Genomic DNA, 115,343 nt, shown 5'->3' on the forward strand with positions numbered 1-115,343 from the left:
GGACGGCTCGCGTGTCCTCACCCTCGTCAAGCAGCCCCGCTGGACCGGCGACGACCGCTCCTGGACGGTGGTCCACACGGCGCCCGACGGGCGGCAGGTCCGGGTGGACGAGACCACCCCGGCCCGGGCCCTTCGGGAGCAGCCTGCACTGACCGAGGCCCAGCTCCTCGACGTGGTGTCCTCGGACGCCTGGCGGCCGGCCTTCGTCGGGATGCCCGCGGTGTCCGCGCAGCCGGCGGCGGCGCCCCCGGCCGCGGTGCTGGCGACGCTCCGCGGCGCGCTGCCCGCCGGAGCCTCCTTCGACGCCGGGACGGGCGTCCAGGACACGCCGGGCCGCGTGCACGGCGCGGTGACCGCGGCCGGGCGCACCAGCCAGCTGGTGGTGTCGGTCGAGCACGGTTGGCACCGCGGCTTCCCCGACGACCCGCGCACCGCCTTCGAGCAGCTGGGCTACGGCTCGACCCTGGCGGTCACCGGGGACGGCACCAGGACGGCGGTCGGCGAGCGGACGGTCCTGGGCCCCGACGGCGCCACCGGCAGGAGCTGGCACGCGGCGGCCCTGCTCCCCGACGGCACCCTGGTCTCCGCCCAGCTGTGGACCTACGGCCCCGGCTTCACGTACTCGGCCGAGCCCGGCGCCCTCACCTCCGCCCAGCTGCTCGCCGTGGTCACCGCCCCGGCCTGGTCGCACGCCTGACCGGCCGCGGCGGGGCGATGATGGCCCGATGGACTGCCTGTTCTGCCGGGTCGCCGCGGGCGAGGTCGCCGTCGACACCGTCTTCGCCGACGACCTCGTCCTCGCCTTCCTCGACCACCGCCCGCTCTTCCCCGGCCACGTGCTGGTGATCCCGCGCCGGCACGTGCCCACCCTCACCGACCTCACCGAGGAGGAGACCGGCCCCTACTACTCGCGCGTCCGCCTGCTGACCGCCGCCGTCGAGCGCGGCATGTCCGCCGCGGGCAGCTTCGTCGCCGCCAACAACCGCATCAGCCAGTCCGTCCCCCACCTCCACACCCACGTCGTCCCCCGCAACCCCAAGGACGGCCTGCGCGGCTTCTTCTGGCCCCGCACCCGCTACCGCGACGCCGCCCACGCGGCGCAGACGGCGGAGCTGATCCGCGCGGCGCTCTGACGGCGCACCTCGGGTCTCCTGACGATCCGTCAGTTGTCCTCCGCGCCGCGGACGGTGGTGCGGAACGCGATGGGGGTGGTGCCGGTGCGCTGGTGGAAGAACTTGGCGAAGTTGGCGGCGTCGGCGAAGCCGAGGTGGTCGGCGATGCGGGCGGCGGAGCGGTCGCTGTGGGCGAGCAGGCGCTTGGCCTCGAGGACGACGCGGCGGTCGACGAACTCCTTGGCGCCGACACCGGTCGCGGCGAGGGTGGCGCGGGAGAGCGTGCGCGGGGAGTAGCCGAGCGCCCGCGCGTAGTCCTCGACCCGGCGGGTGCGGGTGAAGTCGCGTTCGACGGCCTGCCGGAACCGGCAGTAGGTCTCGCCGGCCTCGGCGCCCGCGCCGCCGTGCGGGCCGCTCTGGTGGGCGAGGCGCAGCAGCAGCGCGGCCAGCAGGTGGCGGACCAGTGCGAGGTGCACGTCGGCGGGGAGCCGGCCCGCGTCGGCGTACTCGCGGTGCAGGTGCCGCACCGCGTGGTCGAGGGCCTCCCGGTCGGGGCCGGCGGGCTGCCGGACGGCGGGGGCGAAGGGGTCGTCGAGCCGGGCGGAGGCCACCGTCGCCGGGTCGGGGAAGCCGGGCTCGAACAGCACCAGCGTCCCGTCGGCGTCCCCGAGCGGGCCCCACTGCTGGACCTGCCCGGGCCTGACCCACAGCCAACTCCCGGGCCGCAGCGCGTACTCGGTGAAGTCGACGGTGTGCCGGAGGTCGCCGCGCTCCAGCGTGAGCAGGTGGTGGAAGGCGGGTCGCTGCGGGCGGTGGAAGTCGCCGGCGGTCCGGGCGCTCGCGCGGCGGGCGCGCAGTTCGGCGAGCGACATCACCTCCACGCCGGCGGGGCCGCCGGGCGGCGCGGCGAACGGGACCTCGGGGATCGCCGTCCCGGACGCCTTGGGTTCGGTTCCTCGCATCGTCACCACATCCGCAGTCAGGCTACCTCCGGTGGATCTTCCGCCGGGAGTGCGGGCGGTACGGCCCTCCCTTGACCACTCGTCGCCGACCGGTGGAATGTGGGCATCCCCCACCCCCCGAGGAGCGCGCATGGCCCCGCAGTTCGGCGACTACCAGAACGAGATCTACTTCGAGGGCCTGTTCGGCGTGCTGCCGACGTACCCGATGGCGTATCCGGAGTTGGCGGGCCGGGCGGAGCAGGCGATGGCACCGGGCCTGTGGTCGTACGTGGCGGGCGGGGCGGGGGACGAGCACACCCAGCGGGCCAACGCGGCGGCGTTCTCGCGGTGGGGCCTGGTGCCGCGGATGCTGGTGGGCGCCAAGGAGCGGGACCTGACGGTGGAGCTGTTCGGGCTGACGCTGCCCTCGCCGCTGTTCCTGGCGCCGGTCGGGGTGGTCGGCCTGTGCGCGCCGGACGGGCACGGCGACCTGGCGACGGCCCGGGCGGCGGCCCGCACGGGGGTGCCGATGGTGGCGTCGACGCTGTCGGTGGACCCGCTGGAGCGGGTGGCGGCCGAGCTGGGCGACACCCCGGGCTTCTTCCAGCTGTACACGCCGACCGACCGGACGCTGGCGGAGAGCCTTGTGCACCGGGCCGAGCAGGCCGGGTTCAAGGGCATCGTGGTCACCCTGGACACCTGGGTGACCGGCTGGCGCCCGCGCGACCTGGGCAGCGGCAACTTTCCGCAGCTGCGCGGCCACTGCCTGGCGAACTACACCTCCGACCCGGTGTTCCGGGCCCGGCTGAAGGACCCGGACGGGGACCCGCGCGGTGCGGTGATGGACTGGGTGCAGATCTTCGGCAACCCGCTGACCTGGGACGACCTGCCCTGGCTGCGGTCGCTGACCGACCTGCCGCTGATCCTCAAGGGCCTGTGCCACCCGGAGGACGTCCGCCGCGCCAAGGACGCCGGGATCGACGGCGTGTACTGCTCCAACCACGGCGGCCGGCAGGCGAACGGCGGGCTGCCCGCGCTGGACTCGCTGGCCGAGGTGGTGGCGGCGGCCGACGGCCTGCCGGTGCTCTTCGACTCGGGCGTGCGCTCGGGCGCGGACGCGGTGAAGGCCCTGGCCCTCGGCGCGACTGCGGTCGGCGTGGGCCGGCCGTACGTCTACGGGCTGGCGCTGGGCGGCGAGGACGGCGCGGTGCACGTGCTGCGCTCGCTGCTGGCCGAGGCGGACCTGCTGATGGCGGTGGACGGCTACCCGTCGATCGCCGCGCTGCGCGCGCCGGGGGCGCTGCGCCGCTGCTGAGCGGGTCGCCGGGCTTATTGCGAGTTACTTGCAATAACGGAGTGCATGCAGCAGAGTGGTGCCGCGGGGTCGTCCGACGATCGTCTTCCCAACCGGTGTCCGCCGGGACGCGGCGCCGGCCCCGCCCCTCATCGACCGCGCGCTCAGCCGAGCGGCAGCCGGACCACCATGGTCTTCCCGCCGCCGTCGTCGTCCGCGAGGGTGTCGGTCCCGCCACCGGCCAGTGCGGCCAGCTCGTGCACCAGGCCGAGTCCCCAGCCGCCGCTGCCGTCCTGGTGCGGGACCTCGGGGCGGCGCGGGCAGTGCGGATGCCTGTCGTGCACGCTGACGGTCAACTCGTCGACGCTGAAGACGAGTTCGACGGTCGTCCGGGGCGAGCGGGGGGCCGCGTGGCGCACCGCGTTGGTCACCAGCTCGCTGACCACCAGCAGCACCGTGTCGGTCAGCGGATGCTCCGCGTCGAAGCCCTGCGCGGCGAGTTCGGTACGTACCCGGCGACGCGCCTCGGGTACGGATGCGGGCACGGTCGCCAGGCTCAGGCCGTACCGCACGGTCTGGGGTGGGTCCGCGACAGCCATGGTCGGTCCCTTCACAACGGGGGCGGCCATGGGCCGGCGGTGGGGCGCCGTCGTGCAGCCGCATAGGGGCTCGGGCCTGCCCCGTCCGGGGACCGGACAGATTACCGATGACAAGTACCGTAAGGCCGAATGGCCGGATCTGCGGCGGCGAATGGTGGACAATGGCCATAAGTCGCCATCCCGCGCCTATCCTGGGCGGCATGTCGGACGACCTGCTGGAGCCCGTCGGGCTCGGCGCCCTGGAGAGCGCACTCTACCTCCGGGTCCTGGCCGCGCCCCGGTCGACCGCCGCCCAGCTCGCCGACGCGGTGGACGCCCTCCCCTCCGCGCTGCGCGCCGCCCTGCACCGCCTGGTCGCCTCCGGCCTGGTGACCCGGCTGGCCGGCAGCCCGACCAGGTACACCGCCGCCCCGCCGGAGGTCGCGGTCGACGCGCTGGCCGCCCAGCGGCAGCAGGAGCTCGACCGACTGCGCACCCGGGTCAGGGAGTTGGCGCGGCAGTACGAGGCGCTCGGCCCGTCGAAGTCCGCCGAGCTGGTGGAGCTGGTGGAGGGCCAGGACGCCATGCGGCACCGCGCCGAACAGCTCCAACTCGGCGCCCAGGAGGAGGTGTTGATCATCGACTGTCCGCCGTACTTCGACGACCCGGTGGCCAACCCGGTCGAACTCCAGCTGCTGTCCCGCGGCGTCGCCTACCGGGCGCTGTACGACGCGCCCGGGCTGGAGAGCGCCGCCCGGATGGATTTCCTGCTGCACTGCATCCAGGCCGGCGAGCAGGCCCGCAGCCTGCCCTCGGTGCGGATGAAGATGCTGGTCGCCGACCGCCGTTGCGCGATGATCCCGCTGAGCTTCGAGTCCACCGAGTCCACCGCCGCGCTGTGGGTGCGCCACTCGCCGCTGCTCACCGCCCTGGTGACCTGCTTCGACCTGCTCTGGGAGCGCGCCACGCCGCTGGCCGCCGACCGGCCGGGCGGCGGGCTCGACGACCGCGACCGGGAGTTGCTGACCATGATGGCCGCCGGGATGAAGGACGCCGCGATCGTCCGCAGCCTCGGCATCACCCAGCGCACCATGACCCGCCGGATCTCCCACCTGCTCGACGAGCTGAACGCCCAGACCCGCTTCCAGGCCGGGCTGCAGGCCGCCAGGCGTGGCTGGCTGTAGTCCGGCCGGCGCCCCGCCAGCAGCTGCCCGGCGCCCCGTCAGAGCATCGGCGACGTCCCCGCGATCCGTTCGAAGACCAGGTTGGTGCGGGTCTGCGCCACCGCCGGGTGGGTGGTCAGGTGCTCCACCACGAAGCAGCGCAGCGCCTCCGGGTCGGCCACCGCCACGTGCAGCAGGTAGTCCTCGCTGCCCGCCATGTGGAAGACCGCCAGCACCCCGGGCAGCTGCGGCGCGGCGGCGCGGAAGCTGCCGTTCTGCTCCCTGGTGTGCGACCGCAGCCGCACCGAGATCATCGCCTGCAGCGGCAGTCCGGCCGCGGCCAGGTCCACCTCCGCGTGGTAGCCGTTGATCACCCCGCGCTCGCGCAGCGCCCGGACCCGGGCCAGGCAGGTCGACGGGGCGATGCCGAGCTGCTCGGCCAGCGCGCTGTTGGGCATCCGGGCGTTCGCCACCAGCGCCCGGACGATCGCCCGGTCGGTCTCGTCCAGCGCCGTGCGGGCCCGTGGAATGTTCGGCACGCCGACCAGCGTGGCGGCCCGTGCCGAACATCCGCAAGACCGTACCCCGGCCGCACCGAATCTTCGACCGCCCCACTGGCCTTTCGCCGCGTCGAACTTCACGATCACCGCCATGAACGCACCTTCGCTCACCCTCGGCGAAACCCTCCCCGCCCCCGCCGCCACCCGCAGACCCGACGCCGCACCCGGCATCGGCACCCGGGCCGTGCACGCCGGCCGCGAGGACCTCGCCGCCCTCGGCACGCACGTCCCGCCGCTGGACCTGTCGACCACCTACCCCGTCCCCGCGCTCGCCGCCGGCGGCGACGCCTACCAGGCGCTGGCCGAGGGCGGTCGGCCGCCCGGCGAGGGCGGACTGGTCTACCAGCGGCTGTGGAACCCCACCGTCGCCCGCTTCGAGCAGGCGCTCGCCGAACTCGAGGGCTGCGCCGAGGCGGTGGCCTTCTCCTCCGGGATGGCGGCGCTCTCCGCCTGCCTGCTGGCCTCCGCCGCGGAGGGCAAGCGGCACGTGGTCGCGGTGCGCCCGCTGTACGGCGGCTCCGACCACCTGCTGGACTCCGGCCTGCTCGGCACCGAGGTCAGCTGGGCCACCGCCGACACCGTCGCCGCGGCCCTCCGCCCGGACACCGGCCTGGTGCTGGTGGAGACCCCCGGCAACCCCACCCTGGACCTGGTCGACCTGGCCGCCGTCGCCGCGCAGTGCGGCCCGGCCGCGCTGGTCGTCGACAACACCTTCGCCACCCCGGTCCTGCAGCGCCCCGCCGACTTCGGCGCCGCGCTGGTCCTGCACAGCGCCACCAAGGCGATCGGCGGGCACGGCGACGTGCTGGCCGGCGCGGTCGCCTGCAGCGCCGAGTGGGCGGCCCGGCTGCGCCGGATCCGCGCCGTCACCGGCGCGATCCTGCACCCGCTGGCCGGCTACCTGCTCCACCGCGGCCTGCAGACCCTCCCGCTGCGGGTCCGCGCCGCCTCCGCGACCGCCGCCCGGCTCGCCGACTGGCTGGCCGAGCGACCCGAGGTCGCCGCCGTGCACTACCCCGGCCGCCGCCCCTCCCCACTGCTGGGCCGTCAACTCCTGGGCGGCGGAACGGTCCTGGCCTTCGAGGCGGCCGGCGGCTTCGAGCACGCCGCGCGGATCGCCGAACGCTGCCGGCTGATCACCCACGCCGTCTCCCTCGGCGGCGTCGACACCCTGATCCAGCACCCCGCCTCGCTCACCCACCGTCCGGTCGCCGCCGCCCACAAGCCGCACCCGGCGGTGCTGCGCCTGTCGGTCGGTCTGGAGGACGCGGCGGACCTGGAGGCCGACCTCGCGCAGGCGCTGGGCTGGAGCTGACGGTCCGTCAAGGTGGCTACGGGGCGCAGGTCGCGGTGGCCTTGAGGTCGGCGGGCACCACGACGGCGTGCACCGACCCGTCCGCCAGCGCGATGACCTGCATGCCGTCGTCGCCCAGCGGGTAGGTCACCCGGACCCTGCCGTCGACCAGCGACTCGGGCGCGGGCGGCAGGTCCGGGAAGATCAGGCCGTACCGGTAGGTCAGCGACGTCCCGTCGGGCCGCACCTGCTGGGTGGACTGCGGCCTGATCTGCCAGCCCTGGCCGCCGGCCAGGGTGATGACGAAGTCGGCCTCGTAGGTGTGGTCGTTCAGCCGGCAGGGGCCCTCGGCCCGGATGGCGGAGACGTGCGGCTCCGCGAAGGACGGCGGGCTGCTCGGCGTCGGCGCGGGCTTCCTAGCCGACGCCGGGGCGGACTGCGGCGGGGCGGACTGCGGCGCTACGCCGACGGCGGAGCCCAACGGCGCGGCCGGCGGCAACGAGGACTCGGCCGACGGCACCGGTACGGAGCCCGACGCCGCCGGTACGTCCGACGAGGGGCTCGCCGCCGCCGTGGTCTCCCCCGGTGACGCGCAGCCGCTCACCAGCGCTGCCAGCAGGAACCCCGCTCCGACCACCAGCACCCTGCTCCGCACCCTCGCCGCCCCCGGTCCGCTCGCTCGGCCCGGCACGCGCCGGGACCGGGTCACGGTAGATCCCGGAGGAGAGCGGCGGGCCAACGGCAGGGCAACGACGGACTAAGCGGCCATCGCCCGCAGGTGGGTGAGCACCAGCGGGTCGATCTTGCCGGTCACCAGGCGGCCTTCGAGGTTCTCCACGCCGGCCCAGCGGTCGAGCGAGTCGTAGCCCAGGGCCGCGAGCAACTCGCCGACCTCGGTGGCGAGTTCGCCGTGGAGCGGGAGCAGGTCGGCCGGGTCGGGGGTGCCGTGCAGGACTTCGTGGACGGCCAGCAGGCGGCGCAGCTCGGCCACCGGGTCCGGGTGGTCGTCGACCCGCAGGTCGTAGGCGGTGTCGCCCCAGCCTCCGACGCCGCGGCCGGGTTCGATGACGTACAGCGCGGCGCTCTGCCGACCGCGGGCGTCGCCGCCGGCCGAGTCGCCGGCCCCGAGGGCGGCCACCAGCCGGTCGGCGAAGGGGAGTTCGGCGGAGGCCAGCCAGACGGCCTCCATGTCGCGGACCACCTCGGGCCCGGTCAGGATGTTGCCCTGGATCGCGTAGCCGTCGCCCGCCACGCCGCCCGCCCAGGGCAGGCACTCCTCGCCGGTGTGCGTGGCGGCGACGCCGCCGGGGCCGACCACGCCGAGCTGGCGGTGCCGCCGGCCGTCGTCCGCGGCGAGCAGCGCCGCGACGGTCGCGGCCGGGCCGACACCGGAGCGCAGCATCGCGATGCCCTGGGGGCGGTAGGCGACATTGGCCCACGCCTGGCTGGCGAGCGCGCCGACGCCCGCCTCGGCGGCGGGCACCAGGGCCCCGACGGCGAGGAACTTGCTCGCCACGGCCACGCCGAAGGCGTTGCCGGAACGGGCCACGATGGAGAACGTCACGCCGGCCGACGATAGTCCGGCCGGCGCGGTCCGTCCATGTCAGCGGCCGGAGATGTCCGACTCCTGCCGATCTGACACACCGTCACTTCTTATTTCACAGTCCGAACTTGGCGCGCTCGTCCGCCGGCACCAGGTCGGTGTACTCCGGGTGCTTCCCGATCCAACCGCGGATGAAGGGGCAGTACGGCAGCACGCTCCCGCCGCGCTCACGGACGGTGTCCAGCGCCGCGCGGGCCAGCTTGCCGCCGAGGCCCTGGCCCTCGAAGGCCGGGTCGATCACCGTGTGGACGAACTTCACCCGGCCGCCGTCGCGCTGGTACTCGGCGAACCCGGCCGGGCCCGCGTCGGTGTGGATCTCGAACCGGGACTGCTCGGGGTTGTCGCGGACCTCGGGTTCCATCGGGGTGCCTCTCCTCTGTCATGCGGACGGATCAGCGCTGAGGTGCCGTCAGCTCCGGCGCAGCGCCGCCAGCTGCTGCTCGAACGGGACGACCTGCTCGACCACCTTGGCGGCGGCCGGGCGTCCGGCCAGCAGTTCGGCCAACTCCCCGGCGGCGCGGGCGATCCGGCCGGCCAGCGAGCCGTCGGCGCCGGTCGCGCCCCAGTCCTCGGAGGCGGCGAAGACGGCGGTGGGGGCCACGACGGCGCGCAGGTAGGCGAAGAGCGGGCGCATCGCGTGCTCCAGGGCGAGGCTGTGCCGGGCGGTGCCGCCGGTGGCGGCGATCAACACCGGCTTGCCGGTCAGGGCGTCCCGGTCGAGCACGTCGACGAAGGACTTGAACAGGCCGCTGTAGGAGGCGGAGAAGATCGGCGTGACGGCGATCAGGGCGTCCGCCTCCTCGACCGCCCGGACGGCCTCGCGCAGCGCGGGCGGCGGGAAGCCGGTGACCAGGTTGTCGGCGATCTCCCGGGCCAGCTCGCGCAGTTCGACCACGGTGACCTCCACCTGCCGCCCGGCGTCCCGCAGGTCGCGGGCGGTCGCCTCGGCGAGCCGGTCGGCCAGCAGCCGGGTGGAGGACGGCACGCTCAGGCCCGCCGCCACCACCGCCAGCTTCAGGGTGCTCACTTGGCGACCTCCTCGGTCTTCTCGGCCTGCTGCGCGGCGACCCGGGCGGCGTGGGTGGGCCCGTCCGGGACCTCGGCCGGGCGGCCCTTGGCGAACTCCTTGCGGAGCACCGGGACGACCTCCTCGCCGAGCAGGTCGAGCTGCTCCAGCACGGTCTTCAGCGGCAGTCCGGCGTGGTCCATCAGGAACAGTTGGCGCTGGTAGTCGCCGAAGGTCTCGCGGAAGGCCAGGGTCTTCTCGATGACCTCCTGCGGGCTGCCGACGGTCAGCGGGGTCTGCTCGGTGAACTCCTCCAGCGAGGGGCCGTGGCCGTACACCGGGGCGTTGTCGAAGTACGGGCGGAACTCGCGGACCGCGTCCTGCGAGTTCTTCCGCATGAAGACCTGCCCGCCGAGGCCTACGACCGCCTGCTCGGGGGTGCCGTGCCCGTAGTGGGCGAAGCGCTCGCGGTAGAGGTCGATCAGCTTCTGGAAGTGCTCCTTGGGCCAGAAGATGTTGTTCGCGAAGAAGCCGTCGCCGTAGTACGCGGCCTGCTCGGCGATCTCCGGGCTGCGGATCGAGCCGTGCCAGACGAACGGCGGGGTGTCGTCGAGCGGGCGCGGGGTCGAGGTGAAGGACTGCAGCGGGGTGCGGAAGCGGCCCTGCCAGTCGACGTTCTCCTCGCGCCACAGCTGGTGCAGCAGCGCGTAGTTCTCGATCGCCAGCGGGATGCCCTGGCGGATGTCCTGGCCGAACCACGGGTAGACCGGCCCGGTGTTGCCGCGGCCCATCATGACGTCCACCCGGCCCTCGGCCAGGTGCTGGAGCATCGCGAAGTCCTCGGCGATCTTCACCGGGTCGTTGGTGGTGATCAGCGTGGTGGACGTGGAGAGGATCAGACGCTCGGTGCGGGCCGCGATGTAGCCGAGCATGGTGGTCGGCGAGGACGGCACGAACGGCGGGTTGTGGTGCTCGCCGGTGGCGAAGACGTCGAGTCCGACCTCCTCCGCCTTGAGCGCGATCGCCACCATGGCCTGGATCCGCTCGTGCTCGGTGGGCGTGCGCCCCGTGGTCGGGTCGGTGGTCACGTCGCCGACGCTGAAGATGCCGAACTGCACCGCTCTCAACTCCTTCGGTTATTCAACATTCAACCACTTGCCCGAACGGCACGGCAACCGGGGGTATTCCCCGAGGTCGCAGCGGTCAGCTGCGGGCCTGTTCGAGCGCCTCGTCCAGCCAGGCCAGCCAGAACGACTCCAGCTGGATGCCCGCCTGCAGGACCAGGTGCTGCAGCCGGTTCTCCTCCGCCGCCCGCTCGGGCGGGAAGTCCCGGCGCTCGATCTCCAGGTACTGCGCCAGCTGCTCCCGGTGCAGCTCCCGGTGCCGGGCCAGCTCCTCCCCCAACCCGTCCAGGCCCAGCACCGCCGCCGCGCGCAGCCGCAGCAGCAGCGGGTCGCGGATCGGCTTCGGGTCCTGCTCCTCCCGCGCCCACTCGACCAGCTCGGTCCGGCCGGCGGGCAGCACCTCGTACTCCTTGCGCTGCCCCCGCCCCGCGCCCGGCGCGGAGGAGCGCACCAGCCCGTCACGCTCCAGCCGCCCCAGCTCCCGGTAGATCTGCTGGTGGGTCGCCTGCCAGAAGAACCCGATCGACCGGTCGAAGCGCCGCGTCAGCTCCAGCCCCGACGACGGCTTCTCCAGCAGGGCGGTCAGGATGGCGTGCGGCAGCGACATGCGGTGATCGTACGGGCCCGGGCCGCTCGGGCCGCAGCCGCCCGGAAGTGCGACGCGGAGGCTTGTGCCGGTCCGTCAGCTGACGGACACTCACAGACAGCGCTTGTCAGGATCAGATCAGGAGCCGGGCCGGGGGGCGGCCCCGGTCGCCTCCTGCCCGCGCCTCACGGCCCATCACCCCATGGGTTCCCCACTCCGAGGAGGAGAACTGTGAGGACCACGCGTACCACCCCCACCGTCGGACGTCGCGGCCGTACCCGGCTGCTCGCCGTCGCCGCCGTCCTCGCGGCCGCCACCGCCGCCGCCGTACCGACCGCCTCCGCCGCCCCGACGCCCGACGCCGCCGCGCTGGCCCGGGCCGGCGACGCCGTGGACCGCGCCGGCGTGGGCGGCATCGCCTGGCACACCGACCGGAGCACCGGACGCGTCGTCGTGCTCGCCGACAGCACCGTCACCCCCACCGCCATCGCGAGGATCGCCAAGGAGGCCGGCCAGGACGCCGCCTCGCTGAAGATCGAGCGCACCCCCGGCGTCCTCAAGCCGCTGGTCTCGGCCGGCGCCGCCATCTACGGCGGCCAGTACCGCTGCTCGCTCGGCTTCAACGTGGTCAAGGGCGGCGTCTACTACTTCCTCACCGCCGGCCACTGCGGCAAGGTGGCCAACACCTGGTACACCAACTCCGGCCACACCACCCTGATCGGCGCCACGGTCGGCGCGACCTTCCCCGGCTCCGACTACGCGCTGGTCCGCTACGACAACACCTCGCTCAGCCACCCGGGCGGCTACACCGCGGCCAACGCGTACGTCGGCGAGTCGGTCAAGCGCACCGGCTCCACCTCCGGCACCCACGGCGGAACGGTCACCGCGCTGAACGCCACGGTCCACTACTCCGACGGCAGCACCGTCCGCGGGCTGATCCAGACCAACGTCTGCGCGGAGTCCGGCGACTCCGGCGGCCCGATGTACGACGGCAGCAAGGCGCTGGGCCTCACCTCCGGCGGCAGCGGCGACTGCACGAGCGGCGGCACCACCTTCTTCCAGCCCGTCCCGGCCGCGGCCGCGGCGTACGGGGTGTCGCTCTACTAGCGGTCGGCACTGCGGACCACCTCGGCCGGCCAGGCTCCCCCGGGCGCCTGGCCGGCCGTCCGACCGCACTCCGCGCGAACTACACGTGCCAGGGGTCGCCGTCGCGCAGGCAGCCGAAGGCCAGGATCCGCGAGTCGACGTCCTTCAGCCCGGCGACGCCCGTGGCGTACTCCTCCCACCCCTGGGCCTCCTTCTCCTTGGCCAGCTCCGGAGCGATGGACGGGTGGGGCTTGAGGTCGGAGACGCTCAGGACGCTGTCCAGGCCGTTGGCGAGGTGCTGCAAGGCGGTCGTCCAGGCGGCCTGGGTCTCCGGGTCGGGTAGGGGCCTGTACTGCCGGGCCGCGTAGATGTCCTTGGACACCTGGCTCAGGTCGATCACCCCGCTGCCTCCGGCATGCTGCGCCTCGACCCGCGCGGCGGAATTGATCACGGCTCCGAGCTTGGCGATCCCTCCGGTTCCGCACCAGAGGACGACCTGGGTGTCGATCGGTGTGGGCTGGGCGGACGACGGCGCGGTGACGGGTGACGCGGCGGCGCTCGACGCGGCATCAGTCGGCCGGGGACTCCCGCTCGCGGTGGCGCCACCGGTCGACGGGGTGCCGGTGCTGGAACAGGCGGCGAGCAGCAGAGCGGTGACGACGGTCGCCACCGGCGTCAGAACACGGACACGAGTACGAGCACGCATGGGACCCCCCTGACCGGCAGCCACACGGTGCTGCCACTGACGGGTGATCAGACTATCCATCCCCTCCGACACCCGGGCGCGCCCACGATCCACGGCATCGCGAGGCCCGCCCGCCGGGGCCAGGGGGTTCCCTGACTCCGGCGGGTGCGGGTGTGACGGTGGGTCAGAGGGCGGCCGCGAGGCGGGTGCCCTGGTCGATGGCCCGCTTGGCGTCGAGCTCGGCGGCCACGTCGGCGCCGCCGATCAGGTGGGGTTCGATGCCGAGGGCACGGAGGGCGTCGACCAGGTCGCGGCGGGGCTCCTGGCCGGCGCACAGCACCACGGTGTCGACCGGGAGGACCTGCTGCTCGCCGCCGACGGTCAGGTGCAGGCCGTCGTCGTCGATCCGGTGGTACTCGACGCCGGGGACCATCACCACGCCGCGGTGGCGCAGTTCGGTGCGGTGGATCCAGCCGGTGGTCTTGCCGAGGCCGGCGCCGACCTTGCCGGTCTTGCGCTGCAGCAGGTGGACGCTGCGGGTGGCGGCGGGGCGGGCCGGGTCGGCGAGGCCGCCGGGGGTGGAGTGGGTGGCGTCGACGCCCCACTGGGCGAGGAACGCGGCGCGGTCGCCGTCGGTGCCGGGGTCGGTGAGGTACTCGGCGACGTCGAAGCCGATGCCGCCGGCGCCGATCACCGCGACCCGCTCGCCGACCGGGGCGGCGTCGCGCAGCACGTCGAGGTAGCCGAGCACCTTCGGGTGGTCGATGCCGGGCAGCTCGGGGACGCGCGGGGTGACGCCGGTGGCGAGCACCACCTCGTCGTAGCCGGTGAGCCGGTCGGCCTCGGCGAGGGTGTTCAGCCGCACCTCGACGCCGTGCCGCTCCAGCTGGTGACGGTAGTAGCGCAGGGTCTCGTCGAACTCCTGCTTGCCGGGGACCTTGCGGGCCACGTTCAGCTGCCCGCCGATCTCGCTGCCGGCGTCGAACAGGGTGACCTGGTGGCCGCGCTCGGCCGCCGAGACGGAGAACGCCAGGCCGGCCGGGCCGGCGCCGACCACGGCGATCCGCTTGCGCAGCCGGGTGGGGGTGAGGACCAGGTCGGTCTCGTGGCAGGCCCGCGGGTTGACCAGGCAGGAGGTGATCTTGGCGCTGAAGGTGTGGTCCAGGCAGGCCTGGTTGCAGCCGATGCAGGTGTTGATCGCCTCGGGGGTGCCGGCGGCGGCCTTGGCGACGAACGCCGGGTCGGCGAGCATCGGGCGGGCCAGCGAGACCAGGTCGGCGTGGCCGGAGGCGAGCAGCTCCTCGGCGAGCTCGGGGGTGTTGATCCGGTTGGAGGTGACCAGCGGGACGGAGACCTGGCCCATCAGCTTCTTGGTGACCCAGGTGAAGGCGCCGCGCGGCACGGAGGTGGCGATGGTCGGGATGCGCGCCTCGTGCCAGCCGATGCCGGTGTTGATGATGGTGGCGCCGGCGGCCTCGATCTCCTTGGCCAGCTGCACCACCTCGGCGAAGGTCGAGCCGCCGGGCACCAGGTCGAGCATGGAGAGCCGGTAGATCAGGATGAAGTCCGCGCCGACCCGCTCGCGCACCCGGCGGACGATCTCCAGCGGGAAGCGCATCCGGTTCTCGTAGGAGCCGCCCCAGCCGTCGGTGCGGTGGTTGGTCTGCCGGGCGATGAACTCGTTGATCAGGTAGCCCTCGGAGCCCATGATCTCGACGCCGTCGTAGCCGGCCGAGCGGGCCAGCTCGGCGCACCGGGCGAAGTCCTCGACGGTCTGCTCGATCTGCTCCTCCGTCAGCTCGTTCGGGACGAACGGGCTGATCGGGGCCTGCAGGGCGGACGGGGCGACCAGGTCGGGGTGGTAGGCGTAGCGGCCGAAGTGCAGGATCTGCAGGGCGATCCGGCCGCCCGCGGCGTGCACCGCCTCGGTGACCACCCGGTGCTCGGCGGCCTCCTCCTCGGTGGTCAGCTTGGCGCCGCCGGACCACGGGCGGCCGGCCTCGTTGGGCGCGATGCCGCCGGTGACGATCAGGCCGACGCCGCCGCGGGCGCGCTCCGCGTAGAACGCCGCCATCCGCTCGAAGCCGTGCTCGGCCTCCTCCAGCCCGACGTGCATCGAGCCCATCACCACCCGGTTCGGCAGGGTGGTGAACCCGAGGTCCAGCGGGCTCAGCAGGTGGGGGTACGCAGCAGTCATCGACGCCTCCGGTCAGGATTTGTTACCCAACGGTAGGGTGCGGTGGAGCCACTGTGCAACTAGTTGCACAAAGAGGCTGCGAGACGGCCGGATAGAGTCGTGGCATGGGTACGGAGGAAGCCACCGCACGGATCGACGCCTGGATCTGGGCGGTGCGGCTGATCAAGACCCGGTCGGCGGCCGGCGCGGCCTGCCGGGCCGGGCACGTGAAGCTCAACGGGGCGAGCGCCAAGCCCGCGCAGCACGTCAAGCCGGGCGACGACGTGCGGGTGCGGGTGGAGGGGCGGGAGCGGGTCGTCCAGGTGGTGCGGGTGATCGCCAAGCGGGTCGGCGCGCCGGTCGCCGAGACCTGCTACGTCGACCACAGCCCCCCGCCGCCGCCCCGCGAGGAGCGGATCGGGATCGTCGTCCGCGACCGCGGCGCCGGACGCCCGACCAAGCGGGACCGGCGGGAGACGGACCGGCTGTTCGGGCGCGGCGCGGGCCGACCCGGGTCCGCCTGACGGGCAGTCAGGACCCCGCCTTCTCCTTGGCCTCACGGACCTCCTCGGCGAAGTCCTCCGCGGAGATCCGCTCCACCACGGCGCCGTACTTGGCCGCCAGGTCGTGGGCCGGCTCGGGGGCGCGCTCCACCAGGTCGAGCACCAGCAGCGCCGCACCGTTCTCCACCCGGGAGGAGAGCACGATCAGGCCGGCGCCGCCGTCGGTCATCTCGGTCTGCTCGGCCGCGCTGCCGATCGCCGCGCCGGCCGCGAAGCCGAGCAGCACGCCGATCGGGCCGCCGAGCAGCCCGACCAGCCCGCCGACCAGGCCGGAGCCGACGGTCGGGACGCCGGCGCCGCGGACGTGGCTCTCCGGGATGTCGACGATGCCGTCGCCGTCGCGCTCCAGCACCGCGACCTGGCGCAGGCCGGGCAGGTGCATGGCGTCCTCGTACGCCTCGCGGCAGGCCGCCTGGTCGGTGAACCCGAGCAGCAGCACGTTGTGGTGGTGGTCGCTCATCGCGGTCCCTTCGTCGCCGACCGGCCGTCACGTCCCGTGCCCGCGCGGTGGTCACCTCCCGTGGCCCGCGGCGTGGCACCCGCCCATCGTGCCCCGAGCCCCGGTGCCCGTCGCCCGCGCCGCGCCGGAGGGGGCGCGCGAGCGGCGATAATGGGTGCCATGGCACGCCGTCGCACCCCCCGCCCCGCCGCCGTCCCGCCGCCCGTCGACTGCCCGTGCGGCAGCGGCGCCCCGTACCGGGAGTGCTGCGGGCGGCTGCACCGCGGCGAGGCCGCCGCGGGCAGCGCCGAGCAGTTGATGCGCTCGCGGTTCAGCGCCTTCGCCGTGCACGACGAGCCGTACCTGCTGCGCAGCTGGCACCCGGACACCCGGCCGGCCTCCGTCGACTTCGACCCGGCGCTGCGCTGGGAGCGGCTGGAGATCCTCGGCGCCTCCGAGGGCGGGCCGTTCCACCAGGAGGGGACGGTGGAGTTCCGGGCGCACTACCGCGAGGGCCACCACGCCGGGGAGCTGCACGAGAACAGCCGCTTCGTGCGGCACCAGGGCGAGTGGGTGTACCTGGACGGGGCCGTGCGGGCCTGAGCCGACGCGGCGTCACCCGCCCCTGGGCAGGCGGTGCTTGAGGCCGAGCAGCGCGCCGGTCGCGCCGTGCGGCAGCAGCCAGCCGGTGTCGGTGCGGTCGGCGGCGCCGAAGCGGTACTTGTACTCCTCGTCGCCGCGCAGGAAGTCGAAGGTGTGCAGCCCCTGGGCGGCGCAGCTGCGCAGGGCGGCGTCGATCAGCGCGGTGCCGAGCGAGTGCGCGGCCCACTGCGGGTCCCAGCCGATCTGGTAGTACGCGAAGCCGTCCTGCCAGCGGAAGCCGTACAGGACGCCGATCAGTTCGTCCCGGTGGTAGGCGAGTTGGAAGGCCGGGCCGCGGTCGGGGGTGGCGCTCCCGGCCAGGGCGCGGTGCAGGGCGAGGCGGCCGGCGTCGAAGCTGCTGGCGCCGCCCGCGACGGCCTGACGGCGCAGCCGGTGCAGGCGCAGCAGCTCGTCGAGCAGGGCGGGTTCGGCGGTGCCGGGTGCGCGCCAGTGGAAGGTGACCCCGGCGGCGGCGAGGCGGCGGTGGGCGCGGCGGTTGGCGGCGCGGAAGTCGCGGGAGCCGAGCGCGTCGGGCCCGGCGGTGAGGTCGGCGCGCGGGCAGGCGCTGCGGGTGACCGGGCGGGCGCCGGGCGGCAGCAGGTCGGTGTGGGCGGGGTCGAGGTTCGGCAGCCAGATTGTGGCGGTGCGGGCGCGGCGGGCCAGCCAGTCGCGGACCTCGGCGCGCCGTTCGGGGCGGACGGCGGGCCCGCAGTGGTCGGCGGCGCCCGGGCCGGTGCCGAGCAGGGTGAGCACCGGGAGGGCCACCGGCAGCCGGTGGTGCAGGCGTTGGCGGACGGTCAGCAGCGGCAGCACCGCCTCGACGCGGCCGTCGGCGCCGCGCCACACGGCCAGTTCGCCGGGGCGGGAGGCACCCAGGGTGCGCCACCAGGCGAGCTGCCAGTCGGGCGTGACGAAGTACGACCCGGCCGGGTCGGCGGCGGCCAGCTCCCGCCAGTCGTCGACCAGGCGGGCGTCGAGCTCGGGCGTGCGGTGGATCTCTGGGTTCACGGCTCTCCCCCGGGACGGGTACGGCTGGTGCTCAGCGCCCGCCGCGCAGCCGGTGCACGGCCGGGTGCAGACCGGACAGGATGGTGTCGAAGCGGTCGCGGCCGGTGTGCGAGTTGACCCGGAGCCGGCTGATCCGCAGGCGGTCGGCGGGGGCCAGGTCGTCGTGCCGGTGGTCGAACAGGAAGCCGGTGCGGTAGCCGAGTTCGCGCAGCAGCCGTTCGGCCCGCGGGTCGAGGTTGCCGTTGGGGTAGGCGAAGGAGGTCGGGGCCCGGCCCATCCACCGGGTCAACGTATCGTGCGCGCAGGTGAGTTGGCGGGCGGTCTCGGCATCGGCGCAGCGGTCCAGGCAGGGGTGCCCGGCGGTGTGGTTGCCGATCGCCACGCCGCCGTCGGCCAGCCGGTGCAGGTCCTCCCGGCTCAACTGCCGCTGCCGGGGCGCCGGTCGGCGCGCGGTCGCGCGCAACTCGGCCAGCGCGTCGAGCCGTTCGGCGTCGGGCAGGGTCTTTAGCCGGCGCACCGCGGCGCCCGGGCCGAGCCCGTGCAGGGGTGCGGTGCGACCGCCGTGGGCGACCAGGTGGGCGGCCTCGGTCCACCAGTACGGCTGGTCGCCGCCGACCAGGTCGGTGATCACGTACGCGGCGGCGGGGATGCCGAGCCGGGCCAGCACCGGCAGGCCGCGGGTGAGGACGGTGCGGTCGCCGTCGTCGAAGGTGACCAGCACGCTGCGGGCGGGCAGCGGGCGGCGGTGCTCGGCGGCCCGGGCGACCTCGTCCAGGCCGACCGGGTGGGCGGTGCGGGCCAGCCGCTCCATCTGGGCGGCGAACGCGGCCTCGTCCTCGATGCCGTGGTACGCGAGCACCGCCAGCCGGCGGGCCGCCCGGGCCCGGAAGACCGGCTGGAGGGGGGATCGCCGCAGCAGTGCGTCGATCCCGCGCCGCCGCGCGGCCGGGTCGGTGGTCGGCATGGCTCCCCCTCGGACGGCGCGCACGGGCACCCCGGACCGCGCCGGCCCGGGGTGCCCGTGGAAGTTCCGCCATCACATTCCCATGCGGAGGTAATGCCTGTCCCAAGTTCCTGAAAGGTAGCTGGGAACGCGGGGGCGGATCCGTCGGCCTGACGCCTCGACACCTGTCCGGATCGTCAGCTTTTGCGGTGGATATGACGGATTGACATAGTTCAAGGGACCGCCGCCCGTCCCCCGTGGGAGTGCCCCCAGATGACCATGCCCGGCTTCGGCTCACTCGGCTCCGACGACGCCTTCTCCGAACTGCTCAACCGCTTCTTCGGTCTCAACGCCGCAGCCTCGCCGCCCGCCGTGCAGCGCGTCCCGATCGGCCGGCTGCTCACCGAGTCGGCCCGCGACCTGATCGGCCGCGCCGAGCTGCGCGCCCAGGAGGACGGCAGCACCGACCTGGACACCCCGCACCTGCTGTGGGCCGCCACCCGGACCGACCCCGCCCGCACCCTGCTCGCCCAGGCCGGCGTCGATCCCGACAAGCTGGCCGCCGCACTCGAGCGCTCGCTGCCGGCCGGCGGCGCCGACCCGTCCGTCGCGCCCGGCCTCACCCCCGCCGCCAAACGCGTCCTGATCGGCGCGCACGCCCGCTCCCAGGCCGCCGGGGTCTCCTACATCGGGCCCGAGCACATCCTCGCCGCGCTGCTCGACGACTCCGACTCGGCCGCCGGCCGCGCCCTCGCCGCCCAGGGCGGCGACCCGTCCCGGCTGCAGCGCGGCGTGGAGGCCGCCGCCCGCGGCGACCGCACCCCCGTCAAGGAGGAGAGCCGGACGCCCACCCTCGACGAGTACGGCCGCGACCTCACCGAGGACGCCAAGCTCGGCCGGCTCGACCCGGTGGTCGGCCGGGCCGAGGAGATCGAGCAGACCGTGGAGATCCTCTCCCGCCGCTCCAAGAACAACCCGGTGCTGATCGGCGAGCCCGGCGTCGGCAAGACCGCCATCGTCGAGGGCCTGGCCCAGCGGATCGTCTCCGGCGACGTCCCCGGCACCCTCAAGGACCGCCGGGTGGTCTCGCTCGACCTGGCCGGCCTGGTGGCCGGCTCCAAGTACCGCGGCGAGTTCGAGGAGCGGCTGAAGAAGGTCATCGACGAGGTCCGCGAGGCCGCCGACTCGACCGTCCTGTTCATCGACGAGCTGCACACCGTGGTCGGCGCGGGCGCCGGCGGCGAGGGTGCGATGGACGCCGGCAACATGCTCAAGCCCGCCCTCGCCCGCGGCGAGCTGCACGTCATCGGCGCCACCACCATCGACGAGTACCGCAAGCACATCGAGAAGGACCCCGCCCTGGAGCGCCGCTTCCAGCCCGTGCTGATCCCCGAGCCCTCGGTCGAGGAGACCGTGCAGATCCTGGAGGGCCTGCGCGACTCCTACGAGGCCCACCACCAGGTCCGCTTCACCGACGAGGCGCTGCGCGCCGCCGCCGATCTGTCCGACCGGTACGTCAGCGACCGCTTCCTGCCCGACAAGGCGATCGACCTGATCGACCAGGCCGGCGCCCGGGTCCGGCTGCGCGGCGTCGGCCGCTCCACCGAGGCGGTCTCCCGCGAGGACGAGCTCGCCAAGCTGCGCCGCGAGAAGGACGAGGCCGTGGCCGCCGAGGACTTCGCCCGCGCCTCCGAGCTGAAGGCCCGGATCGCCGACCTGGAGGCCCAGGTCGCCGAGGTCGAGGAGCGCCGCGAAGGCGTGGTCGAGGTGACCGTGGACGACGTCGCCGACGTGCTGTCCCGGCGGACCGGCATCCCGGTGTCCCAGCTGACCGAGGACGAGAAAGCCCGGCTGCTCAAGCTGGAGGACGAGCTGCACGCCCGGGTGATCGGCCAGGACCGGGCGGTCGTCGCGGTCTCCGAGGCCGTCCGCCGCAGCCGGGCCGGGATGGCCGACCCGAACCGCCCGGTCGGCTCCTTCCTCTTCCTCGGCCCCACCGGCGTCGGCAAGACCGAACTGGCCAAGGCGCTCGCCGAGCTGATCTTCGGCGACGAGGACCGGCTGGTGCGCTTCGACATGAGCGAGTTCCAGGAGAAGCACACCGTCTCCCGCCTGGTCGGCGCGCCGCCCGGGTACGTCGGCTACGAGGAGGCCGGCCAGCTCACCGAGGCGGTCCGGCGCCGCCCGTACAGCGTGCTGCTCTTCGACGAGGTGGAGAAGGCACACCCCGACGTCTTCAACGCGCTGCTGCAGGTGCTGGACGACGGGCGGCTGACGGACGCTCAGGGGCGGACGGTGGACTTCCGCAACACCGTGGTCATCATGACCTCCAACATCGGCTCGCAGCTGATCCTCTCGCACCGGGGCGAGACCGAGGAGATCCGCGACCGGCTGATGGAGGAGCTGCGCGGGCGGTTCCTGCCCGAGTTCCTCAACCGGATCGACGACATCATCGTCTTCGACGCGCTCGCCGAGGACGACCTGCTGCGGATCGTCGACCTGATGCTCGCCAACTCCGAGCGCCGGGTGAAGGCCCAGGGCATGGAGCTGGAGGTCACCGACGCGGCCCGCAGCTGGCTGGTGGACCGCGGCTACCAGCCCGAGTTCGGCGCCCGCCCGCTGCGCCGCACCATCCAGACCCAGCTCGACAACCGCCTCGCCTCGATGCTGCTCTCCGGCGACCTCCGGCCGGGCGACACGATCGTCGCCGACGCCGAGAACGGCGACCTGGTCTGCTCGATCGGCCGCCCTCCCGCCTCCTGACCCCCCGCCTCGACGACGCTACGGCGGCCGGCTCCTCGAGTACCCGGAGTCCGGCCGCCGGGTGTTGCGCTAGACGTTCTCCGCCTGCACCTCGCCGGTGGCGATGGCCTGGGTCAGGCGCTCGTGGTCCTTGGTGTTGAGCTTGGCGTAGTGGTGGGCGAAGGCGGCGACGGAGCGGTCGAAGGTGTCGCCGCGGCCGAGGTAGGAGGCGATCGCGATGCGGTCGCCGGAGCGGGCGTGGGCGCGGGCGAGGGCGGTGCCGCAGAGCCGGGCGTAGGCGCGCAGGCCGCCGGAGGTCATCGCGCCGACCTCCGCGGAGCCCTTCATGTCGCGCAGCTGGCGCCAGTAGAAGTGGCGTCCGCCGGGGCCGGTCATCCAGCCGAGGAAGATGTCCCCGGCGGCCTGCGTGAGGCGCTGGCCGGCGACCACCCGCTGCCCGGCGTGCGGGTACTGGCTGGCCGTCAGGTAGGGCTCCAGGACGGACTGCTGGGCCTCCTTGACCTGGAGCATCAGCGGGTCGTGGTGGTCGCGGCCCTGGAGCAGCACGATGAAGCACCGGGTGCCGACGCTGCCGACGCCGACCACCTTCATCGCGGCGTCGCGGTACTCGTACCGGTCGAGCAGGTTGCCGCGCTCCTCGGGCAGGGTGGCGCGGTAGTCGCGCAGCATGCCGATGACCTCGTCGTCGTCGACGCCGAAGTGCTGGATCAGCGGGGGCTGCTCGATGATCCGGCGGCGGCCGGCCACCACCTCGGTGAGCTTTCCGGCGGCCTGCAGGCTGTCGCGGCGGCGGGCGGCGGCCAGGCCGCTCTCGACCCGGCGGCGGCGCTTGCCCTTGAGCTGGCCGAGCAGGTCCGTGGCGTCGATCCGCTGGTACCAGACGGCGAGTTCGCCGAGTCCGGCGAGTTCGCGGATGTGCTCGCGGTAGGCGCGGACGGCGGCCAGCACGACCTGGTGCCCGGCCTCCGGGGTCTCGCCGTTCTCCTGGGCCGCGACGGCGAGGCTGGCGGCGAGGCGCTGGACGTCCCACTCGAACGGGCCCGGCAGCGTCTCGTCGAAGTCGTTCAGGTCGAACAGCTGGATGCGTTCCGGGGAGCCGAAGACGCCGAAGTTGACCAGGTGGGCGTCGCCGCAGAGCTGGACGGTGAGTCCGGTGTCCGAGCCGGTGGCCAGGTCGGCGGCCATCACGGCGGCGGCGCCGCGCAGGAAGGCGAAGGCGGAGGCCGCCATCCGGCCGTAGCGGATCGGCACCAGCTCGGGGACCCGGTCGACGGCCTGCTCCTGGAGGATCGCCACCGGGTCGGCGCGGTCCGCGGCGGGACGCCAGTGTCCGATGGTGGAGCGGGGCGCCCGGCGGCGCGCCTCGCGGCCGATCTCGGTCCGTTCGGCGACCGTCAGGTAGGGGGTGTCCATCGGGCGAAGCTCCTCGCGTCCACGTGGTCGGGACGGAAGTGGTACCGCCCCGGCGCCCTCCCGTACCGCGGGAGGGCGCCGGGGCGGCCCCGGCTCACCCGGACGGGGGCATCACATGTTGATCATGTGCCCGGCGAGGCCGTGGATCGCTTCCTTGACCGCCTCGCCCAGGGTCGGGTGGGCGTGCACGTTGCGGCCGACCTCGTGCACGGTGAGGTCCCATTGCTGAGCCAGCGTCAGCTCGGGCAGCAGCTCGGTCACCTCGGGGCCGATCAGGTGCGCGCCGAGCAACTCGCCGTGGGTCTCGTCGCAGATCACCTTGACGAAGCCGGCGGTGTGGCCGAGGCCGTGCGCCTTGCCGTTGGCGGTGAACGGGAACTTGGCGACCTTGACCGCGTACCCGAGGTCCCGGGCCTGCGCCTCGGTGTAGCCGAAGCTGGCGATCTGCGGCTGGCAGTAGGTGGCGCGCGGGACCATGACGAAGTCGATCTCCATGGTCTCGGCCTTGCCGATGGTCTCGGCGGCGATCACCGCCATCGCCTCGGCGGCGTGCGCCAGCATCAGCTTGGCGGTGACGTCGCCGATCGCGAAGATGTGCTCGACGTTGGTGCGGCCGCGGCCGTCGACCGCGATGGCACCGCGCTCGGTGAGCTTCACACCGGTGGTCTCCAGGCCGTAGCCGTGGACCCGGGGGACGAAGCCGATCGCCTGGAGCACCTTGTCGGCCTCCAGCACCTCCTGCTTGCCGTCGCGGGTGACGGTGACCCGGACCGGCTTGTTCGGGTCGGAGTCGTCGATCGCGTCGACCCGGGTGGAGGTGAGCACCTGGATGCCCAGCTTCCGGTACTGCTTGGCGAGTTCGGCCGAGACCTCGGCGTCCTCCAGCGGCACCATCCGGTCCAGGAACTCGACGATGGTGACCTGCACGCCGTAGTTGTGCAGCACGTACGCGAACTCGACGCCGATCGCGCCGGCGCCCGCGATGATGATCGACCCGGGGAGCTGCTCGGTGAGGATCTGCTCCTCGTAGGTGACCACCCGGTCGCTGAGCCCGGTGCCGGGCAGCAGCCGGGTGGTGGCGCCGGCGGCGATGATGCAGTGGTCGAAGGTGACCATCTCGTAGCCGCCGGCGGTGAGCGCGACCTGCAGGGTGTGGTCGTCGACGAAGGTGCCCCGGCCGTCGTACTCGGTGATGCCGTTCTTCTTCATCAGGTAGTGCACGCCCTTGACCCGGCCGTCGGCGACGGTGCGGCTGCGGGAGAACGCCTTGCCGTAGTCGAAGCTGACGCTGCCGTCGACCTTCAGGCCGTAGACGTCGGCCTCCTTGAGGACGGTGTGGGCCAGCTCGGCGTTGCGCAGCAGCGCCTTCGAGGGGATGCAGCCGACGTTGAGGCAGACGCCGCCCCAGTACTTGGCCTCGATGACGGCGGTGCGCAGGCCGAGCTGGGCGGAGCGGACGGCGGCGGTGTAGCCGCCGGGGCCGGCGCCCAGGACGACCACGTCGTAGTGCGTGCTCATGTTCCCCGATCCTTCGGTGAGGGTGGACGGCGATGGCCTCGCGGCCATGGGGTCAGTACATCAGGTACCCGACCCGGTGACTCTCCCGGTCCACCTCCCCCGCCGCCTGGTCGCGCAGTTGCTCGGCGAGGGCGCCCAGCGCGCGGGCGGCGGCGAGCTCCTCGCCGATCCGCGACACCGGCCGGTCCTGGGTGCTGCGTTCGGCCTGCCCGTGTCCGGCGAGTCCCGGCGCGCCCTGGCCGATCAGGCTGGCCTGGCAGCTGGTGTGCGTGCCGTCCTCGTCGAAGCTGAGCCGGACGTCCCACTGCTTGTGCATGGTGCACCTCCCGGTGTGTGCGGCCCCCGTCCCAGCCTGGAGCGGCGGGGGCGGGGGCGGCAAACGGGAGCGGCGGGTCAGATGCCGGGCAGCGGCGGCAGCAGGCCGTGGTTCAGCCAGGCGTCGAAGAGCGGGCCGAGCGGGCGGTCGGTGTAGCGGGCCGCGTGCGCGGTGAAGTCGGCGGTGGTGACGGTGGCGTGGCGGTAGGCGGTGGCCCAGTCGCGCAGCAGCCGGAAGAACGCGGCCTCGCCGAGGGCGACCCGCAGCGCGTGCACCACCAGGCCGCCGCGCTCGTACACCCGGTCGTCGAACATGTGCCGCTTGCCGGGGTCGCCGATCCGCAGGTCCTGCGGCAGGTTGCGCAGTTGCAGGTGGGCGTCGGCGGCCTTGTGCTGCGCGGCGGGGCCGCCGGTGTGCTCGGACCACAGCCACTCCGCGTACTTGGCCAGGCCCTCGTTCAGCCAGATGTGCCGCCAGTCCGCGATGGTGACGCTGTTTCCGAACCACTGGTGGGCGAGTTCGTGGGCGACCAGCCGCTCCCAGCCGCGGCCGCCGTCGACGTGGTTGCGGCCGAAGGTGGCCATGCCCTGCGCCTCGACCGGGACGTCCAGCTCCTCGTCGACCACGGCCACCGTGTACTCGCCGAACGGGTACGGGCCGAACAGCTCCTCGAACAGCCGCATCATCTGCGGCTGCCGGGCGAAGTCGTGCTCGAAGTTCGCCACCAGCGGCTGCGGCACCCAGCCGGTCTGCGCCACCACGCCGGGCCCCGGCTCGGCGAGCCGGACCTCGCGCAGCTGGGCGACGGCCAGGCCGACCAGGTAGCTGGCGGTCGGCGCGGGCTGCTCGTACACCCAGGTGGTGGCGGAGGAGCGGGTGGTGCGGCTGAGCAGCCGCCCGCCGGTGATCACGCTGTACGGGGACGCGGTGGTGACGGTCAGCTGGTAGGCGGCCTTGTCGGCGGGGCGGTCGTTGCAGGGGAACCAGGACGGCGCGCCGGTCGGCTGGGAGGCGGCCAGCGCGCCGTCCTCCAGCTCCTCGAAGCCGATCCCGCCCCAGGGGCTGCGCACCGGCCGGGGGTTGCCGGACCAGTGCACCTCGCAGGTGAACAGCGCCCCGGCGGCGGGCGCCTTGGCGGGCTTGATCCGCAGCTTGCCGGCGCGGTGCGCGTAGTGGGCGGCGCGGCCGTCCACCAGCACCTTGCCGATCTTGAAGTCGGCGAGGTCGAGGGCGAACTCGCGCAGCGCGGCGCCGCCGGCTATCGCGTTGATCCGGGCGGCGCCGGCCAGCCGGTTCGGGCCGGGCCGGTAGTCCAGGGCGAGCTCGTAGCGGTGCGCGCGGTAGCGCGGGTCACCGCTGGCCGGGAAGTACGGGTCGGCGGCGGTGTCGTGCTTGGGGCTCACCGGTGGCATCTCTCCGGACACGGGGTTGGTCAACGGGTTACTGCCAGGCTTCGATCGGGTTGCCCAGCCAACGGCTGTCGGCGGGCACCGTCTCGGCGCGCATCACCAGCGAGGCCGGCCCGAGGGTGGAGCGCTCGCCGACGGTGCTTCCGGGCAGCACGATCCCGCCCGGGCCGAGGGTGGCGCCCGCGCGGAGCTCCACAGTATCGAGTCGCATGATCCGGTCGTGGAAGAGGTGGGTCTGCAGCACGCAGCCGCGGTTGACGCTGACCCCGTCGCCCAGGGTGACCAGGTCCGCCTCGGGCAGCCAGTAGCTCTCGCACCACACGCCGCGGCCGATCCGGGCGCCGATCGAGCGCAGCCACAGGTTCATCACCGGGGTGCCCGCGGCGCGGCCGATCAGCCACGGCACGGCCAGCACCTCGGTGAAGGTGTCGGCCAGCTCGTTGCGCCACACGAAGCTGCTCCACAGCGGGTGCTCGACGGCCCGGAACCTGCCCACCAGCAGCCACTTCGCGGCCGCAGAGACCAGGCAGGCGGCGAGTCCGGCGCCCAGCACCACCAGGCCGGACAGCCACGGGGCGTCCAGCGCGCAGAGCGCGGCGGTGCTGAGCACGGCGAGCGCCGCGGAGGCCAGCACCGGCACGATGCGGCCCAGCTCGGTCAGGCCGCGGGCCCACAGCAGCCGGGTCGGCGGGTCGTAGGTCAGCGACAGGTCGGCGGTGTCGGCGGCCCGCGGCAGCTTCACCGGCGGCATGCCCAGGTAGGAGCTGCCGCGCTTGGCCTTCTTCGGCGTCGCGGAGAGCACGCCGACCAGGCCGCGGTCCGGCACCGCCCGGCCGGGCGCGGTCATGCCCGAGTTGCCGAGGAACGCCCGCTTGCCGATCTCCGCCCGGCCGATCCGCAGCCAGCCGCCGCCCAGCTCGTACGGGGCGATCAGGGTGTCGTCGGCGAGGAACGCGCCGTCGCCGACCTTGGTCAGGCTGGGCAGCGCCAGCACGGTCGAGGCCTCGACGCCCTTGCCGATCCGCATGCCGAGCAGTCGCAGCCACACCGGGGTGATCAGTCCGGCGTACAGCGGGAAGAGCGTGTCGCGGGCCAGGTCCATCAGCTGGCTGACCGTCCAGGCCTGCCAGCCGACCCGGCCGTGCAGCGGGTGGTAGCCGGTGCGCAGCCCGCGCGACAGCACGCGCACCCCGGCCAGCACCAGCGCCGCGTAGGTCAGGCCGTACGACAGGGTGGCGGGCACCAGGGCGATCAGCGCGCCGCGCAGCGCGGCTGACAGGCCGTCACCCGGGTGCACGAACTGACCGGCGATCAGCAGGCCCGGCAGGGCGGCGAGCAGCGGCAGTGCGGAGAGCCCGAAGCCGGTCAGGCCGTAGACGGCGGACCAGGTGCGGGTGTGCGGCGGGCGCTGCTTGGGCCAGCCGCGCTCGGCCTTGCCGGTCTTCGCGGCGGGCGCGCCGGCCCAGCGCTGGCCGGTCGGGACGGCGCCGGTGACGCCGGAGCCGGGGGCGATCTCGGCGCGCTTGCCGATCTTGGCGCCGGGCAGCAGCGTGGAGCGGGTGCCGACCACCGCGCCCGCGCCGAGCCGCAGCGCGCCGATCTCCAGCCGGTCGCCGTCCAGCCAGTAGCCGGACAGGTCGACCTCGTTCTCGATCGCGCAGCCCTTGCCGAGCCGCAGCAGGCCGGTGACCGGCGGCAGCGCGTGCAGGTCGACGTCGGGGGCGACCCGGCAACCGAGCGCGCGGGCGTAGCGGTTCAGCCAGGAGCCGGAGAGCTCGGTCGCGCCGGACGCCTCGGCGAGCCGTTCGGCGGCCCACAGCCGCAGGTGGACGCTGCCGCCGCGCGGGTAGCGGCCGGGGCCGACGCCGCGCAGCAGCAGCCGGGCGCCGCCCGCCGCGATGGCGAGGCGGCCGGGCGCCGAGTACAGCAGCACCGCGCCGACCGCGATCAGCCACCAGGGCGCGGTGGGCGCCCACGGGTAGTCGCCGATCAGGTGGAGCACGGTGCCCAGGGTCACCAGCGCCAGGCTCCAGCGCAGTCCGGTCAGCGCGGCCAGCGGCAGCATGGTCAGCACCTGCACCAGCTGCGCGGTCCACGGGGTCGGCTCGACGGTGCGGTTGGTGCCGTCGGCCTGCGCGGAGTTCTCCAGCAGCCGGGCCAGCTTGCGCAGCGTGGACTGCTGGTAGATGTCGAGCACCGAGACGGCCGGGTAGCGGCCGCGCAGCAGGGTGGTGAGCTGGGCGGCGGCCAGCGAGCCGCCGCCGATCGCGAAGAAGTCGTCGTCGGCGGTGCGCACCTGGGTGCCGAGGATCTCGGCCCACTGCTCGGCCAGCCACGCCTCGGTGCCGTACAGGTCCTGCGCGGGCCCGGACTGTTCGAGTTCGGGCAGCGGCCAGGGCAGCGCGTTGCGGTCGACCTTGCCGGAGGTGCGGGTCGGCAGGTGGTCGACGGTGGCCAGCAGCGGCACCAGGGCGGCGGGCAGCTCGGCGCGCAGCCGGGTCACCGCGGCGTCCCGGTCGAAGCCGTCCTGCACCACCAGGTAGCCGACCAGCAGCTGGTTGCCGCTGCGCGCGGTGCGCACCGCGGCGGCCGCGCCGGAGACGGCGGGCAGCGCCTGCAGGGCGGCGTCGACCTCGCCGAGTTCGATCCGGCGGCCGCCGAGCTTGATCTGCTCGTCGGCGCGGCCGAGGAAGACCAGGCCCTCGGCGTCGGCGCGCACCAGGTCGCCGCTGCGGTAGGCGCGCTCCCAGCCCAGCGAGGGCAGCGGCGCGTACTTCTCGGCGTCCTTCTCGGGGTCGAGGTAGCGGGCCAGGCCGACGCCGCCGATCACCAGCTGGCCGCTGGCGCCCATCGGTACGGGTTCGCCGGCCTCGTCGACGACGGCGAGCTCCCAGCCGTCCAGCGGCAGGCCGATCCGGATCGGGGCCTGACCGGTCATCAGCGCGCCGCAGGCGACCACGGTGGCCTCGGTCGGGCCGTAGGTGTTCCACACCTCGCGGCCCTCGGTGACCAGCCGCTCGGCGAGTTCGGGCGGGCAGGCCTCGCCGCCGAAGATCAGCAGCCGGACCTCGATCAGCGCCTCGGCGGGCCACAGCGCGGCCAGCGTCGGCACGGTGGAGATCACGGTGATCTCCTGCTCGGCCAGCCACGGCCCGAGGTCGGCGCCGCTGCGCACCTGGGAGCGCGGCACCGGCACCAGGCAGGCGCCGTGCCGCCAGGCCAGCCACATCTCCTCGCAGGAGGCGTCGAAGGCGACCGACAGGCCGGCCATCACGCGGTCGCCGGGCCCGATCGGCTCGTCCTGGAGGAACATCGCCGCCTCGGCGTCCACGAAGGCGGCGGCACTGCGGTGGCTGACGGCGACGCCCTTGGGCTTGCCGGTCGAGCCGGAGGTGAAGATGATCCAGGCGTCGTGCTCGGGGGTGGGGCGCTGCGCCTCGTTCCCGGACGGCTTGAGCCGGTCCAGCCGGTACTCGGCGCCGATCACCGCGTTGACGTCGGCCTCGCCGAAGACCAGCTCGGCGCGCTCGTCCGGGTCCTCGAAGTCGACCGGCACGTACGCGGCGCCCGCGGCGAGGGTGGCCAGGATCGCGACGTACAGCTCGTTGCTGCCGGACGGGACCCGGATGCCGACCCGGTCGCCGAGGCCGACACCGGCCCGCGCCAGGTGGCGGCGGACCCGCTCGACCTCGGCGGCCAGCTCGCCGTAACTCAGCGTGACGTGGCCGTCGTCGAGGGCGGGCTCGTGCGGATGGGCTGCCGCGGTGGCGGCCAGGACGTCGACCAGGGTGCGCGGATCGGCCGCCGGGCGGGCACGGTAGAGCGCGGTGTCGGAAGCGGTCATCAGAGCCACACGGTCCTCGTCCTGGGTTCCCCGGCGGTGCACCGAAGGCGTCGAAAAGCAAGACAACCTGGGCAAGTCTACCGGTGTCCCGTTCGAATCCCGGGAACGGGGCCGCCTGACGGGGTGTCAGGCGGCCGTCTACGCAGGCCCGGCTACCGGGTGCGGGTGGGCTCTCCGCGGCGCACCGCGCCCGGCGCACGGCGGGCCGGGCGGTCCGCCCGGGGGGCGGAGGTGAGCTGCCAGGGGACGCTGATCACCATCACGCCGGGGGTGAACAGCAGTCGGCTCTTCAGCCACAGCGCGGACTGATTGTGCAGCAGGTTCTCCCACCAGTGGCCGACCACGTACTCGGGGATGAACACCGCGACGGCGTCGCCCGGGTGACCGGCCCTCAGCTCGCGGACGTACGCCACCACCGGCTTGGTGATCTCGCGGAACGGCGAGTCCAGCACCTTCAGCGGCACGCCGATCCCGCCGGCCGCCCACTGGCCGCGCAGGTCCTCGGTGGCGTCCGGCTCGACGGCGACGGTGACCGCCTCCAGGGTGTCGGGGCGGAACGCCTCCGCGTAGCCGAGCGCGCGCAGGGTCGGCCTGTGCAGCTTCGAGACCAGCACCACGGCGTGCACCCGCTCCGGCCGGGAGGCGTCGGCGGCGGGGTCCTCGACGGCGAGCTCGGCGGCGACCGCGTCGTAGTGCCGGCGCACCGCCCGCATGGCCAGCCACAGCAGCAGGGCGGCGACCACCGCCAGCCAGGCGCCCTGGGTGAACTTGGTGATCAGGACGATCACCAGCACCAGCGCGGTGGTGACGGCGCCGAGCCCGTTGATGATCCGGGAGCGCTGGGCGGCGCCGCGCACCGCGGGGTCGCTCTCGGTGGCCAGGGCGCGGTTCCAGTGCCGGACCATGCCGATCTGGGACAGCGTGAAGGAGGTGAAGACGCCCAGGATGTACAGGTGGATCAGGCTGGTGACGTCGGCCTGGTAGAACCAGAGCAGTCCGCCGGCCACCAGGGCGAGCGCGATGATGCCGTTGGAGAAGGCCAGCCGGTCGCCGCGGGTGTGCATCTGCCGGGGCAGGTAGCGGTGCTGCGCGAGGATCGAGGCGAGCAGCGGGAAGCCGTTGAACGCGGTGTTCGCGGCCAGGATCAGTACCAGCGCGGTGACCGCCTGGATGAAGTAGAAGAGCACCGTGTCGGAGCCGCCGAAGACGGACGCGGCGAGCTGCGCGATCACGGTCTGCTGGGTGTAGGCGTGGCAGTCCCCGGCCAGGCCGGTGAGCCGGCAGGCGTCCTCGACGTAGTGGACGTGCGAGGTGAGCGCGAGCACGGTGACGCCGGCGAACATCACCACCGCGACGACGCCCATCACCGCCATGGTGGAGGCGGCGTTGCGGGACTTCGGGGCGCGGAAGGCGGGCACGCCGTTGGAGATCGCCTCGACGCCGGTCAGCGCGGTGCAGCCGGAGGCGAAGGCCCGCAGGCCCAGCATCAGCAGGCCCAGGCCCTGCAGCGCGTCCTTGCCGTCCACCGCCTGGATGCCCAGGCCCGCGGTCGCGGCCTGCGGGCCGTCGCCGAACGCCAGCCGGACCAGGCCGGTCACCACCATCAGCAGGATGCCGCCGATGAACAGGTACGTCGGCGCGGCGAACGCCCGCCCGGACTCCCGCACCCCGCGCAGGTTCACCGCGGTCAGCAGCACCACGAAGCCGATCGCCAGCGCGACCCGGTGGTCGGCGAGGCCGTTGAAGGCGGAGATGATGTTGTCCACGCCCGAGGCGACCGACACCGCCACCGTCATCACGTAGTCGACCAGCAGCGAAGCGGCCACCACCAGGCCCGCGTTGGCCCCGAGGTTCTTCGACACCACCTCGTACGAGCCGCCGCCGGACGGGTAGGCGTGCACCACCTGCCGGTAGGACATCACCACCACGGCCATCAGGCCGACCACCGCGAGGCCGATCCACGGCGTCAGGTACAGGAACGCGGTGCCGCCCACGGTGAGGACGAGCAGGATCTCGCCGGTCGCGTACGCGACGGAGGACAGCGGGTCGGAGGCGAAGATCGGCAGCGCGAGGCGCTTGGGCAGCAGCGTCTCGCCGAGCTCCTCGCTGCGCATCGCCCGGCCGATCACGAGGCGCTTGAGCGCCTGGGGGTCGTTGAACACAAGAGGGGAGCGTATTGGCCGCCACCGTGAAGACAATCCGACTGTCCAACTATGGCGAGGGCATCATTTCCGCAGGCCAGAGGCACTGTCGATGATCGAATCGAAGGCGTTTTCGGCTTCAGGGCCACCGTTAAGGATCCGTCAATATCGCCCGACCCGAGGCGGATAACGGGACGAAACGGTCAGCGGGCAGTGGGCAGCCGGGCCTCGATCGCCGCCAGCGCCGCCCGGATCGCCGCCACGTCGTCCTTGTCGGCCACCTGGTCACCGTCCTTCAGCTCGACCAGCAGCGTCCCGCCCGGCTCCAGCACGATCAGCGCGGTCTCCTCCACCGCGTCACCGCCCTGATGCCGGATCGCCACGTCCAGGTCCGCCTTCCGGACGCCCTGCTTGGCGATCACCTTCCGGTCGTACACCCCGTTGCGCGCCAGCACCGTCGGCGTCCCGTCCAGCAGCCGGTTGAACCAGTCCCACCGGACCGCCTGCCGCACCAGCAGCCAGTCCGTGAGCAGCAGCACGACCGCGCCGAACAGCCCGCCGCTGACCGAGTTGTCGGGGCCGATCACCGCGTTCTGCACCACGTTCGACAGCAGCAGCATCACCACCAGGTCGAAGCTGTTCAGCTGCGCCAGCCCGCGCTTGCCGATCACGCGCAGCAGCACCAGCAGCGCGACGTACACCATCACGGTGCGCAGGGCCTTCTCCCCGTACGAGATCCCCGCGACGAACATGTCCTGCCACATGCCCGCCACCGTAGGCACCGGTGTGATCAACCGTCCGATCCCACGCCCGCACTCCCCCGGACGGCCCAAGCCGTCGGGCGGTGTCCACCCTGCGGAATTCCGGGCCGGGGCGGCGGGCGGTCACTACCGTGTCGGCCACTCGCCGACCGGAAGGACCGTCGTGACCGACACCCGCCCGCTCACCCCGGACAGCCACCCCGCCGTGCTCGCCGCGATCACCGCGTCCTGCACCGCGCTGGGCTTCGAGATGTCCTGCGACCTGACCACCGGTCAGCTGCTGCGCAGCCTCGCCGCCGCCCGCCCCGGCGGCCGCATCCTGGAGCTCGGGACCGGCGCGGGCGTCGGCGCCGCGTGGCTGCTCAGCGGGATGACCCCCGACGCCACCCTGCTGACCGTCGAGCAGGACCCCGCACTGGTCGCCGTCGCCACCTCGCACCTCGGCGCCGACCCGCGCATCGAACTCGTCCAGGACGACGGCGCCGCCCTGCTCGACCGCCTCGCGGGCCGTCGGTTCGACCTGATCTTCGCCGACACCTGGCCCGGCAAGTTCACCCACCTCGAGCAGGCCCTGGCCCTACTGGCCCCCGGCGCGACCTACCTGGTCGACGACCTCCTCCCCCAGCCCGCCTGGCCCGCCGACCACGCCCCCAAGGCCGCCGCCCTCACCACCCACCTCCTCGCCCACCCCGACCTGCACGCGACGTACCTCGACTGCTCGACCGGCCTGCTGCTCGCCACCCGGAGGGCGTGAGCACACCCGCCGCCGGGCCGAGAACGTCCAGGCTGGCGCAAACCAGGACATAAGCAATAAATAGTACGAATGTGACCTTCTTCCCTTCTGGCCCTCCCGGGTCTCTGAAACCCTGGCTTTCACGAGACCTGCCGAAGGAGGCCCAGGTGACCGGCACCCCGCGGCGCGCCGTGCGCTTCCTGCTCGCGGCCGCCGCCTCGCTCTGTGTGCTGCTGCCGCTGATGCACGGAGCGATGACGGCCGGAGCGGCGGCGGAGTTCGGGATCGGCCGCCGGGACGCGGTGGCCGCCCAGCTGGCGGTGGCGCTGGCGATGCTGACGGCGCTGCTGGGAGCCGGCCGCGCGGTGGACCGCTGGGGGTGGCCGCGGGTGCTGCGCTGGTGCCTGGGCCTGGTCGCGGCGGGCGGCGCGCTGACCGCGGCGGCCGGACACACCTGGATGTACCTGGCCGGGCGGGCCCTGGAGGACGGGGCCTCGGCCGGGGTGCTGCTCGCGGCGCTGGCGTCGATCCCGGTGCTGAACCTGCCGGGCCGGATCACCGGCGTGGTGGGCGGCGCGGTGGCAGCCGTCGCGGCGGTGTTCGTCCTGGGCGTGAACCTCGCCGTACGGGTGGACGCCGCGGCGGGCTGGCGGCTGGGCGAGGCGGTGATCCCGGCGGCGGCGCTGCTGCTGGCGGTGGCCTCGCTACGGCTGGTGCCCGCCCCCGCCGCCGTCCGGACGCCCCGGCCGCGCGGCACGGCGTTCGTCGGCCCGGGCCTCGCGGTGGCGGCGCTGCTGCTGGTCGCCGGGCTGGAGCTGGGCCCGCTGTGGGGCTGGCCGAACGCGTGGGTGGGCGCGCTGCTGGCCGGTACGGCGGCGCTGTTCGCGGGCGGCCGGGCCTGGGCGGTGCTGACGGACCGTCGGCCCGCGCCCACGGGGGTCCCGGCCCGCGCGGCGGGCGGCGCGGCGGCGGCGGGCCTGACGCTCGGGTTCACCCAGCTGGCGCTGACCGCGGCGGTTCCGGTGCTGCTGGCGGCGCGCGGGGTGTCGGTGCAGCAGATGACGCTGTCGATCTCGGGGTACGGCCTGGGCATGCTCGCGGCGGGCCTGATGGCCCGGCACTGGCGGCCGACGCCGCTGACCGGCGCCTCGCTGGGCCTGCCGCTGGCGGCGGTCGGGCTGGCAGCGCTGCACTTCCTGCCCGCCGAGCCGGGGCAGGCGGCGCTGGTGGCGGGCGCGGTGGCGGTGCTGGTCGGCTTCGGCATGGTGCTGGCGCAGATCCCGTACCTGGCGGGGTTCCTGGCCGCGCTGCCGGATCGCAACCGGGCGTCGGCGCTGGCGCTGTACCCGATGGCGATCCTGTTCGGCGGGGTGCTGGGGCAGGCCGTGCCGGGCAGTTCGGCACTGCTGACCGGCGACGGCAGCCCGGGCGGGCTCGACGAGGTGCTGTGGGTGGCGACGGCGGTGGTCGCGCTGGTCGCGATGCTGCTGGGCCGCCCGGTGGTGGCGGTGACGGTGGCGGCCGCGGCCGGACTGCAGCACGTCCTGCTGGAGGCGCTCGCTGGTGCGCGGGTGGCGGACCGCCCGGGGGCGTCGGTGGCGGCGCTCGCGGTGGGCGCGGCGATGGGCGTGGCGGCGTGGAGCCGCCGGCAGCAGTCGGAGCGCCTCGCCCGGGTGCGGGCGAGCGAGATCGCGCTGCAGGAGGCGGTGCTGCACCCGATCCCGGACCGCCTCGGCGAGCTGCGGCTGGTCGGGCACTACCAGCCGGCCACCGCGGGCACCGGCATCGGCGGCGACTTCATCGAGGCGCTGCGCACCCCGCACGGCACCCGGCTGCTGATCGGCGACGTCCGCGGCAAGGGCCTGCAGGCCGTCCAGACCGTCACCGACCTGCTCGGTTGCTTCCGCTCGCAGGCCCACGAGACCGCCGACCTCGGCGAACTGGCCGCCCGCCTGGACCGGCAGCTGACCCGGCTGGCCGCCGCCCGCCGCGACGACGAGCTGTTCGCCACCGCGCTGCTGCTCCAGCACCGCGACGGCGTCGACCAGGTCGAGGTGGTCAACTGCGGGCACCTCACCCCACTGCGGGTGGACGCCCGCGAGGTCCGCGACACCCCGGTGCCCGCGATGCTGCCGCTCGGCTTCGGCGCCCTGGGCGCCGGCCCGGCCCCCGTCCCCACCCCGCTGGCACTGCCGGACGGCTCGGCGCTGCTGCTGCACACCGACGGGCTCAGCGAGGCTCGCAACTCCTCCGGCGAGTTCTACCCGCTCGGCGAGCGGCTGGCCGCGCTGCGCGCCGCCGACCCGCGCGAGCTGGTCCGCGACCTGGCCGCGGACGTCCGGGACTGGACCCACCACCTCGCCGACGACATCGCGCTGATCGCGCTGACCCGGCTCCCCGCCTGAGCGACCGTCAGGACCCCCCTGGCAGGCGGTGCCCGAGTGGCGGATTCCGGGCGGCGACGCGAGGGTGGCAGGCGGGGGACGCAGGCGGGGGCCTCACCAGAAAGAGCGACAGATGCCCGAAGTCACCACTCCGTACGCGACCGGCATTCCGTGCTGGGTCGATCTGATGGCGAAGGACCAGCAGGCGGCGCTGGACTTCTACCGCGACCTGTTCGGCTGGCAGGGCCAGCCCGGACCGGCCGAGTTCGGCGGGTACGCGGTCTGCGAGCTGGACGGCAAGGCCGCGGCCGGCATCGGCCCGGCGATGGCGCCCGAAGGGATGCCCGAGCCGCCGACCGTGTGGACCACCTACCTCGCCACCACCGACGCGCAGGCCACCCAGGACGCGATCGTCGGCGCGGGCGGCACCCTGCTCGCCCCGGTGATGGACGTCGGCGCGCTCGGGCGGATGCTGATCGCCGCGGACCCGCAGGGCGCGGTGTTCGGCGTCTGGCAGCCGGGCGAGTTCTTCGGCGCGCAGGTGGTCAACGAGGCCGGCGCGGTGACCTGGAACGAGCTGCACACCACCGACGTCGAGGCCGCCACCGCCTTCTACGGCGAGGCGCTCGGCATCGAGGTGGTGCCGATGGAGGGCGCCGAGAAGTACTGGGAGATGCGGGTCGGCGGCCGGGCCGTGGCCGGGGCGATGACCCAGGACAACGACCCGCCCGGCACCCCGCCGCACTGGCTGACCTACTTCGCGGTGGACGACACCGACTCCATGGTGGACGCCCTGGTCCGCTCCGGCGGCTCGGTGCTGGCCCCGCCGTTCGACATGATGGCCGGCCGGATGACCGTGGTCGCCGACCCGCAGGGCGCGCCGTTCGCGATGATCAAGCCCACTCCGCTGTAGGCCCGCGCCGCACGACGTTCGACGTCTGACGCACGACGTAGGACGCATGACGCATGACGCACGACGTAGGACGCATGACGCATGACGCACGACGTAGGACGCATGACGCTGGGATTCGACCCGTTCGCCCGGACCGCTCGGGTGGGCGGGTCGCGTTCGGTTCCACGGGCGGGAGCGGCCACTAGACTGGGCGGCCCCCTGCCCCGGCCGGGTGGGGTGGGGCAGGGGGCCGCCGCGGTGGGCGGGCCGGAGGGGAGCGGTGTGGCGGAGCGCGGGTTGGACCGGCGGCTGATCGACGCGATCGAGCGGCTCGGGGACGCCGGGCGGGCGATGCTGCGGGACGCCGCGCGGCGTGAGGGCCTGTCGGTGACCCAGGCGCAGCTGCTGCTCCGCGTCACCACGCCGGGCGCGGGACCGCAGTCCACGGGGTCGTTCGCCCGCTGGCTGGAGGTGTCGGCGCCGACGGTGAGCGACGCGGCCGCGGCGCTGGTCCGCAAGGGCCTGCTGGAGTCGGTGCCCGATCCCGGCGACTCGCGGCGCGCGGCCTGGCTGCCGACCGCGCCGGGCCGGGATGTCGCGGAGCGCCTGCACCACTGGAGCGAGCCGCTGGCGGCCGGGCTCGGCACCGCCTCGGACGCCGAGCAGGCCGGCGCGCTGCGGGTACTGCTGGAGGCGATCGCCTCACTGCACCGCACCGGCCGGATCACCGTCGCCCGGACCTGCCTGACCTGCCGCTTCCACCGCACCGAGGCCGACGGCGACTGGTGCGACCTGCTGCACTCGCCACTGGCGCCCGAGGCGCTGCGGGTGGACTGCCCCGAGCACCAGGCGGGCTGACGGTCGGTCAATCCGCCTGCCCGGCCCGGGGGATGCTTGCGCGATCCGGCGCGGGCGGGCTAGCGTCGTGGCAGTTAGGACTCCTCATCGATTTTTCAGTGAGGAGTCCTAGCGATCGACCATTTCCCGTCGCTCCCACGAAAGCGAGGACCCGTCATGTCCGCTCCCACGATTCCCGGTTACCGCTACGACGACCCGGCGCAGCCCCAGTCGCCGGTCGGCGCCGAGGAGTTGGCGAAGCTCACCGCCTCGGTGCTGTTCACCGAGGACGACCGGGCGGCACTGCGACTGGCCGGGCAGGTGCTGGAGGACCAGGTCGAGCAGGTGCTGGACGTCTGGTACGGCTTCGTCGGCTCGCACCCGCACCTGGTGGCGTACTTCGCCACGCCCGAGGGCGAGCCGATCGGCGCATACCTGGCGGCGGTGCGACCGCGGTTCGGCCAGTGGATCCGGGACACCTGCGAACGCCCCTACGACGAGCGGTGGTTGGCCCAGCAGGAGGAGATCGGCCGCCGCCACACCGCAGCCGGGAAGAACCGCACCGACGGCGCACGCTCAGCAGCGGAGGTCCCCCTGCGCTACCTGATCGCCTTCATCTACCCGATCACCGCCACCATGCGACCGTTCCTGGCCGCGAAGGGACACCCCGCAGAGCAGGTGGAGGCCATGCACCAGGCCTGGTTCAAGGCAGTCACCCTCCAGGTCTCCCTGTGGACCCGCCCGCACGCAGGCACCGCCTGGTAACCGACACCCAGCCGCGGGCACGGCGGCCATGGACTACGGGAGAGCCGCCAACAATCCCCTCCGGGCCAGCGCCGCAGGCAAGCAGTCCCCCGCCAGGCCGACGCCGTAGGCCAGCACTCCCCCGCACAGGCTGCCGCCGTAACGAAGCAAACCCACCCTGGCCGGCGCCGCAGGCCAGGGAGTCCCGGGCGGGGTGGGTCAGGGGGTGCAGGTGAGGAGGAGGGGGAGGATCGGGGCGGTGGCGGTGGTGAGGGCGGCGGCGGTGCGGAGGGCGGGGTGGGGGGCGGGGGCGGGGGTGAGCAGGCGGCGGACTCGCACCAGTGCGTCGGGGCCGCCGGCGGCGAATGCGGTGTGCGGGACCTGGCCGTCGGCGACGCGGTACATCGCGGCGGCCAGCACGGTGCGCGGGTGGCGGCGCACCGCGCGGTCGTCGGCGGCCATCTCCAGGAGCAGCGCGGTCTCCCGGGCGCCGAGGCGGGCCAGCGGCAGGAACGGGAAGGCCTTGGCCAGCGCGTCGGCGGCGGTCCGGGCCAGGTGGTGCCGCCCGGCCACGTGGGCTCGCTCGTGGGCCAGCACCGCGGCGATCTGATCGGGCGTCAGCAGGTCGAGCGCGCCGCGGGTGAGCACGATCCGGGACCGCCGCCCGGGCAGGCAGTACGCGGCTGGGACGGCGTGCTCCAGCACCAGCGCGCCCAGTCCCGGTTCGCGGGCGGCCACCAGGTCGAGCACCTCGCGGTGGCGGCGACGGTGCCGGCGGGTGCGGCGCAGCAGCACCGCGAACCAGCCGAGCGGCCAGAGCGCCGCGGCGGCGGCCGGCAGCAGCCGCCAGGCCTCGGCGGGGCCGCCGGGCAGCAGTCCGGTGGGGTGGGCGACGCCGCAGGCGTGCAGCAGGCCGACCAGTCCGGCGTTCAGGTGGGCGCCGGGGACGGCGAGGTGATGGGCCGCCAGCACCAGCGCGGTGAGGAAGGAGAGGGCCAGGCCCTGCCAGAGCGCCACCGCCAGCCGCGGCGCCCGGTGCGTCCAGCCCGCCCGGGCGAGGGGCAGCGGGGCGAGCACGCCGACCACCAGTGCGTAGCCGAGCAGTGCCAGCGCCGCGATCACCGGTCGCCCTCGGGTTGCTCGCGGCCGACCGAGTCCATCGCGGCGCGCAGCGCGGCGAGTTCGTCGGGGGTGAGCTGTTCGACCAGGCGGGCCAGGGCGGCGGTCGGGTCGGGGCTCTCGCCGAGGACGTCGCGCATCAGGGCCGCGGTGTAGCTCTCGCGGGTCCAGGCGGGCCGGTAGCTCCAGGCCCGGCCGGACTTCTCGCGGCGCAGCAGGCCCTTGCGGTGCAGGATGTCGGCGACCGTCATCACCGTGGTGTAGGCGAGCGGGCGGGTCCGGTTGAGGTCGTCGACGATCTCCCGGACGGTGGCCGGGCGGTCCCAGGTCCACAGGCGGTCCATGATCTCCGCCTCGAGTTCGCCGAGTCTGCGCACCGCCGCTCCGCTCCGTTCCTGGCCCTCCGCCGCTGTTGGCCCGCTCATCGTAGTGGGTGGGGGGTGGCTTGCCGGGCCTTCTACTGAACTACTAAGTTGTCTCGTAGTGATCGCCCGGACGGCGGGTGCCCGACCCGAGGAGAGACCGCAGCCGATGGGAAACCACCGCAGGCCCCGGCCCGCCGGACGCGCCCGCCTCACCGTGCTCGGCGCGGCCGCCGGTGCCGCCGTCCTGCTGCCGGCGGCGAACGCCGGGGCCGAGCCCGCGCCAAGCCTCGACCAGGTCAAGGCCAAGGTGGACGGCCTCTACGAAGAGGCCGAGGCGGCCACCGAGCAGTACAACAAGGTCGAGGAGCGCTCCAAGCAGCTCCAGACCGAGGCCGCCCGGCTGCAGGAGCGCCTGGCCGGACAGCAGGACCGGATCCTCCGGCTGCAGGAGACCCTGGGCGCGTTGGCCGCCGAGCAGTACCGCAGCGGCGGCCTCGACCCGAGCGTCCAACTGGTGCTCAGCTCCTCCCCCGACGCGTACCTGGCGCAGGCCGGCCTGCAGCGGCTCGCCGACGGGCAGCAGGTCGAGGCGCTGCGCACCGCGAGGCGACTACAGCAGTCGATCGACCAGGAGCGCGCCGAGACCGCCGCCAAGCTCACCGAACTCGACCAGGCCCGCAGCCTGTTGAGCGCGAAGAAGACCGAGGTGCAGGCCAAGCTGAGCGAGGCCGGCCGGATCCTCGCCACCCTCAAGGCCGCCGACCGGGCCCGCGTCCTCGGCGACGGCTCCGCAACCGCGTCCCGCAGTTCGGCCCGGCCCCAGTCGTACACCGGACCGGCCACCGGGCAGGTCAAGGCGATCCTGGACTTCGCCTACGCCCAGCTCGGCAAGCCCTACGCGTGGGGCGCCGAGGGCCCGAACTCGTACGACTGCTCCGGTCTGACGCAGATGGCGTTCAAGGCCGGCGGGGTCAGTCTCCCCCGCGTCTCGCAGGACCAGTGGAACGCGGGCAAGCGCATCGCCAAGGCCGACATCCAGCCCGGCGACCTGCTCTTCTACTACTCGGACCTGCACCACGTCGGCATCTACATCGGCAACGGCAAGCTCCTGCACGCCCCGCGCACCGGCAAGAACGTCGAGATCGTCGACATGGACGTCATGCCGTACATGGGCGCCGTCCGGCCCTGACCCCGGCCGCGGGGATCGTCCGTGCAAGGATCTCCGCAGGTCGCCGGGCGGGTGTCGCCGTGGCGGGGAGCGGAGGAGTGTCGTGGGTGCCGCGGTCGCGCCGGAGGCGTTGGTTCTGCAGGACGGGCGGCCGGCGGTGGCCGGATGGTCGCTGGACCCCGCGGTGCGGCACCTGAACCACGGGTCGTTCGGGGCGGTGCCGGTGGCGGCGCAGCGGGAGCAGGCGCGGTGGCGGGAGAGCATGGAGGCCGCGCCGGTGCTGTGGTTCCCGGCGCTGCCGGGGCGGGTGGCGCAGGCGCGGGCCGCGGTGGCGGGGTTCCTGGGCGTGGGCGCCGGGAAGTTGGCGTTGGTGCCGAACGCGAGCGCGGGGGCGAGCGTCGTCTACCAGGGCCTGCCGGACCGGCCGGGCGGCGAGATCCTGGTCACCGACCACGGGTACGGTGCCGTCACGATGGGCGCGGAGCGGCTCGCGCGGCGCTGGGGCGGCGCGGTCCGGACGGTGCACGTCCCGCTGGCGGCGGGCCCGGAGGAGGCCGCGGCGGCGGTGCTGGACGGGGTGACGGACCGGACGGCGCTGATCGTGCTGGACCACATCACCTCCGCGACGGCGCGCTGGATGCCCGTGGGTGCCGTCGGCACGGCGGCCCGCGAGCGGGGCATCCCGCTGCTGGTGGACGGCGCGCACGTGCCCGGGCTGGCGGCGGACCCGCTGGCCGGTGTGGAGTGCGACGTCTGGGTGGGCAACCTGCACAAGTTCGGCTGTGCCCCGCGCGGCACCGCGGCGCTCGTCGCGCGTGGTGAACTCCGGGAGCAGCTCTACCCGTTGATCGACTCCTGGGGCGCCGAGCAGCCCTTCCCCGAGCGCTTCGACACCCAGGGCACGCTGGATCTGACGTCCTATCTGGCCGCCCCCGCCGCGCTGGACTTCGTCGCGCAGCAGTGGGGTTGGGCCGAGGCCCGCCGGTACATGACCGAACTCGCGGACTACGCGGAGGAGTTGATCGGTGCCGCGGTCTCGGAGGCGATCGGCGAGCCGGCCGGCGTCGAGGTCGGGATGCCGGCGAGCGCGCTGCGGCTGGTCCGCCTGCCGGCCGGCGTGGGCCGGGACACCGCCTCCGCGAACGGGCTGCGCGACCGGCTGGCCGCCGAGTTCGGCGTCGAGGCGGCGTTCACCAGCTTCGGCGGCGTGGGCTACTTCCGGCTCTCCACGCACGTCTACAACACCGCGGCGGACTACGAGTACTTCGCGGAGCGCTGCGTGCCGGTGCTGTGCGCGTGGGCCCGCGAGGCGCGACGCTCCGCCTGACGGAGCGTCACCACCCGTGGCGGGTCAGGCGAGTTCGTAGTCCAGCCAGATGCGGTGGGTGCCGTCCTCGTCGATCACGATGCCGCCGGTGCCGGTGATGCCCGCGAGCGCGGCGGTGCCGCTGCCGGGGACGATGACGAAGTACTCGCCGTCCCGGGAGGTGCCGAGCGTGGTGGCGGAGTGGGCGAAGTTGAACGCGCCCTCCGCGTCGTGGAGTCGGCCGGTGAAGGACTCCATGGCGAGGTAGGTGCCGACGCCCGCGGCGTGGTCGAAGGCGGCGGTGAAGAGGGTCGCCGCGCGTCCGGCGATCTCGCCCTCGAACTCCTTGCGCATGGTGGCCAGGCCGACCGCCACGGCGGTCTCGACGCCGCCGTCGGGCGTCTCGGCGGGGGTGAACTCGGCGACGGTGAAGGTTCCGGATGCTCGCATGGGCGGCATGGTAGACGCGACCGCCGACAGTGCGCGCCGGCGTACGGGTCAGGGCGTGTCGGCGGGCTGCGAACCGGCCTGCGGCACCGCCTGGTTGGCGACCGCGGGCCACCCGACGGGCGGGCGGCGGCGGGCGTTGCGGCGGACCAGCCAGGCGGCCAGGGCGAGGATCCCGGAGAGCGGGAGCAGCAGCACACCGAGCAGGGCCAGCAGGGCGCCGACGATCAGCGGGTTCGCCGAGGCGCCGTCGTCGCGGGCCTCGACTGCGGACAACGGGACGGTGCCCTGCGGGAGTTCGGTCCAGTAGCGGGAGTCCAGCGAGTCGCCGCGGTGGTCGCCGAGCAGGTACATCCGGCCCTCGGGGACGGTGACGTCGATGCAGCGGCCGTCGTTCACCGGCCGGCCCTGCAGGTACGGCTCGTCGACCGGCGTGCCGTTCAACTGGAGCGGCTGGCCGCCGCATTGGGTGAGGTGGTCGCCGCCGAGCGCGACCACCCGCTTGAAGTGCGCGGAGTCGTCGCCGTCCTGCGGGCCGGTCCGGGCCCGGAAGACCACCGCGTCGCCGCGGCGGACCTGCCCGGCGTCGATCCGGGACAGCACCACCCGCTGGCCCTTGTGGTACGCCGGGGCCATGTCGTTGCCGCCGACCGTGTAGGCCCGGACGTCGGCGCCGGAACGCGCGTACCAGGTGCCGACGCCGGCGATCAGTACGCCGAGGACCGCCGCGATCACCGCTGCCCGTCCCAGTCCGCTCATCCTTCGCATCGCGCCCCGCCCCCGCCGTCCGTCCCGTGATCGCCGCGCAGTCTAGTCAACGGCCGGAGCGGGCCGGCCGGCGGGAAGCCGGGCTCGGCGCGGGCCGCGAGCGGTCCTGCCGCGGGTGCGCCATGGCGGCCCGGGGCACCCCGCGTCCGGGGCGCGCCATGGCGCGGGCGGCGGCCCGGGGAGCTCGCCGGTTTCCCCTCCGCGGGAGCGGACCCGGGCCGCCGGTTCGTGGGGGTGGGCCGCCGCTGACCGCCCTCGCGCGTGGGGCGCGGGGTGGGGGTGCGGTCAGCGGCGGGACCGGGTGCGCCGGGTCAGCGGCGGGCCCACAGGGCGGGGACGTTCGGCGGCTCCCAGCCGGGGTAGGCGGTGTGCGCCTGGATGCAGGCGTAGCCGAGGCCGCCGTAGGTGACCAGGTCCCCGACCCGGTAGCTGGCGCCGACCTGCCAGGTGGTGGTGCCGCCGGAGGTGCTGGGGCTGGGACTGGGGCTGGGCGAGCCCTGGGTGGGGCTGCCGCTGGGGCTGGTGCTGGGCGCGGGCGTCCCGTTCACGTTGAGCACGAAGTCGAAGCCGGCCTCGCGCCCGTTGCCGACCTGGCGGACCGTCATCACCAGGTCCGGGTCGAAGATGGTGTCGGTGGAGTTGCGCGGCTCGTTCGGGAAGTACAGCTGCGTGGTGAGGATCGGCTGCCCGGGGGCCTGCACCTTGACGTGGATGTGCCGGGTGCGGCCGGGGTAGAGGCCGGGCACGACCGTGGTCAGGGTGAACGCGCCGTTGGTCGTGCTGAACTGGTGGCCGCGGAAGGTGTACCCGCTGTTGTCGTAGTTCCCGTTGGTGTCGGCCTGCCAGAAGTCCAGCAGCGCACCGGAGACCGGCAGGCAGTTGCGCCCGAAGACGTACCCGCTGACGGTCAGCGGGGTGCCCGCGGTGCCGGGGGTGACCAGGTTGGTGCGCAGCGGGGAGCCCGGCTTGAAGTAGGGGCCCTCGATCTGCTCCTCGGTGGGGGCGTCCCCGTCGTGGCAGTCGGGGGTGAGCGGCGCCGAGCCGCCCACGGCGTCGCGGGCCAGGGCGGTGCCGCCGCCGAGCAGCAGGGGCGCGGCACCGGCCAGCGCGGCCGCCTTGAGCAGGCTCTTGCGGCTGAACTGCCGCTCGCCGAGGGGTTGGTGGGGCGGAGTGGGCATGGCTCTCCGTTCGGGTGCCTCGATGGTCGCCGCCCGCCACGGGTTCATTGGTCGGGACATGACACCTTGAGTGATCGGGTGCGGGCGCGGCGGCGCTTGTGGGGGTGGCTCCGACGCTAGGCCCTGCCCGCACCGCCGTCGATGGACGCGAGCGGCGGGACGTGGTGCATTCCTCAGCCGCCGCGCGAGGGCGAGGCGGCGGCGTGGGCAGGATTCGAACCTGCGGCCACCCGGAAGTCAGAGCCGGGCGCTCCTCCGCAGAGCTTCCACGCCGCCGCGGTGATCCTGGTACGAGCCCGAGGGACCGTCAAACGGATTACCGGAGGCCGGGATTCGGGTCCGCCGGGCGCGGCCCGGGCCGGGGTTCGGAGCCATCCGCCGGGCGCGGCCCGGGCCGGGGTTCAGAGCCACTCGGCGAGCGCCGCCCGGCCGGCCTTGCCCGAGTACGTGCCGGCGGAGCGGAGCAGCCCGGCCACCAGCGGGTCGGAGACGGCGACGCCGTGGACGAGTTCGGGGGTGCGACGGAACGCGGCGGGTCGGGCGGGTCGGCGCGGCGCCGTCCAGGCGGTGTCGACGGGGTCGACCCGGTGGCGGGCGCAGACGTCCTCGACCAGGGTCCGCGGACAGGTCCGCTCGCCGCGCAACACCTCCCACGGCAGCGGGAGTTCGGCCCAGACCAGGGTGTCGGGGTGCAGGCCGCCGCCGCTGCGCCGGTGCCAGGCGGCGACGTCGGCGGCCATCAGCCGGGGCACCTTGCCCGGGCAGTAGACGTCCAGCACGCGCTCCTCGCCGAGCTCGAAGACCAGCGCGAACCAGTGGTCGCGGGCGGTGTTCCAGCACTGCGCGGCCTGGTTCCAGGTGGAGGAGTCCTGCCCGCGCCGGACCACCATGGTGGCCCGTTCGATCGGCTGGCGGCGCCAGGCGGCCTCCAGCATCGCGGCCGCGTCCCGCAGCACGCCGTTCCAGCGCACCAGCAGCTGCTTGATCTCCGCGTCGCTGAGCCGGGCCAGCACCTCGGCGGTGGGGTGCACGTGCGCGAGGGCGTACCAGCAGGTCCGGTCGGGGTGTTCGCGCAGGCGCTCCAGCAGCGCCTCGCCGACCTCGTCGTGGACGCGGCGCTGCGGCCCGTTGGTGAAGACGCTGCGCTGGTGGCCGCGGGCGGTGCGGTAGGCGATGAAGGCGGCGGTGTCGGGGTCGGCGGCGAACAGGTCGTACGGCAGCCGGGCGGCGAGCGCGCCCTTGCCGGTGAGGGTGACCTCGCGGCGGCGCTGTTCGTGGATCAGCCGGACCAGTTTGGCCTCCAGCCGGAGCAGCAGCCGGAAGCGCTTGTTGTACCGGCGGGCGGAGAGGTCGCCGAGTCCGGCGGCGGCCCGCCCGGCCCGGTCCAGCCGGTCGAGCCCGAAGTCGTCCTGCCCGTCCTGCCGTCCGATCTGCCGGCCGGCCGCCCGGATCAGTTCGGCGATCCGCGCCGGGTCGTCGGCGGCCTCCGCCGGGATCTCCGGCAGCTCGGGGAACAGCTGGGCGGCGGCGGCGAGTTGACGGGCGGCGCCGACCGGTCGGGCGAACTCCTCGGACATCGACGTGTAGCCGTGCCAGAGGTTGCGCAGCGAGTACTCGGCCGCCTTGGCGAGCGCCCGCGCGGCGACCGGGTCGAGGGTGCCACCGAGGGCGGCGTGCAGGTCCCGGATCAGCTCCGCGACGTCCTCCGGGCGCTTGCGGCGTTCGAGCGTGGCGTGGAGTTCCCGGAGCACCCGGTCAGCGTCGGACACATGCATGCCCGCACCCTGGCACGACCAAGCGCCCCGGCTCCACGCCTTTTCGCAGCGCCGGCCCCGGGCCCTGAGCGCCGTCGCCGGCACCCGCCCACCCCGTAGGACCACGCCCCGCTCAGCCCGCGCTCCCCCTGAACTCCCCCGGCGTGCAGCCGACTTCGCGTCGGAAGAAGCGGCAGAAGTACGCCGGGTCCGAGAAGCCGGCCGCGGCCGCGACCTGGCGGACCGTCAGGTCGGTGGTCGCCAGCAGGCGCTTCGCCTCCAGGGTCTGCTGTTCGCGGATCAGCCGGGCCGGGGTGCGTCCGGTCGCCTCCTTCACCACCTCGTGCAGGTAACCGGCGGAGACCCCGAGTTCGCGGGCGAGGGCGAGCACCGAGCGGTCGGGGCGGGTGGCGTCGGCGATCATCCGGGTGAACCGGTCGACCAGCGGGCGGGCCGGCTTCGGCGGGGTGGCGGCCGGGTACTCGGCGCGGGCCGCCCGCAGGGCGCGGACCAGCAGGACGTGCAGCAGCGCCTGCAGGACGCCCGGCCGACCCTCCGCCGCGTAGCGGTACTCCTCGGTCAACTCGCGTAGCAGGTGCGAGAGTTCACGGTGCGGACGGGCGGCGAGGCGGTGGCCGGTGGCGGCGGCGAGCCCGCGCAGCAGGGCGATGTCCTCGGGCTGCCGGTGCAGGAAGTCCTCGTTGAAGAGCATCACCCAGCCGTCCAGCCCGCGCGCCCGCCCCCAGTGGTGCACCTGGCCGGGCAGGATCACGTACAGGTTCGGCGGCTGGATGACGTGCTCCGCCAGGTCGATGACGTGCACTCCGCTCCCCTCGGTCAGGTAGGCGACCTCGTAGAAGGAGTGGCGGTGCGGGAACCCCGCTCGGGAGAGCGGCCCGATCGAGTCGAAGGTCCCGGCGGCGAACGGGAGCAGCCCGGGGTCCGGAACCTCCAGGTCATGCAGTTCCAGCCCGGCGTACGGCGGTCGGAGCGTCACCGCAGCAGTGTGCGCGGCGTCCGGCCGAATCGTCCAGTGGTCCAGACCAGGCCGTGGCTGCCGGGCCCGCGGAAAACGATTTCACGGCCGACGCGGAGTCAGGACAGACTACGGGGTTGAGATCGAATGTCCGATCATCAGATCGACGCACCTGAAGGACGCCGCCGCATGACCGCTCCCGTCCCGCCCGACCACCCGCAGCCCGAGGAGACGCCGGCCCCCGCCAACCCGTGGGCCGTGCCGGCTCCGGTCCCCGCCGGAGCGACGTCCCAGGACGCGATCGGCGCGGCAGGCGGTCCCGCCGGTGCGACCGGCGGTCCTGCCGGAGCGCCACCGCAGGACGCGATCGGCGCCCCCGGTGCGGTCCCCGTTCCGCCGTACTGGCCCCCGTACCCGGTGCCGGCGCCGCTGCCGCGCAACTCCCAGGGCGTCGCGGCGATGGTGCTCGGCATCGTCGGCGCCTTCCTCAGCCTGGCCGTGATCCTGTTCTGGCTGGCCTGGCTCCCGGCGCTGCTGGCCGTGATCTTCGGCGCGGTCGGCCTGGGCTACGCCCGCAAGGGGCAGGCGACCAACCGCGGGATGGCGCTCACCGGCGTGATCCTGGGCGGCTTCGGCCTGCTGGTCTCGGTCGGCACCGGCGTGTTCGTCGCCGCGCAGGTGCACACCGCCGGCCAGGAGCGGGCCGCCGCCCGCAGCCGCGCCGACGAGCAGTGGGCGCAGCAGAAGGCGCAGTCGGACGCCGAGGCCAAGAAGGTCGAGGACGAGGCCAGGCGGCTGCAGGCCGAGCGCGACAGGAAGGCCGCGGAGCAGGCGGCGGACCAGAAGGCCCGGCGGCTGTCGATCGGCCAGTCCTACACCTATCCGGACGGCCTGAAGGTCACGCTGGCGCCGCTGGTGCCGTACACCCCGGACGAGACCGTCTTCAAGGCGCCGAAGAACGCGACCATCGTCCTGATGAAGATCACCGTGGTGAACACCGGGTCGAAGCAGCTCTCGCTGTACGGCTCGGGCTCGCCGTTCGTGCAGGACGCCAAGGGCACGCTGCTCTTCCCGGTGATCGACGGCAGCGACGGCATGAAGTTCCTCGCCGACTCGGTCGCCCCGGGCCAGGAGTCCACCCTCCAAGAGCCCTACGCGCTGCCGAACGGCACCTCGGACCCGTTCACCGTCCAGTTCACCTACGGCGCCGGGTCGGACCGCAAGGAAGTGATCTGGACCGGGTCCGACCACTGACCGGGAACGCGTAGCCCGGTCAGACCACCAGGAGTTCGCCGCACTGCTCGGTGAGCACGGTGCGGGCGTGCGGCGGCAGGCCCTGGTCGGTGATGAAGGTGTGCAGGTCGGCCAGGGCGGCGAAGCTGCTGAGGCCGACCACGCCCCACTTGGTGTGGTCGGCGACGGCGACGACCCGGCTGGCGGAGGCGATCAGGGCGCGGTTGGTCTGGGCCTCGGCCAGGTTGGGGGTGGTCAGGCCCGCGTGCTCGCTGACGCCGTGGGCGCCGATGATCAGCAGGTCGACGTGGAGCGAGCGGATGGCCTGGTCGGCGAGCGGGCCGACCAGCGCGGCGGACCGGGTGGGGGCCCCGCCGGTGAGCAGCAGGGCGGGAGCCTCCTCGCCGCGGGCGCGGACCAGTTCGGCGACCGGCAGCGAGTTGGTGACCACGGTCAGTCCGGTGACGTCCAGCAGCCGGGCGGCGACGGCGTACGCGGTGGTGCCGGCCGAGAGGGCGACCACGCTGCCGGGCTGCACCAGGGCGGCGGCGGCTTCGGCGAGCGCGGCCTTGGTGTCGGACTCCAGGCCCGACTTGGCCTCGAAGCCGGGCTCGTCGGCGCTGGCGGTGCGGGCGACCGCGCCGCCGTACACCTTCTGCACCGCGCCGGAGCGGGTCAGCGCGTCCAGGTCGCGGCGGATCGTCATGTCGGAGACGCCGAGCTGATCGACCAGTTCGGCGACCTTCACCGCGCCGTCCCGCCGCACCAGGTCGAGGATGAGCGCCCGCCGCTGCGCCGCGAGCAGTCCGCCGTCGGTCACCGTCTTCTCCGTCCGGAATCCTGCAGAAGCCAGCAGCATAGTGCCCGGGAACCGCACCGCACCCGACAGTACACATCTGTTCGTCTCTGGTGTGCTGTGTTTGAATATGTTGAAGTATTGCGCTCTACCCTTGTACCTGTCGCACGCCGCTGGAGCCGCCCGATGACCACCGATGCCGCCGCCGCCTTCACCGCCGTCTACGGCGACTCCCCCGAGGGCGTGTGGGCCGCGCCCGGCCGGATCAACCTGATCGGCGAGCACACCGACTACAACGAGGGCTTCGTCCTGCCCGCCGCCCTCCCGCACACCACCCGGGTCGCCGCCCGCCGCCGCGCCGACGGCCGGATCCGGCTGTACAGCGCCCAGGGCGACGGGCGGGTCACCGAGCTCGTGCTGGCCGACCTGGCGCCCGGCCCGGTCCCCGGCTGGGCGGCGTACCCGGCGGGCGTGTTCTGGGCGCTGGCGGAGGCCGGGCACCCGGTGGGCGGCGCCGACCTGGCCTTCGACTCCGACGTCCCGACCGGCGCCGGACTCTCCTCCTCCGCGGCCCTGGAGTGCGCCACCGCGATCGCCCTGGACGAGCTGTACGGCCTCGGCCTGGACGCCCCGGCCCGCGCGCTGATCGCCCAGCGCGCCGAGAACGCCTTCGTCGGGGTGCCCTGCGGCGCGCTCGACCAGATGGCCTCCAGCTGCTGCGTCGCGGGGCACGCCTACTTCCTCGACACCCGCGACCTGACCGGCCGTCAGGTCCCGCTCGACCTCCCGGCGGTGGGCCTGACCCTGCTGGTGATCGACACCCGGGTCAAGCACGACCTCGGCGACGGCGCCTACGCCGGTCTGCGGGCGGGCTGCGAGCGGGCCGCCGACCTGCTCGGCGTGCGGGCGCTGCGCGACGTCGAGGCCGCGGAGCTGGCGGCGGCCGAGGAGAAGCTGCCCGCCGAGCTGCGCCCACTGCTGCGGCACGTGGTGACGGAGGACCAGCGGGTCCTGGACACCATCCGGGCGCTGGACGCCGGCGATCCGCGCGCCCTCGGCCCGATCCTCACCGCGGGCCACGCCTCGCTGCGCGACGACTACCGGGTCTCCTGCGCGGAGACCGACCTGGCGGTGGCGGCCGCCAACGCCGCCGGCGCGCTGGGCGCCCGGATGATGGGCGGCGGCTTCGGCGGCTCGGTGCTCGCCCTGGTGGACACCGACCGGCTCGCCGCGGTGGCGGACGCCGTGCACGCCGCCTTCGCCGAGGCCGGGTACACCGCCCCGGTCACCTTCACCGCCACCCCCTCGCAGGGCGCCCACCGGGTCTCCTGAGCCGTCCGCCACCGAGAGCCGCCCGGCGCGCGAGGTCCGCGCCGGGCGGCTCTCGCACGTACGACCCCGGGTCGGCGCCTTCGGCGGTCCGGGCCCGGCACGCCGCAGGCCGCCCGGGGCGGGGGCGCCCCGAGCGGCCTGCGGCCCGAACCGGGCGGTTACAGCTCGCGCAGCGTCGCGGCGGCGGTCTCCGGGCGGATGTCGTTCATCACCGCGCCCATCCCGGACTCCGTACCGGCCAGGTACTTCAGCTTGGTGGCGGTCCGGCGCACCGTGAACAGCTCCAGGTGCAGCGCCAGTTCGGCCTCGGCCGGGCGCGGCGCCTGGTGCCAGGCGGCGATGTACGGGGCCGGCTCGGGGAAGAGCCGGTCGAAGCGGCGCAGCAGGTCGAGGTAGAGCCGCGGGAACTCGGCGCGCTCGTCCTCGGTCAGCGCGGTGAGGTCGGCGACCCGGCGGTTCGGGTAGAGGTGCACCTCGTACGGCCAGCGGGCGGCGAACGGGACGAACGCCGTCCAGTGCTCGCCGGCCAGCACCACCCGGGAGCCGGGCTCCCCGGCGGTGGCGCGCTCGGCCGCCAGCACGTCCTCGGAGAGGTTGCGCCCGGTGCTCGCCCGGTACTCCGCGGCGCGGGCGACGGCCTGGGCGGTGCGCGGCGTGGTGAACGGGAAGGCGTAGATCTGGCCGTGCGGGTGGCCGAGCGTCACGCCGATGTCGGCGCCGCGGTTCTCGAAGCAGTAGACCTGCCGGACGTCCGGGCGGGCGTACAGCTCGGCGGTGCGGTCGGTCCAGGCGTCCAGCACCAGGCGGGCCCGGTCCTCGGTGAGGTCGCCGAGGGAGGCGCCGTGGTCGGAGGTGAAGCAGACCACCTCGCACCGCCCGGCGCCGGGGCCGAGCGCGTACGGGCCTTCCTCCCAGGGGACGACGTGGGCGGCCGAGGAGGAGGCGAGCGACGGGAAGCGGTTCTCGAAGACCGCGACCTGGTAGTCGTCCGCCGGGATCTCGCTCAGCCGCCCGTCCCGCGAGGGGCAGAGCGGGCACTCGTCGGCCGGCGGGTGGTAGATCCGGCCCTGGCGGTGCGCGGCGATGGTCACCGGGTCGCCGGTGAACGGGTCGACGCGGATCTCGGAGGCGCTGTCCGCGGGATCGAGCGGCCGCCGGTCCACGGCGTCCCGGGACAGGCCCGGCTCGGCGTCGTAGTAGACCAGTTCCCGGCCGTCGGCCAGCTTGGTGACCGTCTTGTGCACCGCGGGACTCCTTCATGGTTCGACAACACGGCTCGACGACTCGCCGAGCTACATCAAACATCTTCGAACATCAAGGATCGCAATGCAACACCCATCGACACCGGACTACAGCTTGGCCAGCACCTCCCCGACCAGCGTGCGGGCCTCGTCCTGGACCCGGGTGAGGTGGTCGGCGCCCAGGAAGCTCTCGGCGTAGATCTTGTAGACGTCCTCGGTGCCGGACGGCCGGGCGGCGAACCAGGCGTTCTCGGTGCAGACCTTGAGGCCGCCGATCGCCGCGCCGTTGCCGGGGGCGTGGGTGAGGACGGCGGTGATCGGCTCGCCGGCCAGTTCGTCGGCGGTGACCTGCGAGGCGTCGAGCGCGGCCAGGGCGGCCTTCTGCGCGCGGTCGGCGGGGGCGTCGACCCGGGCGTACACGGGGTCGCCGTGCTCGGCGGTGAGGTCCCGGTAGTGCTCGGAGGGGGTGCGGCCGGTGACGGCGGTGATCTCGGAGGCCAGCAGGGCGAGCAGGATGCCGTCCTTGTCGGTGGTCCACGGCTGCCCGTCGCGGCGCAGGAAGGACGCCCCGGCGGACTCCTCGCCGCCGAAGGCGACGCTGCCGGTGAGCAGCCCGTCGACGAACCACTTGAAGCCGACCGGGACTTCGAGCAGCGGCCGACCGAGCCGGGCGGCCACCCGGTCGATCATCGAGGAGGACACCAGGGTCTTGCCGACGGCGGCGACGGCCGGCCAGCCGTCCCGGTGGCGGTACAGGTGGTCGATGGCGACGGCCAGGTAGTGGTTGGGGTTCATCAGCCCGCCGTCGGGGGTGACGATGCCGTGCCGGTCGGCGTCCGCGTCGTTGCCGGTGGCGAGCGCGAAGGCGTCCCGCCGCTCGATCAGCGAGGCCATCGCGTACGGGGAGGAGCAGTCCATCCGGATCTTGCCGTCCCAGTCCAGCGTCATGAACCGCCAGGTGGGGTCGGTCAGCGGGTTGACCACCGTGAGGTCGAGCCGGTGCGTCTCGGCGATCCGTCCCCAGTACGCGACCGCGGCGCCGCCGAGCGGGTCGGCGCCGATCCGCAGCCCGGAGGCGCGGACGGCGTCCAGGTCCAGGACGGCGGGCAGGTCGTCGACGTACGCGCCGAGGAAGTCGTAGCGGCCGGTGGTGACGGCGGCCAGCGCCCGGGTGTACGGAATCCGCCGGACGCCCGCGAGGCCGGCGGCCAGCAGTTCGTTGGCGCGGCGCTCGATCCAGCCGGTGGCGGTGGAGTCGGCCGGTCCGCCGTGCGGCGGGTTGTACTTGAAGCCGCCGTCGGCGGGCGGGTTGTGCGAGGGGGTCACCACGATGCCGTCGGCGAGGGCCGACGGGCGGGTGCGGTTGTGGGTGAGGATGGCGTGCGAGACGGCCGGGGTCGGGGTGTACCCGTCGGCGCTGTCCAGCAGCACCGTGACCTCGTTGGCGGCCAGCACCTCCAGCGTGGTGGCCCGGGCCGGCTCGGACAGCGCGTGGGTGTCGATGCCGAGGAACAGCGGCCCGGTGGTGCCCTGTTCGGCCCGGTAGTCGCAGATCGCCTGGGCGGTCGCGGCGATGTGGTCCTCGTTGAACGCCGTCCGCAGGGACGACCCCCGGTGCCCGGAGGTGCCGAACGCCACCCGCTGGGCGACCTCCGCCGGGGACGGGTGGAGCGTGTAGTACGCCGTCACCAACTGGGCGACGTCGATCAGGTCCTGCGGCTCGGCCGGCTGCCCGGCCCGTGCGTGCGCCATCGTGGCCATCCTCCTCGGTCGGTAGGGCAAGCATGCCCGTCGACCATGATGGGGGCCACACCGTCCCACCAGCCGGAAGCCCCTCCCGGCCGGACCCGACGGTTCGTCAACTCTCCCGGGCTCAGCCGCGCTTGCGGCCCTTCCTGGCCTGCGGCGGGCGCGCCGGGGTGCGCGCCCCGGTCTTCCTCTGCGGCGACTTCTGACCCGGCGCCGGCTTCTGGCCCTGCGCCGCCTTCGCCGCCTTCCTCGGCGGCTGCTTCTTCGCGTCGGCCTTCTTCGCGTCCGGCTGCCGGTCGGCGGCGGCCCGGCCGCGCGAGCTGTTGGCGGTGCGGCCGCGGACGATGCCGATGAACTCCTCCACCAGGTCGGTGGTGGCGGCCTCCGGCCAGGCCAGCGCCACCTGCGACTGCGGGACGTCCACCAGGGGCCGGTAGGTCAGGTCCCGCCGGTGGTGCAGCCGGGCCAGCGACTGCGGCACCGCGAGCACGCCGACGTTGGCCGCGACCAGCTCGATCGCGTCGCCGGTGGTCGCCGGGCGCTCGAACGCGGGACGGCCGGGCAGCTGCTCCCAGACCAGCGTGTCGTCCTGCGGATGGAAGACGACCTCCTCGGCGAGGTCGTCGACGGCGACCTCCTCCGCGGCGGCCAGCCAGTGGTCCTTGGGGAAGACCACCACCGTGGCCTCGGTGTACAGCGGGATCGCGCTCAGCACCGTCCGGTCCACCGGCAGCCGCACCAGTCCGGCGTCCGCACCGCCGCCGACCAGCAGGTCCGCGCCCTCCGCGGCGGTCGCCTGGAGCAGCTCCAGCGGCACGTCCGGCAAGCGCTCGGCCCACACCCGCAGCCACTTGGTGGGGGTCACCCCGGGGACGTACACGAGGCGGAAGGCGGCGGTCGGCTGGGTCTCTGTCACGCAGCCAGGCTACCCACCGTCACCGGGGTGGTCACGCTCTGCCTTACCCTTGAGCGCATGAACACGCCCAAGCCGAAGACCTCCCAGTCCATGAAGCCCGCGACCGCGGCCAAGAAGCTGGGGATCTACCTGGCGGCCACGCCCGAGGAGTTCCAGGCGGGCGTGGTGACCCGCGACCAGCTGAACGCCATGCAGGCCGAGCCGCCGGCCTGGCTCGCCGAGCTGCGCCGCACCGGTCCGCACCCGCGCCAGGTGGTCGCCGCCCGCCTCGGCGTCTCCGTCACCGGCCTGGCCCGCGCCGGGGTGACCGAGGCGCTCACCACCGAGCAGATCAACGCCCTGCGGGACGAGAACCCGGAGTGGCTGCAGCGCGAGCGCGCCACCCAGGCGGACGTCCGCAAGGAGAGCGAGCGGCAGAAGGAGAAGGAGAAGCGCGCCAAGTAGGCCCGCGCGCCGCAGGCGGGGCCTCGGCCCCGCCTCGGGACTGCCCCGGCCCTTCCCCGTACCCGCCCCGGGCATGCCACCCGTTCGGATGGTGTACCGACGACACGCGCGGGCAGCCGGAACGCCCATGCTGACGGACCGTCAGCATGGCGTTCATGATCTCGCTACGCCGAACCACCACGGCCGCCGTCGTCGCGTGCGCGGCACTGCTGCTCCCGCTGGCCCCCGCCCACGCCGAGGCGCAGACGCCCGGGTCCCGTCCGTCCGAGCCCGCCGTGGCCCGGAAGCTGGAGGCGATCCGCAACGACCCCGGGCGGCTCGGGGCGTTCCTGCGGGAGCTGCCGAAGGGCGCTGACCTGCACAACCACCTCTCGGGCGCGGTCTCCACCGAGCTGCTGATCCAGCTGGCGGCGGACGACGGGCTCTGCATCGACTCCGCCACCTACACCTCGATGACCGGCCCCTGCCCGGCCACCGCCCGGCCCGCCCAGGACGCGATCGACGACCAGGGGTTCCGCACCGCGGTGATCCGGGCCTGGTCGATGCAGGACTTCACCCCCGGCCCGGAGTCCGGCCACGACCACTTCTTCGCCACCTTCGGGAAGTTCGGCGAGGCCAGCTGGCGCCACCCGGGCCGGATGCTGGCCGAGGTGACCGACACCATGGCGGCCCAGCACCAGAGCTACCTGGAGACCATGATCACCCCGGCCTCGGTCGGCGTGGCGGCGCTGGCCGCGAAGGTCGGCTTCGACCCGGACTTCGCGGCGCTGCGCGGCAAGCTGCTGGCGGACGGCCAGGTCCAGGCGCTGGTGGACTCGGCCCGCAGCGACCTGGACCAGGGGCTCGCCGAATACCAGGGCACCGAGCAGTGCGGCACGGCCGGGGCCCGCCCCGGCTGCGCGGTCACGGTGCGGATCATCTCGCAGGCCTCCCGGGCGTCCACCCCGGCGCGGGTCTTCGCCCAGCTGCTGCTGGGCATGGAACTGGCCTCCCAGGACGAGCGCTTCGTCGCGGTGAACCTGGTCCAGCCCGAGGACTACCAGTCCTCGCTGGACAACTACCGGCTCCAGATGCAGATGCTGGACTTCCTGCACCCGCTCTACCCGAAGGCGCACATCAGCCTGCACGCGGGCGAGCTGGTCCCCGGCCTGGTCAAGCCGGAGGACCTGCGCTTCCACATCCGCGAGGCGGTCACCACCGGGCACGCCGAGCGGATCGGGCACGGCGTCGACGTGGTGCACGAGGACGACTCGGCGGACCTGCTGCGCACCCTCGCGGAGCGCAAGGTCCTGATCGAGGTGCCGCTGACCAGCAACGCCCAGATCCTCCAGGTCTCCGGCCCGGACCACCCGTTCCCGCTCTACCGCAAGTACGGCGTCCCGACCGCGCTGTCCACCGACGACCCGGGCGTCGAGCGGATCGACATCACCCACGAGTACGTCCGGGCCACCCAGCAGTACGGCCTCTCCTACCGCGACCTCAAGGACCTGGCCCGCACCTCCCTCGAGTACGGCTTCGCCGCCGGCCGCAGCCTCTGGCGCGACCGCGACGGCTTCCAGCCCGTCCCCGAGTGCTCCGGCCGCCCGCTGGGCACCGAGCCCTCCCCCAGGTGCCGCGCACTGCTGGCCGCGAGCCCCAAGGCGGCGCTGGAGTGGCAGCAGGAACGCGACTTCCGCACCTTCGAAGCCTCGGTCCTGCACCGCCCCTGACCCCCTGATGGCCCGGCGTCGTCCAAGAAGAAGCGTTAGTGGCGGCCCGAGATGCGGTCGGCGAGGGTGGCCAGGGCGGAGGTGGTGGTGGTCTCCCGTCGGTCGGCGTGGCGGTAGACGGAGTAGAGGGTGTGGACGCCGAGGTAGCGGAGCGGTTCGGGCTCCCAGCGGCGGACGCGGTGGGAGACCCAGGGCAGGGTGGTGAGGTCGGTGTCGCCGGTGCGGCCGAGGTCGCGGAGCACCAGGTCGCGCAGGGTCCGGCCGGCCAGGTTGGTGGTGGCCACACCGCTGCCGACGTAGCCGCCCGCCCAGCCGAGGCCGCTCGCCGGGTCGAGGTCGACGGTGGCGCACCAGTCGCGGGGCACCCCGAGCACCCCCGACCAGGCGTGGTCGATCCGGGCGTCGGCCGCCGCGGGGAACATCCGGCCCAGGACGGCCCGCAGTTGACCGACCGTCGCGTCCGGGGTCCGCCCGTCCTGGTCGATCCGCGAGCCGTAGCGGTACGGGTGGCCGCGGCCGCCGAGTGCGATCCGGTCGTCGGCGGTGCGCTGCGCGTACATGTAGGCGTGCGCCTCGTCGCCGAGCACCTCGCGGCCGTCCCAGCCGATCGCGTCCCACACTTCGGCCGGCAGCGGCTCGGTGGCGATCATCGAGGAGTTCATCGGCAGCCAGGCGCGCTTGTGCCCGCGCAGCTCGGCGGTGAACCCCTCGGTGCAGCGCAGCACGTGGCGGGCCCGCACCGTGCCGTCCGGGGTGACGGCCCGTCCGCTCGCCAACTCCGTGACGGGCGTGGACTCGTGGACCTTCACGCCGAGCCGCTCCACGGCCGCCGCCAGCCCGAGCACCAGCTTCGCCGGGTGGACGCGCGCGCCGTGCCGGCTCCAGGTCGAGCCCAACGCGCCCTGCACGTGGAGCCGTTCGGCGGTCTGCGCGGCGTCCAGGTACTGCACGTCGTCCGCGCCGAAGGCCGTCTCGTGCTCGAACGCCGCTTGCAGCCTGCCCAGTTGGGCCTCGCTGGTGGCCACGGTGAGCACCCCGCCCTGGTGCGCGTCGCAGTCGATGCCCTCCGCCGCGGCCGCCCGCAGGGTCTCGGCGACCGTGTCGTTCATCGCCAGCTGCAGCCGCCGGGCCGCCGCCACCCCGTGCAGCCGGGCGTAGCGCTCCCGCCCCGCGATGCCGTTGTACAGCCACCCGCCGTTTCGACCGGACGCCCCGTATCCGCAGAACTCCCGTTCCAGCAGCACGATTTCGAGCTCCGGCGCGGCCTTCTTCAGGTAGTACGCGGTCCACAGCCCGGTGTACCCGCCCCCGACCACGCAGACGTCCGCCGCGACGTCCCCGGTAAGCGCCGGTCGCCGCGCCGGCAGTCCGTCGGCCGCGTACCAGAAGGAGACGCCGCCGTTGACGGTAGCCATGCCGTACCTGCTTCCGGGGATGTGGGGTCCGTACGCCCACGGACGCTAACCGCGCCCTCCCCCACCCGGCAACGAACACCCTGTCAGGCCGCCCGGCACCGTCCTGACACCCTGCCGGACCGGGCGGTTACCACTTCGCCGCGGCGGCTACTCGGTGACGTGCACGGCCCGGCCGCCGACGTAGGTGCGCAGGACCTGGGTGGCGGCGATCTCGTCGGTGGGGGCGGCGAAGGGGTCGCGGTCGAGGACGACGAGGTCGGCGAGGTGGCCGGGGCGGAGGATGCCGGTGTCGTCGAGGTGGTTGAGGTGGGCGGTGCCGGCGGTGTAGGCGGCGAGGGCGGTGGCCAGGTCGAGGCGCTGTTCGGGGAGGAAGACGGGGGTGTCGGGGGCGGCGCCGGGTTCGCGGCGGTTGACGGCGACGTGGATGCCTTCGAGCGGGACGGGACTGGAGACCGGCCAGTCGCTGCCGGCGGCCAGGGTGGCCCCGCTGCGCAGCAGGTCGCCGAACGGGTACTGCCAGGCGGCGCGTTCGGGCCCGAGGAAGGGGATGGTGAGCTCGTCCATCTGCGGCTCGTGCGCGGCCCACAGCGGCTGGATGTTGGCGATCGCGCCGAGTGCGGCGAACCGCGCCACGTCGTCGGGGTGGACCACCTGCAGGTGTGCCAGGTGGTGCCGGGTGTCCCGCCGGCCGTTCGCCGCGCGGGCGGCCTCGATCGCGTCGAGGGCCTCGCGGACGGCGCGGTCGCCGAGCGCGTGGAAGTGCACCTGGAAGCCGAGCGCGTCGAGTGCGGTGACGTGCGAGCGCAGCGCGACCGGGTCGACGAAGCTGAGGCCGCTGTTGCCGGTGGCGCAGCCGCAGCCGTCCAGGTAGGGGCTGGTGAGGGCAGCGGTGAAGTTCTCCGCGATGCCGTCCTGCATGATCTTCACCGATCCGGCGCGGAACCGTCCGTGGCTCGACGTCGCGCGGCGCTCGACGAGTTCGGGGATCTGCTCGGCGCCGCGCTCGCGGTCCCACCAGAGTGCGCCGACCACCCGGGCGGTCAGCGTGCCGTCCTCGGCGGCGGTCCGGTAGGCGTCGGACGGGTCGGGATGGCCGCCGAACTCGCCGAGCAGCGCGTCCTGCCAGGCGGTGATGCCCATCGAGTGCAGCAGCGCCTGCGCGCGCAGCAGTCCGGCGAGGCGGTCGGCGGCGGTGGTGTCGGGGGTGTGCCGACCGACCAGGCCGACCGCGCCCTCCTGCAGCATGCCGCTGGGGGTGCCGTCCGGCTCGCGTTCGATCCGGCCGTCGGCGGGGTCGGGGGTGTCGCGGGTGAGTCCGGCGAGTTCCAGCGCGCGGGTGTTGGCCCAGGCGCCGTGGTGGTCGCGGTTGGCCAGCAGCACCGGCCGGTCCGGTACCACCCGGTCGAGCAACTGCCGGGTGGGCAGGCCGCCTTCGAAGCTCTCCAGGGACCAGCCGCCGCCGGTGATCCAGGCCCGGTCCGGGTTGGCGGCGGCGTACCCGGCGATCCGCTCCAGGTACTCGGCGACCCCGACGGTGCCGGTCAGGTCGCACTCGGCCATCTCGACGCCGCCGTACACCGCGTGGACGTGCGCGTCCTGGAAGCCGGCGATCAGCAGCTTGCCGTGCAGGTCCACGACCTCGGTGCGCGGGCCGATCAACTCCCGTACCTCGTCGTGGCCCACCGCGACGATCCGCTCGCCGGAGACGGCCAGGCTGGTGGCCCGGGTCCGCGCGCTGTCGCCGGTGTGGATCGGTCCTCCGGTGAGGACCAGGTCGGCGTGGGTCATGGGTGGTGCTCCGATTTCTCTTCCGGGTACGGGAGTTGACTGACGGTCAGGTGGATGTCAGGCGGCGGTGGGGGCCGGTTCGCCGGTGAAGTACGCCGAGCGGCGGCGGAACCGCGACCACGCGGCGGCGACGAGTCCGCTGCCGATCATCAGCACCGGCACGGACAGCTCGAACCAGCCGTTGTCGGCGGCGAGTTCGAAGTGGTCGGTGGAGTCGTAGAAGGTCCAGGCGAGGTAGCCGCCGACCAGCAGCAGCACCGCCGCGCCGAGCAGCGGCGCGACCACCGCCTTCAGCCCCTCGGCGAGGTCCTCGCGCAGCAGGTGGCGGAAGCGCACCGCGGAGGCGATCGCGGTGAGCGCGTAGTACAGCGCGACCACGATGCCGATCGCGTTGACGGTGGCCGAGATCAGCTCGGTGACGGTCGGGATCACCAGCGAGAGCGCCGCCAGCAGCAGCGAGATGCCGGTGATCAGCCAGGTGCCGACGGCGGGGGTGCGGTGGCGCGGGTGGAGCCGGGTCCACACCGGGCCGAGGGTGCCGTCCCGGCCCATCGCGTAGGTGCCGCGGGCGGTGGGGATCACCGAGGCCTGCAGCGAGGCGGCGGCGGAGAACATCAGGGCGACCAACGGCAGTGCGGCCAGCGGCTGGTGGGCGAGGCGGTCGGCGAAGTACGCCAGTCCGCTGGCCCCGTTGTCGGCCAACTCGTCCATCGGCAGCACCCGTTGGAAGGCGGTGCCGGCGAACAGGAACAGCCCGAGCATCATCAGCAGGGACCAGAAGCCGCCCCGGGAGGCGTCCTTCGGGTCGTGCACCTCCTCGCCGACGCTGAACACCGACTCGAAGCCCCAGTAGCAGAAGACCGCCAGCACCATGCCCTGGGCCAGCGCCGCCAACGACGGGATGGCGAACGGGTCGTACCAGTCGAGCGAGAACGGCTGGTCGCCGGCGAACAGGCCGTAGCCGCAGAACGCCAGCAGGACCGCGTACTCGAAGATCAGCAGGTACTTCTGCAGCGCCGCCGCCAGGTCCAGGCCGCGCACCGCGACGACGGTGGCGGTCAGCAGCACCAGCATGCCGATCAGGGTGGCCTGGAAGCTGGAGTCCGCGTCCAGTGCCAGCCCGCCGACCGAGTGCAGCCCGGCCTTGCCGAGCAGTTGGATGATCGCCGAGCCGGTGACCGTGGTGGTGTACGCCATGAACACCACGGTGGTCAGGATGTTCACCCAGCCGGTGAGGAAGCCCAGCCACGGGTTGAGCGCCCGGCCCACCCAGCGGTAGCTGCTGCCCGCGTCCGGGTCGTCACGGCCGAGCCGGCCGTAGCCGGCGGCGATGCCGAGCACCGGCAGGAACGCCAGCAGCATGATGGCCGGCAGGTGCAGGCCGACCACGCCCGCCATCAGGCCCAGGCCGATGCCGATGCTGGTGGTGGCCGCGGTACTGGACGCGGCGATCACCACCACGCCGCCGACGCCGACCGTCCTGCGCATCGCGGCCGCCGAGCCGCCGTCCGGGACCGGGCCCCGGTCCTTGACCGTCCTAGCCAATGGATCACCGCCGAGATCTGTCGTGGGGGAGGGCGCGCACACGCGACGGGCGCGCCGACATGGGGGTGTCCGCACCCGGAGCGTTCACGCTCCGGCCGAGGTCGGGCCGACTCCGGGTGGAGGTTGAGATGAAACCGTCCGGCACTTCACACGTCAATGGCGTTGTCGTAAGCTCGGCGGCCATGACCGACCGCGTCGTTCCCGAACCCGAGCGCCGCCGGCGGCGCCCCACCAAGCAGGGCACCGTCCTGTCCGAGCAGGTCATCGTCGAGACGGCGCTGCGCCTGGTCGGCCAGCACGGCGCCCAGGCGTTCAGCGTCCGCCGGCTCGGCGCCGCGCTCGGCGCCGACCCGAGCGCGATCTACCGCTACTTCCGCAGCGCCGACGACCTGCTGCTCGCCGTCGCCGACGAGCTCATCGGCCTCGGCCTGCGGGGCTGGCAGCCGACCGGCGAGTGGCGCGCGGACCTGCGCGAGGTCGGCCTGCGGATCCGCGCCTGCTACCAGGCGCACCCGCAGGCCGCGGTCCTCGCCGCGTACCGCACCACCGGCCGGGCCAACGAGATCCGGGCGATCGAGACCATGCTCGGCATCCTGCGCGACGCCGGCTTCCCCGACACCGAGGCCGTCCCGCTCTACCACGCCTTCATCGACCAGGCGTTGGGCTTCGCCGTCCTGGACTCGGCGGTATTCGCCCTGCCCGCCGCCGCCCAGCAGGCCGACCTCGCGGTCTGGAACACCGCCTACCGCGGCCTCTCCCCCGACACCCACCCGCACATCGCCGCCACCGTCCACCTGCTCGCCGCCGACATGCCGCGCAGCGCCTACCCGCTCGCCCTCGACCTGCTCCTCGACGCCGTCGCCGCCCGGCTCCCCGCCGCCCCCTGAGCCGCCCGAACCACCCCTGTGCCGTGAGCTGCCCGAACGACCGCTGTGCCCCGGCAGGTCGGTGCTTGCCCGGGGCGGGCCCGTGCCGGACGATGGCCGGGGCCGGGCGTGCCGGCTCCGCGAAGCCCGGAGGGCAGTCCATGAGGATCCACGTCACCAGCGTCTTCGTCGACGACCAGGAGCAGGCGCTGCGCTTCTACGCGGACGTGCTGGGCTTCGTGAAGAAGCGCGACATCCCGCTCGGCGGCGGCGCCCGCTGGCTGACCGTGGTCTCGCCCGAGCAGCCGGACGGGACGGAGCTGCTGCTGGAGCCGTCCGGCCACCGGGCGGTGCCGCCGTACAAGTCGGCGCTGGTCGAGGACGGCATCCCGGCCGCCTCGTTCGCGGTGGACGACGTGAAGGCCGAGTTCGAGCGCCTGCGCGGCCTCGGCGTGGCCTTCACCCAGGAGCCGCTCGCCATGGGCCCGGTGACCACCGCCGTCTTCGACGACACCTGCGGCAACCTGATCCAGATCGTCCAGACCCCGTAGCCCCGACACCCGGAGCCGTCCGATGATCAAGCAGCTGAGCGACCTGCCCGCCGGTGTGGTGGGCTTCGAGACCGGCGAGGGCACGCTGCGCGCCGAGGACTACCGCGACGTGGTGCTGCCCGCGATGGAGGAGGCCGCCGCGAAGGGCGAGATCCGGTTCGTGATCGTGATCCCCGAGTTCGACGGCCTCTCCGGCGGCGCCCTCTGGCAGGACCTCAAGGTCGGCGTCGAGCACCTCCGTTCGTGGAAGCGGATCGCCCTGGTCACCGACATCGCCTGGATGACCCACCTCACCTCGCTGTTCGGCTGGATGAGCCCCGGCGAGACCAGGGTCTTCCCGCTCGCCCGACGCACCGAGGCCATCACCTGGGCCGCCGCCACCTCCTGACCCGCCGTCACCCGGCCGACCGGCGCCCTTCGCACAAATGGCCGTGCCCCGCGCCGTCGGCGTCCGGTACGGTCCCCGGGTGATCGACACTCCGGGACTCCCCGACGCGACCTGGTGGGGCATCGTCCGCGAACGGACCACCGCGTGCTGGTGGCAACTCCTGCTGGTGAACCTGGGCCTCGCGGTCGCCCACCTGGTCGCCATGACGGCCACGAGGTTCCTCGGCTACAACCTGACCGAGATCCTCGTGCAGGACGGTGTCGGCGCCCTGCTCGGGGCGCTGGCCTGGTGGGTGCAGCTGTCCGTCCTGACCGGTGCCCGTCCCGACCCGCGCCGGATCGCCCCGCTGACGCTCTGGCTCCTGCTGTGCAACCCGCAGACGCTGCAGGACGTCGCCTGGCTGTGGTCCCCGGCCACTCTCCTCGACCCCACGGACCTGCCCGTCGCCCTGCTGATCGCCGCCGTCGGCATCTACCTCACCGCGGTCGGCCTGCTGCTCCCCCTGCCCGCCTTCCTGGAGGGCCGCGGCCCGGTCCGCACGGTCCGCCTGCTCCACTCCGGCTGGCCCACCGCCCTGCGGCTCGCCGCCCTGACCTTCGGCACCATGGCCTTCCGGTCGGCCTTCCTGCAGTTCTACTCCACCGCCGCCGGCGAGCCGTACGTGCTGCTGCTCAACCTGGTCGCGCTCCCGGTCTCCGCCGTGACGGCCGTCCTGCTCTACGCCACCTACCGCCGCGCCGTCACGCCCGTCGACCGGTACGTCGGCACCGGTTCGCTGCCCGATCCGGTCGTGAGCCGCGAGATGGGCTGACGCCACCTCAGGTACCGGTGGCGCGACGAACCCGGCTCGGCGATCTTGACCGGCGGGCCGATCCCGAGTTGTCTGTGGCCGAACGATATTTGATCCCGTGTCAGTCGGCAGGAGTCGCAGATGCCTCATTCCCCCACCCGGACCCGCGGCGGGCGGGCCGCCGTCGCGGCGTTCGCCGTCCTCGCGCTCGGCGCGGTCCTGGGCGCTCCCCAGGCGTCAGCGGCGTCGCCCGCCGTGGCACCCGTCGTGGCGGCCACGCCGCCGATGGGGTGGAACACCTGGAACACCTTCGGCTGCGACATCAGCGAGGACCTGATCAAGCAGGCCGCCGACGCGCTGGTCGGCTCAGGCATGAAGGCCGCCGGCTACCAGTACGTGGTCGTCGACGACTGCTGGATGGAGCCCACCCGCGACGCGGCCGGCAACCTGCGGGGCAGCACCACGCGGTTCCCGCACGGCATGAAGGCGCTCGGCGACTACATCCACGGCAAGGGCCTGAAGTTCGGCATCTACGAGGTACCGACCGACCTGACCTGTGCCCAGCGCCCCGGCCACTACCCGGGGGCGACCGGCAGCCTGGGGCACGAGCAGCAGGACGCGAACACCTTCGCCTCCTGGGGAGTCGACTACCTGAAGTACGACTGGTGCTCGCCGGACGGCGATCTCGCCTACCAGCAGCAGCGGTTCACCGTGATGCGGGACGCGCTGCGGGCCACCGGACGGCCGATCGTCTACAGCATCAACCCGAACTCGTACCACGACGAGAAGACCGGCGCCGCGTTCAACTGGGGCGGCATCGCCAACCTCTGGCGCACCACCGAGGACATCGGCACCTTCTGGAACACCGGCAACACCAACAGCTACCCGATGGGCGTGCGCAACATCCTCGCCCTCAACGGGCAGCCCGCGATCGCCGACCAGGCCGGCCCCGGGCACTGGAACGACCCCGACATGCTGGAGGTCGGCGTCGGCACCGGCCTGAGCAACGACGAGGCCCGCGCGCACTTCAGCCTCTGGGCGCTGATGGGTGCTCCGCTGCTCGCGGGCAACGACCTCCGCTCGATGACCGCGCCGACCAACGCCATCCTCACCGACCCCGACGTGATCGCGGTCGACCAGGACCCGCTCGGCGACGGCGGCCGCCGGGCCGCCGACGACTCCGGCCTCCAGATGTGGGTCAAGCGCCTGGCCGACGGCGACCGCGCGGTGGCGCTGTTCAACGACACCGGCGTGGCCGCGACCATCGGCACCACGGCGGCGGCCGCCGGCATCGGCGGCGCCGACTCGTACACGATCAAGGACCTGTGGTCCAAGGCGGTCACCACGAACGCCACCGGTGTGGTCCGCGCCGCCGTCCCGCCGCACGCGGCGGCCCTGTACCGGATCACCCCCTCCGGCACCGCCCCCGCCGCCCCCGTGGTCTCCGGCGGCGTCTACCGGATCACCGCCGCCGGCCAGGCGGTGGACGACCCGAACTTCGCCACCGCCGCGGGCACGCCGCTGATCGGATGGCACGTCAACGGCGGCGACAACCAGAAGTGGACGCTCACCGCCAACGGCGACGGCACCTGGGCGGTGCGCAACCTCTCCTCCGGCCTATGCGCCGACGTCAGCTGGGTCTCCGTCAGCCCCGGCGCCGCCGTCGTCCAGTGGACCTGCACCGGCGCCGTCAACCAGCGCTGGATCATCACGCCCAGCGGCAGTGGCTACGCGCTGACCTCCGCCAACAGCGGCCTGGTCCTCACCGCGGCCTCCACCGCGGACAACGCGCCGCTGACCCAGCAGGCCGACACCTCGTCCACCACCCAGAGCTGGACCTTCACCCGACTGAGCTGAGCCACCCGATCACCGCGGTATCCGACCCCGGGGGTTCACGCTCCGCGTCCGCTTCGTTCCCGCAGGTCACGGCCGGTGCTCGAGTCGCGACCGGGACCTCGTCTCACTACGGTGATCAAGACGTCTGCCTTCGTGCCCGCCCCGGCGGCGGGACCGTCTGGAGGTCAGCATGGATCGCTCATCCGAGTGGAACGAAGCGGACACCGCGGTCGGACCGGCCGCCCCGGGGCCCGCCGGAGCCGTCCGGCCCGTGGACGGGGCCGCCCAGCCCGTGGACATCGCGGCGAGCGGCGGCAAGCACGAGCACCGCTGGTGGATCCTCGCCGTCATCGGCATCGCCCAGCTGATGGTGGTGCTGGACGCGACGATCGTGAACATCGCGCTGCCCTCCGCCCAGCAGGACCTCGGCTTCTCCGACGCCAACCGGCAGTGGATCGTCACCGCCTACGCGCTCGCCTTCGGCAGCCTGCTGCTGCTCGGCGGCCGGATCGCCGACCTGGTGGGCCGCAAGGCGGTGTTCATCATCGGTCTGATCGGCTTCGCCGGCGCCTCGGCGCTGGGCGGTGCGGCGACCAGCTTCACCATGCTGGTCGCCGCCCGCGCGCTGCAGGGCGCGTTCGGCGCGCTGCTCGCCCCGGCGGCCCTGTCGCTGCTGACCACCACCTTCCGGGACGGCCGGGAACGGTCGAAGGCGTTCGGCATCTACGGCGCCATCGCGGGCGCGGGCGGCGCGGTGGGCCTGCTGCTCGGCGGCGTGCTCACCGAGTACCTGAACTGGCGCTGGTGCCTGTACGTCAACCTGGCCTTCGCGGCGCTCGCCATCGTCGGCGGCATGCGGCTGCTGCACGGCGGACGCCCCGCCGAGCGGCCGAAGCTCGACATCCCGGGCACGCTGCTCGCCTGCGCCGGGCTGTTCTGCATCGTCTACGGCTTCAGCAACGCCGAGTCGCACACCTGGGGCGACGTGCAGACCTGGGGCTTCCTGGCGGCCGGCGGCGTGCTGCTGGTCCTGTTCGTCTGGTGGCAGACCCGCGCCGAGCACCCGCTGCTGCCGCTGCGGGTGGTCCTGGACCGGGACCGCGGCGCGTCGTTCGCCGGCATCTTCATCTCCGGCGCCGGCATCTTCGGCGTCTTCCTCTTCCTGACCTACTACCTCCAGCAGATCCTCGGCTACAGCCCGGTGACCACCGGCCTGGCCTTCCTGCCGATGGTCGCCGCGATGGTGGTCTCCTCGGTCGTCACCACCAACGTGCTGCTCCCCCGCTACGGCGGGAAGCCGATCGTGCCGACCGGCATGGCACTGGCCGGCGCCTCCATGGTCTGGCTCACCTTCCTGGACCTGAACAGCAGCTACGCGCTGCACGTGATGCCGCCGCTGGTGGTGGCCGGCATCGGGTTCGGCTTCATCTTCGCCCCCGGCATGAACCTGGCCACCGCGGGCATCGCGCCCCGGGACGCCGGCGTCGGCTCCGCGATGGTCAACACCAGCCAGCAGGTGGGCGGTTCGATCGGCACCTCGCTGCTCAACACGCTCGCCACCACCGCCGCCGCGAACTACCTGGTCGGCAAGGAGCCGACCCCGCAGGCGCAGGCGCAGGCCGCGATCCACAGCTACTCCACCGCCTACTGGTGGTCGGCGGCCATCTTCGGCGTCGGCCTGGTGGCCACCCTGGTCCTCTACCGTCCCGGACCGCCCGCCGCCCACAGCAGCGACGAACCCGTCGCGCTCTGAACGAGACGCCCCCACACCCGAGCCGACCGACCGTCAGACGCGGGCCGCGGCGAGGATGCGGTCGAGAACCACGTCCGGGCGGTCGGTCCGCGGCGGCCATTCCGAGCCACCACTCGGACGAGTTGTTCCGGGCGTCCCGACCGCTCCCCGACCACCCACCGTGGTCATCCGGACCGAGCGCGTCCGGCGGTTCGCATTCGCGCGGCCGACGATTCGTCATACCCCTGGACGGTAACGGGAAATCGTTTTCCGCTCGCCCTGGACGGCTGCCGCAAACTGCCGTTCGAATCTCTGTACGAGTGCCAACCAGGCCCGCCCGGACCGGCGAAACGATCATCGTCTGGCCCGGCCGCCATATCGTCCGCAAAGCATCCTGGCGCGGATTCCGTCGCACCGCCGCCGATTTCCGGCACTCCCCCGCCAGTTCGCCGACGCATCGTCCAATCCGCTTCCCCGCACGGGCATTCACCAGGGCTCCACCGCCACGGAACGTGATCAACGACCGCCCGGCCGCCGTTCACAGTTCTGTCACAGATCCTCTGGGAAGTCGCCGTAACGGCCATTGTGACTCCGCAAGCTGAGAGGTAGAGTCCCGGTTCGCCGAAGCACGGACGGGCACCTCTGGGCATTATCTTGGAGCGGGCATGTCAAAGAACGGCGATGTCAGCGGGTCGCGATCCGACCTGCTGGAGGTGTTCGCGGATACCGTTCTGCGGTGGCCCGGACGAATCGCGATCGAGCACCACGGCAACACCCTGACTTACCGGCAACTCGCGTTATCGGTCGACCAGTTGGCCGACCGGCTGGGCCCACGACCGAGCCCGGTCGCGGTGCCGGCGACGCACACCCCCGACACCGTCGTGGCGCTGCTCGGGATCCTCGCGGCCGGCGGCGTCTACTGCCCGATCGACCCGGCGTTCCCGGTCGAGCGGCAGCGGGCGATGGTCGCGGCGGCCGGCTGCCGCACCCTGGTCGGCCGGGATGCCGACGCGCTGGCCGGTCAACTCGGAATTCAGCACGTTGAGTTGGCAGCTGCGGGCGACCCGGGCACCGACCGGCGGGTCACGGCGCAGCCGGACGATCCGGCCTACCTGCTCTTCACCTCGGGGTCGACCGGCCGCCCGAAGCCGGTGCTGACGCCGCGCGGGGCGATCTCCGCGTCGACGGCGTCACTGCGCGCGCTGTTCGGGATCACCCTCGAGGACCGTGTCCTGCAGTTCGCCTCGCTGAACTGGGACACCTGCTTCGAGGAGATCCTGCCGACGCTGACCGCGGGCGCCCGGCTGGTGTTCGACGCGGAGGCGCACTCGGCGTCCTTCCCGCGGCTGCTGCGGATGGTCGAGCAGCGCGGCGTCACGGTGCTGGACCTGCCGACGGCGTTCTGGCACGAGCTGGTGCTGCACCTGGCGGAGGACGGTCCCGGCGCCGGACTCCCGTCCTGCGTACGGCTGGTGGTGATCGGCGGCGAGGCGGCGAATCCGGCCCGGCTGGCCGACTGGAGCCGGCTGGACACCGCGGGGATCAGGCTGCTGAACACCTACGGCTGCACCGAGACCACGCTGATCACCCACGCGGTGGACCTGCTGGGCCCGGACTCCGCCCGGCCCGGCGCCCCCTGGGACCCGGCCGCGCGGGCGCCGATCGGCCGCGCGCTGCCGCACGTCGAGGAAGTCGTCGGCCCGGACGGCGAGTTGCTGATCGGCGGCCCGGCCCTGGCGCTCGGCTACCTGGGCCTGCCGGAGGCCACCGCCGAGCGGTTCACCACCACCGCGGACGGGCGGCGGTACTTCCGCACCGGGGACCGGGTCGGCGCCGGCCCGGACGGGGTGCTCACCCACCAGGGGCGCCTCGACCACGAGGTGAAGATCCGCGGCATCCGGGTCGACCCGGCCGAGGTGGAGGCCGGACTCGGCGCCCACCCGGAGGTCGGCGCGGCGGCGGTCACCGCCACCACGCTGGCCGGCCGCGCGGCGCTGGTCGCCTACGTGGTGCCGCGCACCGGCGGGCCGGACCCGGCGCTGGCCGCCGAGTTGCTCGCCTTCCTGCGAGAACGGGTGCCCGGGCACCTCGTGCCGAGCCGGATCACCGTGGTGCCGGACCTGGTCCGCACCGCCAGCGGCAAGGTCGACCGCGCCGCCTCGCACCGCCTGCACGGCGCCGTACCCGTGCACTGACCGCCCCGTACGGACTCCGCAGACCCCCGCACCACCGCAGTACGCACCGTGATCTGACGACCCGTCAGACCTCCTGCACAGCACGGCCGCACCGCCCGCGCGCCACCACCGCGCACCCGCACCGCGCTCAGCCTGCACACCAGCACCGCTCAGCCGACCAGGTACCCCAGCACCGCGCCTACCACGCACCGCTCGCACCTGCCGGACCACGCGCACCACGCACCGGTCGAAGGAGACCCTGATGAGCCTCGACATGCCCGCCGCCGCCTCGCCCGCGACCGCTCCGCCCGCCGACGGGTCGCTGCTCGACTCGGTGGCGGCGATCTTCTGCCGGGTCCTGGAGGCGGCGGAGGTCCCGGCGGACGGCAACTTCTTCCTGCTGGGCGGGGATTCGCTGATCGCCACCCGGGTGCTGAGCGCGGTGGCCCGCGCCCACGCGGTGGAGCTCTCGTTCGAGGAGTTCGTCGCCGATCCGACCCCGGCGGGCGTCGCCGACCGGGTCGCGGCCGCCGGGCTCACGGGCGTCCAGGGCGCCGCCCGATGAGCGCCCTGGTCGGCCCGGGCGGCCCGCTGGGCGCCCCGGTGCAGAGCGCGGTGGTAGTCGGCGCGGGCCTGGCGGGCTTGACCGCCGCGACCGAACTGGCCCGCCACGGCGTGGCGGTGACGGTGCTGGAGGCGCAGCCGGCGGTCGGCGGCCGGACCCGTGGCGTGGAGGTCGCGCCGGGCCGGTGGATCGATGCGGGCGCCGCCTACCTGGGCGACCGGCACACCGAACTGCACGCGCTGCTCGCCGAGTCGGACCTGAAGACGGCGCCGACCACGATGCTCGGAGCGAGCCGCTTCGCGCTCGGCGACGGCCCGGAGCACGCCACCCGGGACGGGCGGTTCCCGCCGCTGAACGCGGTGGCGCTCGGCGACCTGTTCGAGCTGCTGGACGAACTCACCGCCGCCGTGCGGCCGGACGCGCCGTGGCTGACGCCGAACGCCGAGCTGCTGGACGGGATGACCGCCGCCGACTGGGCGGAGCAGCAACTGCCGCACCCGGACGCCCGGTTGTTCTTCCCGCTGTTCCTCGGCGAGATGATGGCCGCCGATCCGGCCGACGTGTCGGTGCTGCACATGGCGACCTACCTGCGCTCCGGCGGCGGCCTGCGCTACCTGAACGCCTTCGAGGGCGGCGCGCAGCAGGACCGGGTGGCCGGCGGCGCGCACCGGCTGTGCGAGCGGCTGGCCGAGCGGCTGCGCGCGGACGGCGGCGGGCTGCGCTGCGGCGAGCCGGTGCGCGCGGTGGAGCAGGACGGCGCGGGCGTCACCGTCCACACCGAGCTGGCGAGTTACCGCGCGGACGCGGTGGTGGTGGCGGTGCCGCCGCTGCTCGCGGACGCGATCGACTTCGGCCCGGGGCGGCCGGCGCCGCGGGCCGGGGTGCGCACCGGGCGGGGCTGCGCGGTGAAGCTGAACCTGGTGTACCCGGAGCCGGTGTGGCGCGCGCACGGCCTGTCCGGCTGGTCGGTGAACGCGGCCGGGCCGCTGCTGTCCACGGTGGACGACACCCCGCCGGAGGGGTCGCCGGGCGTGCTGACCGGGTTCGTCACCGGCGCGGAGGCGCACCGCTTCGCCGCGCTGGACGCCGGGCAGCAGCGGGCGGCCGCGGTCGCGCAGGCCGCCCGGCTGTTCCCGATGCTGCCGGAGCCGATCGGCTTCCACGTCACCGACTGGGTCAACGAGCCGTTCAGCAAGGGCTGTTACGCGGCGCTGTTCGGCCCGGGCGACTGGCTGTCGCTGGGCCCCGCGCTGACCGCACCGCACGGGCGGGTGCACTGGGCGGGCACCGAGACCAGCACCGAGTTCTTCGGGCTGATGGAGGGCGCGATCCGCTCCGGCCGCCGGGTGGCCGCCGAGCTGCTCCCCCGCTGACCGACCCCCGTTCCCCGACGTTCCGTCAACTCTCCATCCTGCCGCACCGAGCGCGCCCCACCGGGCGCGCCCTGCGGCGACGAGTACCCATGGGAGGCCGCCATGAGCGACCAGAGTTCCATCGCCCCGCTCGCCGTCCGCGAGCAGTTCATGACCGACCCGACGCTGGGGGCGGGCAACTTCCTCGATCGGGCGATCGCGGCCAACCCGAACCGGGCGGTGCCGTACGCGTTCAGCCACCGCACGGACCACCGGGGGCAGGTGGTGCTGCACGGGCACAGCCTGCTGGACCTCGCGGCGCTGCGGGACCGGTACGCGGCCTGGTACCACGCCAACGGGGTGCGGGCCGGCGAGCCGGTGGGCGTGGTGGTCGGCGAGGGCCTGGAGCCGCTGCTGCACTTCTTCGCGCTGACCGCGCTGGGCGCGGTGCCGGCGCTGATCAACGACGCGATGCGGCACGACGTGATGGTGCGCTACCTGAACCACGTCGGCGTGGTCGGCGTGGTGGCGGACGACACCACCCGGCTGGCCTCGGCGTACCGGCAGGACCCGCAGCGCAGACCGCGGTTCCTGGCGCTCGCCGCCGAGGTGCAGGCGTTCGACGCGGGGGCGGCGGCGCTGCCGGACGGCTACCCGTACCAGCACGCGGCCGACGACGTGGTGGCGCTGATCCACTCCTCCGGGACGACCGGCACGCCGAAGTCGACCACGCTGGCGCACCGTCAGTTCTGGGAGGGCAAGCAGCCGCGCATGGTGCGCTTCCCGGCGGAGTCCTCGGACCGGCTGATGTCGCTGATGCCGCACACCCACGCGGGCGGGCTGAGCTACTTCCTCACCGCCACCCTGCTGGGCCTGCCGACGGTGGTGATGGCGGACTGGCGGCGGGTGACGGTGGAGCCGGTGATGGAGGCGTTCCTGCCGACCATGGTGGCGTCCTTCCCGCGCACCTTCGTCGAGTTGGCCACGGGTGAGCTGCCGGTCGCGGGCGCGGCGAAGGTGCACTCCTGGTTCAACACCGGCGACAGCGCGCACTACGGGCACATCCGGCGGCTGGTGCAGCTGGGCGAGCGCCCGGCCGGGCTGATCAAGCCGTGGCTGCTGCCGCAGGAGAAGGCCGAGCAACCGGCGCTGCCCGGTTCGCAGTTCATCGACGGCCTGGGCTCCTCGGAGATGGGCATGGCGCTGTTCGGCCAGGTCACCTCGCCGGAGACCGAGCGCAACGACCGGTGCGTCGGCAAGCCGTCGGAGGTGGTCGTGAAGGCCGCCGTGGTGGACGAGGACGGCGCGGAGGTCCCGGACGGGACGGTCGGCATGCTGGCGGTGGTCGCGCCCTCGATCACCCACGGGTACTGGAACAACGCCCGGTTGACCGACTCCTTCCGGCTGGCCGGCTACTGGCTCACGGGCGACATCGCCCGCCGCGACGCGGAGGGCCGGTTCTACCACCTGGACCGGACCGTCGACGTGATCGACACCCTGGACGGGCCGGTGTACAGCCTCCCGCTGGAGGAGGTGCTGCTCGCCGACTGCGCCGAGGCGGTGCAGGACTGCTCGGTGGTGGGCGTGCCGCACCCGGACGGCGGGCAGCGGCCGGTCGCGGTGGTGCGGCTGCAGGCCGGCGCGTCGGCGGACGGGCTGCTGGAGGCCGCCAACGCGCAGCTCGCCAAGGCCGGGCTGGCCGAGCTGGCGGGGCTCCGGGTGGCCGGCACGGACGCCGAGTTCCCGCTCGGGCCGACCGGCAAGGTGCTGAAGCGCGAGCTGCGCACCCGGCACGCCGCCCTGCTGACCGAGCAGCATTCCTGATGGACCGTCAGCTTCAGCCGTACCAGTACGTGCGGCGCCCGCTGGTCGAGCCGGACTGGCGGCGGCTGCCGGGCTGGCGGGAGGTGACCGCGGAGCAGTGGCGGGACGCGCAGTGGCAGCGGGCCAACTGCGTGCAGGGCGAGCGGCAGCTGCGGCGGGTCTTCGGCGAGCTGCTCACCGACCGGTTCTACCGTGAACTCGCGGCCGACCAGGCCGAGTTCGCGACGATGCCGGTGCTGGTGCCGCCGCACATGCTGAACACCATGGCGGTCGGCGCCGAGCTCGCGCCGGAGGCCTTCACCGAGGCGTTCCTGGCCGACCCGGTGCGCCGGTACATGCTGCCGGTGCGCCTGGACCGGCACCCGCAGTGGCCGAGCCATCCGCTGGCGGCCCGGGACTCGCTGCACGAGGCGCAGATGTGGGTGGTGGAGGGCCTGACGCACCGCTACCCGACCAAGGTGCTGGCCGAGTTGCTGTCCACCTGCCCGCAGTACTGCGGGCACTGCACCCGGATGGACCTGGTCGGCACCTCCACCCCGCAGGTGGCCAAGTCGCGGCTGGTGCTGCGGCCCGCCGACCGGCAGGAGCAGATGCTGGACTACCTCAAGCGCACCCCGACGGTGCGCGACGTGGTGGTCTCCGGCGGGGACCTGGCGAACGTGCCGTGGCCGCGGCTGGAGTCCTTCCTGCTGCGGCTGCTGGAGCTCGGCTCGGTGCGGGACATCCGGCTGGCCAGCAAGTCGGTGGTGGGCCTGCCCCAGCACTGGCTCCAGCCGGAGGTGCTGCGCGGCGTGGAGCGGGTGGCCCGGCTGGCCGCCCGGCGCTCGGTGAACCTGGCCGTGCACACCCACGCCAACCACGTCGCCTCGGTGACCCCGCTGGTCGCCGAGGCCGCGCGGGCGCTGCTGGACGCCGGGGTGCGGGACGTCCGCAACCAGGGCGTGCTGATGCGCGGCGTCAACGCCACCCCGGAGGACCTGCTGGACCTGTGCTTCGCCCTGCAGGGCGAGGCGAACGTCCTGCCGTACTACTTCTACCTGTGCGACGTGATCCCCAACGCGGAGCACTGGCGCACCTCGCTGGCCGAGGCGCAGCGGCTCCAGGAGGCGATCCTCGGCTACCTGCCGGGCTACGCCACGCCGCGGATGGTCGCCGACGTCCCGCACGTCGGCAAGCGCTGGGTGCACCAGGCGGTCGACTACGACCGCGAGCGCGGCGTCTCGTACTGGACGAAGAACTACCGCACCGGTCTGGAGCTGCGTTCCGGTGACGCGCCGGAGCCGGCCGAGCTGGCCGACCGCCGGCACCCGTACTTCGACCCGGTGGACACCCTGCCCGAGTCCGGCCGCGCCTGGTGGGCCGAACAGGGCGTCCGCGCCGGGCACTTCGCGCTGGACGGGCACTTCGAACTGGAGGAGAGCGAGTGAGCGAGGCCCTGGCGCCGCTGCGTCGGATGTGCTGGATCTTCCCGGACCGGGAGTCCACCCGGTCCGGCGCGATGTGGCAGCACTACTTCTGGGACATGTACGCGGAGATCGCCGCGGAGCTGGGGATGAGCTGGACCCGGCACGCCCCGGAGGCGGTGACCGTGGACGGCATCGATCCGGCCCGGCCGAAGGTGTACGTCGACGAGGACCTGGTGACCCCCGAGGACACCCTGTTCATCACGGCGCTGTACTCGCTGCCGTACCAGTCGATGGACGTGTTCAACCAGCTGGCGCTGTGCACGGTGCTGGAGCAGGCGGGCTTCTACCTGCCGTTCCCGGCGCAGGTGTCGCTGCTGGGCAACGACAAGCTGGCGACCATGCTGTTCCTGGCGGACTCGCCGGTCCCGGCGATCCCGTCGGTGCGGATCGGCTCCGGCCGGGACGTCTCCAAGCACCAGTACGAGGTGGCGCTGGACGGCCTGGAGTTCCCGGCGATCGTGAAGCCGGCCGGCTGGTGCGGCGGCGGCGGGATCAACCTGGCCCGCTCCCGCGAGGACGTCCGCGGCCTGGCCAGCCTCGCGCAGGGCGGCGACACCACGCTGGTGGCGCAGCCGTACCTCGGCGACGGCACGGTCGACTACCGGGTCTACGTGGTCGACGGGCGGCCGTACGCGGTGCTGCGGCGCACCCCGGAGGCGGGCTCGCCGGTGGCCAACGCCAGCCGCGGCGGCTCGATGGACTTCTGCGAGCTTCCCGGTGAACTCGCCGAAGCCACCGAGTACTTCGCGCGGAAACTGCCGATCCCGTTCTTCTGCGTGGACTTCCTGCACGACGGCGAGCGGTTCTGGTTCTCCGAGCTGGAGCCGGACGGGGTGATCGCCCCCGACTTCGACGACCCGCACCGCTCGGTGCAACGGGACGTCACCCGGGCGCGGTTCACCGCGTACCGCGACGCGCACGCGAAGTGGCTGGCGAACGGAGGGGCGGCGCGATGAGTTTCTCGCTGACCGGGCAGGCCGCGGCGCCGGGCCTCGCGGTGGCCCGCCGCACGCTGGAACAGCTGCGCACCGTACCGGAGTTGGCGGCCCGCTACGACGGGGCGCCGGAACCGGTGTCGCTGGCGGACGTCGCCGCGCTGCCGCCGCTGGCCAAGGACGACCTGAACGTGGCGCTGGCGCACCTGGAGCCGCAGGCGGAGCAGGGCGCGACCTGGCTGTTCCAGTCCGGCGGCAGCACCGGCGCGCCGAAGGTCGGGTACGCGCCGACCGGGTTCTACATGGCGAAGGTGTACGAGCACTGGCAGCCGCTGGACCGGGACGACGTGTTCGTCAACGCCTGGGGCGCGGGCCGGATGTGGGGCGCGCACTTCCTGGCGGCGGGCCTGGCGGACCTGTCCGGCTGCCGGGTGATCGCGCTGGGCTCGGTCACCCGGGAGGAGTACCCGGAGTGGCTGGCCTTCCTCGCCGACCGGAAGGTCACCGCGATCGGCGGCACCCCGAGCGTGCTGCGGCTGTGGTTCTCGCACGCCCGCGCCGCCGGGATCAAACTGCCGTCGCTGCGCAAGGTGCTGTGGCTCGGCGAGGCCTGGCAGCCGCAGCTGGAGGAGGACCTGGCGGCGGTGGCGCCGGAGGCCCGGCGGCACGGCATGTTCGGGTCCACCGAGACCTGGGTGGTCGGCTCCAACACGCCGGACTGCCCGGCCGACACCTTCCACCCGTTCCCGCACCAGCTGGTGCACGTCGGCGAGGGCGGGCTGCTGGACTTCACCTCGCTGGACCCGGCGATGCTCAACCCGGTGCTGCGCTACCGCACCGGCGACGCGGGCGAGTTGGTGTCCTGCCCGTGCGGGCGGCCGGAGCCCGCGATGCGGGTGCTGGGCCGCCGGGACAACGTCGTGCAGGTGCGCGGACTGGGCCTGCACGTCGACGAGCTGCTCGCCCGGGCGGAGGCCGAGCCGGGGGTGACCCGCGGCCAGGTGCTGATCACCGAGCAGGCCGGGCGGGCCCTGCGGGTCGAGGTGCTGCTGCTGGCCGCGGCCGGCGCGCAGGTCGACACCGAGTCGCTGCGCCGTGAACTGCTGTCCAGCACCTTCACCTTGAGCACCGGTTTCGTGCACGACCCGGAGAACGTCCGGGTCCGTGTGGTGGACGCGCTGGTCAGCAACGACCGGACCGGGAAGACGGCCGGCTTCGTCGTACGGGAGGAATCGTGAGTCTGCGCATGCCCCAGTCACTCGGCCGGGGCTTCAACCTGTTCTTCGTCGGCAAGTCGATCTCCAACGTCGGCGACCGGGTGACGGTGTTCGTCGTCCCGACCCTGATGATCTTCGTGCTGCACGCCTCCGCGTTCCAGGTCGGCATCGTCGCGATGGCCCAGTACCTGGGCATCCCGCTGCTCGGACCGGTCGCGGGCGTGCTGGTGGACCGCTGGGACAAGCGGCTCACCCTGCTGGTCTGCGACCTGGTCCGGGTGCTGGCCGTCGCCGTCATCCCGCTCGCGTACTGGCTGGACTTCCTCTCCACGCCGCTGCTCTTCTGCTCCGTGGCGGTGGTCTCCGGCGCGACGATCTTCTTCAACGTCGGCTACCTGGTGGCCGTGCCCGCCGTGGTCGAGAAGGAGCACCTGGTCCGCGCCTACTCCCGGCTGGAGGGCAGCGGCTCGGTCGCCGAGGTCGCCGGGCCGTCCATCGCCGCCGCCCTGTACAGCGCGCTCGGCGCCGCCTCGCTGCTGGTCGACGCCGCCAGCTACCTGGTCTCCGCGGCCTGCTTCCGCTGGATGCAGCCGTGGGGCGAGCGCACCGTCGCCCAGGGCTCGGTGTGGCAGCGCCTCACCCTCGGCTTCCGGCTCAACTGGCAGGACCCGGTGCTGCGCCGGGTGGTGCTCGCCGCGGTCACGCTGAACTCCGGCGGCCCGATCTTCGTCACCGTGCTGCCGGTGCTCGCCTACCGCGGCCTCGGCGTCAGCGTCGGCGTGTTCGGCGCGGCGATGTCCGCGGGCGCCGTCGGCGCGCTGCTCGGCGCGCTGGTCGCCCCGAAGATCAGCGAACGCCTCGGCATCGGCCGGACCCTGGCGTGGGCGCTGCTGCTGCACTGCCTGGTCGGCCTGGGCGTGCTGGCCGCGCCCGCGGTGCCCGCCGGGCCCGTCATCGCGGCCACCATGGGCTGCTACGGCTTCTTCATGTCCTGCATCAACGTGTGCTCCGCGCCCGCCCGGCAGTCCCGGATGTCCGCGCAGCACCAGGGCGTCATGCACGCCGCGTTCCGCACCGCCACCTGGGGCGTCATCCCGCTCGCCGCGCTGGTCGGCGGCCTCGCCGTCTCGCTGCTCACCGGCCCGCTCGGCGTCCTCGACGCGGCCCGCTGGACCATGGCCGGCGGCACCCTGCTGGCCGCCTGCTCCTTCCTGCCCGCGCTCGGCATCCAGTCCCGGATGGACGCCGACCTCCCGAAGGCCGTCGATACCGTCACCGAGCTCGCGGAGGCCACCTCATGACGGACCGTCAGGTGGTGCTGATCACCGGCTGCTCCTCCGGGATCGGGCTGGCCACCGCGGCCGCCGCGAGCCGGGCCGGCTGGACGGTGATCGCCACCGTGCGCTCCCCGGACCGCGCCGACGCCCTGCGGGCCGCCGCGCCCGACGCCCTGGTCCGCCGGCTCGACGTCACCGACGAGGAGTCCGTCGCGGCCTGCTTCGCCGGGGTCGACCACCTCGACGCCCTGGTCAACAACGCCGGGATCTCCAACTTCGACCCGACGCTGGAGATGTCCACCTCGGCGGCGCTGCGCGCCAACCTGGACGTCAACTTCTTCGGCACGGTCGCCGTCTCGCGCGCCGCGATGCCGCTGCTGCGCGCCTCCCGCGGCCGGATGCTGACCATCGGCAGCGTGCACGGCGTGGTCGGCCAGCCCTTCAACGAGGCGTACTGCGCGGCCAAGTTCGCCGTCGAGGGCTTCATGGAGGCGCTCGCCCCGGTGGCCGCCGCACACGGCGTGCGGGTCTCGATGCTGGTGCCCGGCTACGTCCCCGACACCAACTTCGGCGTCTTCCCCGACGTCAACCGGTCCACCGTGCAGGCCGCCTCGGGCCCGTACGCGGACACCTTCGCCAGCTACGTGGACCGGCTGGGCAAGGGCTGGGCGAGCGCCGGACAGCCCGCCGCCGAGGTCGCCGAGGCCGTGCTGCAGGCGCTGGCCGAGGACCGGCCGGCGTTCCGGATCCCCGCCAACGCGTGGGCCGCGGGCTACCTCGACGCCAAGCTCGCCGACCGCGACGGCACCGCGATCCAGCGGCTCGCCCACGACTGGATCGGCCTCACCCCCGCCCCCTGACCGCCCCTGACTCCGAACCGAGGAGCAACCCCCATGCCCGCCAGGCCACTTCAGGTGCTCGTCGACCACGCCCGGGCCAACTCGCCGTTCTACGCCGAGCTGTACCGCGACGCGCCCGCCGTCGTCACCTCGCTCACCCAGCTGCCCGTCATCGACCAGGTCGCGTTCTGGGCCGCCAACAGCTGGCCCGACAACCGGCTGCTCACCGGCCCGCTCACCGACGCCGCCGTGTACAAGTCCGGCGGCACCACCGGCGCGCCCAAGTTCTCACCGTGGACCCGCTCGGAGCACTTCGACTCGGTCAGCGCGTTCGGCGCCGGCCTGGTCAACGCGGGCCTCAAGCCCGGCCAGAAGGTGGCCAACCTGTTCCGGGCGGGCGAGTTCTACAGCGGCTTCATCTTCATCGAGAACGCGCTGCACCACGCGCCCGTCGACAACGTCCGACTGCCCGTGGCGACCGCGCCCGACGAGTACGTCACCGACCTGATCCACTCCTTCGGCGTCGACGTGCTCGCCGGCGAGCCGATGAAGCTGTCCTCCGTCGCCGAGACGCTCCTGAAGGAGGACCGGCCCGCCGAACAGGTCCAACTCATCCTGTTCGGCGGCGACATCCTCTTCAACGACCTGCGCCCGCTGCTGCGCAGCGCCTTCCCGAACGCCGCGCTCTCCTCGATCGGCTACGCCTCCGTGGACGCCGGACTGGTCGCCGGGCCGGTGCCCGCCGGGGAGGACCTGCGCGTCCACGAGGCGTTCCCGAACCGGACCGTGGTCGAGCTGATCGACGAGGCCACCGGCGAGCCGATCACCGAACCCGGCGTCCCCGGACGGGTGGTGGTGACCAACCTGTTCCGCACCCTGATGCCGATCCTGCGCTACCCCGCCGGCGACCGCGCCGAGTGGACCGACGCCGAGTGCCGCCGCTTCCGCCTCCTCGGCCGCTCCACCGAGGGCGCCCGGGTCGGCATCGTCACCATGCCCACCGAGGACGTCCGCGACGTGCTGCTCGCCCACGACCCCGGGCACCACATCACCGGCCTGCAGTTCGTCCAGCGCCGCTGGGACGGTCGCGACGGCCTGCTCATCCGCCTCGGCCACACCACCGAGCCCCCGGCCGGCCTGCTCGAGACCCTGCGCCGTGCCGTCCTCGACGCCCGCCCCACCTACGAGGAGGAGGTCGCCGTCGGCGCGATCCACCCGCTCCAGGTCGAATGGGTCCCGCGCTCCGAGCTCGTCACCAACCCGCGCACCGGCAAGCTCCGGCAGGTGATCGACGAACGGCCCGCCCACTGACCCGCCGCCGGTTCCCGCCCCGGGCCGGGAGCGCACCCGGCCCGCGCCGGGCCGGCCGCGCTCCCGCCCGTCCCGACTCCGCCCCGAGGAGCAACCACCGTGCCCGCCAAGCCGCTTCAGGACCTGGTCGACCACGCCCGGACCAACTCGCCGTTCTACGCCGAGCTGTACCGCGACGTGCCCACCGTCGTCACCTCGCTCACCCAGCTGCCGGTCATCGACCAGGCGGCGTTCTGGGTCGCCAACGCCTGGCCCGACAACCGACTGCTCACCGCGCCGCTGACCGACGCCGCCGTCTACAAGACCGGCGGCACCACCGGCGCACCCAAGTTCTCGCCCTGGACGCGCACCGAACACTTCGACAGCGTCAGCGCGTTCGGCGCGGGCCTGGTCAACGCCGGCCTCCGGCCCGGCCAGAAGGTGGCAAACCTGTTCTGCGCCGGGGAGCTGTACAGCGGCTTCCTCTTCATCGAGAACGCGCTGCACCACGCGCCCGTCGACAACGTCCGACTGCCGGTGGCCGCCGCGCCCGACGAGTACATCGCCGACCTGATCCACTCCTTCGGCGTCGACGTGCTGGCCGGCGAGCCGATGAAGCTCTCCTCGGTCGCCGAGACCCTGCTCAAGCAGGACCGGCCCGCCGAACAGGTCCAACTCATCCTGTTCGGCGGCGACATCCTCTTCAACGACCTGCGCCCGCTGCTGCGCAGCGCCTTCCCGAACGCCGCCATCTCCTCCATCGGCTACGCCTCGGTCGACGCCGGACTGGTCGCCGGCCCGGTCGCCGGGGACGACGTGCGGGTGCACGAGGCCTTCCCGAACCGCACCGTGGTCGAGCTGATCGACGACGCCACCGGCGAGCCGATCACCGAACCCGGCGTCCCCGGACGGGTGGTGGTCACCAACCTGTTCCGCACCCTGGTCCCGATCCTGCGCTACCCCGCCGGCGACCGCGCCGAGTGGACCGACGCCGAGTGCCGCCGCTTCCGCCTCCTCGGCCGCTCCACCGAGGGCGCCCGGGTCGGCACCGTCGCGATGCCCACCGAGGACGTCCGCGCCGTCCTGCTCGCCCACGACCCCGGCCAGCACATCGCGGGGATGCAGCTCGTCCAACGCCGCTGGGACGGCCGCGACGGCCTGATCATCCGCCTCGGCCACACCACCGAGCCCCCGGCCGACCTCCTCGAGACCCTTCGCCGCGCCGTCCTCGACGCCCGCCCGCTCTACACCTCCGAAGTCGCCCTCGGCGCGATCCACCCCCTCCGACTCGAGTGGGTCCCCCGCGCGGAACTGGCCACCAACCCCCGCACGGGCAAGCTCCAGCAGGTCATCGACGAACGCCCGAAGGACTAGGCAGCGGCCCAAGTGCGCTTCTCCACCAGGGCGCTCGCCGTCGAACTCCAGCCCTTCGGCCGTCGCGGCGAACTCGCCGAACGGCGCCGCTCCGCCGGCCGCCAACCTGGCCCGGACCAGCGAGAGTTGACGTGGGGCGGTCAGTACACGTCGCGGACGTAGCGCTTGTCGGTGGCGAGTTGCTTGACGTAGGCGGCGGCGTCCTCGATGGTGAGGCCGCCGTGGGCGGTGGCGATCTCGCGGAGGGCGTGGTCGACGTCCTTGGCCATCCGGGAGGCGTCGCCGCAGACGTAGAAGTGGGCGCCGTCCTGGAGCCAGGACCAGAGCTGGTGGCCGTGCTCGCGCATCCGGTCCTGGACGTAGATCTTGGCGCGCTGGTCGCGGGAGAAGGCGGTGTCGAGGCGGCTGAGGGTACCGGCGGCGAGGTGGTCGGTGAGTTCCTCGCGGTAGTAGAAGTCGGTGGCGCGGTGCTGCTCCCCGAAGAACAGCCAGTTCGGGGCGCGGTGGCCGCGGGCGCGGCGGTCCTCCAGGAAGCCGAGGAACGGGGCGACGCCGGTGCCGGGGCCGACCATGATCATGGGGGTGGCGGGGTCGGCGGGCGGGCGGAAGTGCGCGGTGCGCTGGAGGTGGACGGGGACGGCCGCGCCGGTCTCGGCGTCGGCCAGGTGGGTGGAGCAGACGCCGCCGCGGGCCTGGCCCTTGAGGTTCTCCCAGCGCACCACGGAGACGGTCAGCGACACCAGGTCCGGGTCGGTGAGCGGGCTGGAGCAGATCGAGTACTGGCGGGGCTGGAGCCGGCCGAACACCTCGGCCCACTCCTGGGCCCCGGCCCGGACGGCGAACTCGGCGGCCACGTCGACGGCCTGCCGGCCCCACGTCCAGCGGGCCAGCGCGTCGGTGTTGTCGGCGCGCAGCAGGGCCCGCAACTCGCGGTCGTCGCGGGTGCGTTCGGCGGTGAAGCGGAGCAGCGCGGGGCTCACCCGGGTGATGTCGAGGTGCCGGGCGAGCGCCTCGCCGAACGGCAGCTCGCCGACCGACGGCAGGGTCACCGCGGCGTCCGCGGACAGGCCGGTGACGGCCAGCCACTCCTGGACCAGCTGCGCCGAGTTGACGGGGTGGACGGCCAGCGCGTCGCCGGTGGCGTACTCCAGCGGGCGTTCCATCTCGCGGGTGTCGAAGGTGAAGCGCCGCACCTCCTTGCCGGAGCCGGTGCCGCTGAGCAGCCGGTTGCCGACCAGGCGGGCGGTGGCGGCCGGGGCCCGGCGACCGCCAGTGGGGGCGGGCACGGGGGCCGGGGCCGCCGGGGTCTCGCGCAGGGCGGTGAGGACGCCGTCGAGCCAGCCGTTGGCGGTGTTCTCGTAGTCGGGTTCGCAGTCGGCGCGCGGGGCGAGCCGGTGCGCGCCGAGTTCGGCGAGCCGGGTGTCGAGGCGGCGGCCGTGGCCGCAGAAGTCCTGGTAGGCGGAGTCGCCGAACGCGAGGACGGCGTAGCGGCGGCCGTCCAGCCGGGCGGGTTCGGTGGCACTGAGGGCGTCCCAGAAGTCGGCGCCGTTGTCGGGGGCGTCGCCGTCGCCGTAGGTGCTGGTGATCAGCAGCAGGTCGGCGTCGGCGGGCAGCGCGGCGGGGTCGGCGTCGGCCATCGCGAGCAGCGCGGCGGGGTGGCCGCCGGCCAGCAGCCGGGCAGCCGCGGTGGCGGCGAACTCCTCGGCGGTGCCGGTCTGCGAAGCCCACAGCACCAGGACCTGCCGGACGGGCGTGGTGGCGGCGGCCGGTTCGGTGCGCGAGTAGAGGCCGGCCAGCGCGCCGTTGACCCACTGGGCGTGCCCGGCTCCGAACGGCGCGTCCACGGGCAGCACGGGCACGCCCGGTCGCCCGGTCGGGATGGCGGCCAGGAAGCCCGCCAGGTACTGCCGTTCGACCTCGCTGAGCACCGGCGGCGCGCCGACCTCCAGGCCGAACACCGCGCCGGCGGCGACCTCGGCGGACGCGGTCGCGGGTACCGGGGCGGCGGGTGCCGCAGGCGTCGCGGCCGGGGTCGGCACCTTGGTCAACGCGACCGCGCAGTACTTGAGTTCGGGCTGGAAGGAGAGCGGGTCGACGGCGTCGCTGGTGACGGCGTTGACGCTGAGGTACTCGCCGAACAGGTCGTTCCAGTGGAACGGTGCGAAGCAACTTCCCTTCCGGACCCGGTCGGTGACGGTGGCGGGCAGCACGGCCCGGCCGCGCCGGGAGGCCACCTCGACGCCGTCGCCGTCGGCGATGCCGAGCGCGGCGGCGTCCGCGGGGTGGATCTCGACGAACGGGGAGGGGTTGAGCCTGGCGAGCTTGGCCACCTTCGCGGTCTTGGTGAGGGTGTGCCACTGGTGCGGCAGCCGGCCGGTGTTGAGGACGAACGGGTAGTCGTCGTCGGGGAGTTCGGCCGGGTCGAGGTGCGGGCGGGGGTGGAAGACGGCCCGGCCGCCGGGGGTGGGGAAGTGCGGGGTGCCGTCGGCGCGCAGGTAGCGGATCGGGTTGCGGTCGGGCCCGTCGGGGTCGGCGGCGGGCCACTGCACGGGGGTCTCGCGCAGCCGGGCGTAGTCGGCGCCGCGCAGGTCGTAGCCGGTGGCCGGGTTGTGGAAGCGCTTGAGCTCCTCGAAGACCTGCTCGGCGCTGTCGTAGTCGAAGCCGTCGGCGTAGCCCATGGCGCGGGCGACGTCGGCGATGATCCGCCAGTCGGGCAGCGCCTCACCGGGCGGGTCGGCGGCGGGCTGGGCGAGGGTGAGGTTGCGTTCGCTGTTGATCAGCACGCCCTCGGTCTCGGTCCACAGCGCGGCGGGCAGCACCACGTCGGCGTAGGCGTTGGTCTCGGTCTCGGTGAACACGTCCTGGGCGACGACGAATTCGGCGCGCTCCAGGCCGGCGATGACGGTGCGCCGGTTGGCGACCGAGGCGACCGGGTTGGTGCAGATGATCCAGCAGGCCTTGATGTCGCCCTCGGCGAGCTGCTGGAACATCTCGACGGTGCCCCGGCCGACGCCGTCGGCGCGGAGGGTGCCGGGCGGCAGCTCCCACACCCGCTCGGTGAACTCCCGGTCGGCGGGGGCGAGGACGCTGCGCTGCCCGGGAAGGCCGGGGCCCATGTAGCCCATCTCGCGGCCGCCCATCGCGTTGGGCTGGCCGGTGAGCGAGAACGGGCCGCTGCCGGGGCGGCAGATGGTGCCGGTGGCCAGGTGCAGGTTGACCAGCGCGTTGGTGTTCCAGGTGCCGTGGGTGGACTGGTTCAGGCCCATCGTCCACAGGCTGGTGAACTCGCCCGCCTCGCCGATCAGTCGGGCCGCGGTCCGGAGGTCCTGCTCGGCCAGGCCGGTGAGTTCGGCGACCCGGGCGGGCGGGTAGTCGGCGAGCAGCTCCGGCATCGACTCCCAGCCCTCGGTGTGCCGGGCGATGAACTCCTCGTCGGTGTGCCCGTTCTCCACCAGCAGGTGCAGTAGGCCGTTCAGCAGCGCCAGGTCGGTGCCGGGCTCGATCTGCAGGAACAGGTCGGCCTTGGCGGCGGTGGCGGTCCGCCGCGGGTCGACCACGATCAGCTTGGCGCCGGCCTTGACCCGGTCCATCATCCGCAGGAACAGGATCGGGTGGCAGTCGGCCATGTTGGAGCCGATCACCAGGAAGACGTCGGCCAGGTCGAGGTCCCGGTACGAGCCGGGCGGGCCGTCCGCGCCCAGCGACAGCTTGTAGCCGGTGCCCGCGCTGGCCATGCACAGGCGGGAGTTGGACTCGATCTGGTTGGTGCGCAGGTACCCCTTGGCCAGCTTGTTGGCCAGGTACTGCGCCTCCAGGCTCAGCTGGCCCGAGACGTACAGCGCCACCGCGTCCGGGCCGTGCTCGTCGACGATCGCGCGGAGCCGGCGGCCGGTCGCGGCGATGGCGTCGGCGACCGGGGTGGCCACCGGCTCCTCGCCGCGGACGGTGCGCACCAGCGCGGTGTCGAGCCGTCCGGGTGCGGCGAGCAGGTCCGCGGTGGTGGCTCCCTTGGTGCAGAGCCGGCCGCGGTTGGCCGGGTGCGCCGGGTCGCCGGAGGCGCGCAGCACCGTCCGTCTGCCGTCCGGGCCGCTGCCGACGTCCAGGAGCAGGCCGCAGCCCACCCCGCAGTAGGAGCACACCGACCTGACCTGCCCGGTCCGCTCCGGCGTCCCTGCGTCCTGCACCACCTGACCGGCCACGGGAGCCCTTCCGTTCGACCTGCACCTGCTTGTGGTGACTGTAGGAAGAGCGCATTTCGCGGGTGTCTCCGCGGCCGGTGGCCGGGGGTTACACCGGCCGCACACCGATCCCCGGAGGTCCGTGAGGGTGTGCGGCCGGCGCCGGTCAGTCGCTGTGCGGCGCCCCGGCGATCATCGTGCTCTGGCCGCGGAACTCCGCGACGGTCCGGCCCCCGGCCGTCCGCACCGTCACGTCGTAGACGCCCTGCCGCCCCGCCTTGGCCCGCTCCACCGCCTCCGCGACCAGCTCCTCGCCGAGCTGCGCGGGCGCGAGGAAGGTGATCTGCGCGCCCTGCGCGACCGTCACCGGCCCGTAGCTGTTGCAGGCGTACGAGAACGCGGCGTCGGCGAGCAGGAAGACGTAGCCGCCGTGCCCGATGCCGTGCGCGTTGGCCATCTCCTCGGTGACCTTCATCCGGGCCACCGCCCGCCCCGAGCCGACCTCCTCGATCGCGATGCCCGCGCCCTGACAGGCCCGGTCGCGTTCGAACAGTGCTTCGATCCTCGAATTCCCCACCATGACTCCCCCCGTGAGCTGCCCGTTCCCGGGCGTCAGCATTAGACCGACCGGATCGATCGGCTGTCAACGTCCGCATTCCCTCCCGTCCGCGCCGCGGAACACCTGCGGCGCGGACGGAAGGGCGGCCCTCAGACGGCCCCCTCCGGTGCCCCGGTCCGCCCCGCGACGAAGCTGCTCGCCGCCGTGACGCTCGCCGCGGCGGCGGTCCGGGTCGGGTCGTCCGGCTGCGCGTCGTCCGCGGGCTTCCGGTGCCGGACCGTCAGTTCGCGGCTGCCCTCGGGGCGGGCGGTGACCCGGAAGTCCCAGTCGTGGCCCGCCTCGGACGCCCCGGCCAGTCGGACGGTGACCTCGCCGGGCCGGGTGCCCGGCTTCAGGTAGGTGGCCTCCTCGATGGTCCGGATCTGCTCCGCCGGGTCGCCGTTCAGCTCGAACTCCTGACGCAGCGGCAGCCCGGCGCCCTCGCCGGCGACGGTGAGGTAGAGCCGGCCGAGCGGCGGCAGCCCGCCCTGGACCAGCGGCCGGGCGGCGTCCGCGGCCGCCGCCATCGCGGCGGTGACCAGTTCGCTGGCAGGGCCGTGGTCGGTCCACGCCTCGCGGTGGACGTCGTACGGCTCGTGCGCGGGCCAGCCGTCGTGCGCCCCGGCGACCAGGTCGTCGAGGGTGACCGGCCCGTCGGCCGACTTCCGCTCCACGAAGTCGAGCACCTTGCGCGCCTCCTCCGCCTTCAGCGGGGCCCCCTCGGGAGTGCCGAGCAGGTCCCCCAGCAGGGAGGAGGCGGAGGCCGAGGACCCGCCGGAGAGTTCGACCAGCCGGTGGGTGGCCTGGATGTGGGCCCGCCCGGCGTCGGTGCCCGCGGTGAACTCCCGGTCGTAGACGGCCCGGCCGAGGCGCGCCGTGCCCGTCAACTGCTCCCGCTCGGCGGGCGTCCGGCCGGCGGGGTCGACCGGCCCGCGGTCGCCGTGCACGGCCTGGTGGACGTCGCCGAGCAGCCCGGAGTCCTCGCCGAAGCGCAGTTCGCCGGACCGCTGCTCCCCGGTGAAGGCGAGGTAGTGGTCGCCCGGCACCTCGGACTTGGTGGTCTCCGACAGCGGGATGTCGACGGTGAACGGGATGACGCCCTTCTCCTTGACGGGGTTCCGGTTCCCGTCGAAGAGCGTCACCTCGACCTCGGCATGGCCCTGGTAGCGCGCCATCGGAGTGGCGAACTTGCCGTTGGAGACGATCTGGCCGGAGTCGGCGTGGCTGCCGCCGTCGCGCCACAGCCGCTGGGCGCCGCCGGTGATCCCGGGGTTGTTGCTGACGGTCCCGGTGACGCTCGCACCGACCTGGCCCTGGACGCCCCCGTTCTTCGACGACAGGTCCGAGTGCGCGGTGCCGGCCCCGAGCGTGTTGGCCGGGCTCAGCTCGACCGCGTCGTCGTTGGTCCGGTGCTCGAGGGAGATGACCTTCATACCGACCTCCACCCCCTTGCCGCCGCCGAGCGTCACCCGGTTGGTGGGAACGGTCGCCGACACCTCGGCGCCCTGGCTGGCGGGGCCGAACAGCGCGGAGAGGTGGCTGTGCGAGGTGATGGTGCCGACCTGGGGCGCCATCTCCTCCCACGTCTTCTTGCCGAAGTACTCGGGGCCGCGCAGCCGCACCAGGTCCTGGACGCCGCCGACGTCGCCCAGCCAGCGCAGCACGTCGGTGTCGCGCAGACCGGTCTGCCACACCCGCTCCGGCGGGACCGGGACGCCGACCGACTCCGGCGCCTGGGCCGGCACGGTCCGCGGCGGCATCTCCACGGCGGGCTGCTCGCCGGCCGGCTTCGAGGAGACCGGCACGGTCTCGCCCGACTCGACGATGGTCTCGAAGCCGATCGTCGCGGTGCGCCGCTGGAAGACCTGAGCGCCGATCAACGGCCGCCGGGAGATGGTGAACTGCAGCTCCGCCTCGCCCTTGTAGGCGCTGCCGGGCAGCTTGGCCTTGGTGGCCGTACCGGCCGAGGTGCTGCTGTTGCGCACCTCGACGTGGTCGTGGCCCCCGCCGCCGGTGCCGGTCAGACCGGCGGTCACCGAGACGGGCGCGCCCGGAATCGGCGCGGCACCGCTCAGCCCGAACAGGCCCTGGTGTCCGGTGCCGGTGCCCTGGGTCCCGGCGAAGGAGCGCTGCACGTCGGTGCCGGCGTTGAACTCGGTGGTCCCGGACTCGCCCAGGTGCTCCATCCGGTCGCGCAGCACCGCGCCGACCCGGACGGTGGTCCGCCCGTGCCGCACCACGATCTCGTCCCCGGCCGTCATGCCCTTCAGCCGGGACTGCAGCTTGTCGGGGGTGAGCTCCTCGTCCAGCTTGCGGCGGATTCCCGACCAGTCGCTGCCGAACGGGTTGCGCTCCGACTTCGGCTGCCCCTCCGGCTGTTCGGTCTTCCGGCGGAGTTTGCCGGGCTTCCAGCCGGACTCCACCTGGGAGAGCACCGACTCGCCCAGCGTCCGCCGGGGCCCGGCGGCGGCGTGCGTCCCCGGCAGCGCGTGCACGTCGGTGACGATCGCCGAGGAGTCCAGTCGCCGTCCCTCCACGAAGCTCTTCGGCTGCTTCGTGGTGGTCCGCTCGACCGGACCGGACGCCGGCTCGGCGTCCCGCATCGGGACGGCCACCCGGGCGACGGTGTCCACCTTCTGGGTGTGCGAGCCGTCGGAGACGTTCAGCCGCTTGAACTCGACCTTCACGTCGTACGCGGTGTGGACGTCGAAGAACACGGCCGGCTCGACGTGCTTGCCGCGGTTCGAGGTCGAGCCGACGGTCTCCGCGCCGTTGGCGTAGCTGCGGTCCATCCGGTGGGTGTAGGCGCCCGCCACGTTCAGCACCGGCGTCCGCACCGCGAACCGCCCGCCGGCGTCCAGCCGCTCGCGGCGATCGCGCACGTTGCCCTGGCCGCTGGAGGTACGGGTGCCGGACTCGAACTCGTACTTGTCCGCCTTCGAGTGGTAGGTGGAGTCCTCCAGCCGGGCCGTGACGGTGACCTCGGCCTTCCAGGTGGTGCCGGAGACCGTCTCGGTGAGCTTTCCGCCGCGGGTGAGCTGGGACAGGTTGGTCTTGAGCGCGATCCGGTCGAAGGTCGCGTCCAGCCGCTGCTTGACCTCCTCGGACGGCTCGCCGTACTTCGAGCGGACCGCGTCCTCCACCGCCGTCCGCACCTTGTCGGCACCGCTCAGGCTGTGCACCACGTAGGAGGCGTTCAGCTCGTGCTGCTCGCGCATCCGGCGCGGCGCGGTGTGCGGCGCGGCGGGGCGCTCGATCTCCACCCCGTCGCGGCGGGCGTCGTCCCGGCCGGTCGCCGTGGACTCGGCGGGCTCGGTCGGCGGCTTGAAGGAGACCGTGCTGTCGTCGCTGCGCGGCACCTGGACCTTGACGGTGTCCCGGGCGTCCACGCCCACCTCGACCCGCACCGGCGCCGAGATCTGCGAGGCGTTCTTCTCGCCCGGCCGGCCGAAGTGCACGTCCACCGCCAGGTCGGCCCCGTAGATGACCTGCGGGGCACTGTACTTGCCGTTGGCGTACACCCGGTCGGCCTGCCGGCCCTGCCCGCCGACCCGGTCACGCTGCTGACCCGAGACGGTGGCCGCCAGGTCGGCGCCGGGCGTGCCCTTGACGACGCTGCCGCCGAGCTGGCCGTTGGCGGCGCCGGTGCGCGACAGCAGCCGCCGGTCCACGCTGAACGCGCTGGTCTCGTTCAGCGTGTTGAGCTCGGCCTTGCCGTCCTCGCGGCGGTAGGTCATCGACTCGACCCTCGCCACGGCCCGGACCACCAGGCTCTCCTTGCCGGGGACCTTCACCTCCAGCGCCTCACCGCGGGTCATCCCGGTCAGCTTGGAGGCCAGGTTCGGCTGGCTGAACCCCTGCAGCACCTGGTCGCGGACGGCGTCCCAGTCGTCGCCGAACCGCGCCCGGCCCTCGGCGTCCACCGCCGTGCGCAGCGCGGCCGTGCTCTCCAGGTCCCGGACCACGACCGTCTCGCCCAGTCCGCCCCGGTCGTCGCCGCCGTGCCAGACCGACTCCGGCGGGCTGACGACCTCGTGCACCGCCGGTTCCTCGGGCTTCGCCTCCGACTTGGGCTCGGACTTGGGCTCCGCGCTCGACTCGGACTTCGGCTCGGACGTCGGCTCCGCGACCGACTCGGACTTGGGCTCGGACTTCGGCTCCGCGCTCGACTCGGACTTCGGCTCGGTCGTCGAGGCCACGGGGGTGGTGTCCGCGCGGTCCACCAGCAGCTTGACGTCGGCCGAGCCCGCCGCGTGCGTCTCGCTCTTGCCGTTGAACGCCAACTCGAAGTGCACGGGCCCGTCGTAGAGGACGCCGGGCACCTTCGACTTGCTGGTCAGCTGGGAGACCCGGCTGTCGCCCGAGATCTCGACCCGGTCGCCGCCGAGCCGCCCCGCACCGCCCACGCCCATCAGTGCGGGCGCCGGCTTCAGCACGTTCCCCAGCGCGAACTGGCCCGCGTTGCCACGGGTGTTCGCCGAGCTGCGCACCTGCTGCACCGTGGTGCCGATGTTGAACTCGGTCTCCTTGGTGGTACCGCTCTGGTGCAACTCGCCCACCCGGGCGGTGATCTCGACCCGGCCGAGCGGCTGCCCGCGCCGACCGGTCAGCTTGACGGTGACCGGTTCACCGGCCGTCATGGACTTCAGGTCCCGCTGGAGACGGGCGAAGTCGACCTCGGCGAGGACCTTCTCCCGCATCGCGGGCCAGTCCTTGCCGAACTCCTGCTTGGCGGCCGCGTCCACGTGGTCGAGCAGCGCCTCCACCGGCCGGTGGTCGTTGCCGCCACCGCGCGGCGCCAGGTCCAGCACGATCTCCTGTCCGCCGACCCGGCCGTCCAGCAGCCGCTGCGGGGGCGTCCGCTGGTCGCCCGCTGACGTGGCGTCAGGGTGCTTGGGGACGGCGACGGTCAGGCCCAGGTCGACCGTCTCGGTGCGCCCGCCCGATCCGGTGTGCACCTCGCTGTGATCGTGGCGCAGGTCGCCGAAGTCGAGCTCCAACCGCATCGTCGACTTGAACACGTCGGCGGACACGGAGGTCTTCGACCGGGCCACCATGCCGCCGAGGTCGAGGTTGACCTCGCCCTGGCCGCGGTCGTGGAAGTACGCCGCGAGCTCGGAGGGTTCGGTACCGCCGGCCGAATGCCGGGCCTGCACGCCGATGTTGTACTGCCACTGCGAGTCGTGGTGGGTGCCGGTCGCCACGGTCCGGTCCGCGCCGTTCTCGAACTCGATCTTCTCGGTGCGCAGGTGCGTCGACTCGGTGACCTGGCCGCGCAGCTTCACGCTGCCGCTCCAGCCGTTGCCCTCGAACGGCGCCGTCCACACCTCGCCCTTGGAGAGCGCGCTGAGCATCGGCCGCAGCGTCGCCGGGCCGAAATGCGCGTCCGCGAACGCCCGCGCCGCCGCGCGATCGCCCGGCACGGTCCGGGCCAGCACGTCGATGACCTTCTCCCGGACGGCCGTCTCGTGCTCGGTCAGCCCGACCACCAGGTCGTTCCCCGTGATCGTCTTCGGCCCGACCGGGGGCTGCTGCGACGGGTCCTGCGCGGGGTGCGACGGCTGGGGTTCCGGCTGCTGGGTGTGCGACTGCTGCTCGGACTCCTGGCCGTTCGGCTTCTGCTCCGGCTCCTGACCGTTCGGCTTCTGCTCCGGCTCCTGACCGTTCGGCTTCTGCTCCGGCTCCTGGGTGTGCGGCGGCTGCTTCCCGGTTTCGGGCGTCGCGGGCGGCTTCTCGCCGGCCTTCTCCGGAACGGCGTTCTTCGCGCCCTCCGGGGTGACGGCGGGTGTGTGGGTGGTCGCCGGGGCCGGCGGCGGCTGGCTGCCGTCGTAGTGGTTGCCCTGGTGATACACCGTCACCTGCCGACCGTCCGCCGGCCCGAACACGGCCCGCGTGGTGCCGTCGTGGTCGAGCACCCGCAGGCTGAGGCCCAGCGCGTGGGCGGCGGCCGCCGGGAGCATCTCGCCTTCGGTGGTCAGCCAGCGGGCCTCCCAGTGCTGGACGGTCTGCATCAGCGCCTCGCGCTCGCGCGCCGACGGCGGCGGCGCGTTGTCGGTGAGGTGCTCGCCGACGATCTCGTGCAGCTCCGGGAGCGGCGCGGCCGCGAAGTTCGCGCGGGCGTCGGCCGGCAGGTAGGCCATCAGTTCGTCCCTGCTCAGGTTCGCGCGGCCGAGCAGGTGACCGCGGTAGTTGGCCACCACCTCGGTCGGCCAGGCCTCCGGCGGCAACTCCCGGAAGTGGTCCTCGACCACGGCCTGCAACCGCCGGGCCGCACCACCGGTCCCCGCCGTCCGCGCCGCGACCAGCTCGGGAGCGCTCACGGCGAGCGAGTGCAGCAGACAGAGCCCGTCCCCGTCCACCTTCACCAACGGCCCGGCCGGCGGGAACTCCCGCGAAGCCGTCGGCGCCGGAACGGTCCCCTCCTGCTCGACGTGAGGCTCGGGGCTCATCTCGGTGCGCGGCTCAGGGCCCGTCTCGGGACGCGTCTCAGAGCGGGTCTCTGTATGAGTCTCGGGACGGGTCTCGGTGTGCGGCTCCGGGCCCGTCTCGGAGCGGGTCTCGGGGCCCGCCTCGGTGCGAGTCTCCGGACGGGTCTCGGTGCGCGTCTCCGCACGCGTCTCGGGCCGTGACTCGACTCGCGGTGCCGGGCCCGTCTCGGTGCGGGTCTCGGTGCCGCCCTCGCGGCGGGTCTCGGGGCCCGGGCCGGTGCGGGTGTCCGCGGTGGGGCGCGGCGTGTCGCTGCCGCGGCTCGGGGTCGTGGTGCGGGTGCCGAGTTCGGGCGGGGCGGAGTGGGAGCGGGCGCGGGGGGCGCCGCCGCCCGGGTGGGTGCCGCCGCCGGCGGGGCCGACGGGGGATCCGCCACCGGGGCGCGGCGGCGTCGGGCCGGACCCGCCGTCCTCCGGCCCGTCGGGCCGGTCGGTGGGCGAGGTCCGGCCCTCGGGCTGGCCTTCCGGCCGGGCCGTGGGCTCCGGCGTGCTGCCCGCGTGGTCGTCCAGCACCTGGGTCTCGGACGGCTTGGAGCCGAAGCCCCGTTCGGCGCCCTGCTGTTCGAAGTTCTTCAGCCACTCGGCGGCGTTGCCGTGGCCGCCGTCCGCCGCCGGCAGCTCCTGGCCCTTCAGCTTGGCGTCGAACTCCCGGATGGAGTCCAGGAATTGGTTGCGGCCATCGAGCATCTGCCGGGCACTGTCGGCGCGTTCCTCGGGGCGCCGGCCGGTCTCCAGCAGGTGCGCGCCGTCCTGGAACTGCTGGACGCCGTGGCCGGCCTGCGCGGCGAGCACGGTCAGCTCGTGCCGGGTCTGCTCGTCGCCCGCCAACCGGGCGATCTCGTGGCGCAGTTGGACGTTGTCGCGGAGCGTCCCGGCGACCTCGTCGGTGGCCCGGATCACCATCGGGATCTCCTGCCGGGCCTGCACCGTGCCGTCCGGCGCGGGGTGCGCGGTGCCGGAGCCCGCGGCGTTCGGCTCGTCCAGGCCGTAACTGCGCACGGGGGCCATCGCCTTCGCGGCGTTCTCGGCGACCGAGTCCGAGGCGATGTCCCAGGCGTTGCGGAACTGGGTGCCGTGCGGGTTGACCAGTACCTCGGGGTGGCCGGACGGCGTGACGCCGTCGTGCACCTCGTGGTCCCGGTCGGTGGTGCCGTCGCGCAGCTCGCGGAACTTGCGCTCCACCGCCTGCGGGTCGTACGGGATGCCGTCGGCCTCGTTCTGCTTCAGCCAGTCGACCAGCTGCTTCTGGTACTCGGGGTCCTTCGGCGGCCGGGAGTCCGGGTAGCCGGCGCCCTTGAGCTGGTCCAGGGCGTCGTAGTGGTACGCCGTCTGGTCCATGGTGAACCCGGGCGCGTGGTGCGCCTGGTACTCGCCGGTCTGCTCCACCGTGGAGCCGTAGCGCGGGCCGAGCTTCGGGTCGGCGGCCCAGCGTTCCGGGCCGGACCACAGGTTGTACTGCAGGTCCTCCGCGGTGCGGTCCGGGCGGCCGGTGAGGCCCTCCTCGCCGAGGGCGAGCCGGCCCAGGCTGGTCTGGATCTGCTCGTAGATCTGCTCGGTGTGGGTCTGCAGCGCCACCATCCGGTCCTCGGCGACCCGGGCGGCCTGCGGGTCCGGGTGCCCGGTGAACCTGCCGACCGCCTCGGACGGCGGCACGGTGCCGAAGTCGTCGACGTCCATCGGCTCCGGGGCGTGCTCGCCCGGGGGCCGGGTGAAGGTGGAGTAGGTGTCCATGAAGTTCGGGTCGTGCGGGCCCGAGATGTTGTTCTCGTGCGGGTCGGCGACCGACGCCCACACCGTCCAGTCGGAGCGGAAGTTCTCCGGCATCCCACCGGTGGCGGGGGTGACCTTGCGGTCCGTCAGATCGGCCCAGCGCAGCCGCCCGTCGCGGTCGTGGACCAGCGCGACCGCGTGGCCGGCGCCGCCCTCCTTGCTCGCGCCGAGCACGGTGGCGAAGCTGCCCGGCCCGCCGGCCTGCACCTTCTCCATCAGCTTCTGGACCGCGGTGTCGCCCTCGCCGAACAGCGCGGGGCCGTCGTGCCGCTTCCACAGCGTGTTGCCGGGGATCGGCTCCACGGTGCCGTGCAGCGTCTGCCCGGAGACCCGGGGACGGCCGAAGTGGGTGTCCCGGTACGCCTCGACGTTCTCCAGGCAGGCGTTCAGGTCGTTGCCGGCCCGGAAGCCGTCGGCCGGGTGCACCGGCGCGGCGTGCGGGTTGACCTTCTGCAGCAGCGAGGAGCTCATCGGCGGGTGCACCTTGGGCGCGCCGCCGAGGTAGCCCACCAGGTCCTGCGTCAGCGGGTGCCGGGCGTCGACCGCCTGGTACCCGCGGTCGTGCATGACGCCGTCGGTGTTCTCGTACGACGGCGTCCGGCGGCGTTTCGGCTCCCGGTCGGGGGCGGGCTGGTCGTCCTCGTCGTCGCGCCCGCGCTTGCGGTCGTTCGAACCGGGCGGCTCGTGCATGACGGTGTCGCCGTCCGCGTCGCGCTGGTGCGGGACGGTCGGCGCGGGCTCGTCGACGTCCATCGAACGGGACTGCCGGTGTTCGGGCGCACCGGTGCCGTGCCCGGCGACCGGCGGCGGGGGCGACGGGAGCGAGCCGAAGGCGTGTGCGCCCGCGCCCTGGTGGTCGGTCGCGGCGGGGTGGGCGACCGGCGGCGGGGGCGGGGGCGGGGGCACCGCTTCGGTCGCCCGGCGCTTGGGCGCCGGCGCGTCCGTCATCAGGGTGTCGTCGTCCGGGTCCACGCGGCGCTTCTCCGGACGGACCGTCTGCTGCGAGGCCATCGACTGGTCCTGGCTCTGCGACGCCATCGGCACGTCGTGGCCCTGCGAGGGCGTCGGCGTGTCGTGGTCCGGCGAGCCCATCGACACGTCGGTGTCCTGGGACGCCGGCGGCAGGTCGCCGTGCGGGGTCTGCGGCCGGGGCGTGGCGGGGGGCGGGGTGGCGCCGATCTCGCGGCCCTCGGCGCCCGGAAGGGCGTCCCGGGCCGGGTCGTGCAGTGCCTCGGAGCCCACCACCGGCTTCGCCGACTGCCCGGGCTGCCGCGTGAAGTCGCCGGAGGAGGAGACCGGCGTCTCACCACCCGCGTGGGTCAGCATGCCGTGCTCGTCGGCGATGTTGACGGCGCTGGCGCTGGGCTTCTGGCCGGGCTGGTGGAGGTCCACCATGTCGGCCTCGGTCTTCGGCGCCATCAGGTCGCGCAGCTCGCGCGGCACCAGACCGGTGTCCTCCAGGCTGCGCAGTCCGCGCAGCAGGTCCAGGGTGTGCGGCGAGTACAGCGCCTCGGGCGGCAGGTGGCCCTTGGCGACCGCGGTCAGCACGTCCTGGTCCCGGACCACGTGCGGGTCCAGGAAGTTCTGGATCCACTTGTTGGTCAGCTCGTCGCCGAAGCGCAGGTTGGAGGCGCTGTTGGACAGGCCGGCGGTGATCTCCTCGATCAGCTTCGGCACGTCCTCGACCTTGGCCTGCACGGCCTGGTCGAACAGGCCCGCGGGGTGCTTCTGCCCCGCGCCGGCCCGCGGGAAGGCGCCGCCGTACTGCTCGCCGACCGTCGCGATGTGCTTCTCCGCGTCGGTCAGGTACTTGGCCGCGGCGTCGGCCTTCGCGGTCGGGTTGCCGCCGGGCTTGAGGATCTCGCCCGCCTTGTCGAGCTCGTTGCGCACCTCGTCGCGGCGCAGTTGGTCCCGCTCGTTCGGCAGCCGGTCGGCAAGGTCCGTCAACCGCTCGGGCCGCACCGCGTTGGGGTCGTTGCGCAGGTCGTGGGCGAGGCCCTTGAGGTCCTGGCGGTCCTGGCCGAGGCGGTCGTAGGCGCCCGCCAGGTCGTCGAGTCGGTCGGCGAGCCGCTCGTGCGCCGGGGACCCGCCCGGGCCGCCGGGCAGGTCGGCGGCGGCCTGCCGGGCCGCCGCGACGGTGTCGTCCAGGTGCCGGGGCCCGGTAACGCCGTGCACCAGGGCGAGGTCCTCGACGGCCTGCTCGCGGACCTTGGTGCGGACGTCCGCGAGGGCGCCCTTCATCTCCGCCAGGTGCTGGGGTGACGGGTCGTCGGAGAACCGCGCCACGGTGTCCGCGTACCGGTCGAACTCCGCCTTGGCCGGGCCGTCCAGGCCGGACCGGGTCAGCTGGTGCTGCACCTCCTGCTTGGCGGCGGCGGCGCTCGCCGGGTCGTCCGTCTTCGCGGGGTGGAACGCGGACTCCAGCCGGTCGTTGCCGTAGGCCTTGCCCAGGTCGACGTCCTTCGCGGTGTAGCCGAGGTCGCGCACGGTCAGCGCGGCGTGCTCCAGGCCGTTCTTGCCGAGCGCCTTGGCGGCCGCCTTCCCGGTCGAGTCGAAGATCCGGTGCTGGTCGGGTGCCATGGTGTCGGCGAAGTCCGCGAAGGTCCTCGACGCCTCGGTCCGGTGCTCGTCGCCGAACGACCGCGCCTTGAACACGGCCGCCGTCACGTACTTGTGCACCATGTAGTCGGCCACGACGTGGTTCCGGTTGACCACCGCGTCGGTGAAGCTGACCGTGTTGCCCTTCATCCGCCGCACGGTCTTCTCGGCGTGCGGCTCGCCCGCCATCACGCCGTGGTCCGAGTAGCCGAACGCGGCCCGGTACGCGCCCTCCATGTCCTCGTGACCGGAGGTCTTCTTCGGCTTGGTCGGGGTCGCCGCGTACTTCCCGGACTGGGCGTCCTGACGCGCCGTCAGGTCGGCCTGGAGTTCCTGCTCGCGGCGCTCGAGGTCCTTGACCCGGCTCTTGAAGACGTTCCGGGTGGTCTTCGCGGCCGACTCCGCGGAGGTCTCCTTCGTGCCGCCGGTGTCCTCCCGCTTCTTCTTCTCGGCCTGGTAGGCGGCCTCGGCGTCGGTGAGGTGCGCGTCGGCCTCCTTCCGCAGGTCGCCGGTGATGGTGCGCTGCTGCTCGATCCGCGCGATCGCGTCCTTGGTGATCTGCGGCTCCGCCTGCCGGCGGGCGGCCTCCAGGTCCTTGAACGCCTGCGTACCGGCCTTGGGTTCGCCCTTGAGCCGGGCGAACTCGTGGTCGTAGATGGCCATCCGGTTCCGCTGGTCCTCCAGCGTGGCCTTCGCCGTCTCCAGGTTCCGCTTCTCGTGGGCGAGTTCGGCCTGCCGGTCCGGGGTCTCCCGGGCGATCTCGTCCAGCCGGTGGTTCACCCCGTCGAGCGACTCGGGCACGTGGCGGCGCAGCAGGTCCAGGTGAAGCTGCTTCTGCTGGCGGTAGGCGTCCATGATCGCGTCGGTGTCGCCCTTGACCAGTTCCGAGCGCTCGTACTTCTTCAGCGTGTCCTTGACCTTGTCGAACTCCGCGGAGTCCGGCAGGAAGTCCTTGATCGCCTCGAAGGTCTTCTCGCCGTCGATCTTGTGCGAGTAGCCGTCGTCGGCCGCCTTGCCGCCGCCCGGTGCCTTCGGCGGCGGCGCCGGCAGGTGCTGCGCCGAACCGAAGCCGTGCTGGCCGGGGTTGGCCTGCTGGTGGCCGGCCGGCGGGGGCGGCGGCGGAGCGGTCGGCGGCTGGTGGCCGGGCGGCTGCGTCCCGTCGCCGTCGACGCGCTCCATGAAGTCCCGGAAGCCCTCGTACATGTGGTTCTCGGCGTCGGTGGCGTGCACCGGGTTGGCGTGCCCGTCGTGCACCGCGCCCGGGTCCTTGCCGTACAGCTTCTCCAGCAGCGGCAGCATGGCCGGCTCGTTCTGCCGCACCCAGTCCGCGCCGTTGTTGCGCGGCTGGCCGGTGTACGGGTCGGTGCCGTGGTTGGTGCCCAGGTAGGCGTTGGTGACCTGCGCGAAGTACTCCTGCTCGTCCCGCGACGAGTAGTTGTCCACCGGCTTGCCGCTCGCGTCGTGCCGCGGGCCGTCCGGCCAGGCCGCCTTCGGGTCGCCCACCTTCTGGTTGAAGGTGTCGGTGATCAGCTTCTGGTCGTTCGCGTCCAGACCATGCCGGTGCACGGTGTGGGTGAACTCGTGGGTGGTGGTGGAGTACCCGTCGTCGTAGTGCCCGCCGTGCCCGATCGAGGTGTGCTCGCCGAGCAGGTTCTCCTCGGTGACCGCCGATTGCCGCCCGCCCGAGCCGCGCATGTCGTCGTACCCGCGACCGGCGCCCGCCGACGAGTTGTTGTGCACGCCGCGCAGGTTGTTCAGCTCCGGGACGTCCGGCATCCGCACGTCCTTCGGCACCACCACGACGTCCGCGCCGTTCTTCAGCAGCCGCGCCGTCGTCTCCGGGTCCTGGAGCATCCGCTCGATCTGCTGCTGCGCCTCCTGCCGCGCGGAGGCCGCGCGCTCCGCCCGCGGGTCCACGTGGACCATCAGCTCCGCCGCGGTCCTGGCGAACTCCTTCGGCGGCAGCCCGTTCTTCAGCGCGTCCACCGTCTGGGGGTCCCGCGCCAGCCAACGCCGGTTCTCCGGCGTCATGTTGGCCAGCTCCTGGGCCCGCTCGTGCGGCGACATGGTCGGCAGGTCCTGGCGCAGCCGGTCCGTGTTCGCCGGCGGCGTCGCCACCGACCACTGCTCGGCCCCGAGTTGGTCGACCGCGTCGCGCACCGGCGACTTGCCGGACAGCGCCTGCAGTTCGGCGTCCCGCTCCTGCTTCTGCCGGTCGAGGAACTGGTCGTGCGCGGACGTCGACGTGCTGCCGTGCCCTGTGGCGGGAGGCGTGTTGTGCCCGTTGGTGGCAGGCGCGTTGTGGCCGGTGGTGGGCGGTGCGGTGTGGCTGGTGGTGGGCGGTGCGGTGTGGCTGGTGGTCGGAGGCGGGTTGTGGCCGGTGGACGAGGAGTTGGAGGTGGTGTGCTGCGTGGGCGGTGCGGGCGGGGGCGGCGGGTTGTCGCCGCCGAGGCTCCGGGTGCTGTTCGCCCCGCTGCCCTCGCCGGGGTGCTGCATGGGCGGCGCGGGCGGGGCCGGCGGGATGTCGCCGCCCTGGTGCGGGGCCGCGTTCGCCGGGTCGTGCCCGGTCGACTCGGGGGCGAGGTACCCGAGGCGGAAGTCCCCCGCGTTGGTGTTCGTCGACGCGTCGTGCGGCGCACCCGACGGGTTCGGACGTCCGGCGTCGGTGAGCCGCACCGCCGGGGCGCCCAGCATCTCGGCCACGCCGGGAATCCGGTGCTCGGTGCTGCTCGGGTGCTCGTGCACGTGCGCCTTGCCGGTGACCAGCACGTACTTGCCCGACCCACCGCCTTCCGAAATCGCGTGGTTCATGTACGAGTTCAGCAGCCGGGCGCGCTCCTCCAGCGCCTGCCGACCGCCCTCGTTCGGCCGCCGGGCCGGGTAGCCGTCCGCCGCGTGGACGGTCACGCCCTCGGCCTTCGCCTTCACTACCGTGTCGTAGAGCCCGTGGCCGGGCGGGGAGTTCTGGGCCCGGTCGTAGGCGTGGAGCATCTTCTCCAGGTTCGGCGACATGGTGCCGCCGGGCCGCTGGAACGCGTCCAGGTGCTGCTGGAAGGCGTCGTCGCGGAGCGACTCGACGTAGATCCGGTCGACGCCCGCGGCCTTCAGGTCGTGCATGTTGTCGTTGAGGAAGCGCCAGCTCGGCGACTGGTTGTGCGACTCGCCCAGCACGATCCCGTCGTGGCCGGGCTGTCCGTCGTGCCCGTTCAGCAGGCGGTGCACGCCGTCCATCGCGGACGTCGAGCCGTCCAGGCGGTCGGTCACGTGCTGCTCGGCGACCGGGTGCCAGGTCTGCTGGGCGTCCTGGTGGGCCAGCCGCTGCAGCACGTTCCGGCGGACCTCCTGCTGCTGGTAGTGCTCCTGCGTGCGGAAGTCCAGCTTCCCGGCCTCCTCCAGCACATGGTTGCCCTGGTAGGCCAGGGCCTCCGGGCCGAGTTCGTTGCGCAGGTGCGGGGTGACCGCGCCGGCGGCGACCGGGTGCAGCGCCTTGAGGGTCAGCGGGTCGAGGTGCGACTTGAACGACTGGGAGTACGGGCTGACCTTGACGTCCGGCCTGCCGTCCGGCAGCCGGCTGCCCGAGTCGTGCCGCCCCCACGAGCTGTGCGGCAGCGAGTTCGCGGCCGTCTCCAGCTCGCCGGTCAGCCGGAAGTTGAACTTGTTGGCGTTCTTGTACTGCTGGAGCGCCGCCGCGTCCGCCTTGGGCGGGTGGATCAGCGCCGGACCGTCCGGGTGCTGGTGCAACTGCGCCAGCTCGTCGTGCGTGGGCCGCTCGTCGACCGGCCGGATCCGGGTGTTCTCCGGCGGCGGAGGCGGCGGCAGCTGCTCGTCACGAGCGCCACGGGTGTTCGTGGTGTCGATCCCGCGGTGCTGCGGCGGAGCCGGCGGCGGGGGCGGCACATGGCTGTCGGAGCTACGGCCCGCCCCCGGGCGGATGGTGCCGCCGCCGGGCTGCGGGGTCGGCTCCGCCGGACGCGGCGTCGACGGCCGGGGCGCGGACGGCGTGCGGCCGCCGCCCGTGCTGTGGCCGCCGCCCGTGCTGTGGCCGCCGCCGCCACCGGCCACCGGGCCGGGCATGAAGCCGCCCGTCATCGGCGGAGTGCCCGCCGGCTGCTGGACGGTGGACGCGGCGCTGTCGGGCACCACCTGGTGCGGCACCGCCTCGGGCGCCGGCCGGGTGGCCGTCTGCCCGCCCGAGATCCGGGTGCCGCCGTCGAGATGCGTGTTGCCTCCGGCCCCGGCCAGGTGCCCGGCGCCGCCGAGCACCCCGGACAGGTTGGGCACCTGGCCCGTGCCACTGCGCTGCGGCGGCACATCGGACGACTCGGTCACGTTCTCACGCGCCGGCGAACCACCGTGCCCGGCAGCCGAGTTGGCTGCCGCGGGCTGCTCGTGCGCGGGCGCGGCCGGCCGCGAGCCGCCCGACTCGGCGGGCGGCTCCTGCCGCGGCGCACCGCTCTCGTGCTGCGCGGGCTGCTCGTGCCGGACCCCGCCCGGCTGGGCTCCCTCGTGATCCCCACGCGGCGACACCGGGTCGTGCGCCACCGGCTCCTGACGCGGCGTCGGCTCGTGCGCGGCCACCGGAGCGGCCTCCGGCCGCGGCGACTGCTCGTGGCCCGACACGGGAGCTTCCTGACGCGGCGTCGCCTCGTGCGAGGGGGCCGGAGTGGTGTCCGGACGCACCGTCGCCGGATCCTGACGCGGCGTCGGCTCGTGCGCAGCCGAAGCGCTCTCCGGCCGGGGCGACTGCTCGTGGTTCGGCGCGGGCGCGTCCTGGCGCGGCGTCGGCTCGTGTGAAGCCACCGGGGTGGTGGCCTCCGGCCGCGGCGACCGCTCGTGGCCCGACACGGGAGCTTCCTGACGCGGCGTCGGCTCGTGGGTCGGCGCCGGGGAGCTGTCGGGCCGCGCGGCCGTCGGCTCGGGACCACCGCGCTGCCCCACGGGCTCCTGCGCCGGGTGCTCCTGCCGCGGCGCAGCGCCCTCGTGCGCGGGCTGCTCCTGCCGGGGCGGGCTCTGCTGAGCGCCCTCGTGGTCCCCACGCTGCGCCACCGGCTCGTGGGCCACCGGCTCCTGACGCGGCGTCGACTCGTGCGAGGCCACCGGGGTGGTGGCCTCCGGCCGCGGCGACTGCTCGTGACTCGGCGCAGGCGCGTCCTGACGCGGCGTGGCCTCGTGCGACGGCGCCGGGGTCGCGTCCGGACGCACCCCCGTCGGCTCCTGACGCGGCGCTGCGCCCTCGTGCGCGGGCTGCTCCTGCCGAGGCGCCGCCGACTCGTGCCGGGACCCGCCCGGCGCAGCGCCCTCGTGGTCGCCACTCGGCGAGAACGGGTCGTGCGCCACCGGCTCCTGACGCGGCGTCGACTCGTGCGCGACCGGCGGCGGCGTGTCGTTGCCGCCCGAGCGCGTGGCACCGCCCGAACCGCCCGTCCCCGTCTCGTGGGTGGCCGGTGCCGGGTGGCTGCCACCGCCCGAGGAGCCGAACGGCGACAGCCCGTTCACCTGCGACTCGCCCGAACCCGAACCGGTCCCGCCGTGCGAGCCCGCTCCCGAGCCGAAGCCCGCAGCGGAACCCGAACCCGAGCCCGAACCGGCCGTCTCCGTCCCCGAGTGCGAACCCGAGCCCGAACCGGAGCCCAGCCCCGCGCCGCCGCCGGTCGCGGAACCGCTCCCGCCGCCGCCCGATCGCGTGGCGGAGCCGCCGGTGTCCCCGCTCGGGCCGTGGTAACCGCCTTCGCCGGACGCGCCGCCGGACTTGCTGAAGGTGGGCGGACCGTCGTGGGTCCCGGTCTTCGGCAGGTCGAGGTGCGGGGCCTCCGCGGGCTTCGGGGGTGCCGCGTGGCCCTTCATCGCGGAGGCGCCCGCGTGCAGGCCCGCGCCCGCGCCGCCGGAGAGGCCGGAGCCGAGCAGCGACTCGCCGTCGACCTTGCCGGTGGTGATGAGCTGGGTGGAGACGTCCGCGCCGACGCCGACGGCCGCGCCGGTGGCCATCTTGCCGGCCGTGGAGTTGAGCGCGCCCTCCATGCCGAGCTTCTTGCCCGCGCCGCCGATGCCCTTGCCGATCAGGTGGCCGGAGGCACCGCCGACCGCGCCGCCGAGCGCGTTCTGGCCGAGCTCCTTCATGTCGATGCTCTTGCGGTGGCCCTCGGCGAGTTCGATGCCCTGGGCGAGCAGGTTGATCGCGGCCATCTGGGCGGCCTGCTTGGCCGCCATCTGGAGCATTTCCTTGAGCAGGGTCTTCAGCAGGGTGGAGACCACCGCCCGGCTGGCCCCGATCATCACCGGCACCTCGAGCAGCGAGGCGCCCGCGGTGAACGGCGCCTCGGCCTCGGCGGTGGCGAGTTCGAAGGCGAGGATGCCGAGCTGCGCGATGATCTGGATCTTCGCGGTCTCGGCGGAGTTGGCCATCTGCTCCAGCATGTCGCCCATGCCGTTGAGCGAGTTGATCGCGCCGGGCAGGTAGCCGGGGTCCTCCTGGGTGCCCTTGCCGGTGGCGAACTTGGCCCAGTACTTGTTCAACGCCTCGGCGGCGACACCCTGTTGGCCGTCCAGCGCACGCTTGATCGCGGCGTCGGACGCCTGTGTGGCGTCCTTGAGGCCCTCGGCGGTCTTGCGGCAGTGGTCGGCCATGTCGCGGAGCTGGTCCTCGTCCGCCTCCGGCCAACGGCAGCCCGCGAGCAGCAGCAGCACCCACTGGAGGGGCTCGGGGAGTTCGACAGCCATCGGGTCAGTGCCTTCCGCTCTGGGAGATCCGCGGGGTCACCGGGATGTGTACGGGGTTGTTCAACGGGGCGCTCGGCAGGGTCGGCGCCAGGGGCATCGGGTTGTCGCCCAGGTCCATGCCGTTGAACTCGGAGGTGATCGACTCGTCCGCACCCTGGTAGTTCTCGGCCATCGCCTTCAGGCCGTCGGCGATGCCCTTCAGCGCGTCGGGCAGGCCCTTCACGACGTCCAGGGTGTCCTTGCTGTACTTCAGGTAGCCCTTCTCACCCTCGGCGAACTTCTTGCCGGACTCGTCGTTGCCCCACGGGTTCTGCGCCTCCAGCGACGGCAGGAACGCGCTCAACGAGGTGTACAGCGACCGGACCTGCTCGGACGCGGCGAGCATCGGCGACACCGCCGCCTGGTACTGCTCCGGGTTGACCTGGAACCCCTGCCCGGCACCGCCGCCGCCGTCGCCGGACGACGCGGACCGCTTGGCGGCCTCCATTCCGGTACGGGCCTGCGCCTGCTGAGCGGGCACCGTGCCCGTCATCCGGCGCAGGGGCTCCGCGGCGACGGCGTCCGCCGTGGCGGGCTCGGCCGCGACCGCGTCCTTCAGCCGCCGCTCGGCCGGCACCGCGGCCGTCAGATCCTGCAGCCTCGGCTCCGTACGCTGCGCCGTCAGATCCTGCAGCCTCGGCTCCACCTGCTGCGCCGTGAGCCGACCCTCCATCGGCTCCATCTGCTGCGCCGTGAGCCGACCCTCCATCGGCTCCATCTGCTGCGCCGTCAGCCGACCCTCCATCGGCTGCACCTGCTGCGCCGTCAGCCGGCCCTCCATCGGCTCCATCTGCTGCGCCGTCAGGCGACCCTGCAGCATCGGCTCCGCCGGGATCGCCTCGGACACCCGCGCCTGCATCAACGGCTCGGCCTGAACCGTCCCCACCCGCGCCTGCAGCAACGGCTCCGCCGGGATCTCGGCGGTCCGGGCCTGCAGCGGCTCGAGGGGCACACCCTCGGTGGCGACCGTGCCCACGCGGAACGCGGGGGTCGCCTCCTGCGCCACGAGGCGGCTCAGGTGTTCGGGTTCGACCCGGGCGGTGGCCTCGGTCTCGTACCAGGCCGGCTCGTCGTTGCTCATGGTGATCCTTCGTCAGGTGCGGATTCGACGGCGGGCGCGGGTCAGTCCGCGGCGGGGGCCGCGAGGCGGGTGAGCGCGGCGCGCAGGAAGGGGCTGGGGACCTGGTAGCCGCCCTCCTCGCGGAGCGGGGCGGGCTTGGCCGCCGCCTCCGGTGCCGCAGCGGCCGCGGTCGCGGACGCCGTCGCGGGGGTCGGGGCGGCCGCGGCCTCGGGTGCGTCGGGGTGGCCGCGCCGCGCGGCGGCGGACCGGGAGCGCTCCAGGTAGTCGTCGTCGGCGCTGCCCGTGGACTCGGCCGCGCTCGAGGTCTCCTGGCGGGTCGTCAGGTCGACGGCGGGCGTCCCGCCGCTCGCCGTCTCGGTGACCGTCCCGGCCTCGGCCGGGGTGTCCGACTCCGCGTCGGTGCCGGTGCCGAGCAGGACGCCGGCGAGCTGGTTGAGCACCGCCTGTTCGCTGGTGGGGCCGGCCGCGGCGGGGGTCGCGGTGGCCGTGGGCTCGGGCCCGGCGAAGGTGCCCTCGGCGCGGGCGTCGTCCAGCCAGCGGCGGCGGGCGCGCTGCCACTGCCGGTCGCGCGGTTCGGCCTCGCCGGCCTGGCCGAGGATGCCGGCGTCCTCCGCCAGCAGCTCCTCTTCCTCCTCGCCCTCGGTACCGAAGCGGGTGGGGCTGAGGAAGCGGTTGCCCTTGCGGCCTTCCTTGCCGCCCCCGCGCCCGCCACCGCCCGCACCGGGCATGTGGCCGCCGCCCATGCCGCCACCGGCCATGCCGCCGCCCGCCCGGGCGGCGCTGCCACCGGCGCCGGAGCCCAGGCCGGAGCCGGCCACCGCGCCGGCGCGGCCCATCGCGCCCGCGGCGCCGCTCAGGCTGCCGGCCGAGGCCGCGCCCAGGCCGCCGGAGCGCGCGGTCTCCGCGCCGCCCAGGCCGAGGGCGCCGCCGCCACCGCCGCCGAGCGCCCCGCCGAGGGCTCCGCCGAGCGCGCCGCCGAGGCCGCCCGCGCCGCCGAACGGGGACAGTCCGCCGGTCCCGGAGCCGCCCAGACCGCCACCGAGGCCACCGCCCGAACCGCCGCCGAAGCCGCCTCCGCCACCGCCGAGCGCCGAACTGCCGCCCGCGCCACCGAGGTTGAGGTCGGAGAGGCCGGCCAGGTTCAGCGAGCCGTGCGACGGGCTGACCGGCAGCGGGGTGAAGGTCGGGGTCCCGCCGCCCACGCCCGCGCCCTGGCCGAAGTTCGGCATGTCGGGCGTCATCGGCTTGAACGGCTGCAGCTTGTGCGTCTCGGTCCCACCGCCACCGGCGCCGCCGCCTCCACCGCCGCCGAACGAACCGGGGTCGAAGGCACCGCCGCCCCCACCGCCACCGTCGAACGAGTTCGGGTGGGGCGCGGGCATGGAGAAGGGAGCGGACCCGCCGCCACCGCCCGCACCGCCACCGCCCGCACCGCCACCGGCGAGCCCGTCGAACGAGGTCGGAGTGGCTGCGGGCATCGCGAAGGGAGCGGCGCCTGCGGCGCCGCCGGCGTTCAACGGCAGTCCCGTCGCCGGGTCGATCGCGCCCGCACCGCTCAGCGGGAGTCCGGTGCGGGGGTCGATCGCGCCCGCACCGCTCAGCGGAAGTCCGGTGCGGGGGTCGATCGCGCCCGCACCGCCCTGCACCGGCAGTCCGGTGACCGGGTCGATCATCGTGCCGGGCGGCAGGGGGCGTCCGGTCCGCGGGTCGATCGGGCCGCCCTTCAGGCCGTCGATACCCGTACCGCCGGAGCTCATCGTTCCGTCGCCGCCCGAAGTGCCGGCGCCGCCCGCGCCGTTGAGGGCGCAGGTCTTGCCCATGCCCGTCATGTCGCTGATGTGACCGGCGCTCTTGCGGAGCATGCCGTCGACGCCGTTGCCGACCTGGCCGACGTACGAGTGGTAGGTGGCGGCGGCCTGCTTGATGCCCTCGGACTGGGCGATGTCGTCGTGCTTGCCCGCCGGGTTCTGCTCGATGTACTCCTTGGCGTACTGGAGTTCGCGGATCATCTCGTTCTTGGTGCCGGTGACCGCCTGGCTCGCGCCGTGCAGGCTCTGGGCCAGGCCGTGGCCGGCCTGCAGGGTGGTGGCGACGTGCGAGCCGTCGCCGGCGGCGAACTTCTGCAGGTACTGCTGGAAGCTGTCGGCGGCGGGTCCGGCCATGCTGGACATCGCGCGGTTCGCGGCCTGGGCGATCGCCTGGACGTGGGTGCCGGCGACCTCGTTCCACTTGTCCCAGGCGGCGGCGAGCTGGCCGAGCAGCTCCTCGTCGCCGTCGGGGAACAGGATGTCCTTGCCGTTCTCGTTCTTCTGCACGGTCTTGAGTACTTCGGCGAGGTCGGCCGGCAGCTCGATCATGGCGGAAAGCTCTCTGCGAGGGAGTCGGGGTCGGTTCGGCGACGGCCGGCACCGGTGTGGTCCGGTGACGGCTCGTCGGATCGGCCGGTGTGGCGGCCGGCCGTGCGTCGGACGGGTCGTTCTCGGGGCGGCCAGGACGCCGGGGCCGCCCGCGTCAGAACAGCGGGCGGCCGGCGTCAGCTCAGTCCGCGACCGTGGTGTCCACGAACAGCGGGTTCGGGTTGTCGTTGTAGTGCAGCTCCGGCGCGTTCGGGTCGTGGTAGTCGACCCCGGCGTCGGGGACGCTGACCGGCCCGATCGGCGCGGGCGGGGTGATCGGGTCGACCGCGGGGGTGCCCCGTTCGGCGGGCACCTCCTCCATCGGGCGCAGGCGCGGCGACATCTCGGCCACCTCGTCGGGCTGCGCGAGGTGCGCCGGCTGCAGGGTCTGCGGCGTCGCGGAGACGGTGCCGGCCGGCAGTCCTGCGACGACCGGCGAGAGGGGCATCGCCCCGGTGTCGCTGATCCGGGTCAGCTCGCTGGCCTGCTGTTCGTCGTTGGCCTCGTGCCGGGCCGCCATGGTGAGCAGGTTCTCGCCCATCGCGGTGGCGTTCTGCATCAGCACCCGGATGCCCGCCATCACCTGCTCCTGGTGCTGGGCCAGTCCGCCGACCGATGAGCCGCCGCCCTGCAGCGACTTGCCGAGCAGGTCGGTGCCGTAGACGGACGCCTGAACCTGCTTGACGGCGGCCTCCAACTGGTTGGCCGGGCCCTCCAGTTCCTTCAGCAACCCCATGATCGTCTTGGCTGAGGACTGGACCTCGTCGAGATCGATCCACACCGTTTCGTCGGCCATCCCCGCACACCCCTCCGGCTTCGACTTCCCCGTGTGCGGGCTGGCGAGGATCGACCGGTTCCCGGGGCGACCGGGTGAGCAGCGGGTGCGGACGCGGTGCCACGGGCAGTACCGGGACGTACCCGCAACTGCCGCACTCTCTCATCCTGCACTACGTTCCTTGCTTTCCGCATGCGCATGGCTAACGCCCCGTCAACCGCTTTACGACGTATCCGTGAACCCGGTCACAGCGGGCTGAGTTCCTCGGCGCGGCGGCGGTGGACGCCGGCCGCGCGGGCGAGTCCGGCGGCGTCCTCGGCGCGGGCGAGGGCGTGCAGCACCTCGGCGGTGGCCTCGTCGTGGCCGAGGCGTTCGGCTTCGGCCAGTGCGGCCTGCAACCGGGTGCGGGCCTCGGAGTGCCGGCCGAGCACGGTGAGCGCCTCTCCGCAGGTGGTGTGCAGCAGGACGCGACGCGTGGCGGGGGCCTCGTCGGCGGTCAACTCCAGCCCGTGCCGGGCGTGTTCGATGGCCTGCCGGGGGCGGCCGGTGTCCAGCAGGTGGCGGGCGAGGTGCTGCAGCGCGAGGGTGACGGTGTGCCGGTGGTCGACGGCGAGCGCGATCTCCAGGGCCTGGGCGAGTCCGCCGCCGGCCGTGGCAGTGTCGCCGAGTTCGGACTGCACCAGGGACAGGTTGATCAGGGCGACCGCCCGGCCGACCTGGTTGCCGGCCCGCTGGGCGAGGTCGGCGGCCGGGGCGAGGCAGGTCAACGCCTCGGGCAGACGGCGGTTGGAGACCAGCACCCAGCCGAGCAGCGCGCGGACCTGGCTCTCGCCGTCCGGGTCGCCCGCTTCGACGGCGGCGTCCAGGGCCTGTTCCAGTTGCGGCACCCAGCCGTCGCGGACCCGGCGCAGGATCAGCGGCCACTGGGTGAGCACCAGCCGCCAGGCCCGCGCCGGGTCGGCGGTGGCGATCAGCTGGGCGAGCGTCTCGCGGTGCGCGCCGAGCCAGGCCAGCGCCTCCGCCGCGGTGGCGAACTCGGCGGTGGCGCGCGGCCGGTGGCTGTCGGGCGCGGGGACGAAGCAGGGCTGGCTGCCGGGTTCGGCGGCCTCGGCGGCGGCCAGGCCGGTGTACAGGTACTGGTCGGCGAGGCGTTCCCGGGCGAGGGTCTGCTCGGCGGGGCCGGCCTGGTCGCTCAACTCCCGGGCGTACAGCCAGACCAGGTCGTGCAGGGTGTACCGGCCGCCGTCGGTCTCGCCGATCAGGTGGGTGGCGGCGAGCTGTTCGAGGGCTTCGGCGGTGGCGCACAGGTCGAGGTCGCCGAGCGCGGCGGCGGTGTAGGCGTCGATCACCGGCCCCGGGTGGAAGCCCAGGGTGCGGAACAACCGGGCGGCGGGCTCCGTGAGTTGCTCGTAGGACAGCCGCAACGCGCTGGTCACGCTGACCTCTTCGGCGGCCAGCCGGCCGAGCCGGCGCTGCTCGTGCCGGAGTTGGCCGACCAGGGCGGCGATGCCGCGGCGCGGGTCGGCGGCGATCTTGGCCGCGGCGATCCGCAGGGCGAGCGGCAGGCCGTCGCAGAGCCGGGCGAGTTCGCGGGCGGCGGCGGGCTCCGCGGCGATCCGGGCCGGGCCGAGCACCCGGGCGAGCAGCGCGGTGGACTCGTCCTGGTCGAGCACCGCCACCGGGACGGGGCGGGCGAGTTCGGAGACCAGCAGGCCGAGCATCCGGTGCCGGCTGGTCACCACGGCGACCCCGTCCGCGCCGCCGGGCAGCAGCGGACGGACCTGCCCGGCGTCGCGGGCGTTGTCGATCACCACCAGCACCTTCCGGCCCGTGGTGAGCCGCCGGTAGAGCGAGCTGCGGGCGGCGGCGCCTTCCGGCAGGTCCGCCCGGGCGACGCCGAGTGCGGCGAGGAACTCGGCCAGCACCTCGCAGACCTCGCGCTCGGGGCGGTCGCTGTGGCCGCCGAGGTCGACGAAGAGCAGGCCGCCGGGGAAGCGGGCGGCGTTGCGGTGCGCCCAGTGCAGGGCGAGCGCGGTCTTGCCGACCCCGGCCGGTCCGGTGACCAGGGCGATGGCGCCGTCCGGGCCGCTGCGGGCGGCGTCGCCGAGGGCCGCGAGTTCGGCGTCCCGGCCGTGGAACCCGCGCGGCGCGCGGGGCAGCAGGTCGACCGCGGGCAGCGGGTCGGGTTCGACCCGGCGCTGCTCCGGCACCCGGACCGGGGTCTCCAGCAGCGCGGTTGACGGACCGTCAGCGAGGACGGTGAGCCCCTCGCCGCGCAGGATCCGCTCGTAGGCGGCGTTCAGCGCCCGGCCGGGGTCGACGCCGAGCCGGTCGGCCAGGGACTCCCGGGTGCGGTGGTACCAGTCCAGCGCGTCGGACTGCCGGCCGGCCCCGAACAGGGCCAGCATCAGCGCGGAGACCAGCGACTCGCGCAGCGGGTGGGCCACCGTCTCCGCGCGTAGAATTTCCGCCGCCCTGGCCGGTTCGCCGAGCAGCCGGTAGTGCTCGGCGAGGGTCTCCACCGCGGCGAGCCGGTTCTCCTCCAGGGTCTGCCGCCAGGCCTCCAGCGGCGGGCTGGCCACCGTGCCGGTCAGCGCCGGCCCGCGCCACAGCGCCAGCGCCCGCTCCAGCGCGTCCACCACGTCGGTGGAACGCTGCTCGGCGCGGGCCGCCGCCACCAGGACGTCGAACTGCTCGACGTCCACCAGCCCGTCCGGCAGTTGCAGGGTGTAGGCGTCGCCTGCGGTGGCGAGTTGCACCCCCTGCCGGTCGGCCTCGGCCTCGGCGAGCAGCGCCCGCAGCCGGGAGACGTGGCTCTGCACCACGGTGCGGGCGTTGGCGGGCGGGTCGGCGACCCACAGCGCCTCGGTCAGTTGGGCGACCGAGACGGCGCGGTTGCGGCGCAGCAGCAGGAGGGCCAGCAGGCTGCGCCGCTTCTCCGGCCCGAGCCGCAGTTCCCCGTCCACGCCGTCCGCCGAGACCGCGCCGAGCAGCCGAAAGTTCACCGCTTCCCCCACCGTGTCTTGGCCAGCATCCGGTGAGGCGAGGTTACCCCGGAGTCATGAACGGTGAATGACGAGCCCGGAGCGGCGGTCCGTCAGAGGGACACCGCCCCACCGGGGGTGACGATCCGCAGGCCCGCCTCGTCGAGGTCGATCGCCAACGGAGCACCCTCCAGGGCGGCCTCGTTCAGCAGGGTGCCGCTCGTCAGGTGCCACAGGCGCAGCGTCCCGGCGGTGTCGCCCGCCGCGAGCAGCGCCTCGCCGTCGAACTCCCGGGAGACCAGCGACCGGACCGCCGCGCCACCGCCGGTGAGCTGCGCGGTGAGGCTGCCGTTCTCGACCGACCAGACCAGCACGGTGCCGTCGGCGGCTCCGGCGATCACCACCGGGCGACCGCCCGACTCGCCGAAGGCCAGCACCTCGGCGGGCTGCGCCAGGCCCTCGCAGACCGGACCGGCCCCGCCGGTGCCGCCGTGCCACAGCCGCACCACCAGGTCGGCGCCGACGGTGGCCAGGATGTGCTGGCCACCGGCCCGGGTGACCGCCAGCGCGGTGGTCCCGACGTGGCCGGTGTCGAAGCGCAGCCGGGCCGCCCCGGTGGCGGCGTCGCGGACCGCGACCACGCCGTCCCGCCCGGCGGAGACCAGCAGCGGCGGCTCGTCGGCGGTGAACGCCAGCCCGGCGACCGGCCCGGCGTGCGGGGTCGGCAGCGGGTACGGGGTACCGTCGCGCAGCGTGTGGGCGCGCACCGAGCCGGCCGCCGTGCCGGATACCAGCAGCGGACCGTCCGGCCCGTCGGCGGTGACGTCCAGCGCGTGCACCGGACCGCCGTCGGCGGCCAGCTCCAGCAGCTGAGTGGCCGTCAGCGCGTCCCAGGACACCAGGGTGCCGTCGCCGAAGCCCGCCACCAGCACGGCCCGGCCGAACAGTTCGCCGCTCGCCAGCGCGGTGACCGGGGTGCCGGTCCGGCCGAGCGGGGCGGGCGTCTCGCGGGCGGTCCCGGTGGCGGCGTCCCAGGCGGTGATCCGGCCGTGCTCGTCGCCGACCAGCAGCCGGGCGCCGTCGGCGGCCAGCGCGGTCAGCCACTCCCCGGCGGGCCAGCCGCGCAGCGCGCGGCCGTCGTACACGTCCCAGGTGCGCACCGTGCCGTCCAGCGCGCAGGAGGCCAGCACCGGGCGGCCGTCGAGGTCGAGGAAGGCCAGGCCGGTGACGGTGCCGGTGTGGCCGTCGAGTTCGGCGACGATCTGGCCGGTGGCCAGGTCCCAGAGCCGGATCCGGCGGTCCAGGCCCGCCGAGGCGAGCACCGCCTGGTCGCCGATGCCGAGCACCGCGAGGGCGCGGACCTCGCCGCGGTGGCCGACCAGCAGGTGCAACTGCTCGCCGTCGGCGGCGTTCCACACCCGGACGCTGCCGTCGGGCGAGGCGGCGACCAGCAGGTCGAGTCCGGCGCAGCGCGCGGCGCGCAGCACGGTGGCGCCGGAGCCGCCGGTGGGCAGGGTGCCCAGCACCCTGCCGTTGTCGGCGCGGATCGCCCGCAGGTCGCCGGACTGGCCGGCCGAGAACGCCACCGGGATGTCGCCGATCACCGCGGCGGCCACCGCCTGGGCGCCCTCGCCGCCGGTGGTGCCGTGCGCGACCTGCCCGGTGACGGCGTCCCAGACCTGCACCGAGCCGTCCGCACCGCCGACCGCGAACAGCGAGCGGCCGGCGGCCTCGCCGAGTGCCACGGCGGTGGGCAGCAGGCCCGCGTCGGCGTCCGAGCCGCCGAGCGACTCGGCGTCGTCCAGCGCGGTCAGCCCGAACGAGCCGTCCTCGTCCACCAGCGCGTACGCGGCCCGGCCGCCCACGGTGCCGACGGCGGCGGCGGTGCGGGCGCCGCGGGCGGTCGGGTCGGCGATCGCCAGCACGCCCGGCAGCGCGGCGGGGCTGCCCGGCTCGGCGAGCAGCTGGTCCAGCAGCGCCTCCAACGCGGTGGCCGAGACCGGGACGGGCGCCGCCGTCCCGTCGGTCCACTGCCGGTCGGGGTGGCCGGGCTGGCCGACGACGGTCAGCCGCCGCGCCGTGGCCGGCTCCTCGACCGGCACGGGCGCCTCGCCGAGGCCGCCCAGCACCCGCCGCACCAGCGCACCGTCGAGCCGACCGGTCCGCTCGCCGCCGCCGTCCGCCCCGCTCGCGCGGAACGTTCCGTCGGCGGTGATCAGCAGCTCACCGCGGCCACCGGCCTCCAGCCGGACGCTTCCTGACATGTCGTCACTCCTTGTGCCCTGCCGGACAGTCGCCTGCCCGCGCTGCTTCCCGTTCTCTTGCCTGGTCTCGCGCCCGTCGCCGTCCGGCGACCCGGGGTGCGCCCGGCGGCCTGCGCCGCCCGCACGCGTCAGCCTCGCGACGCCGTCATCCGCGCGCCGTTCCGATCCACCCGCCGTCGTCTCGTTCCGGCGGTCAGCACAGGTCGTCCGGGACGAGGGTGGCGTGCACGGCGTCGTGCAGCCGCTGGGTGCGGGAGCTGCGGAAAAGCGCCGGACGGTAGCCGGCCCGCCGGAACCCGATCGCGGCGCCCATCACCTGGCTCGGCATGTTGTCGGCGGCGGCGAAGGCGTCGATCCGGCGCAGGCCCAGCCGCTCGAAGCCGAACCGGCAGACCAGGCGCAGCGCGCCGGTCGCGGTCCGCATCCGCCGATGCTCCGGCAGCAGCCACACGGCCACCTCGGCGCTCTGGTCCGCCGCGTCCAGGTTCACCAACTCGGCCCAGCCGACCGGCTCTTCGTCCAGGTCCACGGTGAAGTACGCGGCCCGGCCCTCGGCCCAGAGCAGCGGCGGCACCTCGGTCAGCCAGCGCTCGGCGGCCGCCATGTCCAGGTGCGGGATCACCGCCTGCAGGAACTCCCGGACCAGCGGGTCCCGGGTCCCCCGGAACACCAGCGGCGCATCGCCGACGACCGGCCGGCGCAACACCAGCCCGTCCGCCCGCAGCGGCTCGTCCTCGACTTCGGCGAGCGCCCGCATCGCTCCCCCTGACGGCAGTCCCACGTTCCCCGACATCCCCGAACATCCCCGCCGCCCGCGGACGCACTCCAACTCACCGCCGGAGCGCGCCCGTTCCACCCTTCCGGGCCGAACGGCCCGCCCAGTCAACCACACCCGACCCCCGTTTCCGCACGTCACCCGGACGTTAACCAAACGTGAGCGCCCCCGCCCACACTCGTTGTCGGGGCCACGTCACCGCCCCGCCCCGCCGCCCACCGGGTCCGTTCATCCCCCCGGCCGGACCCGGCACCCGCTCACGGGCGGCGGGGCGCCCCGGCCCACCCGATTCCCGGCCGTCCCGCCAGCAACCGCCGCACGGCGTCCACCGGTTCAGCCGAAGCCAGCACCGCCGCCGCCTCGATGTCATCGATCCGCAGCGTCGGCAGCCAGCCGTGCT

Annotated in this window: 82 protein-coding genes and 1 tRNA gene (2 of these 83 only partly in view); 37 read left to right on the forward strand and 46 right to left on the reverse strand. The window is 74.1% G+C overall.

All coding sequences use genetic code 11. The annotated features are described in order from the left end of the window. Positions 1 to 697, forward strand: the 3' portion of a protein-coding gene (locus ACWD4U_RS05540; RefSeq protein WP_363451645.1) for a hypothetical protein. The gene continues 494 nt to the left of window position 1, outside the view; 697 of the gene's 1,191 nt are visible here — the last part of the coding sequence; its start codon lies beyond the left edge, outside the window; the stop codon is at positions 695 to 697. A gap of 28 nt (positions 698 to 725) precedes the next feature. Next, positions 726 to 1,133, forward strand: a complete 408-nt coding sequence (locus tag ACWD4U_RS05545; RefSeq protein ID WP_363451643.1) for an HIT family protein — start codon at positions 726 to 728, stop codon at positions 1,131 to 1,133. Between the two features lie 29 nt (positions 1,134 to 1,162). Here ACWD4U_RS05545 and ACWD4U_RS05550 read toward each other — a convergent pair whose 3' ends face one another. Beyond that, positions 1,163 to 2,074, reverse strand: coding sequence for a helix-turn-helix domain-containing protein (locus ACWD4U_RS05550; protein WP_363451641.1), 912 nt, complete (start codon positions 2,072 to 2,074; stop codon positions 1,163 to 1,165). Positions 2,075 to 2,204: 130 nt separating this feature from the next. Between ACWD4U_RS05550 and ACWD4U_RS05555 the strand changes: the two genes are divergently transcribed. Continuing rightward, positions 2,205 to 3,368, forward strand: coding sequence for an alpha-hydroxy-acid oxidizing protein (locus ACWD4U_RS05555; protein ID WP_363451639.1), 1,164 nt, complete (start codon positions 2,205 to 2,207; stop codon positions 3,366 to 3,368). A gap of 143 nt (positions 3,369 to 3,511) precedes the next feature. On the opposite strand, the gene ACWD4U_RS05560 is transcribed toward ACWD4U_RS05555, so the two are convergent. Continuing rightward, positions 3,512 to 3,946 carry an ATP-binding protein gene (locus tag ACWD4U_RS05560; protein WP_363451637.1) on the reverse strand — a complete coding sequence of 145 codons (435 nt, stop codon included), beginning with the start codon at positions 3,944 to 3,946 and terminating at the stop codon, positions 3,512 to 3,514. A gap of 200 nt (positions 3,947 to 4,146) precedes the next feature. Here ACWD4U_RS05560 and ACWD4U_RS05565 point away from each other — a divergent pair, with 200 nt between their 5' ends. Further along, positions 4,147 to 5,109, forward strand: a complete 963-nt coding sequence (locus tag ACWD4U_RS05565; RefSeq protein WP_363451635.1) for a helix-turn-helix domain-containing protein — start codon at positions 4,147 to 4,149, stop codon at positions 5,107 to 5,109. A 38-nt stretch (positions 5,110 to 5,147) separates the two neighbouring features. On the opposite strand, the gene ACWD4U_RS05570 is transcribed toward ACWD4U_RS05565, so the two are convergent. Next, positions 5,148 to 5,627, reverse strand: a complete 480-nt coding sequence (locus ACWD4U_RS05570; protein WP_363451633.1) for an Lrp/AsnC family transcriptional regulator — start codon at positions 5,625 to 5,627, stop codon at positions 5,148 to 5,150. A gap of 112 nt (positions 5,628 to 5,739) precedes the next feature. Here ACWD4U_RS05570 and ACWD4U_RS05575 point away from each other — a divergent pair, with 112 nt between their 5' ends. Next, positions 5,740 to 6,963, forward strand: a complete 1,224-nt coding sequence (locus ACWD4U_RS05575) for a trans-sulfuration enzyme family protein (protein WP_363451631.1) — start codon at positions 5,740 to 5,742, stop codon at positions 6,961 to 6,963. A 16-nt stretch (positions 6,964 to 6,979) separates the two neighbouring features. Here ACWD4U_RS05575 and ACWD4U_RS05580 read toward each other — a convergent pair whose 3' ends face one another. From ACWD4U_RS05580 to ACWD4U_RS05605, 6 genes are all read right to left on the reverse strand, one after another. Continuing rightward, the gene (locus ACWD4U_RS05580) at positions 6,980 to 7,585 is read right to left on the reverse strand and encodes a hypothetical protein (RefSeq protein WP_363451629.1); all 606 of its coding nucleotides are present in this window, start codon (positions 7,583 to 7,585) and stop codon (positions 6,980 to 6,982) included. Positions 7,586 to 7,699: 114 nt separating this feature from the next. Further along, entirely contained in the window at positions 7,700 to 8,506 is an 807-nt protein-coding gene (locus ACWD4U_RS05585) for a DUF1028 domain-containing protein (RefSeq protein WP_363451627.1), read from the reverse strand. A gap of 94 nt (positions 8,507 to 8,600) precedes the next feature. Then, positions 8,601 to 8,906, reverse strand: coding sequence for a GNAT family N-acetyltransferase (locus tag ACWD4U_RS05590; RefSeq protein ID WP_363451625.1), 306 nt, complete (start codon positions 8,904 to 8,906; stop codon positions 8,601 to 8,603). Positions 8,907 to 8,954: 48 nt separating this feature from the next. Beyond that, a complete protein-coding gene (locus ACWD4U_RS05595) occupies positions 8,955 to 9,572 on the reverse strand; it encodes an FMN reductase (RefSeq protein WP_363451623.1) in 618 nt (205 codons plus the stop codon). Further along, the gene (locus ACWD4U_RS05600) at positions 9,569 to 10,669 is read right to left on the reverse strand and encodes an LLM class flavin-dependent oxidoreductase (RefSeq protein WP_363451621.1); all 1,101 of its coding nucleotides are present in this window, start codon (positions 10,667 to 10,669) and stop codon (positions 9,569 to 9,571) included. Before ACWD4U_RS05600 ends, ACWD4U_RS05595 begins: the two co-directional genes overlap by 4 nt. Before the next feature lie 85 nt (positions 10,670 to 10,754). Continuing rightward, positions 10,755 to 11,282: a PadR family transcriptional regulator gene (locus ACWD4U_RS05605; protein ID WP_363451619.1), complete on the reverse strand. Its 528-nt coding sequence runs from the start codon at positions 11,280 to 11,282 to the stop codon at positions 10,755 to 10,757. 210 nt (positions 11,283 to 11,492) lie between these two features. On the opposite strand from ACWD4U_RS05605, the gene ACWD4U_RS05610 reads away from it, so the two are divergent. Then, positions 11,493 to 12,368, forward strand: a complete 876-nt coding sequence (locus ACWD4U_RS05610) for a S1 family peptidase (protein ID WP_363451617.1) — start codon at positions 11,493 to 11,495, stop codon at positions 12,366 to 12,368. 79 nt (positions 12,369 to 12,447) lie between these two features. On the opposite strand, the gene ACWD4U_RS05615 is transcribed toward ACWD4U_RS05610, so the two are convergent. Together ACWD4U_RS05615 and ACWD4U_RS05620 are read right to left on the reverse strand one after the other, a co-directional pair. Then, positions 12,448 to 13,017 carry a hypothetical protein gene (locus ACWD4U_RS05615; RefSeq protein ID WP_363451615.1) on the reverse strand — a complete coding sequence of 190 codons (570 nt, stop codon included), beginning with the start codon at positions 13,015 to 13,017 and terminating at the stop codon, positions 12,448 to 12,450. Between the two features lie 199 nt (positions 13,018 to 13,216). Further along, a complete protein-coding gene (locus ACWD4U_RS05620; RefSeq protein ID WP_363451613.1) occupies positions 13,217 to 15,229 on the reverse strand; it encodes an NADPH-dependent 2,4-dienoyl-CoA reductase in 2,013 nt (670 codons plus the stop codon). Between the two features lie 104 nt (positions 15,230 to 15,333). Here ACWD4U_RS05620 and ACWD4U_RS05625 point away from each other — a divergent pair, with 104 nt between their 5' ends. Further along, complete coding sequence (locus tag ACWD4U_RS05625; RefSeq protein ID WP_363451611.1) at positions 15,334 to 15,732, forward strand: RNA-binding S4 domain-containing protein; 399 nt, start codon at positions 15,334 to 15,336, stop codon at positions 15,730 to 15,732. 7 nt (positions 15,733 to 15,739) lie between these two features. Here ACWD4U_RS05625 and ACWD4U_RS05630 read toward each other — a convergent pair whose 3' ends face one another. Next, positions 15,740 to 16,231 carry a hypothetical protein gene (locus ACWD4U_RS05630; protein ID WP_363451609.1) on the reverse strand — a complete coding sequence of 164 codons (492 nt, stop codon included), beginning with the start codon at positions 16,229 to 16,231 and terminating at the stop codon, positions 15,740 to 15,742. Positions 16,232 to 16,390: 159 nt separating this feature from the next. Here ACWD4U_RS05630 and ACWD4U_RS05635 point away from each other — a divergent pair, with 159 nt between their 5' ends. Continuing rightward, positions 16,391 to 16,813: a YchJ family protein gene (locus ACWD4U_RS05635; protein ID WP_363451607.1), complete on the forward strand. Its 423-nt coding sequence runs from the start codon at positions 16,391 to 16,393 to the stop codon at positions 16,811 to 16,813. Positions 16,814 to 16,825: 12 nt separating this feature from the next. Here the strand turns inward: ACWD4U_RS05635 and ACWD4U_RS05640 are convergent, their stop codons facing one another. Both ACWD4U_RS05640 and ACWD4U_RS05645 read right to left on the reverse strand, forming a co-directional pair. Beyond that, positions 16,826 to 17,860, reverse strand: coding sequence for a GNAT family N-acetyltransferase (locus ACWD4U_RS05640; protein ID WP_363451604.1), 1,035 nt, complete (start codon positions 17,858 to 17,860; stop codon positions 16,826 to 16,828). Positions 17,861 to 17,891: 31 nt separating this feature from the next. Further along, complete coding sequence (locus ACWD4U_RS05645; protein WP_363451602.1) at positions 17,892 to 18,824, reverse strand: polysaccharide deacetylase family protein; 933 nt, start codon at positions 18,822 to 18,824, stop codon at positions 17,892 to 17,894. Between the two features lie 252 nt (positions 18,825 to 19,076). On the opposite strand from ACWD4U_RS05645, the gene ACWD4U_RS05650 reads away from it, so the two are divergent. Then, positions 19,077 to 21,566, forward strand: coding sequence for an ATP-dependent Clp protease ATP-binding subunit (locus ACWD4U_RS05650; protein WP_363451600.1), 2,490 nt, complete (start codon positions 19,077 to 19,079; stop codon positions 21,564 to 21,566). A 69-nt stretch (positions 21,567 to 21,635) separates the two neighbouring features. Here ACWD4U_RS05650 and ACWD4U_RS05655 read toward each other — a convergent pair whose 3' ends face one another. The 7 genes from ACWD4U_RS05655 to ACWD4U_RS05685 all read right to left on the reverse strand — a co-directional run bounded on the left by ACWD4U_RS05655 (position 21,636) and on the right by ACWD4U_RS05685 (position 32,971). Next, positions 21,636 to 22,979: a DUF2252 domain-containing protein gene (locus ACWD4U_RS05655; RefSeq protein ID WP_363451598.1), complete on the reverse strand. Its 1,344-nt coding sequence runs from the start codon at positions 22,977 to 22,979 to the stop codon at positions 21,636 to 21,638. A gap of 111 nt (positions 22,980 to 23,090) precedes the next feature. Next, positions 23,091 to 24,497 carry a dihydrolipoyl dehydrogenase gene (lpdA, locus tag ACWD4U_RS05660; RefSeq protein ID WP_363451596.1) on the reverse strand — a complete coding sequence of 469 codons (1,407 nt, stop codon included), beginning with the start codon at positions 24,495 to 24,497 and terminating at the stop codon, positions 23,091 to 23,093. A gap of 52 nt (positions 24,498 to 24,549) precedes the next feature. Then, positions 24,550 to 24,813, reverse strand: a complete 264-nt coding sequence (locus ACWD4U_RS05665) for a dsRBD fold-containing protein (RefSeq protein WP_363451594.1) — start codon at positions 24,811 to 24,813, stop codon at positions 24,550 to 24,552. 77 nt (positions 24,814 to 24,890) lie between these two features. Continuing rightward, complete coding sequence (locus tag ACWD4U_RS05670; RefSeq protein WP_449787113.1) at positions 24,891 to 26,225, reverse strand: M1 family metallopeptidase; 1,335 nt, start codon at positions 26,223 to 26,225, stop codon at positions 24,891 to 24,893. A 28-nt stretch (positions 26,226 to 26,253) separates the two neighbouring features. Then, the gene (locus tag ACWD4U_RS05675) at positions 26,254 to 30,066 is read right to left on the reverse strand and encodes a Pls/PosA family non-ribosomal peptide synthetase (protein ID WP_363451590.1); all 3,813 of its coding nucleotides are present in this window, start codon (positions 30,064 to 30,066) and stop codon (positions 26,254 to 26,256) included. A gap of 152 nt (positions 30,067 to 30,218) precedes the next feature. Beyond that, positions 30,219 to 32,180 carry an APC family permease gene (locus ACWD4U_RS05680; protein WP_363451749.1) on the reverse strand — a complete coding sequence of 654 codons (1,962 nt, stop codon included), beginning with the start codon at positions 32,178 to 32,180 and terminating at the stop codon, positions 30,219 to 30,221. A gap of 230 nt (positions 32,181 to 32,410) precedes the next feature. Next, entirely contained in the window at positions 32,411 to 32,971 is a 561-nt protein-coding gene (locus ACWD4U_RS05685; RefSeq protein WP_363451588.1) for a DUF421 domain-containing protein, read from the reverse strand. 160 nt (positions 32,972 to 33,131) lie between these two features. On the opposite strand from ACWD4U_RS05685, the gene ACWD4U_RS05690 reads away from it, so the two are divergent. From ACWD4U_RS05690 to ACWD4U_RS05710, 5 genes are all read left to right on the forward strand, one after another. After that, positions 33,132 to 33,722, forward strand: coding sequence for an O-methyltransferase (locus ACWD4U_RS05690; protein WP_363451586.1), 591 nt, complete (start codon positions 33,132 to 33,134; stop codon positions 33,720 to 33,722). Positions 33,723 to 33,868: 146 nt separating this feature from the next. Next, on the forward strand, positions 33,869 to 36,106 hold the full coding sequence (locus ACWD4U_RS05695; protein WP_363451584.1) for a PP2C family protein-serine/threonine phosphatase: 2,238 nt from the start codon (positions 33,869 to 33,871) through the stop codon (positions 36,104 to 36,106). Between the two features lie 112 nt (positions 36,107 to 36,218). After that, the gene (locus ACWD4U_RS05700) at positions 36,219 to 36,998 is read left to right on the forward strand and encodes a VOC family protein (RefSeq protein ID WP_363451582.1); all 780 of its coding nucleotides are present in this window, start codon (positions 36,219 to 36,221) and stop codon (positions 36,996 to 36,998) included. Between the two features lie 261 nt (positions 36,999 to 37,259). Continuing rightward, positions 37,260 to 37,835 carry a MarR family winged helix-turn-helix transcriptional regulator gene (locus ACWD4U_RS05705; RefSeq protein WP_363451580.1) on the forward strand — a complete coding sequence of 192 codons (576 nt, stop codon included), beginning with the start codon at positions 37,260 to 37,262 and terminating at the stop codon, positions 37,833 to 37,835. A 156-nt stretch (positions 37,836 to 37,991) separates the two neighbouring features. Beyond that, the gene (locus ACWD4U_RS05710) at positions 37,992 to 38,579 is read left to right on the forward strand and encodes a protoglobin domain-containing protein (protein WP_363451578.1); all 588 of its coding nucleotides are present in this window, start codon (positions 37,992 to 37,994) and stop codon (positions 38,577 to 38,579) included. Positions 38,580 to 38,777: 198 nt separating this feature from the next. Here the strand turns inward: ACWD4U_RS05710 and ACWD4U_RS05715 are convergent, their stop codons facing one another. Continuing rightward, positions 38,778 to 39,680 (reverse strand): M56 family metallopeptidase, encoded by a 903-nt coding sequence (locus ACWD4U_RS05715; RefSeq protein WP_363451576.1) that lies wholly within the window; start codon positions 39,678 to 39,680, stop codon positions 38,778 to 38,780. Further along, the gene (locus ACWD4U_RS05720; protein ID WP_363451574.1) at positions 39,677 to 40,054 is read right to left on the reverse strand and encodes a BlaI/MecI/CopY family transcriptional regulator; all 378 of its coding nucleotides are present in this window, start codon (positions 40,052 to 40,054) and stop codon (positions 39,677 to 39,679) included. Before ACWD4U_RS05720 ends, ACWD4U_RS05715 begins: the two co-directional genes overlap by 4 nt. Before the next feature lie 154 nt (positions 40,055 to 40,208). On the opposite strand from ACWD4U_RS05720, the gene ACWD4U_RS05725 reads away from it, so the two are divergent. Both ACWD4U_RS05725 and ACWD4U_RS05730 read left to right on the forward strand, forming a co-directional pair. Further along, entirely contained in the window at positions 40,209 to 41,231 is a 1,023-nt protein-coding gene (locus ACWD4U_RS05725; protein WP_363451572.1) for a C40 family peptidase, read from the forward strand. A gap of 82 nt (positions 41,232 to 41,313) precedes the next feature. Continuing rightward, on the forward strand, positions 41,314 to 42,537 hold the full coding sequence (locus ACWD4U_RS05730) for an aminotransferase class V-fold PLP-dependent enzyme (protein WP_363451570.1): 1,224 nt from the start codon (positions 41,314 to 41,316) through the stop codon (positions 42,535 to 42,537). 24 nt (positions 42,538 to 42,561) lie between these two features. Here the strand turns inward: ACWD4U_RS05730 and ACWD4U_RS05735 are convergent, their stop codons facing one another. From ACWD4U_RS05735 to ACWD4U_RS05760, 6 genes are all read right to left on the reverse strand, one after another. Further along, positions 42,562 to 42,966: a DUF3224 domain-containing protein gene (locus ACWD4U_RS05735; protein ID WP_363451568.1), complete on the reverse strand. Its 405-nt coding sequence runs from the start codon at positions 42,964 to 42,966 to the stop codon at positions 42,562 to 42,564. A 48-nt stretch (positions 42,967 to 43,014) separates the two neighbouring features. Next, positions 43,015 to 43,722, reverse strand: coding sequence for a signal peptidase I (gene lepB, locus ACWD4U_RS05740; protein ID WP_363451566.1), 708 nt, complete (start codon positions 43,720 to 43,722; stop codon positions 43,015 to 43,017). 320 nt (positions 43,723 to 44,042) lie between these two features. Then, positions 44,043 to 44,909, reverse strand: a complete 867-nt coding sequence (locus ACWD4U_RS05745) for a dioxygenase family protein (protein WP_363451564.1) — start codon at positions 44,907 to 44,909, stop codon at positions 44,043 to 44,045. 199 nt (positions 44,910 to 45,108) lie between these two features. After that, positions 45,109 to 45,182 (reverse strand) — tRNA-Gln (locus tag ACWD4U_RS05750). Between the two features lie 128 nt (positions 45,183 to 45,310). Next, positions 45,311 to 46,684 (reverse strand): hypothetical protein, encoded by a 1,374-nt coding sequence (locus tag ACWD4U_RS05755; RefSeq protein ID WP_363451562.1) that lies wholly within the window; start codon positions 46,682 to 46,684, stop codon positions 45,311 to 45,313. Positions 46,685 to 46,796: 112 nt separating this feature from the next. Beyond that, entirely contained in the window at positions 46,797 to 47,660 is an 864-nt protein-coding gene (locus ACWD4U_RS05760; protein ID WP_363451560.1) for a helix-turn-helix domain-containing protein, read from the reverse strand. A gap of 168 nt (positions 47,661 to 47,828) precedes the next feature. Here ACWD4U_RS05760 and ACWD4U_RS05765 point away from each other — a divergent pair, with 168 nt between their 5' ends. Next, complete coding sequence (locus tag ACWD4U_RS05765; RefSeq protein WP_363451558.1) at positions 47,829 to 48,893, forward strand: DUF4190 domain-containing protein; 1,065 nt, start codon at positions 47,829 to 47,831, stop codon at positions 48,891 to 48,893. 19 nt (positions 48,894 to 48,912) lie between these two features. Here ACWD4U_RS05765 and ACWD4U_RS05770 read toward each other — a convergent pair whose 3' ends face one another. Beyond that, positions 48,913 to 49,692, reverse strand: a complete 780-nt coding sequence (locus ACWD4U_RS05770; protein ID WP_363451556.1) for a DeoR/GlpR family DNA-binding transcription regulator — start codon at positions 49,690 to 49,692, stop codon at positions 48,913 to 48,915. Positions 49,693 to 49,854: 162 nt separating this feature from the next. On the opposite strand from ACWD4U_RS05770, the gene galK reads away from it, so the two are divergent. Beyond that, positions 49,855 to 51,000 carry a galactokinase gene (gene galK / locus ACWD4U_RS05775; RefSeq protein ID WP_363451554.1) on the forward strand — a complete coding sequence of 382 codons (1,146 nt, stop codon included), beginning with the start codon at positions 49,855 to 49,857 and terminating at the stop codon, positions 50,998 to 51,000. A gap of 158 nt (positions 51,001 to 51,158) precedes the next feature. On the opposite strand, the gene galT is transcribed toward galK, so the two are convergent. The 3 genes from galT to ACWD4U_RS05790 form a co-directional block, all read right to left on the reverse strand. Then, positions 51,159 to 52,244: a galactose-1-phosphate uridylyltransferase gene (gene galT, locus ACWD4U_RS05780; RefSeq protein WP_363451552.1), complete on the reverse strand. Its 1,086-nt coding sequence runs from the start codon at positions 52,242 to 52,244 to the stop codon at positions 51,159 to 51,161. 105 nt (positions 52,245 to 52,349) lie between these two features. After that, complete coding sequence (gene pgm / locus ACWD4U_RS05785) at positions 52,350 to 53,993, reverse strand: phosphoglucomutase (alpha-D-glucose-1,6-bisphosphate-dependent) (RefSeq protein WP_363451550.1); 1,644 nt, start codon at positions 53,991 to 53,993, stop codon at positions 52,350 to 52,352. A gap of 121 nt (positions 53,994 to 54,114) precedes the next feature. Next, on the reverse strand, positions 54,115 to 54,906 hold the full coding sequence (locus ACWD4U_RS05790; RefSeq protein WP_363451548.1) for a LysR family substrate-binding domain-containing protein: 792 nt from the start codon (positions 54,904 to 54,906) through the stop codon (positions 54,115 to 54,117). Between the two features lie 57 nt (positions 54,907 to 54,963). On the opposite strand from ACWD4U_RS05790, the gene ACWD4U_RS05795 reads away from it, so the two are divergent. Together ACWD4U_RS05795 and ACWD4U_RS05800 are read left to right on the forward strand one after the other, a co-directional pair. After that, positions 54,964 to 55,350, forward strand: a complete 387-nt coding sequence (locus ACWD4U_RS05795; protein ID WP_363451546.1) for a DUF5997 family protein — start codon at positions 54,964 to 54,966, stop codon at positions 55,348 to 55,350. A 146-nt stretch (positions 55,351 to 55,496) separates the two neighbouring features. Next, positions 55,497 to 57,059, forward strand: coding sequence for an adenosine deaminase family protein (locus tag ACWD4U_RS05800; protein WP_363451544.1), 1,563 nt, complete (start codon positions 55,497 to 55,499; stop codon positions 57,057 to 57,059). A gap of 35 nt (positions 57,060 to 57,094) precedes the next feature. On the opposite strand, the gene ACWD4U_RS05805 is transcribed toward ACWD4U_RS05800, so the two are convergent. The 3 genes from ACWD4U_RS05805 to ACWD4U_RS05815 form a co-directional block, all read right to left on the reverse strand. Then, positions 57,095 to 58,474, reverse strand: coding sequence for an NAD(P)/FAD-dependent oxidoreductase (locus ACWD4U_RS05805; RefSeq protein ID WP_363451542.1), 1,380 nt, complete (start codon positions 58,472 to 58,474; stop codon positions 57,095 to 57,097). A 147-nt stretch (positions 58,475 to 58,621) separates the two neighbouring features. Beyond that, positions 58,622 to 60,262: an amidohydrolase gene (locus tag ACWD4U_RS05810; protein ID WP_363451540.1), complete on the reverse strand. Its 1,641-nt coding sequence runs from the start codon at positions 60,260 to 60,262 to the stop codon at positions 58,622 to 58,624. Between the two features lie 57 nt (positions 60,263 to 60,319). Beyond that, on the reverse strand, positions 60,320 to 61,807 hold the full coding sequence (locus ACWD4U_RS05815; RefSeq protein WP_449787114.1) for an APC family permease: 1,488 nt from the start codon (positions 61,805 to 61,807) through the stop codon (positions 60,320 to 60,322). A gap of 182 nt (positions 61,808 to 61,989) precedes the next feature. Between ACWD4U_RS05815 and ACWD4U_RS05820 the strand changes: the two genes are divergently transcribed. The 17 genes from ACWD4U_RS05820 (at position 61,990) to ACWD4U_RS05900 (ending at position 82,283) form a co-directional block, all read left to right on the forward strand. Continuing rightward, positions 61,990 to 62,694, forward strand: coding sequence for a TetR/AcrR family transcriptional regulator (locus ACWD4U_RS05820; protein WP_363451538.1), 705 nt, complete (start codon positions 61,990 to 61,992; stop codon positions 62,692 to 62,694). Positions 62,695 to 62,834: 140 nt separating this feature from the next. Beyond that, on the forward strand, positions 62,835 to 63,224 hold the full coding sequence (locus ACWD4U_RS05825; RefSeq protein ID WP_363451536.1) for a VOC family protein: 390 nt from the start codon (positions 62,835 to 62,837) through the stop codon (positions 63,222 to 63,224). A 22-nt stretch (positions 63,225 to 63,246) separates the two neighbouring features. Further along, positions 63,247 to 63,612: a SpoIIAA family protein gene (locus ACWD4U_RS05830; protein WP_363451534.1), complete on the forward strand. Its 366-nt coding sequence runs from the start codon at positions 63,247 to 63,249 to the stop codon at positions 63,610 to 63,612. A 79-nt stretch (positions 63,613 to 63,691) separates the two neighbouring features. Next, the gene (locus ACWD4U_RS05835; protein WP_363451532.1) at positions 63,692 to 64,423 is read left to right on the forward strand and encodes a hypothetical protein; all 732 of its coding nucleotides are present in this window, start codon (positions 63,692 to 63,694) and stop codon (positions 64,421 to 64,423) included. 120 nt (positions 64,424 to 64,543) lie between these two features. Further along, positions 64,544 to 66,259 (forward strand): alpha-galactosidase, encoded by a 1,716-nt coding sequence (locus tag ACWD4U_RS05840; RefSeq protein WP_363451530.1) that lies wholly within the window; start codon positions 64,544 to 64,546, stop codon positions 66,257 to 66,259. A 169-nt stretch (positions 66,260 to 66,428) separates the two neighbouring features. After that, positions 66,429 to 67,991, forward strand: coding sequence for an MFS transporter (locus tag ACWD4U_RS05845; protein WP_363451528.1), 1,563 nt, complete (start codon positions 66,429 to 66,431; stop codon positions 67,989 to 67,991). Between the two features lie 644 nt (positions 67,992 to 68,635). Beyond that, the gene (locus tag ACWD4U_RS05850; RefSeq protein ID WP_363451526.1) at positions 68,636 to 70,165 is read left to right on the forward strand and encodes an amino acid adenylation domain-containing protein; all 1,530 of its coding nucleotides are present in this window, start codon (positions 68,636 to 68,638) and stop codon (positions 70,163 to 70,165) included. Between the two features lie 241 nt (positions 70,166 to 70,406). Next, the gene (locus tag ACWD4U_RS05855) at positions 70,407 to 70,709 is read left to right on the forward strand and encodes a phosphopantetheine-binding protein (protein WP_363451524.1); all 303 of its coding nucleotides are present in this window, start codon (positions 70,407 to 70,409) and stop codon (positions 70,707 to 70,709) included. Continuing rightward, positions 70,706 to 72,082 carry a flavin monoamine oxidase family protein gene (locus ACWD4U_RS05860; protein ID WP_363451522.1) on the forward strand — a complete coding sequence of 459 codons (1,377 nt, stop codon included), beginning with the start codon at positions 70,706 to 70,708 and terminating at the stop codon, positions 72,080 to 72,082. Before ACWD4U_RS05855 ends, ACWD4U_RS05860 begins: the two co-directional genes overlap by 4 nt. A gap of 102 nt (positions 72,083 to 72,184) precedes the next feature. Beyond that, entirely contained in the window at positions 72,185 to 73,885 is a 1,701-nt protein-coding gene (locus ACWD4U_RS05865; RefSeq protein WP_363451520.1) for a class I adenylate-forming enzyme family protein, read from the forward strand. Beyond that, complete coding sequence (locus ACWD4U_RS05870) at positions 73,885 to 75,312, forward strand: KamA family radical SAM protein (RefSeq protein WP_363451518.1); 1,428 nt, start codon at positions 73,885 to 73,887, stop codon at positions 75,310 to 75,312. Before ACWD4U_RS05865 ends, ACWD4U_RS05870 begins: the two co-directional genes overlap by 1 nt. Further along, on the forward strand, positions 75,309 to 76,307 hold the full coding sequence (locus ACWD4U_RS05875) for an ATP-grasp domain-containing protein (protein ID WP_363451516.1): 999 nt from the start codon (positions 75,309 to 75,311) through the stop codon (positions 76,305 to 76,307). Before ACWD4U_RS05870 ends, ACWD4U_RS05875 begins: the two co-directional genes overlap by 4 nt. Then, positions 76,304 to 77,524, forward strand: coding sequence for an AMP-binding protein (locus ACWD4U_RS05880; RefSeq protein WP_363451514.1), 1,221 nt, complete (start codon positions 76,304 to 76,306; stop codon positions 77,522 to 77,524). Before ACWD4U_RS05875 ends, ACWD4U_RS05880 begins: the two co-directional genes overlap by 4 nt. Continuing rightward, a complete protein-coding gene (locus ACWD4U_RS05885; RefSeq protein ID WP_449787115.1) occupies positions 77,521 to 78,804 on the forward strand; it encodes an MFS transporter in 1,284 nt (427 codons plus the stop codon). Before ACWD4U_RS05880 ends, ACWD4U_RS05885 begins: the two co-directional genes overlap by 4 nt. Further along, positions 78,801 to 79,640: an SDR family NAD(P)-dependent oxidoreductase gene (locus ACWD4U_RS05890; protein ID WP_363451510.1), complete on the forward strand. Its 840-nt coding sequence runs from the start codon at positions 78,801 to 78,803 to the stop codon at positions 79,638 to 79,640. Before ACWD4U_RS05885 ends, ACWD4U_RS05890 begins: the two co-directional genes overlap by 4 nt. Before the next feature lie 33 nt (positions 79,641 to 79,673). Continuing rightward, positions 79,674 to 80,930, forward strand: coding sequence for a phenylacetate--CoA ligase family protein (locus ACWD4U_RS05895; protein WP_363451508.1), 1,257 nt, complete (start codon positions 79,674 to 79,676; stop codon positions 80,928 to 80,930). A 99-nt stretch (positions 80,931 to 81,029) separates the two neighbouring features. Further along, positions 81,030 to 82,283, forward strand: a complete 1,254-nt coding sequence (locus ACWD4U_RS05900; RefSeq protein ID WP_363451506.1) for a phenylacetate--CoA ligase family protein — start codon at positions 81,030 to 81,032, stop codon at positions 82,281 to 82,283. Between the two features lie 140 nt (positions 82,284 to 82,423). Here ACWD4U_RS05900 and ACWD4U_RS05905 read toward each other — a convergent pair whose 3' ends face one another. The 10 genes from ACWD4U_RS05905 to ACWD4U_RS05950 form a co-directional block, all read right to left on the reverse strand. Then, positions 82,424 to 86,482 carry a bifunctional nitrate reductase/sulfite reductase flavoprotein subunit alpha gene (locus tag ACWD4U_RS05905; RefSeq protein ID WP_363451504.1) on the reverse strand — a complete coding sequence of 1,353 codons (4,059 nt, stop codon included), beginning with the start codon at positions 86,480 to 86,482 and terminating at the stop codon, positions 82,424 to 82,426. Between the two features lie 145 nt (positions 86,483 to 86,627). Next, complete coding sequence (paaI, locus tag ACWD4U_RS05910; RefSeq protein WP_363451502.1) at positions 86,628 to 87,041, reverse strand: hydroxyphenylacetyl-CoA thioesterase PaaI; 414 nt, start codon at positions 87,039 to 87,041, stop codon at positions 86,628 to 86,630. Between the two features lie 128 nt (positions 87,042 to 87,169). Continuing rightward, positions 87,170 to 104,629: a WXG100-like domain-containing protein gene (locus ACWD4U_RS05915; protein ID WP_363451500.1), complete on the reverse strand. Its 17,460-nt coding sequence runs from the start codon at positions 104,627 to 104,629 to the stop codon at positions 87,170 to 87,172. A gap of 4 nt (positions 104,630 to 104,633) precedes the next feature. Beyond that, complete coding sequence (locus ACWD4U_RS05920) at positions 104,634 to 105,749, reverse strand: hypothetical protein (protein ID WP_363451498.1); 1,116 nt, start codon at positions 105,747 to 105,749, stop codon at positions 104,634 to 104,636. A 41-nt stretch (positions 105,750 to 105,790) separates the two neighbouring features. Next, complete coding sequence (locus ACWD4U_RS05925; protein ID WP_363451496.1) at positions 105,791 to 108,106, reverse strand: WXG100-like domain-containing protein; 2,316 nt, start codon at positions 108,104 to 108,106, stop codon at positions 105,791 to 105,793. Between the two features lie 181 nt (positions 108,107 to 108,287). Beyond that, a complete protein-coding gene (locus ACWD4U_RS05930; protein WP_363451494.1) occupies positions 108,288 to 108,941 on the reverse strand; it encodes a WXG100 family type VII secretion target in 654 nt (217 codons plus the stop codon). Positions 108,942 to 109,165: 224 nt separating this feature from the next. Further along, positions 109,166 to 111,925, reverse strand: coding sequence for an AfsR/SARP family transcriptional regulator (locus ACWD4U_RS05935; protein ID WP_363451492.1), 2,760 nt, complete (start codon positions 111,923 to 111,925; stop codon positions 109,166 to 109,168). Positions 111,926 to 112,017: 92 nt separating this feature from the next. Then, positions 112,018 to 114,168, reverse strand: a complete 2,151-nt coding sequence (locus ACWD4U_RS05940) for a WD40 repeat domain-containing protein (protein ID WP_363451490.1) — start codon at positions 114,166 to 114,168, stop codon at positions 112,018 to 112,020. A gap of 193 nt (positions 114,169 to 114,361) precedes the next feature. Beyond that, on the reverse strand, positions 114,362 to 114,961 hold the full coding sequence (locus ACWD4U_RS05945; RefSeq protein ID WP_363451488.1) for a GNAT family N-acetyltransferase: 600 nt from the start codon (positions 114,959 to 114,961) through the stop codon (positions 114,362 to 114,364). A gap of 348 nt (positions 114,962 to 115,309) precedes the next feature. Further along, a protein-coding gene (locus ACWD4U_RS05950; RefSeq protein WP_363451486.1) for a hypothetical protein crosses the window boundary here: on the reverse strand, positions 115,310 to 115,343 show its end. The gene runs 482 nt beyond the window's last position; the window shows 34 of its 516 coding nt (coding positions 483-516); its start codon lies off the right edge, out of view — the gene reads right to left on this strand; the stop codon is at positions 115,310 to 115,312.

The organism is Kitasatospora sp. NPDC002522 (assembly GCF_053595195.1).

Bases quoted from the DNA above. Each gene is read 5' to 3' on its own strand.
- ACWD4U_RS05545 (WP_363451643.1), top strand. From the start codon at position 726: ATGGACTGCCTGTTCTGCCGGGTCGCCGCGGGCGAGGTCGCCGTCGAC.
- ACWD4U_RS05550 (WP_363451641.1), bottom strand. From the start codon at position 2,074: ATGCGAGGAACCGAACCCAAGGCGTCCGGGACGGCGATCCCCGAGGTC.
- ACWD4U_RS05555 (WP_363451639.1), top strand. From the start codon at position 2,205: ATGGCCCCGCAGTTCGGCGACTACCAGAACGAGATCTACTTCGAGGGC.
- ACWD4U_RS05560 (WP_363451637.1), bottom strand. From the start codon at position 3,946: ATGGCTGTCGCGGACCCACCCCAGACCGTGCGGTACGGCCTGAGCCTG.
- ACWD4U_RS05565 (WP_363451635.1), top strand. From the start codon at position 4,147: ATGTCGGACGACCTGCTGGAGCCCGTCGGGCTCGGCGCCCTGGAGAGC.
- ACWD4U_RS05575 (WP_363451631.1), top strand. From the start codon at position 5,740: ATGAACGCACCTTCGCTCACCCTCGGCGAAACCCTCCCCGCCCCCGCC.
- ACWD4U_RS05590 (WP_363451625.1), bottom strand. From the start codon at position 8,906: ATGGAACCCGAGGTCCGCGACAACCCCGAGCAGTCCCGGTTCGAGATC.
- ACWD4U_RS05605 (WP_363451619.1), bottom strand. From the start codon at position 11,282: ATGTCGCTGCCGCACGCCATCCTGACCGCCCTGCTGGAGAAGCCGTCG.
- ACWD4U_RS05620 (WP_363451613.1), bottom strand. From the start codon at position 15,229: ATGACTGCTGCGTACCCCCACCTGCTGAGCCCGCTGGACCTCGGGTTC.
- ACWD4U_RS05625 (WP_363451611.1), top strand. From the start codon at position 15,334: ATGGGTACGGAGGAAGCCACCGCACGGATCGACGCCTGGATCTGGGCG.
- ACWD4U_RS05630 (WP_363451609.1), bottom strand. From the start codon at position 16,231: ATGAGCGACCACCACCACAACGTGCTGCTGCTCGGGTTCACCGACCAG.
- ACWD4U_RS05635 (WP_363451607.1), top strand. From the start codon at position 16,391: ATGGCACGCCGTCGCACCCCCCGCCCCGCCGCCGTCCCGCCGCCCGTC.
- ACWD4U_RS05645 (WP_363451602.1), bottom strand. From the start codon at position 18,824: ATGCCGACCACCGACCCGGCCGCGCGGCGGCGCGGGATCGACGCACTG.
- ACWD4U_RS05650 (WP_363451600.1), top strand. From the start codon at position 19,077: ATGACCATGCCCGGCTTCGGCTCACTCGGCTCCGACGACGCCTTCTCC.
- ACWD4U_RS05655 (WP_363451598.1), bottom strand. From the start codon at position 22,979: ATGGACACCCCCTACCTGACGGTCGCCGAACGGACCGAGATCGGCCGC.
- lpdA (WP_363451596.1), bottom strand. From the start codon at position 24,497: ATGAGCACGCACTACGACGTGGTCGTCCTGGGCGCCGGCCCCGGCGGC.
- ACWD4U_RS05665 (WP_363451594.1), bottom strand. From the start codon at position 24,813: ATGCACAAGCAGTGGGACGTCCGGCTCAGCTTCGACGAGGACGGCACG.
- ACWD4U_RS05670 (WP_449787113.1), bottom strand. From the start codon at position 26,225: ATGCCACCGGTGAGCCCCAAGCACGACACCGCCGCCGACCCGTACTTC.
- ACWD4U_RS05675 (WP_363451590.1), bottom strand. From the start codon at position 30,066: ATGACCGCTTCCGACACCGCGCTCTACCGTGCCCGCCCGGCGGCCGAT.
- ACWD4U_RS05680 (WP_363451749.1), bottom strand. From the start codon at position 32,180: ATGCGCAGCGAGGAGCTCGGCGAGACGCTGCTGCCCAAGCGCCTCGCG.
- ACWD4U_RS05685 (WP_363451588.1), bottom strand. From the start codon at position 32,971: ATGTGGCAGGACATGTTCGTCGCGGGGATCTCGTACGGGGAGAAGGCC.
- ACWD4U_RS05700 (WP_363451582.1), top strand. From the start codon at position 36,219: ATGCCCGAAGTCACCACTCCGTACGCGACCGGCATTCCGTGCTGGGTC.
- ACWD4U_RS05710 (WP_363451578.1), top strand. From the start codon at position 37,992: ATGTCCGCTCCCACGATTCCCGGTTACCGCTACGACGACCCGGCGCAG.
- ACWD4U_RS05725 (WP_363451572.1), top strand. From the start codon at position 40,209: ATGGGAAACCACCGCAGGCCCCGGCCCGCCGGACGCGCCCGCCTCACC.
- ACWD4U_RS05735 (WP_363451568.1), bottom strand. From the start codon at position 42,966: ATGCGAGCATCCGGAACCTTCACCGTCGCCGAGTTCACCCCCGCCGAG.
- lepB (WP_363451566.1), bottom strand. From the start codon at position 43,722: ATGAGCGGACTGGGACGGGCAGCGGTGATCGCGGCGGTCCTCGGCGTA.
- ACWD4U_RS05745 (WP_363451564.1), bottom strand. From the start codon at position 44,909: ATGCCCACTCCGCCCCACCAACCCCTCGGCGAGCGGCAGTTCAGCCGC.
- ACWD4U_RS05755 (WP_363451562.1), bottom strand. From the start codon at position 46,684: ATGCATGTGTCCGACGCTGACCGGGTGCTCCGGGAACTCCACGCCACG.
- ACWD4U_RS05765 (WP_363451558.1), top strand. From the start codon at position 47,829: ATGACCGCTCCCGTCCCGCCCGACCACCCGCAGCCCGAGGAGACGCCG.
- galK (WP_363451554.1), top strand. From the start codon at position 49,855: ATGACCACCGATGCCGCCGCCGCCTTCACCGCCGTCTACGGCGACTCC.
- pgm (WP_363451550.1), bottom strand. From the start codon at position 53,993: ATGGCGCACGCACGGGCCGGGCAGCCGGCCGAGCCGCAGGACCTGATC.
- ACWD4U_RS05795 (WP_363451546.1), top strand. From the start codon at position 54,964: ATGAACACGCCCAAGCCGAAGACCTCCCAGTCCATGAAGCCCGCGACC.
- ACWD4U_RS05800 (WP_363451544.1), top strand. From the start codon at position 55,497: ATGGCGTTCATGATCTCGCTACGCCGAACCACCACGGCCGCCGTCGTC.
- ACWD4U_RS05805 (WP_363451542.1), bottom strand. From the start codon at position 58,474: ATGGCTACCGTCAACGGCGGCGTCTCCTTCTGGTACGCGGCCGACGGA.
- ACWD4U_RS05810 (WP_363451540.1), bottom strand. From the start codon at position 60,262: ATGACCCACGCCGACCTGGTCCTCACCGGAGGACCGATCCACACCGGC.
- ACWD4U_RS05820 (WP_363451538.1), top strand. From the start codon at position 61,990: ATGACCGACCGCGTCGTTCCCGAACCCGAGCGCCGCCGGCGGCGCCCC.
- ACWD4U_RS05825 (WP_363451536.1), top strand. From the start codon at position 62,835: ATGAGGATCCACGTCACCAGCGTCTTCGTCGACGACCAGGAGCAGGCG.
- ACWD4U_RS05830 (WP_363451534.1), top strand. From the start codon at position 63,247: ATGATCAAGCAGCTGAGCGACCTGCCCGCCGGTGTGGTGGGCTTCGAG.
- ACWD4U_RS05840 (WP_363451530.1), top strand. From the start codon at position 64,544: ATGCCTCATTCCCCCACCCGGACCCGCGGCGGGCGGGCCGCCGTCGCG.
- ACWD4U_RS05845 (WP_363451528.1), top strand. From the start codon at position 66,429: ATGGATCGCTCATCCGAGTGGAACGAAGCGGACACCGCGGTCGGACCG.
- ACWD4U_RS05850 (WP_363451526.1), top strand. From the start codon at position 68,636: ATGTCAAAGAACGGCGATGTCAGCGGGTCGCGATCCGACCTGCTGGAG.
- ACWD4U_RS05855 (WP_363451524.1), top strand. From the start codon at position 70,407: ATGAGCCTCGACATGCCCGCCGCCGCCTCGCCCGCGACCGCTCCGCCC.
- ACWD4U_RS05860 (WP_363451522.1), top strand. From the start codon at position 70,706: ATGAGCGCCCTGGTCGGCCCGGGCGGCCCGCTGGGCGCCCCGGTGCAG.
- ACWD4U_RS05865 (WP_363451520.1), top strand. From the start codon at position 72,185: ATGAGCGACCAGAGTTCCATCGCCCCGCTCGCCGTCCGCGAGCAGTTC.
- ACWD4U_RS05870 (WP_363451518.1), top strand. From the start codon at position 73,885: ATGGACCGTCAGCTTCAGCCGTACCAGTACGTGCGGCGCCCGCTGGTC.
- ACWD4U_RS05880 (WP_363451514.1), top strand. From the start codon at position 76,304: ATGAGTTTCTCGCTGACCGGGCAGGCCGCGGCGCCGGGCCTCGCGGTG.
- ACWD4U_RS05890 (WP_363451510.1), top strand. From the start codon at position 78,801: ATGACGGACCGTCAGGTGGTGCTGATCACCGGCTGCTCCTCCGGGATC.
- ACWD4U_RS05895 (WP_363451508.1), top strand. From the start codon at position 79,674: ATGCCCGCCAGGCCACTTCAGGTGCTCGTCGACCACGCCCGGGCCAAC.
- paaI (WP_363451502.1), bottom strand. From the start codon at position 87,041: ATGGTGGGGAATTCGAGGATCGAAGCACTGTTCGAACGCGACCGGGCC.
- ACWD4U_RS05915 (WP_363451500.1), bottom strand. From the start codon at position 104,629: ATGGCTGTCGAACTCCCCGAGCCCCTCCAGTGGGTGCTGCTGCTGCTC.
- ACWD4U_RS05920 (WP_363451498.1), bottom strand. From the start codon at position 105,749: ATGAGCAACGACGAGCCGGCCTGGTACGAGACCGAGGCCACCGCCCGG.
- ACWD4U_RS05925 (WP_363451496.1), bottom strand. From the start codon at position 108,106: ATGATCGAGCTGCCGGCCGACCTCGCCGAAGTACTCAAGACCGTGCAG.
- ACWD4U_RS05930 (WP_363451494.1), bottom strand. From the start codon at position 108,941: ATGGCCGACGAAACGGTGTGGATCGATCTCGACGAGGTCCAGTCCTCA.
- ACWD4U_RS05940 (WP_363451490.1), bottom strand. From the start codon at position 114,168: ATGTCAGGAAGCGTCCGGCTGGAGGCCGGTGGCCGCGGTGAGCTGCTG.
- ACWD4U_RS05945 (WP_363451488.1), bottom strand. From the start codon at position 114,961: ATGTCGGGGAACGTGGGACTGCCGTCAGGGGGAGCGATGCGGGCGCTC.